Origin of the sequence: Streptomyces sp. FXJ1.172 (genome assembly GCF_001636945.3) — a bacterium.
GTDB lineage: Bacteria > Actinomycetota > Actinomycetes > Streptomycetales > Streptomycetaceae > Streptomyces.
The window spans coordinates 5,553,056-5,668,398 of record NZ_CP119133.2; the positions used below are offsets into that span (position 1 = coordinate 5,553,056).

General features: G+C 71.2%; 89 protein-coding genes, 1 tRNA gene, 3 rRNA genes and 3 pseudogenes (2 of these 96 running past the window's edge). 57 read left to right on the forward strand and 39 right to left on the reverse strand.

The genetic code is table 11. The features are described 5' to 3' along the window. A protein-coding gene (locus tag A6P39_RS24880; RefSeq protein ID WP_067045833.1) for an ABC transporter ATP-binding protein crosses the window boundary here: on the reverse strand, nt 1-657 show its 5' portion. 114 nt of this gene lie to the left of the window's left edge; 657 of the gene's 771 nt are visible here — the first part of the coding sequence; it begins with the start codon at nt 655-657; its stop codon lies off the left edge, out of view. Nucleotides 658-1,189: 532 nt separating this feature from the next. On the opposite strand from A6P39_RS24880, the gene A6P39_RS24885 reads away from it, so the two are divergent. From A6P39_RS24885 to A6P39_RS24895, 3 genes are all read left to right on the forward strand, one after another. Beyond that, nucleotides 1,190-1,276, forward strand: a tRNA-Leu gene (locus tag A6P39_RS24885). A gap of 108 nt (nt 1,277-1,384) precedes the next feature. Next, nucleotides 1,385-2,560, forward strand: coding sequence for a 4-hydroxybenzoate 3-monooxygenase (locus A6P39_RS24890; protein ID WP_067045835.1), 1,176 nt, complete (start codon nt 1,385-1,387; stop codon nt 2,558-2,560). A 198-nt stretch (nt 2,561-2,758) separates the two neighbouring features. Beyond that, a complete protein-coding gene (locus A6P39_RS24895; RefSeq protein ID WP_067045837.1) occupies nt 2,759-3,619 on the forward strand; it encodes a Bax inhibitor-1/YccA family protein in 861 nt (286 codons plus the stop codon). Nucleotides 3,620-3,694: 75 nt separating this feature from the next. On the opposite strand, the gene A6P39_RS24900 is transcribed toward A6P39_RS24895, so the two are convergent. Then, nucleotides 3,695-3,925, reverse strand: coding sequence for a DUF4287 domain-containing protein (locus tag A6P39_RS24900; RefSeq protein WP_067045839.1), 231 nt, complete (start codon nt 3,923-3,925; stop codon nt 3,695-3,697). A 99-nt stretch (nt 3,926-4,024) separates the two neighbouring features. Between A6P39_RS24900 and A6P39_RS24905 the strand changes: the two genes are divergently transcribed. Continuing rightward, nucleotides 4,025-4,336: a hypothetical protein gene (locus A6P39_RS24905; protein WP_079133388.1), complete on the forward strand. Its 312-nt coding sequence runs from the start codon at nt 4,025-4,027 to the stop codon at nt 4,334-4,336. 12 nt (nt 4,337-4,348) lie between these two features. Here A6P39_RS24905 and A6P39_RS24910 read toward each other — a convergent pair whose 3' ends face one another. From A6P39_RS24910 to A6P39_RS24920, 3 genes are all read right to left on the reverse strand, one after another. Then, the gene (locus tag A6P39_RS24910; protein ID WP_067045843.1) at nt 4,349-5,131 is read right to left on the reverse strand and encodes a hypothetical protein; all 783 of its coding nucleotides are present in this window, start codon (nt 5,129-5,131) and stop codon (nt 4,349-4,351) included. Nucleotides 5,132-5,414: 283 nt separating this feature from the next. Beyond that, complete coding sequence (locus A6P39_RS24915; protein WP_067045846.1) at nt 5,415-6,635, reverse strand: acetyl-CoA C-acetyltransferase; 1,221 nt, start codon at nt 6,633-6,635, stop codon at nt 5,415-5,417. Nucleotides 6,636-6,766: 131 nt separating this feature from the next. After that, nucleotides 6,767-7,786, reverse strand: coding sequence for an SGNH/GDSL hydrolase family protein (locus A6P39_RS24920; RefSeq protein ID WP_199840796.1), 1,020 nt, complete (start codon nt 7,784-7,786; stop codon nt 6,767-6,769). Nucleotides 7,787-7,949: 163 nt separating this feature from the next. On the opposite strand from A6P39_RS24920, the gene A6P39_RS24925 reads away from it, so the two are divergent. Beyond that, nucleotides 7,950-9,341: a cystathionine beta-synthase gene (locus A6P39_RS24925; protein WP_067045850.1), complete on the forward strand. Its 1,392-nt coding sequence runs from the start codon at nt 7,950-7,952 to the stop codon at nt 9,339-9,341. A gap of 356 nt (nt 9,342-9,697) precedes the next feature. Here A6P39_RS24925 and A6P39_RS24930 read toward each other — a convergent pair whose 3' ends face one another. Together A6P39_RS24930 and A6P39_RS24935 are read right to left on the reverse strand one after the other, a co-directional pair. Further along, nucleotides 9,698-10,123, reverse strand: a complete 426-nt coding sequence (locus A6P39_RS24930; RefSeq protein ID WP_067045853.1) for a hypothetical protein — start codon at nt 10,121-10,123, stop codon at nt 9,698-9,700. Between the two features lie 60 nt (nt 10,124-10,183). Then, nucleotides 10,184-10,762 (reverse strand): carbonic anhydrase, encoded by a 579-nt coding sequence (locus tag A6P39_RS24935; protein WP_107304349.1) that lies wholly within the window; start codon nt 10,760-10,762, stop codon nt 10,184-10,186. A gap of 245 nt (nt 10,763-11,007) precedes the next feature. On the opposite strand from A6P39_RS24935, the gene A6P39_RS24940 reads away from it, so the two are divergent. The 3 genes from A6P39_RS24940 to A6P39_RS24950 all read left to right on the forward strand — a co-directional run bounded on the left by A6P39_RS24940 (nt 11,008) and on the right by A6P39_RS24950 (nt 14,105). After that, nucleotides 11,008-12,534, forward strand: coding sequence for an aromatic amino acid ammonia-lyase (locus tag A6P39_RS24940; RefSeq protein ID WP_107304350.1), 1,527 nt, complete (start codon nt 11,008-11,010; stop codon nt 12,532-12,534). Next, nucleotides 12,531-13,427: a MurR/RpiR family transcriptional regulator gene (locus A6P39_RS24945; protein WP_234378908.1), complete on the forward strand. Its 897-nt coding sequence runs from the start codon at nt 12,531-12,533 to the stop codon at nt 13,425-13,427. Before A6P39_RS24940 ends, A6P39_RS24945 begins: the two co-directional genes overlap by 4 nt. A gap of 93 nt (nt 13,428-13,520) precedes the next feature. Continuing rightward, entirely contained in the window at nt 13,521-14,105 is a 585-nt protein-coding gene (locus A6P39_RS24950; protein WP_107304351.1) for a hypothetical protein, read from the forward strand. A gap of 10 nt (nt 14,106-14,115) precedes the next feature. Here A6P39_RS24950 and A6P39_RS24955 read toward each other — a convergent pair whose 3' ends face one another. From A6P39_RS24955 to A6P39_RS24975, 5 genes are all read right to left on the reverse strand, one after another. After that, nucleotides 14,116-14,490 (reverse strand): hypothetical protein, encoded by a 375-nt coding sequence (locus tag A6P39_RS24955; protein WP_067045860.1) that lies wholly within the window; start codon nt 14,488-14,490, stop codon nt 14,116-14,118. Nucleotides 14,491-14,510: 20 nt separating this feature from the next. After that, nucleotides 14,511-15,005, reverse strand: coding sequence for a roadblock/LC7 domain-containing protein (locus A6P39_RS24960; protein WP_067045876.1), 495 nt, complete (start codon nt 15,003-15,005; stop codon nt 14,511-14,513). A 46-nt stretch (nt 15,006-15,051) separates the two neighbouring features. Next, nucleotides 15,052-15,861: a hypothetical protein gene (locus A6P39_RS24965; protein WP_067045862.1), complete on the reverse strand. Its 810-nt coding sequence runs from the start codon at nt 15,859-15,861 to the stop codon at nt 15,052-15,054. After that, the gene (locus A6P39_RS24970; RefSeq protein WP_067045863.1) at nt 15,858-16,244 is read right to left on the reverse strand and encodes a hypothetical protein; all 387 of its coding nucleotides are present in this window, start codon (nt 16,242-16,244) and stop codon (nt 15,858-15,860) included. The genes A6P39_RS24965 and A6P39_RS24970 overlap by 4 nt, the downstream gene beginning before the upstream one ends. Nucleotides 16,245-16,422: 178 nt before the next feature. After that, nucleotides 16,423-17,817 carry a diaminopimelate decarboxylase gene (locus tag A6P39_RS24975; protein WP_443052958.1) on the reverse strand — a complete coding sequence of 465 codons (1,395 nt, stop codon included), beginning with the start codon at nt 17,815-17,817 and terminating at the stop codon, nt 16,423-16,425. A 135-nt stretch (nt 17,818-17,952) separates the two neighbouring features. Between A6P39_RS24975 and hutU the strand changes: the two genes are divergently transcribed. The 4 genes from hutU to hutI all read left to right on the forward strand — a co-directional run bounded on the left by hutU (nt 17,953) and on the right by hutI (nt 23,460). Next, complete coding sequence (gene hutU / locus A6P39_RS24980; protein WP_275883903.1) at nt 17,953-19,617, forward strand: urocanate hydratase; 1,665 nt, start codon at nt 17,953-17,955, stop codon at nt 19,615-19,617. An 86-nt stretch (nt 19,618-19,703) separates the two neighbouring features. After that, nucleotides 19,704-20,906: an allantoate amidohydrolase gene (locus tag A6P39_RS24985; RefSeq protein WP_107304195.1), complete on the forward strand. Its 1,203-nt coding sequence runs from the start codon at nt 19,704-19,706 to the stop codon at nt 20,904-20,906. After that, nucleotides 20,903-22,255: a formimidoylglutamate deiminase gene (locus A6P39_RS24990; protein WP_067039054.1), complete on the forward strand. Its 1,353-nt coding sequence runs from the start codon at nt 20,903-20,905 to the stop codon at nt 22,253-22,255. Before A6P39_RS24985 ends, A6P39_RS24990 begins: the two co-directional genes overlap by 4 nt. Nucleotides 22,256-22,284: 29 nt before the next feature. Then, a complete protein-coding gene (gene hutI / locus A6P39_RS24995; protein WP_067039053.1) occupies nt 22,285-23,460 on the forward strand; it encodes an imidazolonepropionase in 1,176 nt (391 codons plus the stop codon). A 66-nt stretch (nt 23,461-23,526) separates the two neighbouring features. Here the strand turns inward: hutI and A6P39_RS25000 are convergent, their stop codons facing one another. Both A6P39_RS25000 and A6P39_RS25005 read right to left on the reverse strand, forming a co-directional pair. After that, the gene (locus A6P39_RS25000; protein ID WP_079133072.1) at nt 23,527-25,155 is read right to left on the reverse strand and encodes an RICIN domain-containing protein; all 1,629 of its coding nucleotides are present in this window, start codon (nt 25,153-25,155) and stop codon (nt 23,527-23,529) included. 267 nt (nt 25,156-25,422) lie between these two features. Next, nucleotides 25,423-26,319 (reverse strand): RNA polymerase sigma factor SigF, encoded by an 897-nt coding sequence (locus A6P39_RS25005; protein ID WP_067039056.1) that lies wholly within the window; start codon nt 26,317-26,319, stop codon nt 25,423-25,425. A gap of 263 nt (nt 26,320-26,582) precedes the next feature. On the opposite strand from A6P39_RS25005, the gene A6P39_RS25010 reads away from it, so the two are divergent. The 6 genes from A6P39_RS25010 (at nt 26,583) to A6P39_RS25035 (ending at nt 32,200) form a co-directional block, all read left to right on the forward strand. Continuing rightward, nucleotides 26,583-26,987 (forward strand): STAS domain-containing protein, encoded by a 405-nt coding sequence (locus A6P39_RS25010; protein ID WP_067039052.1) that lies wholly within the window; start codon nt 26,583-26,585, stop codon nt 26,985-26,987. Nucleotides 26,988-27,262: 275 nt separating this feature from the next. Beyond that, nucleotides 27,263-27,832 carry an ATP-binding protein gene (locus A6P39_RS25015; RefSeq protein ID WP_067039051.1) on the forward strand — a complete coding sequence of 190 codons (570 nt, stop codon included), beginning with the start codon at nt 27,263-27,265 and terminating at the stop codon, nt 27,830-27,832. Between the two features lie 249 nt (nt 27,833-28,081). Further along, nucleotides 28,082-28,801 carry an LPXTG cell wall anchor domain-containing protein gene (locus A6P39_RS25020; protein ID WP_067039050.1) on the forward strand — a complete coding sequence of 240 codons (720 nt, stop codon included), beginning with the start codon at nt 28,082-28,084 and terminating at the stop codon, nt 28,799-28,801. Between the two features lie 59 nt (nt 28,802-28,860). Continuing rightward, a complete protein-coding gene (locus tag A6P39_RS25025; RefSeq protein ID WP_067039049.1) occupies nt 28,861-29,760 on the forward strand; it encodes a hypothetical protein in 900 nt (299 codons plus the stop codon). After that, nucleotides 29,757-30,941, forward strand: a complete 1,185-nt coding sequence (locus tag A6P39_RS25030; protein ID WP_067039048.1) for a hypothetical protein — start codon at nt 29,757-29,759, stop codon at nt 30,939-30,941. The genes A6P39_RS25025 and A6P39_RS25030 overlap by 4 nt, the downstream gene beginning before the upstream one ends. Beyond that, nucleotides 30,938-32,200, forward strand: a complete 1,263-nt coding sequence (locus A6P39_RS25035; RefSeq protein ID WP_067039047.1) for a hypothetical protein — start codon at nt 30,938-30,940, stop codon at nt 32,198-32,200. The genes A6P39_RS25030 and A6P39_RS25035 overlap by 4 nt, the downstream gene beginning before the upstream one ends. Before the next feature lie 79 nt (nt 32,201-32,279). Here the strand turns inward: A6P39_RS25035 and A6P39_RS25040 are convergent, their stop codons facing one another. Continuing rightward, a complete protein-coding gene (locus A6P39_RS25040) occupies nt 32,280-33,785 on the reverse strand; it encodes a peptide MFS transporter (RefSeq protein ID WP_067039046.1) in 1,506 nt (501 codons plus the stop codon). Between the two features lie 493 nt (nt 33,786-34,278). Between A6P39_RS25040 and A6P39_RS25045 the strand changes: the two genes are divergently transcribed. Next, nucleotides 34,279-34,956, forward strand: coding sequence for a response regulator transcription factor (locus A6P39_RS25045; RefSeq protein ID WP_020940464.1), 678 nt, complete (start codon nt 34,279-34,281; stop codon nt 34,954-34,956). A 41-nt stretch (nt 34,957-34,997) separates the two neighbouring features. After that, the gene (locus tag A6P39_RS25050; RefSeq protein WP_067039045.1) at nt 34,998-36,269 is read left to right on the forward strand and encodes an ATP-binding protein; all 1,272 of its coding nucleotides are present in this window, start codon (nt 34,998-35,000) and stop codon (nt 36,267-36,269) included. A gap of 167 nt (nt 36,270-36,436) precedes the next feature. Here A6P39_RS25050 and A6P39_RS25055 read toward each other — a convergent pair whose 3' ends face one another. Next, a complete protein-coding gene (locus A6P39_RS25055) occupies nt 36,437-36,943 on the reverse strand; it encodes a GtrA family protein (RefSeq protein WP_067039044.1) in 507 nt (168 codons plus the stop codon). Nucleotides 36,944-37,125: 182 nt separating this feature from the next. Here A6P39_RS25055 and A6P39_RS25060 point away from each other — a divergent pair, with 182 nt between their 5' ends. From A6P39_RS25060 to A6P39_RS25075, 4 genes are all read left to right on the forward strand, one after another. Further along, nucleotides 37,126-38,265 carry a 5-(carboxyamino)imidazole ribonucleotide synthase gene (locus A6P39_RS25060; RefSeq protein WP_067039043.1) on the forward strand — a complete coding sequence of 380 codons (1,140 nt, stop codon included), beginning with the start codon at nt 37,126-37,128 and terminating at the stop codon, nt 38,263-38,265. Then, complete coding sequence (purE, locus tag A6P39_RS25065; protein WP_079133071.1) at nt 38,262-38,783, forward strand: 5-(carboxyamino)imidazole ribonucleotide mutase; 522 nt, start codon at nt 38,262-38,264, stop codon at nt 38,781-38,783. The genes A6P39_RS25060 and purE overlap by 4 nt, the downstream gene beginning before the upstream one ends. Nucleotides 38,784-38,789: 6 nt before the next feature. After that, nucleotides 38,790-39,974 (forward strand): dipeptidase, encoded by a 1,185-nt coding sequence (locus A6P39_RS25070; protein WP_067039041.1) that lies wholly within the window; start codon nt 38,790-38,792, stop codon nt 39,972-39,974. Between the two features lie 214 nt (nt 39,975-40,188). Continuing rightward, nucleotides 40,189-41,289: a dipeptidase gene (locus A6P39_RS25075; protein ID WP_067039040.1), complete on the forward strand. Its 1,101-nt coding sequence runs from the start codon at nt 40,189-40,191 to the stop codon at nt 41,287-41,289. Nucleotides 41,290-41,412: 123 nt separating this feature from the next. Here the strand turns inward: A6P39_RS25075 and A6P39_RS25080 are convergent, their stop codons facing one another. Then, nucleotides 41,413-42,756, reverse strand: a complete 1,344-nt coding sequence (locus tag A6P39_RS25080) for a UDP-glucose dehydrogenase family protein (RefSeq protein WP_067039039.1) — start codon at nt 42,754-42,756, stop codon at nt 41,413-41,415. 179 nt (nt 42,757-42,935) lie between these two features. On the opposite strand from A6P39_RS25080, the gene A6P39_RS25085 reads away from it, so the two are divergent. Both A6P39_RS25085 and A6P39_RS25090 read left to right on the forward strand, forming a co-directional pair. Further along, nucleotides 42,936-44,093, forward strand: a complete 1,158-nt coding sequence (locus A6P39_RS25085; RefSeq protein ID WP_107304192.1) for an acyl-CoA dehydrogenase family protein — start codon at nt 42,936-42,938, stop codon at nt 44,091-44,093. Nucleotides 44,094-44,255: 162 nt separating this feature from the next. Beyond that, on the forward strand, nt 44,256-44,618 hold the full coding sequence (locus tag A6P39_RS25090) for a four-helix bundle copper-binding protein (RefSeq protein WP_067039037.1): 363 nt from the start codon (nt 44,256-44,258) through the stop codon (nt 44,616-44,618). Between the two features lie 75 nt (nt 44,619-44,693). Here A6P39_RS25090 and A6P39_RS25095 read toward each other — a convergent pair whose 3' ends face one another. Continuing rightward, entirely contained in the window at nt 44,694-46,019 is a 1,326-nt protein-coding gene (locus tag A6P39_RS25095) for an LCP family protein (protein ID WP_079133070.1), read from the reverse strand. Nucleotides 46,020-46,138: 119 nt separating this feature from the next. On the opposite strand from A6P39_RS25095, the gene A6P39_RS25100 reads away from it, so the two are divergent. Then, nucleotides 46,139-46,699 carry an acyl-CoA thioesterase gene (locus tag A6P39_RS25100; protein WP_275883904.1) on the forward strand — a complete coding sequence of 187 codons (561 nt, stop codon included), beginning with the start codon at nt 46,139-46,141 and terminating at the stop codon, nt 46,697-46,699. 79 nt (nt 46,700-46,778) lie between these two features. After that, nucleotides 46,779-48,027: pseudogene (locus tag A6P39_RS25105) on the forward strand (IS701 family transposase). 295 nt (nt 48,028-48,322) lie between these two features. Here A6P39_RS25105 and A6P39_RS25110 read toward each other — a convergent pair. Next, nucleotides 48,323-49,828 carry an LCP family protein gene (locus A6P39_RS25110; protein WP_443052960.1) on the reverse strand — a complete coding sequence of 502 codons (1,506 nt, stop codon included), beginning with the start codon at nt 49,826-49,828 and terminating at the stop codon, nt 48,323-48,325. 128 nt (nt 49,829-49,956) lie between these two features. Here A6P39_RS25110 and A6P39_RS25115 point away from each other — a divergent pair, with 128 nt between their 5' ends. Further along, nucleotides 49,957-50,985, forward strand: coding sequence for a glycosyltransferase family 2 protein (locus tag A6P39_RS25115; RefSeq protein WP_067056175.1), 1,029 nt, complete (start codon nt 49,957-49,959; stop codon nt 50,983-50,985). A gap of 45 nt (nt 50,986-51,030) precedes the next feature. Here the strand turns inward: A6P39_RS25115 and A6P39_RS25120 are convergent, their stop codons facing one another. The 4 genes from A6P39_RS25120 to A6P39_RS25135 all read right to left on the reverse strand — a co-directional run bounded on the left by A6P39_RS25120 (nt 51,031) and on the right by A6P39_RS25135 (nt 56,877). Continuing rightward, nucleotides 51,031-52,656, reverse strand: coding sequence for an LCP family protein (locus tag A6P39_RS25120; RefSeq protein ID WP_067056178.1), 1,626 nt, complete (start codon nt 52,654-52,656; stop codon nt 51,031-51,033). A gap of 142 nt (nt 52,657-52,798) precedes the next feature. Beyond that, complete coding sequence (locus A6P39_RS25125) at nt 52,799-54,556, reverse strand: LCP family protein (RefSeq protein WP_067056181.1); 1,758 nt, start codon at nt 54,554-54,556, stop codon at nt 52,799-52,801. A 231-nt stretch (nt 54,557-54,787) separates the two neighbouring features. Beyond that, nucleotides 54,788-56,008, reverse strand: coding sequence for an LCP family protein (locus A6P39_RS25130; protein ID WP_067056184.1), 1,221 nt, complete (start codon nt 56,006-56,008; stop codon nt 54,788-54,790). Between the two features lie 113 nt (nt 56,009-56,121). Then, entirely contained in the window at nt 56,122-56,877 is a 756-nt protein-coding gene (locus A6P39_RS25135; protein ID WP_067039025.1) for a TIGR03089 family protein, read from the reverse strand. Nucleotides 56,878-56,986: 109 nt separating this feature from the next. Here A6P39_RS25135 and A6P39_RS25140 point away from each other — a divergent pair, with 109 nt between their 5' ends. Then, nucleotides 56,987-58,354, forward strand: coding sequence for a peptidoglycan recognition protein family protein (locus A6P39_RS25140; RefSeq protein WP_067039024.1), 1,368 nt, complete (start codon nt 56,987-56,989; stop codon nt 58,352-58,354). A 213-nt stretch (nt 58,355-58,567) separates the two neighbouring features. Further along, nucleotides 58,568-59,647, forward strand: a pseudogene (locus A6P39_RS25145) (sugar phosphate nucleotidyltransferase); the annotation flags it as partial. 70 nt (nt 59,648-59,717) lie between these two features. Here the strand turns inward: A6P39_RS25145 and A6P39_RS25150 are convergent. The 4 genes and pseudogenes from A6P39_RS25150 to A6P39_RS25165 all read right to left on the reverse strand — a co-directional run. Further along, nucleotides 59,718-60,716: pseudogene (locus tag A6P39_RS25150) on the reverse strand (DNA-3-methyladenine glycosylase family protein); the annotation flags it as partial. A gap of 89 nt (nt 60,717-60,805) precedes the next feature. Further along, nucleotides 60,806-62,122 carry a coenzyme F420-0:L-glutamate ligase gene (locus A6P39_RS25155; RefSeq protein WP_067039022.1) on the reverse strand — a complete coding sequence of 439 codons (1,317 nt, stop codon included), beginning with the start codon at nt 62,120-62,122 and terminating at the stop codon, nt 60,806-60,808. Continuing rightward, nucleotides 62,119-63,078 (reverse strand): 2-phospho-L-lactate transferase, encoded by a 960-nt coding sequence (cofD, locus tag A6P39_RS25160; protein ID WP_067039021.1) that lies wholly within the window; start codon nt 63,076-63,078, stop codon nt 62,119-62,121. The genes A6P39_RS25155 and cofD overlap by 4 nt, the downstream gene beginning before the upstream one ends. A 113-nt stretch (nt 63,079-63,191) precedes the next feature. Then, nucleotides 63,192-63,698: a cysteine dioxygenase gene (locus A6P39_RS25165; RefSeq protein ID WP_067039020.1), complete on the reverse strand. Its 507-nt coding sequence runs from the start codon at nt 63,696-63,698 to the stop codon at nt 63,192-63,194. A gap of 612 nt (nt 63,699-64,310) precedes the next feature. Between A6P39_RS25165 and A6P39_RS25170 the strand changes: the two genes are divergently transcribed. From A6P39_RS25170 to A6P39_RS25180, 3 genes are all read left to right on the forward strand, one after another. Further along, on the forward strand, nt 64,311-64,574 hold the full coding sequence (locus A6P39_RS25170) for a WhiB family transcriptional regulator (protein WP_003975777.1): 264 nt from the start codon (nt 64,311-64,313) through the stop codon (nt 64,572-64,574). Between the two features lie 171 nt (nt 64,575-64,745). Then, on the forward strand, nt 64,746-68,438 hold the full coding sequence (locus A6P39_RS25175) for a glycosyltransferase family 2 protein (protein ID WP_079133067.1): 3,693 nt from the start codon (nt 64,746-64,748) through the stop codon (nt 68,436-68,438). Beyond that, nucleotides 68,435-69,994 (forward strand): DUF5719 family protein, encoded by a 1,560-nt coding sequence (locus A6P39_RS25180; protein ID WP_067039019.1) that lies wholly within the window; start codon nt 68,435-68,437, stop codon nt 69,992-69,994. The genes A6P39_RS25175 and A6P39_RS25180 overlap by 4 nt, the downstream gene beginning before the upstream one ends. Before the next feature lie 64 nt (nt 69,995-70,058). Here the strand turns inward: A6P39_RS25180 and A6P39_RS25185 are convergent, their stop codons facing one another. Beyond that, a complete protein-coding gene (locus A6P39_RS25185) occupies nt 70,059-70,511 on the reverse strand; it encodes a metallopeptidase family protein (protein WP_079133066.1) in 453 nt (150 codons plus the stop codon). Between the two features lie 483 nt (nt 70,512-70,994). On the opposite strand from A6P39_RS25185, the gene A6P39_RS25190 reads away from it, so the two are divergent. The 6 genes from A6P39_RS25190 to A6P39_RS25215 all read left to right on the forward strand — a co-directional run bounded on the left by A6P39_RS25190 (nt 70,995) and on the right by A6P39_RS25215 (nt 77,050). Then, complete coding sequence (locus A6P39_RS25190) at nt 70,995-71,417, forward strand: DUF3499 domain-containing protein (RefSeq protein WP_078967596.1); 423 nt, start codon at nt 70,995-70,997, stop codon at nt 71,415-71,417. Between the two features lie 151 nt (nt 71,418-71,568). Further along, complete coding sequence (locus A6P39_RS25195; RefSeq protein WP_067039017.1) at nt 71,569-72,933, forward strand: phosphomannomutase/phosphoglucomutase; 1,365 nt, start codon at nt 71,569-71,571, stop codon at nt 72,931-72,933. A 182-nt stretch (nt 72,934-73,115) separates the two neighbouring features. Continuing rightward, nucleotides 73,116-73,286 (forward strand): Trm112 family protein, encoded by a 171-nt coding sequence (locus A6P39_RS25200; protein WP_014673093.1) that lies wholly within the window; start codon nt 73,116-73,118, stop codon nt 73,284-73,286. A 122-nt stretch (nt 73,287-73,408) separates the two neighbouring features. Beyond that, complete coding sequence (locus A6P39_RS25205) at nt 73,409-74,536, forward strand: SIS domain-containing protein (RefSeq protein ID WP_067039016.1); 1,128 nt, start codon at nt 73,409-73,411, stop codon at nt 74,534-74,536. 242 nt (nt 74,537-74,778) lie between these two features. Then, a complete protein-coding gene (manA, locus tag A6P39_RS25210) occupies nt 74,779-75,930 on the forward strand; it encodes a mannose-6-phosphate isomerase, class I (protein WP_067039015.1) in 1,152 nt (383 codons plus the stop codon). 139 nt (nt 75,931-76,069) lie between these two features. Beyond that, nucleotides 76,070-77,050, forward strand: coding sequence for a cation diffusion facilitator family transporter (locus A6P39_RS25215; RefSeq protein ID WP_067039014.1), 981 nt, complete (start codon nt 76,070-76,072; stop codon nt 77,048-77,050). A gap of 328 nt (nt 77,051-77,378) precedes the next feature. Here A6P39_RS25215 and A6P39_RS25220 read toward each other — a convergent pair whose 3' ends face one another. Continuing rightward, nucleotides 77,379-79,610: a fructose-specific PTS transporter subunit EIIC gene (locus A6P39_RS25220; RefSeq protein WP_067039013.1), complete on the reverse strand. Its 2,232-nt coding sequence runs from the start codon at nt 79,608-79,610 to the stop codon at nt 77,379-77,381. 469 nt (nt 79,611-80,079) lie between these two features. Between A6P39_RS25220 and ahcY the strand changes: the two genes are divergently transcribed. Both ahcY and A6P39_RS25230 read left to right on the forward strand, forming a co-directional pair. After that, on the forward strand, nt 80,080-81,537 hold the full coding sequence (ahcY, locus tag A6P39_RS25225; RefSeq protein ID WP_067039012.1) for an adenosylhomocysteinase: 1,458 nt from the start codon (nt 80,080-80,082) through the stop codon (nt 81,535-81,537). Between the two features lie 170 nt (nt 81,538-81,707). Beyond that, on the forward strand, nt 81,708-82,322 hold the full coding sequence (locus A6P39_RS25230; RefSeq protein WP_067039011.1) for a hypothetical protein: 615 nt from the start codon (nt 81,708-81,710) through the stop codon (nt 82,320-82,322). Nucleotides 82,323-82,398: 76 nt separating this feature from the next. Here A6P39_RS25230 and A6P39_RS25235 read toward each other — a convergent pair whose 3' ends face one another. Beyond that, the gene (locus A6P39_RS25235; RefSeq protein WP_199840649.1) at nt 82,399-83,358 is read right to left on the reverse strand and encodes an RDD family protein; all 960 of its coding nucleotides are present in this window, start codon (nt 83,356-83,358) and stop codon (nt 82,399-82,401) included. Between the two features lie 151 nt (nt 83,359-83,509). Between A6P39_RS25235 and A6P39_RS25240 the strand changes: the two genes are divergently transcribed. The 4 genes from A6P39_RS25240 (at nt 83,510) to rrf (ending at nt 90,223) form a co-directional block, all read left to right on the forward strand. Then, nucleotides 83,510-84,517 carry a stage II sporulation protein M gene (locus tag A6P39_RS25240; protein WP_067039010.1) on the forward strand — a complete coding sequence of 336 codons (1,008 nt, stop codon included), beginning with the start codon at nt 83,510-83,512 and terminating at the stop codon, nt 84,515-84,517. A gap of 561 nt (nt 84,518-85,078) precedes the next feature. Beyond that, nucleotides 85,079-86,597, forward strand: a 16S ribosomal RNA gene (locus A6P39_RS25245). Nucleotides 86,598-86,905: 308 nt separating this feature from the next. Then, a 23S ribosomal RNA gene (locus A6P39_RS25250) occupies nt 86,906-90,021 on the forward strand. A gap of 85 nt (nt 90,022-90,106) precedes the next feature. Then, nucleotides 90,107-90,223: ribosomal RNA gene (rrf, locus tag A6P39_RS25255) — 5S ribosomal RNA — on the forward strand. The 16S, 23S and 5S rRNA genes sit together here, the layout of an rRNA operon. Before the next feature lie 109 nt (nt 90,224-90,332). Here the strand turns inward: rrf and A6P39_RS25260 are convergent. The 5 genes from A6P39_RS25260 to A6P39_RS25280 are packed head-to-tail and all read right to left on the reverse strand — an operon-like array spanning nt 90,333 to nt 96,006. Then, on the reverse strand, nt 90,333-91,643 hold the full coding sequence (locus A6P39_RS25260; RefSeq protein WP_067048017.1) for a DUF58 domain-containing protein: 1,311 nt from the start codon (nt 91,641-91,643) through the stop codon (nt 90,333-90,335). Beyond that, entirely contained in the window at nt 91,643-92,632 is a 990-nt protein-coding gene (locus A6P39_RS25265) for an AAA family ATPase (RefSeq protein ID WP_107304388.1), read from the reverse strand. The genes A6P39_RS25260 and A6P39_RS25265 overlap by 1 nt, the downstream gene beginning before the upstream one ends. Next, nucleotides 92,632-93,828: a DUF4350 domain-containing protein gene (locus A6P39_RS25270; RefSeq protein WP_067048023.1), complete on the reverse strand. Its 1,197-nt coding sequence runs from the start codon at nt 93,826-93,828 to the stop codon at nt 92,632-92,634. The genes A6P39_RS25265 and A6P39_RS25270 overlap by 1 nt, the downstream gene beginning before the upstream one ends. Continuing rightward, a complete protein-coding gene (locus tag A6P39_RS25275; protein WP_443052962.1) occupies nt 93,825-94,604 on the reverse strand; it encodes a DUF4129 domain-containing protein in 780 nt (259 codons plus the stop codon). The genes A6P39_RS25270 and A6P39_RS25275 overlap by 4 nt, the downstream gene beginning before the upstream one ends. Before the next feature lie 4 nt (nt 94,605-94,608). Continuing rightward, entirely contained in the window at nt 94,609-96,006 is a 1,398-nt protein-coding gene (locus A6P39_RS25280; protein ID WP_067048026.1) for a proline-rich domain-containing protein, read from the reverse strand. A 140-nt stretch (nt 96,007-96,146) separates the two neighbouring features. Here A6P39_RS25280 and mtnA point away from each other — a divergent pair, with 140 nt between their 5' ends. The 7 genes from mtnA to A6P39_RS25315 all read left to right on the forward strand — a co-directional run bounded on the left by mtnA (nt 96,147) and on the right by A6P39_RS25315 (nt 104,936). Further along, complete coding sequence (gene mtnA / locus A6P39_RS25285) at nt 96,147-97,286, forward strand: S-methyl-5-thioribose-1-phosphate isomerase (RefSeq protein WP_067048029.1); 1,140 nt, start codon at nt 96,147-96,149, stop codon at nt 97,284-97,286. An 8-nt stretch (nt 97,287-97,294) separates the two neighbouring features. After that, nucleotides 97,295-97,984 carry a two-component system response regulator MtrA gene (gene mtrA, locus A6P39_RS25290; RefSeq protein ID WP_191870552.1) on the forward strand — a complete coding sequence of 230 codons (690 nt, stop codon included), beginning with the start codon at nt 97,295-97,297 and terminating at the stop codon, nt 97,982-97,984. 1 nt (nt 97,985) lies between these two features. After that, a complete protein-coding gene (mtrB, locus tag A6P39_RS25295; protein WP_199840843.1) occupies nt 97,986-100,103 on the forward strand; it encodes an MtrAB system histidine kinase MtrB in 2,118 nt (705 codons plus the stop codon). Continuing rightward, nucleotides 100,093-101,931, forward strand: coding sequence for an LpqB family beta-propeller domain-containing protein (locus tag A6P39_RS25300; RefSeq protein WP_199840844.1), 1,839 nt, complete (start codon nt 100,093-100,095; stop codon nt 101,929-101,931). Before mtrB ends, A6P39_RS25300 begins: the two co-directional genes overlap by 11 nt. Before the next feature lie 153 nt (nt 101,932-102,084). Then, nucleotides 102,085-102,981 carry a ComF family protein gene (locus A6P39_RS25305; protein WP_067048437.1) on the forward strand — a complete coding sequence of 299 codons (897 nt, stop codon included), beginning with the start codon at nt 102,085-102,087 and terminating at the stop codon, nt 102,979-102,981. A gap of 311 nt (nt 102,982-103,292) precedes the next feature. After that, complete coding sequence (gene hpf, locus A6P39_RS25310; RefSeq protein WP_443052963.1) at nt 103,293-103,985, forward strand: ribosome hibernation-promoting factor, HPF/YfiA family; 693 nt, start codon at nt 103,293-103,295, stop codon at nt 103,983-103,985. A 204-nt stretch (nt 103,986-104,189) separates the two neighbouring features. Next, nucleotides 104,190-104,936 (forward strand): response regulator, encoded by a 747-nt coding sequence (locus A6P39_RS25315; protein ID WP_067048038.1) that lies wholly within the window; start codon nt 104,190-104,192, stop codon nt 104,934-104,936. A gap of 13 nt (nt 104,937-104,949) precedes the next feature. On the opposite strand, the gene A6P39_RS25320 is transcribed toward A6P39_RS25315, so the two are convergent. Together A6P39_RS25320 and A6P39_RS25325 are read right to left on the reverse strand one after the other, a co-directional pair. After that, a complete protein-coding gene (locus A6P39_RS25320; RefSeq protein ID WP_067048039.1) occupies nt 104,950-106,125 on the reverse strand; it encodes a winged helix-turn-helix domain-containing protein in 1,176 nt (391 codons plus the stop codon). A gap of 63 nt (nt 106,126-106,188) precedes the next feature. Beyond that, nucleotides 106,189-106,758 (reverse strand): GNAT family N-acetyltransferase, encoded by a 570-nt coding sequence (locus A6P39_RS25325; protein WP_067048443.1) that lies wholly within the window; start codon nt 106,756-106,758, stop codon nt 106,189-106,191. 253 nt (nt 106,759-107,011) lie between these two features. Here A6P39_RS25325 and secA point away from each other — a divergent pair, with 253 nt between their 5' ends. Beyond that, nucleotides 107,012-109,822: a preprotein translocase subunit SecA gene (secA, locus tag A6P39_RS25330; RefSeq protein ID WP_067048040.1), complete on the forward strand. Its 2,811-nt coding sequence runs from the start codon at nt 107,012-107,014 to the stop codon at nt 109,820-109,822. Between the two features lie 66 nt (nt 109,823-109,888). Here secA and A6P39_RS25335 read toward each other — a convergent pair whose 3' ends face one another. Next, nucleotides 109,889-110,416 (reverse strand): Rv3235 family protein, encoded by a 528-nt coding sequence (locus tag A6P39_RS25335; protein ID WP_067048041.1) that lies wholly within the window; start codon nt 110,414-110,416, stop codon nt 109,889-109,891. Nucleotides 110,417-110,707: 291 nt separating this feature from the next. Here A6P39_RS25335 and A6P39_RS25340 point away from each other — a divergent pair, with 291 nt between their 5' ends. Together A6P39_RS25340 and A6P39_RS25345 are read left to right on the forward strand one after the other, a co-directional pair. After that, nucleotides 110,708-111,220, forward strand: coding sequence for a DUF6912 family protein (locus A6P39_RS25340; RefSeq protein WP_067048043.1), 513 nt, complete (start codon nt 110,708-110,710; stop codon nt 111,218-111,220). A 49-nt stretch (nt 111,221-111,269) separates the two neighbouring features. Further along, on the forward strand, nt 111,270-111,935 hold the full coding sequence (locus tag A6P39_RS25345; RefSeq protein WP_067048446.1) for an HAD family hydrolase: 666 nt from the start codon (nt 111,270-111,272) through the stop codon (nt 111,933-111,935). A 48-nt stretch (nt 111,936-111,983) separates the two neighbouring features. Here A6P39_RS25345 and A6P39_RS25350 read toward each other — a convergent pair whose 3' ends face one another. After that, nucleotides 111,984-112,550: a DJ-1/PfpI family protein gene (locus tag A6P39_RS25350; RefSeq protein ID WP_067048044.1), complete on the reverse strand. Its 567-nt coding sequence runs from the start codon at nt 112,548-112,550 to the stop codon at nt 111,984-111,986. Between the two features lie 631 nt (nt 112,551-113,181). Between A6P39_RS25350 and A6P39_RS25355 the strand changes: the two genes are divergently transcribed. Beyond that, nucleotides 113,182-115,343, forward strand: partial view of an NAD-glutamate dehydrogenase gene (locus A6P39_RS25355; protein WP_067048047.1) — the 5' end (the start) only. Its footprint extends 2,779 nt past the window's final position; the window shows 2,162 of its 4,941 coding nt (coding positions 1-2,162); its start codon is at nt 113,182-113,184; the stop codon falls past the right edge of the window.

A 115,343-nucleotide genomic window follows, 5' to 3' on the forward strand; every position in this document is an offset into this window, starting at 1 on the left:
CGCGTAGGCGGCGGCGACCGGGTCGTGGGTCACCATGACCACCGTCTGGCCCAGTTCGCGCACCGAGTTGCGCAGGAAGCCGAGTACCTCGGCGCCGGAGCGCGAGTCGAGGTTTCCGGTCGGCTCGTCGCCGAAGATGATGTCGGGCCTGGAGGCGAGGGCGCGGGCGACCGCCACCCGCTGCTGCTGGCCGCCGGAGAGCTGGGAGGGCCGGTGGCTGAGCCGCCCGGACAGCCCCACCATCTCGATCACCCGGTCCAGCCACGCCTTGTCGGCCTTGCGGCCCGCGATGTCCATCGGCAGGGTGATGTTCTCCAGCGCGGTCAGCGTCGGCAGCAGGTTGAAGGCCTGGAAGATGAAGCCGATCTTGTCCCGGCGCAGCTTGGTGAGCTGCTTGTCCTTCAGGGAGCCCAGCTCGGTCTCACCGATGCGCACGGAACCCGAGGAGAAGGTGTCGAGGCCGGCCACGCAGTGCATCAGCGTGGACTTGCCGGAGCCGGACGGGCCCATGATCGCGGTGAACTCGGCCTGCCGGAAGTCGACGGAGACGCGGTCCAGGGCGACCACCCGGGTCTCACCCTGCCCGTAGATCTTCGACAGCTCCGTGGCGCGTGCGGCCACGGCGGTGGTCCGGCCGGCGGTGGGTGTGGTGGTCACGGGACGGTGCTCCTGTCGGGATGACGTGTGTTCCTGGGGACCGTTCCATCCTCTCGGCGCGGACGGCGCGTGGAGTCAGCCGCTGTTCCGGTTCCTGGGGGCGACTCGGGTCGGACGGGAGGCGGCCGTGTCATACCTGGGGAGGACGGCCGACCCTGAGAGGCGGTCGGCCCGCGGTCGCGTTGCCGCCGGGACCCGGTCGGGAAATTGCGGAAGCCGTCGCGGAGTCGTGCACGAGATGTGCCCGAGAAGCAATCGAGTGGCAATCGAGGAACGGCACAGGCGCTGTCGAAATGCCGCCGAACGTTGTCGAGAACAGGTGGAACGCCCTCGTTCGGACGGTGAAATTCCGTCATTTCACGTACACGCCCGCCCCGGTCACGTCACGCTGTTTGGCAAGTGCGGATGGCGCGTTCCGCGGGCTGATGCACCCTCAGACGTCAATAAAATAAGACAACATCGGTCCGCCCTTCCGCTGTTCGGGGGATGGGTCCCGATAGGCTCGGACTCCTCGACGCGGAGCCCATGGCCTGCCCGGATGGTGGAATGCAGACACGGCGAGCTTAAACCTCGCTGCCCCTTCGCGGGCGTGCCGGTTCAAGTCCGGCTCCGGGCACCACCGCGTCCCTCTCTCACCCATTGACATCGGATACGTCCCGGCGGAGACTCGCGCTGCAGATGGTGAAGGAAAGTTCACCAGACGAACGGCGCAGGGAGGGCGGAGCCGATGCGCACCACCGTCGGGATCATCGGAGCGGGGCCGGCCGGGCTGCTGCTGGCGCGGCTGCTGCACCGCGCCGGCATCGACTCGGTCGTCCTGGAGAGCCGCGACCGTGCCTACGTCGAGCACCGCCAGCGCGCCGGGATCCTGGAGCAGGGCACGGCCGACGTGCTGCGCGCCGTCGGCGCCGGGGAGCGGCTGGACCGGGAGGGGCTGCGCCACGACGGCATCGAGCTGCGCTTCGACCGCCGCCGCCACCGTGTCCACTTCCCCGGCCTCACCGGCGGACGCTCGGTGTGGGTGTACGCGCAGACCGAGGTGTGCAAGGACCTCATCGCCCTGCAGCTGAAGGAGGGCGGGCCGCTGCTGTTCGAGGCGCAGGCGCTGGCGGTGGAGGGCGCGGCCGGCGACCGGCCGCGCATCCCCTTCCGGCACCAGGGCCGCGAGGACGTGCTCGAGTGCGACTACGTCGCCGGGTGCGACGGCTTCTGGGGCGTGGCCCGCTCCGCCGTCCCGGCCGCGCTCTCGCGCGTGTTCGAGCGGACGTACCCCTACGCCTGGCTCGGCGTCCTCGCCGATGTCCCGCCCTCGCACGACGAACTCGTCTACGCCCGCCACGAACGCGGCTTCGCCCTGCTGTCCATGCGGTCCCCGTCCGTGTCCCGCCTCTACCTCCAGGTGCCCGCCGGCACGGACGCCGGCGACTGGACGGACGAGGCGATCTGGCCGGAACTGGCGCGCCGCTTCGAGACGGACGACGACTGGCGGCTGGAGCGCGGACCCATCACCCAGAAGTCGGTCACACCGATGCGCTCCTACGTCCACGAACCCATGCGCCACGGCCGGCTCTTCCTCGCCGGTGACGCCGCCCACATCGTCCCGCCGACCGGCGCCAAGGGCCTGAACCTGGCCGTCGGCGACGTCGTCACCCTCGCCCGGGCGCTCGCCCACGAGAAGGAGACCGGCTCCCCGGACCTCCTCGACGCCTACTCCGCGACCTGCCTGCGGCGCGTCTGGCAGGCCGAGCGGTTCTCCTGCGACATGACGACCCTGCTGCACCCCGCCCCGGACGCCACGGCCTTCGACGGCCGCCTCCAGCAGGCCCGGCTGGAGCGGATCGCCTCCTCGCGCGCGGCCGAGACCGACCTGGCCGAGGCGTACACCGGTTTCCCGCTCGGGTAGGCCGGCCGGGCGGTTTTCTCTCGGTTTCGTAGCAGGTTCGTCATGGATCGCGATCACCCATGGCCGGGAATCGCCTGCCCGCGTAGCGTGTTGGGGAGCACGGCAGGGGAAAGATCCTCCTCAGGTATCATGGTCGATCCTTTGCCAATCCATTACGCTTTGAGCCAAGGCTGCGCTCGGCAGCCATGGAGGAGTGAAATGAGGAGCAGTAACCCGGTCTTCTCGCGACGGGGGTTCAGCCGCGACAACGGCTACGCCGGCTTCAACACCGCACCGCAGGCCGGGTACGCACAGGGCAACCCGTACGCGCAGAACCCCTACGCGCAAAACCCCTACGCCCAGCAGGGTGTGCAGTACGGCGCGCCCCCGCAGGCCCCGGTCACCACCGACCGGATGACCATGGACGACGTCGTCGTCCGCTCGGCCATGACGCTCGGCACGGTCGCCCTGGGCGCCGTCATCGCCTGGGCGCTGCTGCCGGTCTCGGCCACCAGCTACGGCCTGGCCATCGGCTCCGGGCTGATCGCTGTCGTCCTGGCGCTGGTCCAGAGCTTCAAGCGGACCCCGTCGCCCGCTCTGATCCTCGGGTACGCCGCGTTCGAGGGTGTCTTCCTCGGCGTCATCAGCGAGATCTACAACAGCCGTTGGCAGGGCGCCCCCTTCCAGGCGGTGCTCGGCACCATGGCGGTTCTGGGCGCGACCCTGCTGGTCTACAAGGCCGGCTGGATCCGCGTCACCGCGCGCTACGCCCGTATGGGCATCGCCATCGCGATGGCCTTCATGGTCGTCATGGCGGTCAACCTGCTGCTGGTGGTGCTCGGCGTCGCCGAGAACGGCGGCCTGCGCAGCTTCGGCCCGCTCGGCGCGCTCGTCAGCATCGTCTCGATCCTGCTCGGCGCGTTCTACCTGACGCTGGACTTCAAGCAGATCGAGGACGGCATCGCCTACGGCGCCCCGCGCAACGAGGCCTGGCTCGCCGCGTTCGGTCTCACCGTGGCCCTGGTGTGGATCTACACGGAGATGCTGCGACTGGTGGCGATCTTCACCAACAGCGACTAGCCGCTGCGCCGTTCGGCGGACATGCGGTGAGGCGAGAGGGCCCCGGGCTGACACAGCCCGGGGCCTTGCGCCGCTCTAGAGCAGCTTGCGGGCCGCCCTCCTCAAGTCGTATTCGTGCACGATGGCCTTCGCGTGGCCGTACGCGAGGTCGTACTCGTGCCTGAGCCAGCTGACCTTCTCCTCGAAGCGGACCAGGGCGGGTCCTTCTTCTACGGTGCGCAGCCAGTCGGAGACTTCACGACCGGTGCAGTGGGGGATGCGGGCGAGCAGATTGCGGTGGGTCTCCTCGGAGAAGAGCTGGGACATCGGCGCCTCCGAACGCAAAGGGGATGTAAGCCGGTCCTTCACGTCACCGTGCCTGAGCGTTCGCGTATTGGCAACAGTGCGGCGCGTTACGCTCGGCGCGTGGTTGATACGACGCCCTTGACCCGAGCAGTGGATCACTTCGCCGACAGATTGCGCGCGGCGCCGCAGAGCCGGCTGCAAAGAGGAGCCGCGGCCGAGGCCCTGGCGCTGGCCAGGGAGTTGGCCCGGTGGGCTCAGCGTGTCGAGGAGCCGGGCAGCGAGCCCCGGCAGATGCCGGATGCCGGGATGTTCGCTGCGGCCGATCAGATTCTCGTGGCCGCGCACGACTTGGGGCTGGTGCTGCGCAGTGACAGTGAGGTCACCGAAGCGGTGAGGCTGGTGGAGGAGGCGCGGCAGCGGGCCGGGGTCTGAGGCCCCCGCCCCCTACAGGGACGCTATGACCCGGTCGGCCAGGATGTACACCATCTCCTCGCCGCAGGCGAAGGTGAGGGTGTAGGCGCCGGAGACGCCGGAGCCGCCGAGGAGGTAGGGGGTGTCGCCCGTCTCCACCGCCGCCGCCAGGCGCTCGGCGGTCTCGCGGTGCCCCGGGGTCATGCACAGGGTGGTGCCGTCGGCGAAGACGTAGACGTCGAGGGTGCCGAGCGGGCCCGGGCGGACGTCGGCGAGTTCGACACGGTCGGCGGCCAGCTGCTCCAGCGTGGTCACCGTGCGCTCGTGGTCGTTCACGGCCGGGGACTGCACCGGGACGAAGTCGGGGTGCGAGGGGTGCCGGCGGCGGGCCGCGGCCAGCTCGGGGGACTCCCCGGCGAACTCGTCGGCCTCGGTGGCCGGCTCGGACACCGGCTCCAGGCCGGCGAAGTCGCTCTGCCGGGGAAGGAACAGATCGGCGTCGGACAGGCCGAGCAGGGAGGGGGCGTCGGAGGCGTCACGGGCCTCCTGGGCGGCCCAGAAGGCGCGCGCCTCGGCCAGCTCCCGCTCCCGCTCCTCGGCGAGCGCCTCGGCCACGGCCGCGCGTATCTGGTCGGCGTCGGCGTGGGAGCGGGCGCCCGGCAGCAGGGCCCGTGCGGTGGCCGCCTGGTTCTCACCGAGCTGTCGCTGCAGCTCGCCGAGCTGACGGCGCAGCTTGAGAACGGTGCGCAGGACGGCGACGCCCACGGCGCCGGTGGCTGCCGTGGTGAGCAGCAGGGCGATCGGCATGGCGCTCACTGACGTACTCCCGGTTCAAAGTCGACCCCCGACTTCCTACATCAGCTTGAAGGGTGGACTATCCAGCTGTCAGTGCGTAACGTCACGAATCGGACAGGACTTTGGCCTCAGGGATTCTTCGAGCACCACGCTGACCTGCGTTGACCTGCATCAATGCGTCCCGCGAGCGAGATAGGTCACATCCTGGGCGAGATTGGATCACGGAAAGGCCCGGAACCGTGGTGTTTCCTCGGATCCGGGCCGATTCCTGACGTGACGTGCCTGTGTCGCTACGGACGGTGGGTCAGCTGAGGCGCTCGATGACCATCGCCATGCCCTGGCCGCCGCCGACGCACATCGTCTCCAGGCCGAACTGCTTGTCGTGCCACTGCAGGGAGTTGATGAGCGTGCCGGTGATGCGGGCGCCGGTCATGCCGAAGGGGTGGCCCACGGCGATGGCGCCGCCGTTGACGTTCAGCTTGTCGATGTCGATGCCGAGGTCCCGGTAGGAGGGGATCACCTGGGCGGCGAAGGCCTCGTTGATCTCGACCAGGTCGATGTCGTCGATGGTCAGGCCGGCGCGGCGCAGGGCCTGCTTGCTGGCCTCGACCGGGCCGAGGCCCATGATCTCGGGGGACAGGCCGGAGACACCGGTGGAGACGATGCGCGCGAGCGGGGTCAGGCCCAGCTCGCGGGCCTTGGTGTCGGACATGATGACGACGGCCGCGGCGCCGTCGTTGAGCGGGCAGCAGTTGCCGGCCGTGACCAGCCCGTCCGGGCGGAAGACCGGCTTGAGGCCCGCCACGCCCTCCACCGTGACGCCGGCGCGCGGGCCGTCGTCCTTGCTGACGACCGTGCCGTCCGGGAGGGTCACCGGGGTGATCTCGCGCTCCCAGAAGCCGTTCTTGATGGCCTGCTCGGCGAGGTTCTGCGAGCGGACGCCGAACTCGTCCATCTCCTGGCGGGTGACGCCCTTCCAGCGGGCGAGGTTCTCGGCGGTCTGGCCCATCGCGATGTACGCGTCGGGGACCAGGCCGTCCTCGCGCGGGTCGTGCCAGGTCGTGCCCTCCTGCTGGGCGACGGCCTCGGTGCGGGCCTCGGCCTCGGCGAACAGCGGGTTGTGCGTGTCCGGGAGGCCGTCGGAGCTGCCCTTGACGAAACGGGAGACCGTCTCGACGCCGGCCGAGATGAAGACGTCGCCCTCGCCGGCCTTGATGGCGTGCAGGGCCATGCGGCTGGTCTGCAGGGAGGAGGAGCAGTACCGGGTGACCGTGCAGCCGGGCAGGTGGTCCATGCCCATCTGCACGGCGACGATACGGCCGAGGTTGTGGCCCTGCTCGCCGCCGGGGAGACCGCAGCCGAGCATCAGGTCGTCGATGTCCCTGGGGTCCAGCTCGGGGACCTTGGCGAGCGCGGCCTGGATGATCGTGGCGGTCAGGTCGTCGGGGCGCAGGTCCTTCAGGGAGCCCTTGACGGCGCGGCCGATGGGGGAGCGGGCGGTCGAGACGATGACGGCTTCGGGCATCACGGCTCCAGTGGGCGGTGTTGTGTGAGCAGGGCCGCTTGGGAAGTTACCCGCACGTATGAATCAGGTCACTGGTGTGGTGGTGTGACACTGACCGCAGTTTTCTAAGCGCTTGCTTGGTCGGCTCGGGATCAGAGCGACGGGGCCGCCGGTTCTGCTTCCGGGACCCTGCGGCGGCGCCTGCGCTTCAGCAGGGCCCACGGCCCCCGCGGCCCGGTCGGCATCGCCGCCGCGACCTCCGTGCCCGCCTCCGAAGCCGCCTCGGCCGCGGCGCGGGCCACCGGCAGGAAGCCCTCGCGGCGCGTGACGTCCGGGCGCTCCTCCTCCGCCGGCCACAGGCCGAGGGCGGCGCAGACCGTGGGCAGGACCGCCATCGCCGCTGTCGCGTAGCCCTCCGCCGAGGGGTGGTAGTTGTCCGGGCCGAACAGCTCGCGCGGGTTCGCCTCGAACTCCGGGCCCAGCAGGTCGCCCAGCGACACCGTGCGGCCCCCCTGCGCCACCACGCCGATCGTCTGGGCCGCCGCGAGCTGCCGGGACGCCCGCCGGGCCAGCCAGCGCAACGGCTGCTGCACCGGCTCGATCGTGCCGAGGTCGGGGCAGGTGCCGACCACCACCTCGGCGCCGGCCGTGCGCAGCCGCCGTACCGCCGCCGACAGGTGCCGTACCGAACGGGTCGGCGGCATCCGGTGGGTCACGTCGTTCGCGCCGATCATGATCACGCAGATGTCCGGGACGGGAAACGGGGCCGCGAGCACCGACGCCACCTGGCGGTCCAGGTCGTCCGACTGGGCCCCGGGCACGGCGACGTTGCGCAGCTCCACCGGGCGCTCCGCCACCGCCGCGAGCCCCGACGCCAGCAGCGCCCCCGGTGTCTGGCCCGCCCGGTGCACGCCCTGTCCGGCCGCCGTCGAGTCGCCGAGCAGCGCCAGCCTGAGGACCGGTTCACCGGGGGCGTCGTAGGTGCGGCCGTACACGCCGTCGGCCACCGGCACCCGGCCGCCGCTGCCGTTGCCCACATGACGCCGGGCCAGCCGTACCTCCGCCAGCAGCAGGCCGACGGCGGCCGCGCCGACCAGGCCGGCCCCGCCGCCGCCGTACGCCGCCCCGGCCGCGATGCGCCGGGCCACTCGCGCCCTCGACATGCTCGTCATGCGTCGCCGCCACCTCCCTCGTAGCCGTACATCCACTCCTTGCCCCGTACAGGCCGTAGGCCAATCTCAACGGGGAGTGAACGACCACCACGCCTCACCCGTGGGCCGTAGGCTGGCTTGACCACTTAGACCACTGTTTTTTTTGCAGCAACCGGAGACAACGGTGCAATTCCACGACTCGATGATCAGCCTCGTCGGCAACACCCCGCTGGTGCGGCTCAACAACGTGACCAAGGGCATCCGGGCAACCGTCCTTGCCAAGGTGGAGTACTTCAACCCCGGCGGCTCCGTGAAGGACCGCATCGCCCTGCGCATGATCGAGGCCGCCGAGCAGAGCGGGGAACTGAAGCCGGGCGGCACCATCGTGGAGCCGACCAGCGGCAACACCGGTGTGGGGCTCGCGATCGTCGCTCAGCAGAAGGGGTACAAGTGCATCTTCGTGTGCCCCGACAAGGTGAGCACCGACAAGATCAACGTGCTGCGCGCCTACGGCGCGGAGGTCGTGGTCTGCCCGACCGCCGTGGATCCCGAGCACCCCGACTCGTACTACAACGTCTCCGACCGGCTCGTCCGCGAGACCCCGGGCGCCTGGAAGCCGGACCAGTACTCCAACCCCAACAACCCGCTCTCCCACTATCACTCGACCGGCCCCGAGCTGTGGGAGCAGACCGAGGGGAAGATCACCCACTTCGTGGCGGGCGTGGGCACCGGCGGCACCATCTCCGGCACCGGCCGCTACCTGAAGGACGCCAGTGACGGCAGGGTCCAGGTCATCGGCGCCGACCCGGAGGGTTCCGTCTACTCCGGCGGCTCCGGGCGGCCGTACCTGATCGAGGGCGTGGGCGAGGACTTCTGGCCGACCGCCTACGACCGCACCGTCGCCGACGAGATCGTCGCCGTGTCCGACAAGGACGCCTTCCAGATGACCCGCCGTCTGGCCAAGGAGGAGGGCCTGCTGGTGGGCGGCTCCTGCGGCATGGCCGTCGTGGCCGCGCTGCGGGTCGCCGAGCGGCTGGGCCCCGACGACGTGGTGGTCGTCCTGCTGCCGGACAGCGGCCGCGGTTACCTCAGCAAGATCTTCAACGACGAGTGGATGGCCGACTACGGCTTCCTCGAGGACGAGGGTCCCAGCGCCCGCGTCGGCGACGTCCTCAACTACAAGGCGGGCGGCTCCATCCCGTCCCTGGTGCACATGCACCCGGAGGAGACCGTCGGCGAGGCCATCGAGGTGCTGCGCGAGTACGGCGTCTCGCAGATGCCGGTCGTCAAGCCGGGCGCCGGGCACCCGGACGTGATGGCGGCCGAGGTCGTCGGCTCGGTCGTGGAGCGGGAGCTGCTGGACGCCCTGTTCTCCAAGCGGGCCTCGCTGGAGGACCCGCTGGAGAAGCACATGTGCCGGCCGCTGCCCCAGGTCGGCTCCGGCGAGCCGGTCGGCGACCTGATGTCGGTGCTCGGCGCGGCGGACGCGGCCATCGTCCTCGTCGAGGGCAAGCCGACCGGCGTGGTCAGCCGGCAGGACCTGCTGGCGTTCCTGGCCGAGGGTGGAAAGCAGTAGCTGAACGCAGGGTGAACCGTCGGTTTCCGTACGGCACTTGCGGGTGGTCTGCCGGTCGGGCGGACTTCGCGGAAGTGGTACGAGCGTGTCACGTCCGCGCAGCACACGCTTAACACGGGTCCGGCACATTAGGGGGTGTCGGCAGGTGCGGGAGCGGCTCCCCGCCCCGGCCGACGCCGAACGGCGCCAAGGACCTCCGGAGCGGCTCCCGGACCTCCATGGACGCCACGGACGCGTAGGCCCGGCCCTGACCCGGCCAGCGTCCCTCGCGGGGACCGCCGTCGTCCCGCCCCCCGGAAACGGGGGTGCGGCGGTCCCCGCGCAAGTCTTTCCGGCCGGTCCCCCGGACGTGCCGGTCAGCCGTGCTCGCGGGAGCGGCCTCGGCGGCCGGAGAGCAGCTCCGGGTTGAGCCGTACGGCCTGGGCGAAGTTGACGCCGACGATGCCGGCCCAGGCGGCCACCGTCCCGGCCACCCCCGCGATGCCGCCGCAGACGGCGGTCAGCGGGATCGCCAGGACCAGCGAGATGATCGCGAACCCGAAGCGCTCCGCCCAGGTGTCGGCGTCCTTGGGCCGCCGGGCGCCGCGCGCGCTCGTCATCTGCTGCTCGGCCAGGTGCCGCCGCACCCGGCGGTCCACCGCGTCGTCGATCCGCTGCTCGACCTTCTCCAGGAAGGAGTCGACCAGGGCGGCGTCGTAGTCGTCGCCCAGGTCGCGGCGGGCCCGCACCGTGGCGTCGAGTTCCTTGCGCAGGTCCGCGTCCCGCGAGTCCAGAGTGCTCATGCCGTTCAGGTTAGGGAGCGGCCGACCGCGCCGCACTGGGGATAGCCCCCCTGTCCCGGGTCAGGGCAGCAGGCTGACGACCCCGGTGTCCAGGTCGCACCGCGCCGCCTCCACCCCGGCGGAGCCGAACGCCGGGTCGGCGCGGATCACGTCCCGCACCCACGCGGTGTGCGCCCGCATCGTGTGCTCGGCCCAGTCCCCGGACCACACGCGGGTGCGCCGGGCGGCGGGCGCGATCTCGTCCACCAGCAGCTCCAGATGCCCCGGTACGGCCGCCCCGGTGCGCACGTGCTCCAGCGTGGCGGCGACCGCGCCGCACCGCTCGTGCCCGAGCACCAGCACCAGCCGGATGCCCAGTTCCTGGACGCCGTACTGGACGCAGCCGAGCACGGCCTCGTCCAGCACCTGGCCGGCCGTCCTCGTGCACAGCAGGTCCCCGAGCCCCTGGTCGAAGACCAGCTCCGGCGGCACCGGGCAGTCCACGCAGCCGACGATCACCGCGAACGGCTGCCGCCCGGCGGGGCCGCCGTACGGGCGGCGGGGGCGGCCGGCGGCGTAGCGCGCGTTGCCGGCGAGGAGTTCGCCGAGCGCGGCGGCCGGAGTGGACGGCTGTGCGGGGTGGAGCGTGGGCGCGGCCATGACGCTTCCTCAGGAGTCGGTCCAGTGGCGCCTGTTCATGGGCCCCGTTCACGGTACGCAGGGGAAAGGTCACGCTCCGTCGCCGTTTAACGACACTTGGCCGATTCGTCGCCGGATCATCGCCCCGGCGATACCGCGTCTTGCCTGACTGCATAGCGTCATGCAGAGTTCTTGGTGAGTGAATAGCTGGTCAACGGGCCGGCGTCAGTCCGCCGTGACGAAGGGCCGAGGGGAGTGTGGGCGTGATGTCGTCTCGCATCGCGGACCTGTCGGAGTCCATGCCGGCCGTGCCGTCCGCGCGCTCCGCGACCGTGGTCCTCGACGGCTTCGGACTCGGCGTCGCGGACGTCGTACGCCTCGCCGACGGGAGGGCGCGGCCGACTCCCGCGCCCGGGGCGCTGCTGCGGGCGCAGGAGTCCTGGAACGCCGCCCGGCGGATCGCGGCAACCGGACGTGTCTACGGCCGGTCCACCGGTGTGGGCGCCAACCGGAACGTGGACGTTCCCACCGAGGCCGCCGCCGGCCACGGCCTGCGCCTGCTGCGCAGCCACGCCGGCGCCATCGGTGCGGAACTCCCCGCCCGGCAGGTGCGCGCGGCGCTCGCCGTCCGCGCCAACCAACTGCTGGCCGGGGGCGCCGGACTGCGGCCGAGTGTGATCACCGCGCTGTGCGAGGCGCTGGCGACGGGCGCGTATCCGGTCGTCAACGAGTTCGGCTCCGTCGGCACCGGCGACATCGCGGCCCTTGCCCAGGTCGGCCTCGCGCTCGCCGGGGAGCACCCCTGGCGCGGCTCCGGCGCCCCCGCCCCACAGCCCCTGGACAACAACGACGCCCTCGCCCTGATCAGCAGCAACGCCCTCACTCTCGGCCAGTCCGCGCTCGCCCTGCACGAACTGCGCGGGCTCATCGGCGCCACCCAGGTCGTCGCGGCCCTGTCCCTGCTCGCCGTCGACGGCTCCCACGAGGCGTACGCCGCCCCCGTGCACGCCGCCCGCCCGCACCGGGGCAGCACCGAGGTGGCCCGGCGGATGCGGGAGCTGATCGGCGCCGCCGACCGGCCGGCCCCGCCGCTCGGCCGGATCCAGGACCCCTACGGCTTCCGCTGCCTGCCCCAGATCCACGGCCCCGCGCACGACGCGGCCGACGCGCTGGAAGAGGTCCTGGCCGTGGAGATCAACGCGGCCGCCGAGAACCCGCTCATCGCGCCCGAGGACCTCGCCGCGTACCACCACGGCGGCTTCTACGCGGCCCAGCTCGCCCTCGCCCTGGACCACTTCAGGCTCGCGCTCACCCAGGTGGCCCGGCTGTCCACGTCCCGTCTGTCCACGCTCAACGAGCCCGCCTGCACCCGGCTGCGGCCCTTCCTCGCCGACCACGAGCCGGCCTCCTCGGGCGTGATGATCCTGGAGTACGCGGCCGGCGCCGCCCTCGGTGACCTGCGGGCCTTCTCCGCGCCCGCCTCGCTCGGCCACGCTGTACTCTCCCGGGGCGTCGAGGAACAGGCGAGCTTCGCCTCGCTCGCCGCGCGGCAGACCCTGCGCGCGTGCGGTGCGTATCGTCTGGTGGCCGGCTGCGAACTCGTCGCCGCCGTCCGCGCGCTGCGCCAGCGCGACCTGCGGCCCGACCCGGGGCTGCCGGCCGGCCAGGCCTTCGCGCTCGCCGCGTCGGTCCTCGACGGCGACCCGGCCGACCGGCCGCTCACGGACGACGTGACGGCGGCGGCCGCACTGCTCGACCGGTTCACGGACATCTGGAGGGGGAGCGTGTCATGAGTGTGGACAGGAGCGGCGGGGTGGCTGACCGTACGGCACCTGGTGAGCCGTCCGGCGCCACGGACAGTCCCGCAGGCCGGCTGCAGGCGCTGTTCGAGGGGCACCGGCTCACCCCGACCCAGCGCCGGATCGCCCACAGCATGGTCCGGCGGGCCGCCGACGTGCCGTTCCTGTCCAGCGTGGAGCTGGCCGAACTGGCCGGGGTCAGCCAGCCCTCGGTGACCCGGTTCGCGGTCGCCCTCGGCTTCGACGGCTACCCGGCGCTGCGCAAGCACCTGCGCGAGGTCGTCCCCGCCGAACCGGCCGCCGAGGCGGGCGCGTTCAACGAGTACCAGCAGGCGGTCGAGGCCGAGATCGAGAACCTGAGGCACCTCGCCGAACTCCTCGCCGACCCGCGCCCGGTGCAGAAGGCCGGCCGCATCCTCGCCGCGTCCCGGCCGCTGCCGGTCCTCGGCCTGCGCGCGGCCGCCTCCCAGGCGTACGGCTTCTGCTACTTCGCCGCCAAGGTGCACCCGGACGTCCGGCTGCTCGACGAGGGCGGCACGATGATCCAGGACCGCGTCGACGCGGCCGTCCGCGCGGGCGCCTCGGCCCTGCTGTGCTTCGCGCTGCCCCGGCACCCGCGCGAGGTCGTCGACACCCTCGCCTACGCCAAGGACCTGGGGCTGACGACGGTCACGGTCGCCGACTCCGCGTTCGCGCCGGTCGCCAAGCACTCCGACCTGCTGCTGCCCGCCGCCGTCGGCACCGGGCTCGCCTTCGACACCGCGTGCGCGCCGATGCTGCTCGGCCGGGTGCTGCTGGAGGCGGTCTGCGACGACCTGCCGGACGCGCAGGCCCGGCTGGAGGAGTTCGACACGAAGGCGGCGGCCCGGGGTCTGTTCGTGGAGTGACCTGCCCGCGGGTGTGTTCTCAGACTCGTCTCACGTTCCCTCGCTACCGTGCCCGGCCGACAGCACTGTGCCGGGACGACGAGGAGGCGGATCGTGGCGCGCGGAGGGCAGGGGCTGGCCCGGGTGGCCGTCGTCGTAAGGGCCGGGGCCGCACCGCTGTGGTGGTCCGGGGTGGTCGCGGCCGGGATCGGGGTGCTGCCGCCCGGGGTGACCGGACGCCGGACCGGGGTGCTGGCCGGGGCCGCGCTGTTCCTGGTCGCCGCGGCCGCCGTACCGCTGGTGCGGCGCGGGCGCTACGCCGAACTCGCCCGCGCGGCGGCCCGCGCGGGCAAGTACGACGTGCTCCAGGACCGGGCGGTGACCGTGCGCAACTGGCGCCGGGGCCACCGCTGGTGGCTGCTGCTCGCCTTCGCCGTGGCCCTCGGCTCCGCCTTCGCGGTGCCCGCGGCCGGCGGCATGCTGCTCGCCGGGCTCGGCACCGGGCTGCGGCTGAAGGCCGCCTGGATCGGGCGGCGCGAGCGGGCCGGCCAGACGCTGCTGTGGGTGCGCGTCGACTGGCTCGGCCGGCGCGGCGGACGCCCGGTGGGCAAGGCCGTGAAGGGGCTGCGGAGTACGGGCGTCGCGGCCGGTGACGCGGCCCCGGGCGGGGCCCGCCGCCGCGGCGCCGCGCTCGTCTAGAGGGTGTCGCTCATACCTCGATGGTCTCCTCGATGCGCTTCAGCTGGTGCCGGGCCATCGCCAGGTTGGCCCGGCCGGCCTCGAGGACCAGGTAGAGGAACAGGCCGTTGCCGCCCCGGCCCTTGAGCAGGCGGATCAGGTGGTACTGGTCCGACAGCGTGATCAGGATGTCCTCGATCTCGGCCTTGAGGCCCAGGTGTTCCATCGTGCGCATCTTGGCGCGGATGACGTCGGTGTTGCCGGCGGCGGCCACGTTCAGGTCGAAGCTCTTGCTGCCGCCCATCGTGCCCAGCGCCATGCCGCTGGTGTAGTCGACGAGCGCGACTCCGGTGGCGCCCTCGATGGAGGTGAGGGCTTCCTTCAGCGCGGTCTCGGTGTTGGCCATGGTGGGTCCTTTCGAAGTGCTCAACTGTCGGTTGCGGTGCGCGCCTCGGTGGCCGTGGCGCGGGGTGTGCGGGTGGTACGGGTCCGGGCGGGTGCGGTGCGGGTGGCCGGGCGTGCGGTGGCCCGGGCGGCGGCCTCGGCGGCGTCGAGCAGCTCCCCGATCCGGGCGGCGGCCCGGCGGCCCTCGAGGTGCAGCCGGCCGACGTTGACCCGGCCCTCGGCGAGCAGGGTCAGCACGGCGGTGCGGCCGGCCGCGTAGGTGGCGACATAGCCGCCCTCGCCGCGCACCAGCAGCTCGCGCAGACCGCCGTGCCCGGTGGCGTCGCTGACCCGTACGGCGACGCCGAGCGCGGCGGCGGTGAGCGCGGCGAGGCCCTCCGGGTCGACTCCGGGGGTGTCATGGGCGACGACGAGCCCGTCGACGCCCGCCGCCAGGGCGCCGGTGAGCTGCGGCACCCGGGCCCGCAGCCGGCGCAGCTCCTCCAGGACGGTCTGGAGGTCCTCCTCGGACACGATCAGCTCTCTCCTCTCGGCGGGGCGGTGCTCGGCGGGGCGGTGCCGTTCAAAGCGCCTCCAGCGCATCCCTGAGCCTCTTCAGCAGCGCGATGTCGGGGTCGGTGACCGGGGGTGGGCAGGCCAGGGCGGGGTATGCCGGGGCGGGGTCCAAGGCCGCGGGCGGCACCGGTGCGAGGTGGCCGGCCGCCGCGAGCCGGCGCGCGTCGACCAGCGTGTGGAAGGCCTGCCGGCCCAGGTCCCGGGCGATCCCGGTGGCCGTGCGGACGCCGTCCACGCGGTCCAGGACCGCCCGCTGCCGGGGCGTGACCGGGGCGGCGGGGACCGGGTCCGCGCGGATCAGCGGGGCGCTGTCGATGGCCGGGTCGGGCCACAGCCGGTGCAGCAGCAGGCGCCGGCGCAGCGTCTCGCGTTCCAGCGCGACGACCGGAACGGAGGGCAGCGGGCCGGGCCGGGGGGCGTTGTCGTAGCGGAACCGGCCCGGGGCGCTGCTCGGGGCCAGTGCGAAGTACCCGGCGTCGTACAGCGCGTCCAGGTGGCACAGCTCCAGCGCCCCGGTCGGCAACAGCCCTGATTCCAGCAGGAGTTCGGCTGCCTGGGGCGGGCCGGCGGTCCGCGCGGCGGCCTGCTGCCAGGCGGCGGCCGCGAGGGTGCCGTGCGCCGTGAGGAGCACGTCGAGACCGGGGGCGAGCGGGCTCTCGGCGTGCACCACCCGGCCGTCGGCGAGGTGCAGGGTGCCGTGCTCGCGCACCAGGACGCCGGTGGCCCGCTCCTCCGCGAGCCGGGTCAGCATCGGCGACAGGGCCCGGCCGGCCGACTTGTCCCGCACCGGCAGCGGCGGTATGTGCGTCACGGTCATCCCAGCACCAGCCGGGCGGCCATCTCGCCGAGCCGGATCCGGGCCAGCGCGAGATTGCCGTCCTCGCGGCCGAGCCACAGGTGCAGGAACACGCTGCTGTCGAAGGACGTGTCCACGAAGCGCAGCAGGTGGTAGCTGTCGCGGTTGCTGACGATCACGTCCTCGACGGGCGGCCCCTCGCTGTCGGCCCCCGAGGTGAAGGCGCCGTGCTCGGCCGCCATCCGGGCCAGCTCGGCGGCCTCGGCGGCGGTCGTCTCATGGTCGCCGCCGGGCGCGTCGCCGACCGTGCCGAGCGCCAGTCCGCTCGTCCAGTCCACCAGCGCGGCACCCCGCGCACCGGGCAACCGCATCGCTTCCAGCAGGCACTCGTCGATTCCGGGCACCGTGGCTCCCCTCCCGCCTGGGAATCCGGCTGAGTGACGCCGACACTACGCAACGTGTGCGCGAGGAGTGAGGCCTTTGGCATTTTCCAGTGGAACATGCGTCCGGCGTACTAGTGTGGGTCAACTGACCTCTGTGGCGGGGGAGTTGATCCATTGGTCGGAGAGAAACCCGGAGGAGTCAACGGCTCCCGGGGGCCCGCAGGGTGGTGAGCGCGTCCGCGTGCGCTCCTCCGGACTCCGCCACCACCTCGGCGAGGGTCTGCGGCTCCCGTACGGTCGCGAAGGCCACGCCTCCCGAACCGTCCGGCGCGAAACCGTAGATCCCGGGCCGGACAAGGGAGTTGTAGGCGTAGTGGTGGGCGAAGCAGTACGCGCCGGTGTCCAGCGCCGCGGCGTGGTCGCCCTGCGCCAGCTCGGGCAGGACCCGTCCCTCGGCGAGCAGGTCGCCCGAGAAGCAGGCCGGCCCCGCCACGTCCTGCACCACCTCCGGACCCCGCTTGGGGCGCCCCTCGGCGTCGTACGCGGCGATCCTGAGCGGCCACGCCTCGGGCGCGAACACCGTCCGCGTCGCCACCTGTACGCCCGCGTGCGTCACCGCGATCCGCCGCCCGCCCGCGCTCTTGGCGTACTCCACCCGCGCCAGCACGGTCCCGTGCCGGGCCATGAGGGAGCGCCCGAACTCCGTCACCAGCCCGTACCGCCCCTCGAACAGCCCCGGCACCTCCTGCCTCAGCACCCGCACGTACTGCGCGTACGTCGGCGCCGTCGCCTCCGCGGTGAAGTCCACCGGCAGCCCGCCGCCGATGTCGAGCGTGTCGACCTGTTGCCGCCCGGCGCGCGCGTTGATCTCCTGCGCGAGCGCGTACGTCTCCGCCACGCCCCGCCCCAGCAGCGGCAGCGGGATGCCCTGCGAGCCGGTGTGCGCATGCAGCCGGGTCAGCCACGGCCGCTCCAGGAACGCCCGTACGACCCACTCGCGCGCCCCCTCGTCGCGCAGGCCCACCCCGAACTTCGAGGTCGCCGTCGCCGTGGAGGTCGTCCGGATCGAGCCGCCGCCGAGCTGCGGATTGACCCGGATGCCGAGCGGGGAGCGGGTGGGCGCCGCGTGGACGAGGGTGTCGAGGCGGTCCAGCTCCTGCGGGTTGTCGGCGTTCACGGCGATGCCCAGGGCCAGCGCCTCGCGCAGCTCGGCCGGGGTCTTCGCGGGCGCGTCCAGCACCGTCCGCTCCGCCGGCACCCCCGCGGCCCGCGCCAGTGCCAGCTCGCCCGGGCTCGCGGCCTCCGCGCCGAGGTCCGCCTCGCACAGCAGTCGCAGCACCGGCACCAGCGGGGCGGCCTTCACCGCGAAGGCGTGCAGCACCGGGGTGCCGGGCGGCACGGCCGTGTCGAACGCCGCCCGCAGGGCCGCCGCCGACTCCCGGATCCCGGTCACGTCCAGCAGCCCCACCACGGCCGCGTCCGGACCGATCAGCCGCTGCTCCACGGCGGCGCGCACCGCCGCGTCCCGCCGGACGGCCCGCTGCCGCGCCTCGGGTGCCTCGCCGTTCGCCCGGCCCTCGATGTCCCGCCGCACAGCCTCTCCCTCGTGTCGGCCTCCGGTATCCAGCCAAACACCGACGGCGCGTGAACGCGGCCGCCCCGATGTATTGACTAGTTCTATTCAGAAAGCCAGGATGTGAATAGACGTAGCAACAGGAGGAGGCAGACGATGTCGGGACCCCGCCCCGTACGAGCACCGCGCGGCACGGAACTGAGCGCCCTGGGATGGCAGCAGGAAGCCGCGCTGCGGATGCTGCAGAACAACCTCGACCCCGAGGTCGCCGAGCACCCCGACAAGCTCGTCGTCTACGGCGGCACCGGCAAGGCCGCCCGTGACTGGCGCTCCTTCGACGCGATGGTCCGCACCCTGAAGACCCTCAAGCAGGACGAGACCATGCTGGTCCAGTCCGGCCGCCCGGTCGGCGTGATGCAGACCCACGAATGGGCCCCGCGCGTCCTCATCGCCAACTCCAACCTGGTCGGCGACTGGGCCAACTGGGAGGAGTTCCGCCGCCTGGAGGCCCTCGGCCTGACCATGTACGGCCAGATGACGGCCGGCTCCTGGATCTACATCGGCACCCAGGGGATCCTCCAGGGCACCTACGAGACCTTCGCCGCCGTCGCCGCGAAGAAGTTCAACGGCACCCTCGCGGGCACGATCACCCTCACCGCCGGCCTCGGCGGCATGGGCGGCGCCCAGCCCCTCGCCGTGACCATGAACGACGGCGTCGCCATCTGCATCGACTGCGACCCGCGCGCCATCGAGCGCCGCATCGAGCACCGCTACCTGGACGTGAAGGCCGACTCGCTGGACCACGCGCTCCAGCTGGCCACCGAGGCCCGCGACGCCCGCCGCCCGCTGTCCATCGGCGTCCTCGGCAACGCCGCCGAGCTGGTCCCGCAGCTCCTCGCGATGAACGCCCCGGTCGACATCGTCACCGACCAGACCTCGGCGCACGACCCGCTGTCGTACCTGCCGGTCGGTGTGGCCTTCGAGGACATGGCCGACGCCGCCGCGAAGGACCCGGCCGGCTTCACCACGCGTGCGCGCGAGTCCATGGCCAAGCACGTCGAGGCAATGGTCGGCTTCCTGGACGCCGGCGCCGAGGTCTTCGACTACGGCAACTCCATCCGCGGCGAGGCCCAACTGGCGGGCTACGACCGGGCGTTCGCCTTCCCCGGCTTCGTCCCCGCCTACATCCGCCCGCTCTTCTGCGAGGGCAAGGGCCCGTTCCGCTGGGCCGCGCTGTCCGGCGACCCCGCCGACATCGCCAGGACCGACAAGGCGATCCTGGAACTGTTCCCCGAGAACGAGTCCCTGGCCCGCTGGATCAAGCTGGCCGGCGAGCGCGTCCACTTCCAGGGCCTGCCCGCGCGCATCTGCTGGCTCGGCTACGGCGAGCGCGACAAGGCCGGCGAGCGCTTCAACGACATGGTGGCCTCCGGCGAGCTGACCGCTCCGCTGGCGATCGGCCGCGACCACCTGGACTGCGGGTCGGTGGCCTCGCCGTACCGCGAGACCGAGGCCATGCTCGACGGCTCCGACGCCATCGCCGACTGGCCGCTGCTGAACGCCATGGTGAACGTGGCCTCCGGTGCGTCCTGGGTGTCCATCCACCACGGTGGCGGCGTGGGCATGGGGCGGTCCATCCACGCCGGGCAGGTGACGGTGGCCGACGGCACGAAGCTGGGCGGCGAGAAGATCCGGCGCGTGCTCACCAACGACCCCGGTATGGGTGTCATCCGGCACGTGGACGCCGGGTACGACATCGCGGAGTCCGTCGCGCAGGAGCGCGGGGTCCGGGTGCCGATGCGTGAGGGTGACGAGGCGTGACCCAGCGCTCCGCCGCGCCGAGCGGCAACGGTCCGGTGGGGGCCGGGCCCTCGTCGCCGTCCGCCGGTGGCCGTTCCTTCCAGGAGATGTGGCGGGAGCTGCTCCCCATCGGCCGTCACCCCGGCTCCGGCGGCTACCGGCGTCATGCCTGGACCGGCGCCGACGCCGAGTGCCGGGCCTGGTTCCGGGAACAGGCCGAGGCGCGCGGACTCACCTACGAGGCCGACCGGAATGGGAATCAGTGGGCCTGGCTCGGTGACCCGGCCGCCGGGGACGCCGTCGTCACCGGGTCGCATCTCGACTCCGTGCCGGACGGCGGGGCCTTCGACGGGCCGCTCGGGGTCGTGTCCTCCTTCGCCGCCCTCGACGAGCTGCGCGGCAGAGACGTGCGGTTCACCAGGCCCCTCGCCATCGTCAACTTCGGTGACGAGGAAGGGGCCCGGTTCGGGCTCGCCTGTGTCGGCTCCCGGCTCACCGCCGGACAGCTGACCGTCGAGCAGGCCCACAGGCTGACCGACGGGGAGGGGGTCACGCTCCCGCGGGCTATGGAGGCCGCCGGATACGACCCCGAGGGCATCGGGGCCGACCCCGAGCGGCTGGCCCGGATCGGTGCCTTCGTGGAACTGCACGTCGAACAGGGCCGCGCGCTGGACCTGTCCGGCGACCGGGTCGGCATCGCCAGTGCCATCTGGCCGCACGGCCGCTGGCGGTTCGACTTCCGGGGCGAGGCCAACCACGCCGGTACCACCCGGCTGGCGGACCGGCGCGACCCGATGCTGTCGTACGCCGAGACCGTGCTCGCCGCCCGCCGCGAGGCCCGGCTCGCCGGTGCCGTCGCCACCTTCGGCAAGATCTCCGTGGAGCCCAACGGGGTCAACGCCATCCCGTCCCTCGTACGCGGCTGGCTCGACTCCCGCGCCGCCGACCAGGACACCCTGGACACGGTGGTCGGCGGCATCGAGAAGGCGGCCCGGGAGCACGCGGACGCCCAGGGCGTCGATCTCGACGTCGTACGGGAGTCCTTCACACCCGTCGTCGAGTTCGACCACGCCCTGCGCGACGAACTCGGCCGCATCCTGGGCAAGGACACCGGACTGACCGTGCCCGTCCTCGGCACCGGGGCCGGACACGACGCCGGAATCCTCTCCGGGAGCATCCCGACCGCCATGCTGTTCGTGCGCAACCCCACCGGTGTCTCGCACTCCCCGGCGGAGTCCGCCGACGAGGACGACTGCGTGGCCGGGGTGCACGCACTGGCCGACGTACTGGAAGGGCTGGCCTGCAGGTGACCAAGGCGACCTACTGGCTGGAGCACGCCTGGCTCGGCACCAACGTCGAGCCGGGCGTGGCCCTCGCCACCGAGGACGGGCGGATCAGCGCCGTCCGCACCGACGTCCCCGCCCCGCCGCCCGGCGCCGAGGTGCTGCGCGGCCTGACCCTGCCCGGCCTCGCCAACGCCCACAGCCATGCCTTCCACCGGGCGCTGCGCGGCACCGTCCAGGTCGGCTCCGGGACCTTCTGGACCTGGCGCGAGGTGATGTACTCCGTCGCCGACCGGCTGACCCCGGAGACCTACCACCGGCTCGCCCGCGCGGTGTACGCCGAGATGGCCCTCGCCGGCATCACGGCCGTCGGCGAGTTCCACTACGTGCACCACGCCCCGGGCGGCACCCCGTACGCCGACCCCAACGCCATGGGCGAGGCGCTGATCGCGGCCGCCGCCGAGGCCGGTATCCGGATCACCCTCCTCGACACCTGCTACCTCTCCGCCGCCATCGTGAACAAGCACAGCGGCGAGGCCCCCAACACCCACCAGCTCCGCTTCTCGGACGGCAGCGCCGAGGCGTGGGCCGCACGCTGTGCAGTTCTCAAGGAGCGGGATCACGCGCGGATCGGGGCGGCGATTCACTCCGTACGGGCCGTGCCCGCCGACCAGTTGGCGACCGTGGCCGGATGGGCGCAGGAGCGGCGGGCCCCGCTGCATGTGCACCTGTCCGAGCAGACCGCCGAGAACGAGGCCTGCCAGGCCGCCCACGGGTGCACGCCGACCCGGCTGCTGGCCGACCACGGCGTCCTCGGGCCGCGCACCACCGGGGTGCACAACACCCACCTCACCGACGAGGACATCGCCCTGCTCGGCGAGTCGGGCACCGGCACCTGCATGTGCCCGACGACCGAGCGGGACCTGGCGGACGGCATCGGCCCCGCCGTCGCCCTCCAGCGGGCGGGCTCCCCGCTCTGTCTAGGCTCCGACAGCCACGCCGTCATCGACCTGCTCGAAGAGGCGCGCGCGATGGAGCTGAACGAGCGGCTGCGCACCCGCACCCGGGGCCACTGGACGGCGAACGCCCTGCTCAGGGCCGCCACCGCCGACGGACACGCGGCCCTCGGCTGGGACGAGGCCGGCACCCTCGAGGCCGGGGCGCTCGCCGACTTCACGACGATCGCCCTCGACTCGGTCAGGACAGCGGGCCCGCTGCCCAGGCTGGGCGCCGAGACGGCCGTATTCGCGGCGAGCGGGGCGGACGTACGGCATACGGTCGTGGGCGGGCGGCACGTCGTACGCGACGGGGCGCACACCCTCGTGCCGGACGTGCCGCAGGCGCTGGCCGCCGCCGTCGAAGCCCTGCGCGGCTGAAGACCGCCGATCCCCACAAGGACGACACCATGAGCAGCAGCACCGTCATCACCAACATCGCCACGCTGGTCACCAACGACCCCTCCCTCGGTGACAACTCCCCTCTCGGTCTGATCCAGGACGCGGCCGTGGTCATCGACGGCGACCGCATCGCGTGGACCGGTGAATCCAGCAAAGCACCCGCCACTGACAATCGGGTCGACGCGGGCGGCCGGGCGGTGCTGCCGGGCTTCGTCGACTCCCACTCGCACCTGGTGTTCGCGGGCGACCGCACGCAGGAGTTCAACGCCCGCATGTCCGGCCGCTCCTACACGGCCGGCGGCATCCGCACCACGGTCGCCGCCACCCGCGCCGCGAGCGACGCGGACCTGGAGGCGAACCTGACCCACTACCTGGCGGAGGCGCTCCGCCAGGGCACCACCACCTTCGAGACGAAGTCCGGCTACGGCCTGACCGTCGAGGACGAGTCCCGCGCGCTGCGCCTCGCGGCCAGGCACACCGACGAGGTGACGTACCTCGGCGCGCACATCGTCTCCCCGGACTACGCCGACGACCCGGCGGCCTATGTCGCCCTGGTCACCGGCGAGATGCTGGACGCCTGCGCGCCGCACGCCCGCTGGATCGACGTGTTCTGCGAGAAGGGCGCCTTCGACGGCGACCAGGCCCGCGCGGTCCTCACCGCCGGCAGGGCGAAGGGCCTGCACCCCCGCATCCACGCCAACCAGCTCTCCTACGGCCCCGGCGTCCAGCTCGCGGTCGAACTGGACGCGGCCAGCGCCGACCACTGCACACACCTCACGGACGCGGACGTGGACGCCCTGGCGAACAGCGCCACGGTCGCCACCCTCCTCCCCGGCGCCGAGTTCTCCACCCGCGCCGAGTGGCCGGACGCCCGCCGCCTCCTCGACGCCGGCGCGACGGTCGCCTTGTCCACCGACTGCAACCCGGGTTCGTCCTTCACCTCCTCGGTCCCCTTCTGCATCGCCCTCGCCGTCCGCGACATGCGGATGACGCCCGACGAGGCGGTCTGGTCGGCCACGGCGGGCGGCGCGGCGGCCCTGCGCCGCACCGACATCGGCCGCCTGACCCCCGGCGCCCTCGCCGACCTGACCCTCCTGGACGCCCCCAGCCACGTCCACCTTGCCTACCGGCCGGGCGTACCGCTGGTCAGCGGGGTCTGGCGGCGGGGAGTACGGGTGGTCTGAACAGCGGGTCCGGACAGCGGGGCCGAGTGGCTTCGAACAGCCGGACGGCGCCCGGGAGCTGCGGCTTCAGGCGGCGCCTGCCCGCCACTGCTGCTCCCGGCCGCCGTCCAGCGGCTCCAGGGACACCCCGTACCGGCCGTCCGGGGTCACCGCCGTGTCGGGGGCGATGTCCGGTCGGATCGTGCCGTCGGGGCCGACCGTGAAGCGGAGGTTGTCGCCGTTGTCGCCGTAGACCGAGTCACAGCCCCAGATGCCCACGCCGCGGTCGGTGGCGCCCCGGCTGTCCAGGCAGAAGGAGTCGTCGGCCGCCGAGCGGACGACGCCCAGGCCGGTGTCCACGCGCCAGCGCTGGGTCGGGGAGCCGGAGCAGGGGGCCGTGACGACGTCGTTGCCCTGCTCCAGACTGCCGTCGCGGATGTCCAGGCAGCGGCCCGTGGCGAGGTCCACCACCTGGGCGAACGCCGTTCCCGGCGGCTTGGGGGCGGGAGCGGGGGCGGGGGAACGCGGTGCCGGCGCCGGTGCCGGTGTCCGTGTCCGCGCGGTGGCCGGAGCGGGGGAGGTCCGGCTCGGGGCCGGCGAGGTGGGGGAGGGCGGCGGGGGCGAGGACGGGGCCGGGGTCACCGAGACCGTCGCCGTCACCGTCACCGGGGGAGGGGCCGGTGTCGCCGCCGTCGGCTCCTGGCCCGTGGTGCGGTGCGGGGTGAGCAGGAACACCAGGAGCGGGGTCAGGGCCACGCCCAGGGCCGCCGAGGCCAGCAGGACGCGCCGCCCGGACGGCCAAGTCGCCTTTTCCGCCGGGGAGTCGGCGGTGACCGGCGGCTCGGGTGCGCGCAGGTACGCCGTGCCGTTCCACGGCAGCAGACCCTCCGCCAGGGTCTGCCGGGGCGCGTCCCGCAGCTCCCGCAGTTCCTCGGACGCGGCCGTGCAGTGCGGGCAGCGCGCCATGTGGGCGTCCAGGTCGGCGCTGCGGCGCGGGCCGTCCGGCCGTACCGCCTCCTCGATCAGCCGGCGGAAGTCGGCGCAGCGCGGGTCGTCGGAGGCGGCCAGGCGCCGGCGGAGGCAGGCCTGGGACAGGGCCTGGAGCGCCTGCGGGGTGCCGTACGCCACGTCCGTGCGGCTCAGGCCGAGGAGGGCGGCGGTCCGCTCCTGCGGCTCCCGCTCCAGTACGCCGTACCAGATCAGGCCCTGGGTACGGGACGGCAGTGAGCGGAACGCCCCGAGGAGGGGCGGGGTGGGGCCGTCCGGCAGGCCGGACGCGTTCAGTACGAGCAGCAGGCCGGGGTCGACGCCCGCGGAGCGCTCGTCGCGCGCCCAGGCCGTCGCCAGCCTCACGGTCAGCAGCAGGAGCCGGTGGCGCAGCGGGACGGCCGGGTCGGCGCCGCGCGCCGTCTCGCGGGCCGCCGTGGTGAAGGTCTCGGCCGTCAGCCGCCGGGCGACGGACTCGCCCGCCGCGCACAGCCGGGCGTAGGCCAGGACCGCCGGCTGGTGACGTCTGCGCAGCTCCTGGAGGGCGGGGTAGGCGGTCGCGGCGGGAGAGCGCAGGAGTTCGGTGAGCCGGGAGTCCGGAACGTCCTCGAGGCCCCCGCCCGCCTCCGGGTCACGGGGTCCGGCCCCGCCCGCCCCTGTCCCACGGGTCTCGGTCCCACGGGTCCCGGCCTCGTCCGGGCCGTCTCCGGCGCCGTCCCCCTGAGCCATCGTCCGTCCTCCTCGTGACGCCGGGTGGCCGCGCCGTTGCGGTCCCCGACCGGCATACCAGCCGGTTTGGGGGCCCATGGTGGTGGAGGGGGCCGGGCGGGGAAAGAGGTTTCCGCCGGTAACCGGATAACGGTTGGGACCGGCGACACCGCAGCGGCCCGGTACCGGCGGGGCCGGTGGCCGGGCCGCTGCTGCGACGGTGTCGGCGATGTCGGCGATATCGGGGGTGTCGGCGATGCCGGGGGTGTCAGGGACAGGAGGCGGAGGTCACTCCTCCACCGTCAGCCCCTTGCGCAATCGCACCAGCGTGCGCGACAGCAGCCGGGACACATGCATCTGGGAGATGCCGAGTTCCTCGCCGATCTCGGACTGGGTCATGTTCGCGACGAAGCGCAGGGAGAGGATCTTCCGGTCCCGGGGCGGGAGTTCGGCGATCAGCGGCTTGAGCGACTCGACGTACTCGATGCCCTCCAGCCCGTGGTCCTCGTACCCGATCCGGTCCGCCAGCGCGCCCTCGGTCTCGTCCTCCTCGGGCTGGGCGTCCAGCGAGGAGGCGGTGTAGGCGTTCGAGGCGGCCATGCCCTCGACGACCTCGTCCTCCGAGAGTCCGAGCCGCTCGGCCAGCTCCGCGACCGTGGGCGCGCGGTCCAGCTTCTGGGCCAGCTCGTCCCCGGCCTTGGCCAGGTCCAGACGCAGCTCCTGCAGCCTGCGCGGAACGCGCACGGACCACGACGTGTCGCGGAAGAACCGCTTGATCTCGCCGATGATCGTCGGCATCGCGAAGGTGGGGAACTCGACCCCGCGCGACAGCTCGAAGCGGTCGATCGCCTTGATCAGGCCGATGGTGCCGACCTGGATGATGTCCTCCATCGGCTCGCTGCGGGAGCGGAAGCGCGAGGCGGAGAACTTCACGAGCGCGAGGTTCAGCTCGACGAGGGTGTTGCGGACGTACGAGTACTCGTGCGTCCCTTCCTCCAGCGAGGCGAGACGCTCGAAGAGGGTCTTGGACAAGGCCCGTGCGTCGACAGGACCGATCTCGTCGTACGGCGGGATCTCCGGGAGTCCCTCGAGGGAGTCGAGGGGTTCGATGGGCTGATCCAGCTGGTCCGGTGGGGGTGTCGACGTCGCGGACTGGGTATGCGATGCGTCGAGCCGGGGTGACATGGTGTCCTCCATCGTTCTCGGCATATGGCTGCCGAAGCCAGTGCGTGCACTGCGGTGTGCGGCGCCTCCGAAGCCGACGTGGGCCCGTCGCGGCCCAGTGGGAAATGTGTCTTACTAGCCCTACCGGCTTTCCCGAGGCGATCGCAAGTGCGTTCTGTTGTGATATGGCCGTTTATGTGAGTTTGTTCGGGTGTCGGAGTCTGCTTGGAAGGCGTAATGTTCGAGTGCGTCAGCAGCCACGACCTCGGGAGAGAGAGAACGGCATGGACCACGGGATGGTCGGCAGCGCACAGTCGGGCCGGCTCCTGGTGGAGGTGCGGGAAGAGGGCTCGAGCGCCGTTGTGAAGCCGGCGGGTGAGCTGGATCACCACACCGCCGATCTGCTGCGCGAGCCCCTCGACGACCTTCTGGCCAAGGGCTACGCACGCCTCGTCGTGGACTGCACGCGCCTGGAGTTCTGTGACTCCACGGGCCTGAACGTCCTGCTCGGCGCCCGGCTGAAGGCGGAGGCCGCCGGAGGCGGGGTTCACCTCGCCGGGATGCTGCCGGTGGTCGCCCGCGTGTTCGAGATCACAGGGGCCGAGGCGGTCTTCACCGTGCACGACTCCGTGGCGGCTGCCCTGGCCGGCGACGGCGCGCAGGGCCGCACCGACGACCGCGCCGACTGAGCCCGCCTCCTGACCTCCCGTTCTTCCCTCGTCCTGCCTTTCCGCCCGCCGCCCCCGCCAAGGGTGCCCGCTTCCTCCGTATCGCTGTCGGGGACCGGCACGGGGGCGGAAATGGGGGGTGTTCCGCCGGATCGGCCGGGCAGAAGAGGGCAGGAGGAGGCGAGAGTGCGCGAAAGAAGGCAGAAACGGGCAGGACAGACTGGTCGGCGCCGACCGGTGCAGGCCCTTTGAATCGTTGAACCATGAAACTGGTGGATCGGTGAGGTGAAGCGCTGATGAGCACCACCCGGCCTTGCTCGCCGGGCGACCGCGGCCCGGAGTCCAGCGGCGCTTCCGGGGCGTCCGAGGAGGGGGCGCCGAGCACGGGCGCACCCGCGCGGGCAGCCGTGCCGTCCGTGCCGTCCGGTTCCGCCGGCGATGCCGAGGATGCCGGCGGCCGGCGGGTGCGCCGGCTCGGCCTCAGGGGTGAGAGCGGGGTCGTCCCGCTGGCCCGCGACTTCACCCGCCAGGCGCTGTACGCATGGGGCTGGCTGCCCGCCGCGACCGCCGACCAGCGGGCCGCCGCCGAGGACGTCCTGCTCGTCGTCTCCGAACTGGTCACCAACGCCTGCCTGCACGCCGAGGGGCCCGACGAACTCGTCCTCGCCTGCGACGACAAGGTGATCCGGCTGGAGGTCTCCGACGGCGGCACCGGCCAGCCTGCCCCGCGCACCCCGCACCGCGCCGGCCGGCCCGGCGGCCACGGCATGTTCATCGTGCAGCGGCTGTGCCTGGACTGGGGCGTCGTCCGTGTGCCGGGGCGGGCGGGGAAGACGGTGTGGGCGGAGCTGGGCGCTCCGCTGTAGGGCCCCTCCAGGCCGGCCGGCGCCGTGTGCGTGTCCGTCGCCCTCCGGGCGCGGACCGTCCGTGGCCGGTCGCGTCCACGCGGCGGAGCCGCATGGTGATTCAGCACCGCGCCCCTTCGGGGCGCCTCCTTCAGGGCGTTTGCATCGTCACAGATCCTCCGCGCTCCTTGTCTTCCCTCCTTACGACCCCGGGCGTACCTTGACGGCCGAATCTGATGTGCCGTCAGGAATGAATGGGGTGGACCGATCGTGTCGTACCCGAAACGAACCGCCGCGCTCGCGTCCGCCGCGGCCCTGGCCGGCTCGGTGGTGCTGCTGGCCGCGCCGGCGGCCCGCGCCGATGTCGTCAGCGTCAACTACCGCTGCCAGACGCCGATCGGGGTCAAGAGCGCCGTCTCGCCCATCGACATGAAGGGCGTCAAGAGCGGCAGCGGCTACAAGATCACCATGGCCTGGCAGAAGGGCGTGTCCTCCAGCCCGGTCGAGCTGGGCAAGGGCGCGATGAGCCCGAGCGCCACCGTCGTACTGGGCGGTGCGGACAGCGGCACCCTCCCGGTCAGCGGTCCGCCCAACGCGGCCGCGATCCCCGCCAACACCCCCATCAAGATCAGCGACTTGAGCGGTACCTACACGCCGAAGAAGACCGGCAAGGTCACCTTCACGCCGGGCACGCTCACCATCAAGGCCCTCGGTACGACGACGACCTGCACGCCGACCAACAGCCCGGGGCCGGGACTGACGCTCGACGTGACGGCGGCCGGCGGCTCGTCCTCCGGTGGCTCGTCCTCGACCGGTTCGTCCTCGGGGGGTTCCTCTTCGTCGTCCTCGTCCTCCTCCGGCGGACAGCTCCCGCAGACCGGCCCGCAGGACTCGGCGGTCGCCCTCGGCACGCTCGGCGCCACGGTGTTCCTGGCCGGCGCGGCGGGCACGCTGTGGCTGACCCGGCGCGGCCAGTCCGTACGCCGCTGACCCCGGCCCACGACCCCGCGGCCGAACCGCCGAACCCCTGGCCACCGCTGGAGCCGCCCATGCCGTCCGTCGCCCGCACCCTGCCCGTGGCCCTGTGCCTGCTGTGCACCGCACTGGGCGCGGCGCCCCGCGCCGCCGCGGACACGGGCGCGGCCACGGACTGGTCCGCCGCCCCCGGGGGCGGCGGACGCCCGTCCTTCTACGCCGAGGGCACGCCCGGAACGGTTCTGCAGGACAGGGTGGCCGTCACCAACGCCGGGCGCGCGCCGGTCGTCGTACGGCTGACCGGCACCGGCCTGCGGACCGTCTTCGCCCGGCAGGCCGGGCAGGGGCTGCGCGTTCCCGCCCGCACCCGCGCCGAGGTGCCCTTCACGGTGACCGTGCCGGACGGGGCTCCGCCCGGCGTCCGCTCCGGTGCCGTCGTCGTGCGCGATGCGAAGGGGCGGACGGCGACCGTCCCGGTCCGGCTGCGCGTCGGCGGTCCGGTGCTCGCCGCGCTGACCGTCGAGCACCTCGCCGTACACCCCCACGGCATCACGTACGACCTGGTCAACCGGGGTACGACCGTCCTCGCGCCGACGCTCGCGGTACGCGCGGACGGGGTGTTCGGGCGGGTCCTGGACCGTGCCCCGCGCACGCTCGCGGTCCGGCTGCGCCCCGGTGCGCGCCTGAAGCTGACCGAGCCGTGGCCCGGCCGGCCCGCGCTGGACGCCGTCGACGTGCGGCTCACGGTCACGGCGCCGGGCGGGGCGCACGACACGGCGACCGTGCCGGCACGGTTCGTGCCCTGGGCGGGGGTGGCGGAGGCGGGTGGTGCCGCGCTGGCCGTGGCGGGCGCGGTGCTCGCCGTACGCCGCCGGCGCGGCAGGGCGGCCACGGGGTCACCGGCCCCTCCCGGCGATGAACTCCCTGAACTCCCTTGCACAGAGCCCGAGTTGTCGGAAGGGGTGCTGAAGTGAGCGGGAAGGCGAGGCTTCTGCGGCTGTCCACGTGCCTGGCGGTGCTCGGGCTGCTCCTGCTGCCGCTCGCCGCTCCGGCGACCGCGGCGACCGAGGTGACCGCGGCGGGCGGGCCGGCCGTGCGGCTGTCGTCCCCCCAGGCCGGTACCGGCGGTTCGGTCACCGTCAGCGGGACCGGCTGGCGGGCGCACACCCTGCTGATGCTGCTGATCTGCGGACGGGCCACCCCGTCCCGGGGCGTGCTCGGCGGCACCAACTCCTGCGCCAACGGCGACGGCCGGGCCGTGACGACCGACGCCCGGGGAGCCTTCAGCCGCGTACTCCCGGTCGCCGAACCGCCCGTGCCCTGTCCCTGTGTGGTGCACGTGGCCACCGTCACCGGGAGCGCGGCGGAGGCGGACGCCGTCCTGGACGTCGCGGGGCATCCGGTCGCGCCGCTGCCCGCCGCCGACTCGGGCGGCCGGCTGGCGGTCCTGTCCGACACCCGGCTGACCGGTTCGAGCGGCCTGCTCACCTGGTTCGGGGCCCCGCCGAGCCGGTCCCTGGTCTTCACCGTCGGCAACACCGGCCTGAGCGCGATCAAGGATCCGGTGTTCCAGGTCGGCTCCGCGCACGGCGTCTTCGCCCCGCAGTGGGACGACCGGCAGTGGCAGGGCACCCTGGCCCCCGGCAAGAAGGCCGAGGTCAAGCTGCCGGTCGAGCTGTCCGCCGGGGCCCACGGCGACTACACCGTGTCCCTGAAGTACGACGGCAAGGTGCTCGCCGAGCAGCCCTGGGGCGTGGCCCGCCCCTGGGGCGTGACCCTGTTCTGGATCCTGCTCTGCCTGGTGGTGCCCGCCGCGCTGTTCCGCATCGGAATGGCCGTCGTGGACCGGATGCGCCCGCACCGCTCGGGCGGAGCACGCCACACCGGCTCGCGCCACACCGGCTCCGGCAACACCGGCTCGCGCCACACCGCCTCCCGCCGCACCGGCCCCTGGCGCCTGCCGCGGCCCGCCCTGCGGCTGCGGCTGCCGCTGCCGGGCTCGCGCGCCGGCGCCGACGAACCGCCCCCCTCGACCCCGACCCTGCCGTGGTTCACCCCGGACTCCGTCCCGGGCGACCCGGCCGGCCGGCTCTCCGCACCGCACACAGACAGCCCGTCGAGTCCTACGACTCCCACCACGAAAGGACCCACGTGAGCATCCGAAGGAGAGGTACGGCCGCGGGCGCCGCGCTGGCGCTGTGCGGTGCGGGCGTCCTGCTGGGTTTCGCCGCCACCCCCGCGCAGGCGGCCGAGGTGTCGTTCGCCACCCACTGCGTGCCGCCCGCGGGCATCAGCCCCGTCGACGGCACCACCAAGGTCGAGATCACCGCGCCGGCCACGGCGAAGGTCGGCGACACGGTGGACGTCGTGTGGAAGTTCGTCCAGGCGGCTTCCAAGAATCCGAACATCATCGACCTGCCCGCGAACTCGGTCCAGCCGTCCGGTGTGCTGAAGGCGGCCGGCGCGCAGGCCGCCGACATCGCGATGCAGGGGGCGCGGCAGAACCCCGCGATCCCCAAGGGCGGCGACATGGTGCTGTCCGACATGAAGGGCAGCCTGAAGCTGACGACCGCCGGTCAGGTGACGCTGACGCCGGACGCGTACACCGTCAACGCGATGTCGACCGACACCAAGTGCACGCCGAAGGAGACCGTCCAGAAGGCGGCGACGATCCAGGTGACGGACGGTTCCGGCGGCGGCACGCCGACCCCGACCCCGACCGGATCGAGCACGCCCACCCAGTCGGCCACCCCCACCGCGACCTCCAGCGGCGGCGGGCAGACCGACTTCACCGGCAAGGAGGTGCAGATCCCCTACGCCTGCAAGACCCCGATCGGTGACAAGAGCGCGACCTCGCCGGTGCAGATCAACGCCAGGAAGAACGGCGGGGACTTCGGTCTCACCGTGCAGTTCAAGAAGTCCGTGATGGACAGCCCCGCCGACATCCCGGCCAACTCCGTGAAACCGTCCATGGAGGTGGTGCTGGGCGGCGCCGACAAGGGCACCGTGCATGTGGAGGGGCCGACCAACGCGAGCCCCATCAAGTCCGGCGCCCCGATCAACATCCCGGACCTCACCGGCACCTACAAGCCCGGCGCGAGCGGCAGCTCGACGCTGTCCCCGGGCGTGCTGACGGTCAAGGCGCTCGGTACGACCACGACGTGCACGCCGACCAGGACGCAGGTGTCCCTGACCCTGGACACCAGCCGGCAGCAGGGCGGCTCCTCGGGCGGCACGTCCACCTCCGGCGGCTCGAGCGGCGGCGGCAGCAGCACCGGCGGCGGCTCCGGCGGCCTCGCCGAGACGGGCGCGAGCGACCACGGCGCGCTGAAGGCGCTCGGCCTGGTGGCGGGTACGGCGATCCTGCTGGGCGCCGCGGTATTCACGTTCATGCCGGGACGCAGGACACGCTGACACCCGTCATGCGAAGAGGGCCGTCGCATCCACGGATGCGACGGCCCTCTCCGGGGACTGCGTCAGGTCGAAGGCCGCGTCAGTGGACGTCGCCCATGAGCTTGTTGACCTTCTTGCGGTACACCCACACCGCCGCACCGGCGGCCACGGCGAGCACGGCCTCCAGGGCGACGAAGCCCTGCTTGTCGAGGTTGACGCCGCCGACGGCCGGGTTCGACACCAGCGCGGTGATCGAGTCGCCCGCGGTGACCGCGAGGAACCAGACACCCATCATCTGGGAGGCGTACTTCTTCGGCGCCATCTTCGTCGTCACGGACAGACCCACCGGCGACAGCGTCAGCTCGCCGACGGTCTGCACGAAGTAGATCGCGACCAGCCACATCGCCGCGGCCTTGTGACCGCCGCCGGCGATCGCCAGCGGGGCGAGGAAGAGGAAGAAGGACGCGCCGATCAGCACCAGGCCGGAGGCGAACTTCACGATCGTGCTCGGCTCCTTGCCGCGCTGGTTCAGCCACAGCCACAGCCAGGCGAAGACCGGAGCCAGCGCCATGATCATGACCGGGTTGACCGACTGGTACCAGGAGACCGGGAAGTTCCAGCCGAGGATCGAGTTCTTGGCGCTGCTGTCGGCGAACAGCGACAGGGTCGAACCGCCCTGGTCGTAGATCATCCAGAACACGGCGGCGGCGACGAAGAACCAGATGTACGCCGAGACCTTCGACTTCTCGTCCTTGTCCAGGTCCTTGTCCCGGCGGATGCGGGCGATGACCATGATCGGGACGATCAGACCGATGACCGTGAGCGGGATCAGCGCCCAGTTCAGGGTGAAGTGACCGGTGCCGCCGACGACGCCGTAGAAGACCGCGGCGATGGCCAGCCAGGTCAGACCCTTGCGCAGGGTGGCGGACTTCTCCTGGGCGGTCAGCGGGGTCGGGACCTCGCTGCTCTTCGGGCTCAGGTGACGGCCGCCGAGCAGGTACTGGGCCAGACCCAGCGCCATGCCGAGAGCGGCGAGCGCGAAGCCGAGGTGCCAGTTGACGTTCTCACCGACGGTGCCGATGACCAGCGGCGCGGCGAAGGCGCCGAGGTTGATGCCGATGTAGAAGAGCGTGAAGCCACCGTCGCGGCGCGCGTCGTCCGGACCCTTGTAGAGGTGGCCGACCATCGTGGAGATGTTGGCCTTCAGCAGACCCGAGCCGATGGCGACGAGACCCAGGCCGACGAAGAAGCTGGCGGCGACGGGCAGGGCCAGGCACAGGTGGCCGAGCATGATGATGATGCCCGAGACGGCGACCGTCTTGCGGGGACCGAGCACGCGGTCGGCGAACCAGCCGCCGGGCAGGGCGAGCAGGTACACGAGCGACACGTACACCGAGTAGATCGCGGTCGCCGTGCCCGCGCTCAGGTGCAGGCCACCCGGGGCCACCAGGTACAGCGGGAGCAGGGCCCTCATGCCGTAGTAGGAGAACCGCTCCCACATCTCGGTCATGAAGAGAGTGGCCAGGCCGCGGGGGTGGCCGAAGAAGGTCTTCTCGGAGCCGGGGGTGCCCGGACGGACCGAGTCCTTCGTCAGGCTGGACGCCATGGTCGTTCCTTGCTGGTCGGGACGCGCGGATGGAGCGTGCGCGCCCGGTGGGGGTGCGGCCGGCACCGGCAGGTCGGTCGTCCACCCCCACGCCCAGGGGGAGTCCGTCTCCGGATCACGGAAGCGGGGGACGGCGACCACCGGGATCCACGCCCCGACGCTTCGATGCGTCCGGAGCCCGGCCAGAGGTCATTCCTTTCAAGGCTGGCAGTGGCCAGCCCGTACACAAAAGAGACCCTCAGCGTCAGATGCCCGCCAAAGGTCCCCGGGTGTACTACAGGCGTTCACGTCACTGTACGGCAGGACACTGCCGGATATGGAAGGACTTGAGACGCGGATCACAGGTGTCGGGGGAACCGCGCGACCGGATTCGAAGGTCTCCCCCACGATCGCATCTCCGGACCGATGGTTCGTACCAGCAGTTCAGCAAGGTAAGAGTTCCAGGAAGCGATCACACCCCAGCAGAGTGTGCGGGCGGTCTACCATCACCTCTATGACCCGTGTACTGCTCGCCGAGGACGACGCGTCCATCTCGGAGCCGCTGGCCCGCGCCCTGCGCCGGGAAGGTTACGAGGTCGAGGTGCGCGAGGACGGACCCACCGCACTCGACGCCGGAATGCAGGGCGGCGTCGATCTGGTCGTGCTGGACCTGGGGCTGCCCGGCATGGACGGCCTGGAGGTCGCCCGCCGGCTGCGGGCCGACGGCCACACCGTGCCGATCCTCATCCTGACCGCGCGGGCCGACGAGGTGGACACCGTCGTCGGCCTGGACGCGGGCGCCGACGACTACGTCACCAAGCCCTTCCGGCTCGCCGAACTGCTCGCCCGGGTGCGGGCCCTGCTCCGGCGCGGCGCCGCCGAGCCCCAGCAGCCGCCGGCCACCCACGGGGTGCGGATCGACGTCGAGTCGCACCGCGCGTGGATGGGCGACGAGGAACTGCAGCTCACCGCCAAGGAGTTCGACCTGCTGCGGGTGCTGGTGCGGGACGCGGGCCGGGTCGTCACCCGCGACCAGCTGATGCGCGAGGTCTGGGATACCACGTGGTGGTCGTCCACCAAGACCCTCGACATGCACATCTCCTGGCTGCGCAAGAAGCTCGGCGACGACGCGGCGAACCCGCGCTACATCGCCACCGTACGAGGCGTGGGCTTCCGCTTCGAGAAGAGCTGAGCCCTCGCCCGGGGGCTCAGTGATCACCCCAGGTAACGAACATGCGCCGACGTCTCATCCAGTCCACCCTCGCCGTCGTCCTCGTGGTGATCGCCGTCTTCGGTGTCTCCCTGGTGATCGTCGAGACCCGGACGATCAGCAACAGTGCCCAGGAGCGGGTGGAGTCCGAGGCGGTGCGGCTGGCCAGCATCGTGGACAGCCGGATCCTGGCCGCGGAGAACGTCAACGCGGACGTGCTGCGCAATCCGGTCAGCAAGGAGCAGTACGCGGTCATCCGCATGCCCGGCCAGGCGCCCATAGAGATCGGCACCAAGCCGCAGGGCGATGTGATCCACGCCACACAGCAGGGCGAGGAGGGCGAGACGGTCACCGTGCAGGAGCCGCGCTCCGCGGTGACCCGGGAGGTCGGCCGTACCCTGCTGGTCATCGGACTGGTCGCGCTGCTCGCCGTCGTCGCCGCCGTCCTGCTCGCCGTGCGCCAGGCCAACAAGCTCTCGAGCCCGCTGACCGACCTCGCCGAGACCGCCGAGCGGCTCGGCTCCGGCGACCCGCGCCCGCGGCACAAGCGGTACGGCGTCCCCGAGCTGGACCGGGTCGCCGATGTGCTGGACTCCTCCGCCGAGCGGATCGGACGGATGCTGACCGCCGAGCGGCGCCTGGCCGCCGACGCCTCCCACCAGCTGCGCACCCCGCTGACCGCTCTCTCGATGCGTCTTGAGGAGATCACCCTCACGGACGACCCGGACATCGTGAAGGAAGAGGCGAACGTCGCGCTCACCCAGGTCGAGCGGCTCACGGACGTGGTCGAGCGGCTGCTGACGAACTCCCGCGACCCGCGCACCGGCTCTGCCGTCACCTTCGACCTGGACGAGGTCATCCAGCAGCAGCTCGCCGAGTGGCGGCCCGCCTACCGCAGCGCCGGCCGGGCCATCGTCAGCTCCGGCAAACGGCATCTGCAGGCCGTCGGCACGCCCGGCGCGGTCGCCCAGGTGCTGGCCGCCCTGATCGAGAACTCCCTCATGCACGGTGGCGGCACGGTCGCGCTGCGCACCCGGGTCACCGGCAACCAGGCCGTGGTCGAGGTCACCGACGAGGGCCCTGGCGTCCCGGCGGACCTCGGCGCGCGTATTTTCGAGCGCACGATCAGCGGCCGCAACTCCACGGGCATCGGCCTGGCCGTCGCCCGCGACCTCGCGGAGGCCGACGGCGGCCGCCTGGAACTCCTCCAGGCCCAGCCCCCGGTCTTCGGCCTGTTCCTCTCCCGCACACCGCCGTCCCGCAAGACGGACGAGGAGAGCCCGACGGTGCGCTGAGCCCGGACGCAGGGGCCCGGATGCCCGGACGCGCAGAGGCCCGGATGCCCGGACGCAGGGCTCGGATGCAGGGCCACAGGGCCCGGACGCAAGGGCCCGGATACAAGAAGTGGGCCCCGGGGAGGGCCCACCACTTCGGTTGCGTTTCGGACCTGTGCGCCCGCGCCCTACGGCACGCGCTGTGTCTTCGGCTCCGGCTCGGCCTGCGGCTTCCTGGACTCGGCCGCCAGGATCGACTCCGCCTCCTGGGACGGCTGCACCCGGAACACCCAGGTGCGGTACGACCAGAAGCGGAACAGCGTCGCGACGCCGATGCCCACGAACTTGAACACGTTGCTCTGCAGCGGACTGTCCCAGCCGAAGCCGTAGGTCGCCAGGTAGAGCACGCCGTTCTCGATCACGAGGCCGATGGCACTGAAGAACAGGAACAGGGTCAGTTCCTTGGTCCGGCCATGCTTCTCACGGTCCCGGTACGTCCAGTAACGGAAACCGACGTAGTTGAAGGCGATGGCGACCACGGTCGCGATGATGCTCGCGCGCACCACCGGCAGGCCGGAGGCGTTGCGCACCAGGTTGAAGACAGCGAGATTGACAAAGATGCCCGCGACACCGACGGTGCCGAACTTGGCCACCTCGCGCACGAGTCGTTGCAGCCCCGAGGAACGAGGTTCCATGGCTGGGCAGCTCCCGTCGGTAGGTTTCGTCAGCCCAGCTATGCTAACCAGGTGAACGGGCGGGCGCCTGCGCTCCAGGCCACAGCTCGGAAACAGTCCGGAAAGAGGTCGGGAAGCCGGCGGTAAGAGGCCGTGAGAGGGACGTGATCCGGCCGCCTCGGCGTGGCCGATACGCTATAGGCGTGACGTTCCCGGTAGTCGGCATGGTCGGCGGGGGGCAGCTCGCGCGTATGACGCACGAGGCGGGCATCCCGTTGGGCATCAGGTTCAAGCTTCTCAGTGACACCCCTCAGGATTCCGCGGCGCAGGTCGTCAGCGATGTCGTCATCGGCGACTACCGCGACCTGGACACGCTGCGTGACTTCGCGCGCGGGTGCGATGTGATCACCTTCGATCACGAACATGTACCCACCGAGCACCTCAGAGCCCTGGAGGCGGACGGCATCCCCGTGCGCCCGGGGCCCGACGCGCTGGTGCACGCCCAGGACAAGGGCGTGATGCGCGCGAAGCTCGACGCCATCGGCGTCCCGTGCCCGCGGCACCGGATCGTGGCCGACCCGGAGGACGTGGTCCGGTTCGCGGCGGAGGGTGACGGCTTCCCGGTCGTCCTCAAGACCGTGCGCGGCGGCTACGACGGCAAGGGCGTGTGGGTCGTGGAGACTCCCGAGGAGGCCGCTGAGCCGTTCCGCGCCGGTGTCCCGGTCCTCGCCGAGGAGAAGGTCGACTACGTCCGCGAGCTGGCCGCCAATGTCGTCCGCTCCCCGCACGGCCAGGCCGTCGCCTACCCGGTGGTCGAGTCGCAGCAGGTGAACGGCGTCTGCGACACCGTGATCGCGCCCGCCCCCCGCCTCGCCGAGGACCTCGCGCTCAAGGCCGAGGAGATGGCCCTGACCATCGCCAAGGAACTCGGCGTCGTCGGACACCTCGCCGTCGAGCTGTTCCAGACCCGCGACGGCCGCATCCTCGTCAACGAGCTGGCGATGCGCCCGCACAACTCCGGCCACTGGACCCAGGACGGCGCGATCACCAGCCAGTTCGCCAACCACGTCCGCGCGGTCCTCGACCTCCCGCTCGGCGACCCGCGCCCGCGTGCCAAGTGGACCGTGATGGTCAACGTCCTGGGTGGTGACTACCCGGACATGTACTCCGCGTACTTGCACTGCATGGCCCGCGACCCCAAGCTCAAGATCCACATGTATGGCAAGGACGTGAAGCCCGGCCGCAAGGTCGGACACGTGAACACCTACGGCGACGACCTGGACGACGTGCTGGAGCGCGCCCGTCACGCTGCCGGCTACCTGAGAGGCACCATCACCGAATGAGCCCTGTTGTTGGCATCGTCATGGGGTCGGACTCCGACTGGCCCGTCATGGAGGCCGCCGCCAAGGCCCTGGACGAGTTCGAGATCGCGTACGAGGTCGACGTCGTCTCCGCGCACCGCATGCCCCGCGAGATGGTCGCGTACGGCGAGCAGGCCGCCGACCGCGGCCTGAAGGTGATCATCGCCGGTGCGGGCGGTGCCGCCCACCTGCCCGGCATGCTCGCCTCCGTGACCCCGCTGCCGGTCATCGGTGTGCCGGTGCCGCTGAAGTACCTGGACGGCATGGACTCGCTGCTGTCCATCGTGCAGATGCCGGCCGGTGTGCCGGTCGCCACGGTCTCCGTCGCCGGGGCCCGCAACGCGGGCCTGCTCGCGGCCCGCATCCTCGCCACGCACGACGAGGACCTGCTCCACAAGATGCGTGACTTCCAGCAGGACCTGAACGACCAGGCCACCGAGAAGGGCAAGCGGCTGCGCGCCAAGGTCGAGGGGTCGAGCGGCTTCGGCTTCGGGAAGTAAGACGCAATGACCTCACTGGACGAAGCACGGTCCCTGCTGCGCGAGTTCCCGGTCGTCGACGGCCACAACGACCTGCCGTGGGCGCTGCGCCAGCAGGTCCGCTACGACCTCGCCGCCCGCGACATCGCCGTACGCCAGGACAACCACCTGCACACCGACATCCCCCGGCTGCGCGCGGGCGGGGTCGGGGCGCAGTACTGGTCGGTGTACGTGCGCTCGGACCTGCCGGGCGCGGTCCCGGCGACCCTCGAACAGATCGACTGCGTACGGCAGTTGATCGCCCGCAACCCCGCGGACCTGAAGGCCGCGCTGACCGCCGCCGACATGGAGGCGGCGCGCGCGGAGGGCCGTATCGCCTCCCTGATGGGCGCGGAGGGCGGTCACTCGATCGACAACTCGCTGGGCACCCTGCGCGGTCTGTACGAGCTGGGCGTGCGCTACATGACGCTCACCCACAACGACAACAACGACTGGGCCGACTCGGCGACCGACGAGCCCAAGGCCGGCGGTCTGACCGCCTTCGGCCGCGAGGTCGTGCGGGAGATGAACCGCCTCGGCATGCTGGTCGACCTCTCCCACGTGGCCGTGCCGACCATGCGCGCCGCGCTGGACACCACGTCCGCGCCGGTGATCTTCTCGCACTCCTCCGCGCGCGCGGTCTGCGACCACCCGCGCAACATCCCCGACGACGTCCTGGAGCGGCTGCCTGCCAACGGCGGTGTGGCGATGGTGACGTTCGTGCCGAAGTTCGTGCTCCAGGCGGCCGTCGACTGGACGGCGGCGGCCGACGACAACATGCGCGCCCACGGCCTCCACCACCTCGACACCAGCCCGCGGGCGATGGAGATCCACCGTGCCTTCGAGGAGCGCACCCCGCGCCCCGTCGCCACGGTGTCCACGGTCGCGGACCACCTGGACCACATGCGCGAGGTGGCCGGCATCGACCACCTCGGCATAGGCGGCGACTACGACGGCACCGCGTTCACCCCGGACGGCCTGGGCGACGTCTCCGGCTACCCGAACCTGCTCGCCGAGCTGCTGGACCGCGGCTGGTCCAAGGCCGATCTGGCCAAGCTGACCTGGAAGAACGCGGTGCGGGTGCTGGGCGCGGCGGAGGACGTGGCCCGTGACCTGCAGGCGACGCGCGCTCCGTCCAACGCCACCATCGAGTCGCTCGACGGCGACGTCTGACCGGTGAGGGCGGGGCAGTCGTCGTAGCCGGCGGCCCCGCCCACCTGCATGAAGTACCGGTCATGATCCGCACGGCCCGCGACAGCTGGCCGACGTACCCCCGAACGCCCCACTCACCAGGAAGCTCTCGTTCCCTCCGTGCGACCGTGTCGGTACGCCAGCCACATCACGACGTAGCTCACGACCGACGTAGCCCACGACGTACGGAGCCGCCATGGCAGACCTCCACCGCGACATTCCCACGACCACCGAGGTCGGCGCGGACGACGGCCTGCCGGACGACCCCTTCACCGAGGACACGCTCGGCGCGCTCCTGGCCGAGGCCCACGCCCTGCTCGCCGAGCACCCGGTGGCCGACGGCTACAGCGGACTGCCCTGGGCGCTGCGCCATCTGCCCTGGTACGACCTGGAGCTGGGCGAGGCGGCCGTCGACACCGACGTGCCCCGGCTGCGCGAGGGGCACGTGGGCGTGCTGTTCTGGTCGCTGCACCTGCCCGAGGGCCCCGAGGGCGGCCGGGCGACGGCGGCGACGCTGGAGCAGCTGGACCAGGTGCGCGCGGTGATCGAGAGCCATCCGGACGGGCTGCGCCTGGCGGGCACCGCCGGGGAGATCATCGACGCCCGCAACCGCGGCCGGGTCGCCGTGGTGCCGGGCCCCGCCCACGCCGGCGCGCTCGACGACTCCCTCGGCATCCTGCGGATCCTGCACGCCCTCGGCCTGCGCGTCCTCACCCTCACCGGCACGGCCTGGGCGGGCGAGCGGGGGCTGACCCGGTTCGGCGAGGAGGTGGTCCGCGAGATGAACCGGCTCGGCGTGCTCGCCGACGTCTCCGGCGCCTCCTCGGCCACCGCCGAACGCACCCTCGCCCTGTCCAAGACCCCGGTGATGTGCACCCGCTCCGCCGCCCGCGAACTGCGCCCGCACCCGGCCAACCTGCCCGACGAGCTGCTCACGGCGCTGGGGCGGGCCAAGGGGCTGTGCATGGTGCCGCTGACGGCCGAGCAGACCGGGCCGACGATCAGGGACGTCGCCGACCACCTCGACCACGTCCGCGATGTGGCCGGCCCGGAGTGCGTCGGGCTGTCCGGCACCTACGACTCCGGCGCCGTCCACCCCCGCGAACTCGCCGACGCCTCCCGCTACCCCCACCTGATCGCCGAACTCCTCCGCAGAGGCTGGTCCGAAACCGAACTGTCGCTGCTGACCTGGGGCAACGTCCAACGAGCCCTGCGCAGCGCCGACTTCATGGCCCGCGCCGCGCAACAGCGCAGGGAGGCCTCGAACGCGAAGAGGACGGAGCTGGACAACCCCTGACCGGCCCGGGCGTACGTGATTCACAGGGAGTTCACCGGCCACGTATGTGTCCGGTGGTGCAGAATGCCGGAAGACGCCGGTTCGGCCGACTGAGCCTCGGCCGAACCGGCGTCACCCTCGCGCCTACGCGGTCGGGCGGCCCATCGCCCGGTACGTCCAGCCCGCTTGGCGCCACAGGCGGGGGTCCAGGGCGTTGCGGCCGTCCAGGATCAGCCGGGCCGACGCGGCCGCGCCGAGCGCCGCCGGGTCCAGCTCGCGGAACTCACGCCACTCGGTCAGGTGCAGCACGGCGTCCGCCCCCCGGACCGCCTCCAGCGCCGAGTCGGCGTAGCCGAGGGTCGGGAAGACCTTGCGGGCGTTGTCCATGCCCTTCGGGTCGTACACGGTCACCTGGCCGCCCTGGAGGTGGATCTGGCCGGCCACGTTCAGCGCCGGCGAGTCGCGCACGTCGTCCGAGTCGGGCTTGAAGGTGGCACCGAGCACCGCGATCCGCTTGCCGAGGAAGGAGCCGCCGCCGAGCGCCTCGCGGGTCATCTCGACCATCTGGCCGCGCCGGCGCATGTTGATGGAGTCGATCTCGCGCAGGAAGGTCAGCGCCTGGTCGGCGCCCAGCTCGCCCGCGCGGGCCATGAACGCCCGGATGTCCTTCGGCAGACACCCGCCGCCGAAGCCGATCCCGGCGCGCAGGAACTTGGCTCCGATCCGCTCGTCGTGGCCGATGGCCTCCGCGAGCTTCGCCACGTCGCCGCCGGCCGCCTCGCACACCTCCGCCATCGCGTTGATGAAGGAGATCTTGGTCGCGAGGAACGAGTTCGCGGCCGTCTTCACCAGCTCGGCGGTCGGGAAGTCGGTCACCACGAACGGCGTGCCCTCGCCGACCGGGGCGGCGTACACCTCGCGCAGCAGCTTCTCGGCGCGCTCGCCGCGCACGCCCACCACGATCCGGTCCGGGTGCAGGGTGTCCTGGACGGCGAAGCCCTCGCGCAGGAACTCCGGGTTCCAGGCCAGCTCCGCCTCCGCGCCCGCCGGGGCGTTCTGGGCGAGGTAGGCCGCAAGCCGGTCGGCGGACCCGACCGGCACGGTCGACTTGCCGACGACCAGGGCCGGCCGGTGCAGATGCGGGGCGAGGGAGGCGATCGCGGAGTCGACGTACGACATGTCGCAGGCGTACTCGCCGTGCCTCTGCGGGGTGTTCACACACACGAAGTGGACATCGCCGAAGGCCCCGATCTCGGCCCAGTCCGTGGTGAACCGCAGCCGGCCGGTCGACCCCTCGAACCCCGCCACATGCCTGCGCAGCAGCTCTTCCAGCCCCGGCTCGTACATCGGGGTCTCGCCGCGCTCAAGCATCGCGATCTTCTCGGGTACGACGTCCAGTCCGAGCACCTCGAAACCGAGTTCGGCCATGGCCGCGGCGTGCGTGGCGCCGAGGTAGCCGGTGCCGATCACGGTGATCTTCAGGCTCATGAGTGCGCTCCAGCTCAGTACGTCGGTGATGCGGCCCCGAGCATAGTCGGGCACCCCGCCGGGCAATTTCCCCGCTGTCGTGTAGCTCACGTAGGCGTCCTGCGGGCAGGCCTCTAAAATTTGAGTTACTTAACGGTAATTAGCGTCAGTATCACTGCGTCTTTGGAGCGTGAGAGACCGTGGCCGGATCGGCTGACTTCGATTTGTACCGCCCGTCCGAGGAGCACGACATGCTCCGCGACGCCGTCCGCTCCCTGGTCGAGGCGAAGATCGCGCCGTTCGCCGCGGCGGTGGACGAGGAGGCCCGCTTCCCGCAGGAGGCCCTCGACGCCCTGGTCGCCGGCGACCTGCACGCGGTGCACGTCCCCGAGGAGTACGGCGGCGCCGGCGCCGACGCGCTCGCCACCGTCATCGTGATCGAGGAGGTGGCCCGCGCCTGCGTCTCCTCCTCCCTGATCCCGGCCGTCAACAAGCTCGGCTCGCTCCCGGTGATCCTCTCCGGCGGCGAGGATCTGAAGAAGAAGTACCTGACCCCGCTCGCCAAGGGCGACGCGATGTTCTCGTACTGCCTCTCCGAGCCCGAGGCCGGCTCGGACGCGGGCGGCATGAAGACCAAGGCCGTGCGCGACGGCGACCACTGGGTGCTCAACGGCGTGAAGCGCTGGATCACCAACGCGGGCGTCTCCGAGTACTACACGGTCATGGCCGTCACCGACCCGGACAAGCGCACCAAGGGCATCTCCGCCTTCGTCGTCGAGAAGTCGGACGAGGGCGTCTCCTTCGGCGCCCCCGAGAAGAAACTCGGCATCAAGGGCTCCCCGACCCGCGAGGTCTACTTCGACAACGTCCGCATCCCCGCCGACCGCATGATCGGCGAGGAGGGCACGGGCTTCATGACAGCGATGAAGACCCTGGACCACACCCGCATCACCATCGCCGCCCAGGCGCTCGGTGTCGCGCAGGGCGCCTTCGACTACGCCAAGGGCTATGTCCAGGAGCGCAAGCAGTTCGGCAAGGCGATCGCCGACTTCCAGGGCATCCAGTTCATGCTCGCGGACATGTCGATGAAGATCTCGGCGGCCCGCGCCCTCACCTACCAGGCCGCCGCCGCCTCCGAGCGCGGCGACGCCGACCTCACCTACCTGGGTGCCGCCGCCAAGTGCTTCGCCTCGGACGTCGCGATGGAGGTCACCACGGACGCCGTCCAGCTGCTCGGCGGCTACGGCTACACCCGTGACTACCCGGTGGAGCGCATGATGCGCGACGCCAAGATCACGCAGATTTATGAGGGCACGAACCAGGTCCAGCGGATCGTCATGGCCCGCAACCTGCCGTAACGGCAAGGGAGTTCATGCCCGGTGAAAGGCGCCCCGCGGGGCGCCTTTCCGCTTTCCGGGCGGTACTTGCCGACCGGTCGGTCACATGCGGGGCGGGCTGCGGGGACGTAGGACGGAAGCACACGGGACCCGCCCCGGATCCCCGCCTCCCCAGGAGGAGCCATGACCCAGCCCGGAACGATGACGCCCATGACGCAGCAGATGCAGGAGTGCGTCGACGCCTGCATGACCGCGCACCGCATGTGCGAGGAGACCATGAGTTCCTGCATGCAGATGGGCGGCCAGGTCCAGATGAAGATCATGCGCGCGCTCATGGACTGCTCCGAGACGACCCGTATGTGCGCGGACATGATGATGCGCCGCTCGCCCATGGCGGGCGAGATGTGCACGATGTGCGCCAGGGCGTGCGACATGTGTGTCGACGCGTGTATGACGATGCCGGACGACCCGCAGATGATGCGCTGCGCGGACGCGTGTCGCCGCGCTGCGGAGATGTGCCGTGCCATGGCGGGCGCCGGCATGTGAGAAGGGCCCCGGAACGGCCCGGGGGCACCCGCTTGGACGCGGGTGCCCCGGTCTCCGTACGGCGACGGCCGCCGGTCAGTTGCCGGAGACGGTGACCTTCTGGTCGTTGTTCAGCTCGTCCACCAGGGTCTTGACCTTCGCCTTGTCCCAGACGAGGTTGCCGCCGACGGAACCGGAGATCGGCATGTTCATGGACGTGCCGCCACCGCTCTGGACACCCTTCATCGCCCAGAACATCGAGGCCAGGTTCCACAGGCTCATGTCCTTGTCGACGATCAGGGAGTCCAGCCCCGCGCCCATGGTCGGGTAGAACGTGAACGGGTTCAGCACCGTCGACGGGGTGGCCACCTGGTGCGCCAGCGCCGACAGGAACTTCTGCTGGTTCTTGGTGCGCTGCAGGTCACTGGCCGCGAAGGCGTGCCGGGTGCGCACGAAGGCGAGCGCCTGCGCGCCGTTCAGCGTCTGCGTGCCCGCCTTGAAGTCGGCGCCCGAGTACGAGTCCTTGAAGCCCTTGTCGATGTTGATGGTGACACCGCCGACCGCGTCCACGATCTTCGCGAAGCCCTGGAAGCCGATCTCCACGTAGTGGTCGATGTGCAGACCCGTGTTGGCCTCGATCGTGCGGACCAGCAGGGTCGGCCCGTCCTCGGCGTAGGCGGCGTTCAGCTTCTCCTGCCGGCCCCTGGCCGGGTAGACCTTCCCGGACGCCGACCCCTTGTACGACGGGATCGTGACGTTCGAGTCGCGCGGCAGCGAGACCAGCGTGTCGCCGTTGTCGCCGACGTGCAGGATCATCATCGAGTCCGTGCGCTTGCCCTCGGCGGAGCCGGTGTGCAGCCTCTGCTCGTCCGCCTTGCTCATGCCCTCGCGGCTGTCCGAGCCGACGATCAGGTAGTTCGTGCCCGAGCCCGCCGCGGGCCGGTCGATGACCTGGGACAGGTCGACCTCGCGGCGCAGCTTGGAGTCGGCCCAGAAGTAGGTCGCGACCGATGTGACCACCAGCACGGTCGCCAGCGTGATCACGGTCCACTTGATCCGGCGCCGCCAGTTCGGGCGCGGCCGGTACTGACCGAGTTCCGGGTCCGGGTCGTTGTCGTTGGGGACGAAGCCGCCGCCGCCGCGGCCGCCGCCGTACACCTGTCCGGTGTTGTAGCCGCTGTCGTAGCCGGCGCCCTCGTCGTATCCCCGGCCGTCCGCGTACGACGGCTGCTGCGGGACGGCGGTCCCGTACGGCGGTGCCGCCGGGCCGGGGTCGCCGTACGAGCGCTGCCCGGGCGGTACCGCCGGGCCGCGCCGCACCTGACGCATCGCGCGCGCGCCCTCCGGCTGCGCGCCGGCGCTTCCGCGTCCGTACCGGGGTCCGCCGTTGTTGTCGGACCATCCCTCGGGCCAGTCATTCATGGGCCCCAGTGTGCAGGGGTCCGCCGTACGCCTTACAAGGGCTGTCGGAAAATAGGAGCCGCCCTGTTGCGAAGCCAACACAAATTCCGCGACTGTCACCTCGGCATAAGGTGGAGGGCATGACAGACCAGGTCACGGACACGGAACCGGACATGGAGCCGGACATTCCCGGCAAAGCCACGTCCGCCTCGCGCACCACCCTCAGCCACATCATGACCCACAACGACACCAACCTGCTGGGGACGGTGCACGGCGGTGTGATCATGAAGCTCGTGGACGACGCGGCCGGCGCGGTGGCCGGCCGGCACTCCGGCGGTCCCGCCGTCACCGCGTCCATGGACGAGATGGCCTTCCTGGAGCCGATCCGCGTCGGCGACCTGGTCCATGTGAAGGCCCAGGTGAACTGGACCGGCCGGACCTCCATGGAGGTGGGCGTCCGCGTCCTCGCCGAACGCTGGAACGAGTCGGCCCCGCCCACCCACGTCGGCTCGGCCTACCTGGTCTTCGCGGCCGTCGACGCCGACGGCAAGCCGCGCCGGGTACCGCCGGTGCTCCCGGAGACCGACCGCGACCGCCGCCGCTACCAGGAGGCCCAGATCCGCCGCACGCACCGGCTGGCCCGCCGCCGGGCCATCCGGGAGCTGCGGGAGACGCGGGTGGCGGAGGGGTTCGAGGACTAGTAGGGCTTGGTCAGCTTCATTCGTGAGTGGCGTGTCTGTTGGGCTCGGGTGTCGTTGTGGTGGTGTGACACTTGGGGAGATGGCCGAGGTCCGGGAGGACCTGGAGGCGTTCACGGCGGAGTTGTTCGACGGGTTCTTCCGTGCTGACCAGCGGCGGTGGGGGCAGGTGTATGTGCGCGGGCTGCTGCTGGACGGGCGGCGCAAGTCGGTGGAGCCGATGGCGGCCCGGCTGGGCGAGGACGGCAACCGGCAGGCACTGGCCCACTTCGTGACAACGAGCCCATGGAATCCGGCGCACGTGCGGGCCCGCCTGGCCTGGAAGATGCAGGACGCGATCAGGCCGGAAGCGCTGATCGTCGACGACACCGGTTTCCTCAAGGACGGGGACGCCTCGGCGTGTGTGTCGCGGCAGTACACCGGGACCGCGGGCAAGGTCACCAACTGCCAGGTGGGAGTGTCGCTGCATCTGGCTACCGACCGTGCCTCGGCCGCGATCGACTGGCGGCTGTTTGTGCCCGCTTCCTGGGATCCGGCCTCGCCGGAGGCGGATGCGGCCAAGGTCGCCCGCCGTAAACGGTGCCAGATCCCCGCCGAGGCCGGTCATGTGGAGAAGTGGCAGCTGGCCCTGGACATGATCGACGAGGCCCGCAGCTGGGGCGTCGACGTCCCCTTGGTCGTCGCGGACGCCGGATACGGCGACGCCACCGCCTTCCGCCTGGGGTTGGAGGAACGGAAGCTGGCCTACGCCGTCGGTATCTCCTCCCGGCTCACCGCTCATCCCGGACATGCGCGGCCGATCACCCCGCCTACCAGGGCATTGGCCGCCCGCCGGTGGCGACGTATCCGGACAAGCCGATGACGGTGAAGGAACTGGTCATCCAGGTAGCCAGCAGGCGGCCCGGCCGGTGTCCTGGCGCGAGGGCTCCCGGCCGGGAACGGGCCGCAGCGGCTTCAAGCGCATGTACTCGCGTTTCGTCGCCCTGCGCATCCGGCCCGCCGGACGCGAGATCCGCCAGGCCACCAAGGGTGCGGAACTGTCCGAGCGCTGGCTGCTGGCCGAATGGCCCGCCACCGAGCCGGAGCCGGTGCAGTTCTGGCTGTCCAGCCTGCCTTCCGGCATGCCCCTGGCCACACTGGTGCGGCTGGCCAAGCTCCGCTGGCGCATCGAACACGACTACCGCGAGATGAAACAGGCCCTGGGACTTGCCCACTTCGAGGGCCGCACCTGGAACGGCTGGCACCACCATGTCACCCTCGTCTCCGCCGCCCACGCCTTCTGCACCCTCCGACGCCTGGCAGGCGCCCCAAAAGACACGGCGCAGGACTGAGCCTCTACCAAGCAGTCCGCGAGCTGCAGACACTCCTCGCCCTCTGGGCCGGCACCTGCCCCACCTGCCACCGAGACATACCCACCCCAATACGAACCTGACCAAGCCCTACTAGTGCCCCGGCAGGCAACGTTTGCCCGTCAAGGAGCGGCGTCCGGTGCGTGCTCTCGGTGTGCCGGCCGGATGCCCTCGTACTGGACGTACTTGGGCTTCCGGGCGGTGCGGCGAGAGGGCGTGCCGGGCGTCGCGACGGGGCGAACGTTGCCTGTTGGGGCACTAGCTCGGGGCCTGAGGCCTAGCCGTCCGAGCACACCACGTCGTTGCCGCGCACGGCGGCCGACTGCGGCTGGGCGGGGTCCTCGAAGCGCACCTTGTGCACGTCCTTGAAGTCGGCCCCGGCCGTCACCCTCAGCAGCGGCCCCTGGCCCGGCACGGCCCGCAGCTCGGCCCCCGGCAGGGCCGCGGCCAGCGCGCGGGCGGAGCGGTCCCAGTGGGGGTCGTACGCGATCACCGTGTGCTTGGCGTCGTGCGCGGCGGCCGTGACCGGCAGGTGGTTCGTCGCGAAGCCCGCCGCCGCCAGCGCCGCGTCGACCCGTTTGGCGAGTCCCGCCGTGCCGGTGCCGTTCTCCACCTGGATCCGGATCTGCCGGGGGTCCACCTCCACCGGCGCCACCGGGGCCGCTGCCGGGCCGTGGTGCGGCTGGTCCACGGTGAGCGGCTTGTCCTCGCGCAGGGACGAGAAGAGCTGGTCCGTCTTCGCCGGGTCCCACTTCAGAGTCGAGCCGATGCCCTTGACCTCGTAGTTCATCTGGCCGATGGGCACGGTGACGAACTCGGAGGAGGAGGGCGAGAAGTCCCGCATGGCCCGGCCGAGGTCGAGCAGCTCGTCGGTGCCGAAGCCCTCGTCGGCGCGGACCGAGCCGAGCACCGCCCGGGTCACGTCGCGGAACCTGAGCGGGTTCAGCAGCACCCCCGAGGAGGCGGCCTTCTCGATCAGCGCGGCCAGGAACCGCTGCTGCCGCTTCATCCGGCCCAGGTCGCTCGTCGCGTCGATGTGCCGGGCCCGTACGTACTGCAGCGCCTGCCCGCCCATGAGGGTGTGCGTGCCGGGCGCGAGGTCGAGGCCGCTGTAGGCGTCCTTCAGCGGGGCCGGCGTGCAGACCTTCACCCCGCCGAGGACGTCCACGGTCCTCATGAAGCTGGTGAAGTCGACCTCCAGATAGTGGTCGATCTTCAGATGGGTCATGTTCTCGACCGTGCGGACGGTCAGCTGCGGGCCGCCCTCGGAGTAGGCGGCGTTCAGCCTGACCGGGTGCGCGGCGAACTGCCGGCCGGTGGCCGGGTCGGTGCGCGCGGGCACCTCGGCGTAGGAGTCGCGCGGCAGGCTCACCACGGTGGCCCGGTCCCGGTTCTCCGAGATGTGCACGATCATCATCGTGTCGGTGCAGTGGCAGGGCGCCCCGCCCAGCCGGAAGTCCCGCCGTTCCTTCTCGGTGATCTTGTCGCGGCCGTCGGTGCCGACCAGCAGCACGTTCATGCCGTGGCCCGCGCGGGGCCGGTTCTTCATGTCCTTGAACGCGTCGACCCGGGCGATGTCCGCGTCCAGGCTGCTGATCACCGCGTGCCCGATCCCGGCGGAGGCGAGCACCACCACGGAGAGCGTGGAGGCCGCCCGCATGGCCCAGCGCGGCCGGCGGGGCAGGCGGACGGACCGCACGGGCCGCTCGGGCGGGCGCGGCACACGGCGGGGCGGCTGTGGTCGGCGCTGCGGACGCGAGGGGGACCGGGGCGGGCTGGCCAAGGGGGACACCTCCGGACGAGGCCGTACGTGGGATCCGTGAGCACGGTAGGCCGATACGATCTCCAGCCCGGTCTTCCGTCCCGGCGGCGCGCACCCGTGTCCCCCGTTCGCGGTAACGTGAGGCCCCTATGAACGCCAAGCCCGACGTGCGGCTCCCCGCTGTTTCCGTGATCATGCCCGTCCTCGACGAGGAGCGGCATCTGCGCGGGGCCGTCCAAGCGATCCTCGCGCAGGAGTACGCCGGCGACATGGAGGTCGTGATCGCCCTCGGTCCGTCCACGGACCGCACGGACGAGATCGCCGCCGAGCTGGTCCGTGAAGACCCGCGCGTGCACACCGTCCCGAACCCGACCGGCCGTACGCCCGCGGCGCTGAACGCGGCGATCAAGGCCTCCCGGCACCCGATCGTGGTCCGTGTCGACGGCCACGGCATGCTCTCGCCGGACTACATCACCACCGCCGTCCGGCTTCTCGAGGAGACCGGCGCGCAGAACGTCGGCGGCATCATGCACGCCGAGGGCGAGAACGACTGGGAGCACGCGGTCGCCGCGGCGATGACCTCGAAGATCGGGGTCGGGAACGCCGCCTTCCACACGGGCGGCGAGGCCGCTCCCGCCGAGACGGTCTACCTCGGCGTCTTCCGCCGCGAGGCGCTGGAGCAGCAGGGCGGCTACAACGAGGAGTTCATCCGAGCCCAGGACTGGGAGCTGAACTTCCGCATCCGCGAGGCCGGCGGGCTGATCTGGTTCTCGCCCGAGCTGAAGGTGTCGTACCGGCCGCGGCCCTCGGTGCGGGCACTGGCCAAGCAGTACAAGGACTACGGCCGCTGGCGGCACGTCGTGGCCCGCTACCACTCCGGCTCCATCAACCTGCGTTATCTCGCCCCGCCGACGGCGGTGTGCGCGATAGCGGCCGGGATCGTGGCCGGCGTGGCCCTCACCCCGTGGGGCTTCGTCGTCCCCGGCGGCTATCTCGCGGCGATCGCCGCGGGCTCCGTCCCGGCGGGCAAGGGTCTGCCCCTGAAGGCGCGGCTGCAGATCCCGGTGGCCCTGGCCACCATGCACATGTCGTGGGGCTGGGGCTTCCTGACCAGCCCGAAGTCGCTGGCGAAGCGGGTCATCGCCTCCCGGCGGCCGGCGGTCCTCAGCTCGCACTGAACCGGTGTCGAAGGCCCCTCCCACGGATCGGGAGGGGCTTTTGCGCTACCACCGATAGGGCCCGTACACGTCCATGCAGTCGCCGGTGTCCGCGCCGTTGATCGAGTCGGCGTTGCCCGGCAGGTCTCCGGCCTTGGGCTTGGACTGCTTGGGGTAGCTCGTGCCGGTGCGCCAGTCCGCGCCGACGACGACCGTCACCCCGGACACCCCCGTCGACTGCTGCACCGAACTGGTCGGAATGCCCAGCACCTTGGCCACGGCCTGTGCGTCGCCCTGGAGGTCCGCGCTCGGGTACTGCACGACCGTCTTGTCCGCGGACTGCGTCACGGAGGTGTCGGCCGCCGCCCTGGCGTAGCCCTGCTGCACGAGCGCCTGGCTGATCGCCCCCGCCCGGCCCGGCACCGCGGCGTCGGTCGAACTCTGCGTGGCGTTCTGCACCAGCACCCCGAGCCGGCCCGGGTCCGTCGAGGGCGTCCTGGCCGTGTCCTTCGTGCCGGCGGCCTGCTTCGCACCCGAGTCACCAGAGTTGCTCGAACTGCCCGAGTTCTTGCCGTTCTTGTCGAGCGGCACGTCGTCGCGGAGCATCTCCCACAGCTTGTCGGCGTTCGCCGTGTCCTCGATGACGTGGTTCTTCGGGTCCTTCGGGTCCTCGACGTTGGGCATCGTCACGCTCGTGATGCGGTTCGACGGCACCGACTTCAGCTGCATGCCCAGGTCGTACAGCTTCTTGACCGTGCCGATCTCCTCGGAGACCTGCAGCGACTTGGTGGCCGCCTCGGCCAGGTCCATCAGCCGGCCGGTGTCGGTGAACACGTTCTGCTTCTTGAGCGTCCGGATCATCGAGTTCAGGTACATGTGCTGGGCGCGGGCGCGCAACGGGTCGCTGCCCCAGGCGTGCCGGGTGCGCAGCCACTGCAGCGCCTGTACGCCCTGGACCTTGTGCGTCCCCGCCGTCATCTTCAGCCACGACCCGCCGGGCACCGCGGGCGTCGGGTGGTCCCACACGTTCTGTTTCACACAGACGTCGACCCCGCCGACGGCGTCCGCCATGCTCACCACACCGGAGAAGTCGATCGTCATCCAGTGGTCGATGTAGACCCCGGTGAGGTTCTCCCAGGTGGCCAGCGTGCAGCCGGCGCCGCCCCGGCCCAGGGTGGTGTTGATGATGTCGTTGGTCGCCGGATAGACCTTGCCGGTCTTGGGATCCGTGCACTTCGGGATGTCCACGCGGGTGTCGCGGGGGATGCTCACCATGGCGGCGCTCTTGCGGTCCGCGGACAGGTGGATGAGCATCTGCACGTCGGCGTTCCCCGGAGCGCCGACGCTGTCCCTGCTGCCGCCGAGTTTCAGGTCCTCCGCGGTGTTACGGCTGTCCGAGCCGATCAGCAGGATGTTCAGCGGGGTCTGGCCGGCCGCGTTGGGCGCGGTCTTGTGTGCGTTGGCGTCGCCGCTGCTGCGCTCGCCCTTGCGGATGTTGCCGTTGAGATGCTCGTAGTACAGGTAACCGGCGGTCGCCGTGCCGAGTATGACCACCGCCAGCACGGTCGCCGACCAGCGCAGGGCGCGCCGTCTGCGCCGCCGCCGGTCGGTCTTCGTGCCGCCTCCCCGCCGCCCCGCGCCATGCCGGCCGGAGCCCTCCCCGGCGTCCGAGGACCGCGGTGCGAGCGACATCGTGTCGTCCCCCGCGGGAGCCTCCCCTCGCACATCGCTCTGCGCCAAGCTTCCTGCCCTCCCCACCCTCGCGCCCCATCGGTGCGCACGGAACGGGCCCGTCCCGCGTCGGGTTAGACGCACGACGGGCCCAGAGGGTTACCTATGAGGCGCACTTAACCTGACTGGCCGTGGACTTGTCGACGTCCGGTGCCTTCTGCGCGGCGGTGAGCGACACCCCGGCTCCCTTGAAGTCCGTGCCCAGGGTCAGCGTCATCGCCGGCAGCCCCTGGGAGTTGATCACGCTCTTGCCCGGCTTGAGCGCGGAGCCGGACAGCCCCATCAGCGCGGCCAGTTCCCGCGCCTGGGGGGCCTGGTCGGGGGCGTACTCCAGCGTGGTGTTCTTCGCCTGCGCCGGTGCGTTGCCCGCGTTCTCCGACTTCAGCACGCCCTTCTCGGTCTGCAGCCAGGACAGCTCCTCCTGCGCGCTGCCCGCCACGGCACCGCCGTTGAGGATCCGCACCCGTACGTCCGACGGCGCGGACCTGCTGCCCTTGAGCTGGGCGGCCTGGGCGTCCTTGGCCGCCTTCTGCTTCTTCTTGACCTCGGTGAAGGAGACGTCGTTCTTGATGGCGTCGAAGACGGCGGGCGCCGCCGACGGGTTGACGACCACGGTCGCGTGGACCTTCTCGGCCGGATTGTCGATCACCGGGACCGTGGTGAAGGTGATGTTCTTGGGCGGCACCTTCTTCATCTCCAGCGCCATGTCCTTGAGGGTGCCGATGCTGTCGATGCCGGTGTCGACGGTCAGCGCCTTGGTCGCCGCCTCCGCGAGGTCCAGCAGCTTCGAGGGGTTGGTGAGGGTGTCGCTGGAGGACATCTTGCGCATCAGCGAACCCAGGAACTGCTGCTGGACCTTGATGCGGTCCAGGTCGCCCTGGTTGCCGAAGCTGTGCCGGGTGCGTACGAAGGCCAGGGCCTGCTCGCCCTGCACCACCGACTTGCCCGCGGGCAGCTTCAGGTGGGATTCCTTGTCGTTCACGGGATGGGTGACGCACACCTCGACACCGCCCACCGCGCTCGACAGCGTCTTCACCGCGTTGAAGTCGGCCATCATGAAGTGGTCCACGTGGATGCCGGTGACCTCCTCCACGGTGCGCATGGTGCAGCCCGGGTCGCGGCCGTCCTGACCGAGGCTGGTGTTGAAGCGCACGTTCTCCGTGCCGGGGATCACCTTGGTGCTGCCGTCCGGCTGCTTCGTCGGGCAGTCCGGGATGTTCACGATCAGGTCGCGCGGGATGCTGAGCGCGGTCGCGTTCGTCCGGTCCTTCGACACGTGCAGCAGGATGTCGGTGTCCGCGTGCCCGACGCTGCCCTTGTCGCCGTAGCCCTCGTTGCCCTGGCCGGTGCGCTTGTCGGTGCCGATGACCAGGAGGTTGAAGGCCTCGTCCTTGCTGAAGCCCTTCGAGCCCGCGTCGCCGACGTCGGTCGAGCTGATGTTGCCCTCGAGGTGGCGGAGATAGAGGTAGCCGGCCGTGCCGACGGCGACCAGCACGAACGCGGTGCCGCCCGCGGTCCACGCCAGGACCTTCTTGACCTTCGACTTCTTCTTCACCGGCCGTCGCGAGGCACGCCGCCCCTGCGCGGTCTCCGGCTCACCGCCCCGGCGCCGGGCCGAGCGCGGCCGCGGTACGTCACCACCGCTCACCGGGCTCATCTGCCGGGTCTCTCCGGCCGCCATGTCGTTACGGCGCCGCCGCGCACCGCCGCCCTCCTGGGAGGCAGGTCTGCGGGGACCGGGGACCGACGACTGCGGTGTGGAAGCGCCCAGTCGCAGTTCGTATTCGCCGGTTTTCGGATTCAGTACCCACTGGTCGGCGGGATCGATGCCGTCCGCCCGCCCACGGCCTTGCGCGTCCACGATTGTCCGAATCCTCCGTCGGGGCCACGCGGCGCCTTCCCCCTCAAAGACGCTCGGGTCTCGGTGAATCAGTGCACGACCCCAGGGCGGACCTCGCGGCCAGGTGCACCGGATCGCTCACACTATCCGCCCAGTTCAGCGTCAAGCGACGCCGGTGACAAATTCGATGTCCCTACAACTGGGCAATCCCCCTCATTTTCTGAACGGAATTCGGGCGCGCCGGTGTGCGCCTCATGCGCAGCCGTGCTCGGCGGCGGTGCTGCCGCGGAAGGTCGGCGCGGCGGAGGGGGCGTCCTCGCCGCCCCCACCGCCATCGCCGTCCGTCGTGTCCTCGCCCTTGTGCCGCGGCGCCGCCGTCCGCGCGTCCGGGGCGCTCCTCGCCACCGCCACGGGCTGATCGGCCCGCAGCCGGGCGAACAGCTTCTCGGCTTCCGGCTCCACGAGTTGGTCACGGTTGGCGTCGTAGACGTACGACTCCCTCGGCACCGTCAGGAACTGCACCTGTTTGATGGGGATCGTGCGCAGCCCCCGCACCAACTGGTACAAGCCGCGCAGACTGGCCAGTTCCGGATCGGTGGTCAGCGCGGACGTCGCCGCGTCCAGCACCGGATACAACTTCCCCGGGTTCAGCAGCACATCGCTGCTCTGCACCTTGTTGACGAGCGCGCCGAGGAAGTGTTGCTGCCGCTCCATCCGCTCGGTGTCGCTGCCGTCCCCCAGCGACTTGCGGGCCCGCACGAACCCGAGCGCCTGCTCCCCGTCGAGCATGACCCTGCCCGCGGGCAGCTTCACCTCGGCGGCCCTGTCGTCGATGGGCTCCTTCAGGCAGACCCGTACGCCGTCGACGGCGTCCACCATCTTCTTGAACCCGCGGAAGTCCACGACCACGTGGTGGTCGATCCGTACGTCCGTCAGCTTCTCGACGGTGCGGATCGTGCACGCCGAACCGCCCACCTGGAAGGCGTGGTTGAACATCGCGAACACCGGCTCGCTGCGGCTGCCGTCGGCCTTCTGGCAGCCGGGGATGTCCACCATCAGGTCCCTCGGCAGGGACACGGCGGTGGCGCTGCGCCGGTTCGCGGCCAGGTGCAGCAGGATCGTCGTGTCCGACCGCTCACTGCCGAGGTCCCGCCCGTACTGCGCGTTCCCCTCCCCGGCCCGCGTGTCGGACCCGATCAGCAGGATGTTCTGGGCGCCCCGCACCAGTGCGGTGGGCCGCTCCCGCTCGTACCGGGCCAGTTCCCGGGCGGCCGCGTCGTCCGCCGTGATGTTGTCACTGAGCTTGGCGTACAGCGCCCAGCCGGTCCCGCCGGCCACCACGACGAGCGCGGCCAGCCCGAACGCCGTCCCGTGCACCCACCGCCGCCGACGCCGCCGCACCAGCCCGTCCCCGGTCGCCGAGGCCCCGAGACCGGGACCGGGACCGAGGGCCCTGCCTACGGTGTCGGTCACGGGCGGGGCACCCCCTCATCGGCGTACGGGCTCACGTGCTGCTCTTACGACGATGGCGGGCAGCGGGGAGCAAGGCGCCCTGTACTGCTCCGATCGGGGGACGGCGGTGCCGTTCAGCGGCGCACCGCGGTCACCCTCTCGCTCTCGATCCGCCTGGCGAGCCCCTCCTCGCCCAGCCGGCCGAGATTCCGGCAGAGCACCACGGACCCGCCGGTGGCGAGCGGTGAGTACAACCCCGCGCTCAGCCCCTCCCACGTGTCGTACGACCGCCCCGACAGCATCCGGGACCCGGGCCCGGTCAGCTCCAGCTCCGCCGCATCGGCGACAGCCTTCTCCACGACCTCCGCCGCGCTGTACTGCGCACCGGCGACGATCAGCGCCGGCTCCTCGGGATCCACCGGCGCGAACGGTACGAACCGGTCCCCCTGGCCCGGTGCCTCGACGGCGTAGTCCGCGAAGCCCTGCGGCGGCTGCGGAAAACGCCCGCCCAGCGGCCGGAGCGCGAGAGCGACCCGCTCTCCCCGGCAGGCCCGCGCCGCGTCGAGCGAGTCGGGCCCGCTGACCACCACGTCGGCCGCCGCCGGATCCCCGCCGATGTCCGCGACCGCACCCACCGAGGAACAGGCCAGCAGCCACACCGCCGTCTGCCAGTGCGCGGGCAGCAGCAGGGCGACCCGGTCGCCGGGCGCGGCGGCGAGGTCGCCCTGGAGGAGATTCGCGGTCTTGGCCACCCAATTGGCGAAGGTGGCCACGGACAGTTCGACGCGCTCGCCCGTGGCGTCGTCGTAGAAGGTCACCAGCGGGCGGCCGGGGTCCGCGGCGAGCGCGGAAGCCAGCAGGTCGGCAGGGGTGCGATCGGTGGCGTTCACCCGGGAAAGGGTACGCGGGCGGGCACGGGCACCGCGTGGCCGTGCCACCGGTTCGGCGCAGCCGTATCCGACGGTCCGTCAGATCACCATTGGACAGGTTTGTCTGACTATGTTCAGGATCGTGGCCATGCGTGGATTCCTGACTTCCTCGATCGGCGTCACCTGCGCCGCGATGCTCGTGCTCCCGCTGACCCCACTGACCCCGCCGACGGCCTCCGCGGCCGCCGCCGTGACGGCCGCCGTGGCGGCCGCGCACCCGGGGGGCACCCGCTCACTGCCCCTCGTCCCCCTGTCCCGGGAGCGCCGCCTCGCCGCCGCCCCGGAACAGGGGCTGTACCGGGCGGGCGGCGAACGCTTCTCGCTGCTCGGGGTGGTGTGGGACGACCCCGGCACCGAACTGCACGGCCGGGTCCAGGTACGCACGCGCTCGGCCGCGACGCGGACCTGGTCGGGCTGGCAGGACGTCGGGACACAGGCCGCCGGCCACGGCCCCGACCCGGGCTCGGCGGAGCGGACCTCGCGGCGGGTGCGCGGGGCGACCGCGCCGCTGTGGGTGGGGACGTCGGACGGCGTGGACGTACGGGTCCGCGCCACGAGCGCGGCCGCACCGGGCCGTCGTACGTCGGCCGGACCGCACGAGTCCCTCCCGTCCGGCCTGCGGCTGGAGTTGGTCGACCCCGGGGACGGAACGCCGCCCCCGGGCGCGCCGGCCGACGTGCCCCCCGCCGGTGCGGCCACCGGCGCGGCGCGCGCGGCCCTCGCCGCCAACGCCGACCTCACCGGCTTCGGCGCCCTGGAGATCCCGGAGCTGGACAGGCGGGCCACCGAGCAGGAACTCGCCCGGCTGCGGGGCCCGGTGTCCGCGACGCCGTACATCGGTCCGCGCCCGAGGATCGTCACCCGGCGGGGCTGGGGCGCGGACGAGTCGCTGCGCGAGGCAGGGTTCGGCTACACGAAGAAGGTCAAGGCGGTGTTCCTGCACCACACGGGCTCGGGCAACCAGTACGACTGTTCCCAGGCCCCCTCCGTCATCCGCAGTATCTACCGCTACCACGTCGCGAGCATGGGCTGGCGGGACATCGGCTACGACTTCCTCGTCGACAAGTGCGGAACCATCTACGAGGGCCGGGCCGGGGGAGTGGCGAAGGCGGTCCTCGGCGCGCACACCCTCGGGTTCAACGGCGACAGCACGGGCATCGCCGTGATCGGCACGTTCGAGACGGCGAAGCCGCCCGGCGCGGTGGTCACCGCCATCGCCCGGCTCACCGCGTGGAAGCTCGGATTCTACGGAGGTGATCCGCGCGGAAGGACATATCTCACTTCGGCCGGTGGCAACCTCTACCCCGAGGGTAAGAACGTACGGCTGAACGTGATCTCCGGCCATCGGGACGGGTTCGCCACCGAGTGCCCCGGCACGTCGCTTTACGCCAGCCTCGGTACGGCACGTTCCCGCGCGGCGCGCTACCAGGGGCGCTGAACGCGCCGTCCCGGGCGTGTCGGCGGGGGCGTGCGTTCACCGCCGACGGCGGGGCTCGCCGGTCTCACACCGTTATATTACCGATCTCGTGGAAAACCACGGGGCCGTCAAGGGCGCCGTCGCTACGGTCTGCATACACTGACCGGCCGAAACCGAAACGAGTAAGAACGACTAGTTCGACCGGTCCCGGCAGGAAGAAAGCAGAGACGACAGGTGACAGAAGCGATCCTCCTGGTCGGTGGCAAGGGCACCCGACTGCGTCCGCTCACGGTGCACACACCCAAGCCCATGGTCCCGGCCGCCGGCGTGCCGTTCCTCACGCACCAGCTGGCACGGGCCAAGGCGGCGGGCGTGGACCACATCGTCCTCGCCACCAGCTATCTGGCCGAGGTCTTCGAGCCGTACTTCGGCGACGGCTCCGCCCTCGGCCTGACCATCGAGTACGTGACGGAGGAGGAACCCCTCGGCACCGGCGGTGCCATCCGCAACGTCGCCTCGCGTCTGCACTCCGGCCCCGACGAGCCGGTCCTGATCTTCAACGGCGACATCCTCACGGGTCTGGACATCAAGGCGCTGGTCGACACCCACGAGTCGACGGGCGCGGACGTCTCCCTGCATCTGACGAAGGTGTCGGACCCGCGCGCCTTCGGCCTGGTCCCGACCGACGAGACGGGCAAGGTGCTGGCCTTCCTGGAGAAGCCGCAGACGCCCGAGGAGATCGTCACCGACCAGATCAACGCGGGGGCGTACGTCTTCCGCCGCTCGGTCATCGACGCGATCCCGCTGGGCCGCCCGGTGTCGGTGGAACGCGAGACGTTCCCGGACCTGCTGGCCGCGGGCGCCCACCTGCAGGGCATGGTCGACTCCACGTACTGGCTGGACCTCGGCACCCCCGCGGCCTTCGTCCGCGGCTCGGCCGACCTGGTCCTCGGCCACGCCCCGTCCCCGGCCGTCCCCGGCCGCTGCGGCGACCGCCTGGTCCTGCCCACGGCCACGGTGGCGCCCGACGCCAAGCTGACGGGCGGCACGGTGGTGGGCGAGGGCGCGTTCGTGGCCGAGGGCGCGCGTGTCTCCGGCTCGACGATCCTCCCGGGCGCCGTCATCGAACCGGGCGCGGTGATCACCGATTCCCTGATCGGCACGAAGGCCCGCGTCGGCGCACGCTCCGTCCTCACCGGCACGGTCGTCGGCGACGGCGCGGTCGTCGGCCCCGACAACGAGCTGCGCGAGGGAGTCCGGGTGTGGTGCGACGCCCACATCCCGGCGGGCGCGCTCCGCTTCTCCTCGGACCAGTTGGGTCTGGGGCGCCCCACGGACCGCGCCCCCGGCGGGCGCTCCGCGGTTGCGCCCCGGCCCGGGCCTCCGGCGCCCCCGGCGCCCGCCGGGCCGGCACATGACCGCTGAGCAGGATCAGCCGGGCCGCCCGGTGGCGCTGCCCGGCATACGGCTGAAGCAGGCGCAGCATCTCCGCGTCGTCGGCATCGCGGTCCCCGGCCAGCGCCCACCCCACGATCCCCGGCAGATGCAGGTCCCCGACCGTCACCGCGTCCGCCGCCCCGTGACTGCGCTGGACCACCTCGGCCGACGTCCACGGCCCGATCCCCGGTACGACCTCCAGCCGCGCCTGCGCCTCGTCCGCCGGCATCCCCACCGCCTGCTCCAGCCGCGCGGCGACCCGTACGGCCCGCAGGATCGTGGACGCCCGCTTGTCGTCGACCCCGGCGCGATGCCACTCCCAGGACGGAATCAGCGCCCAGGCGCGCGGCGCCGGCATCACCCACATCGGCCGTTCGAACGCCCCGGCAGGCCCCGGCGCCGGCTCCCCGAACCTCCGTACGAGCAACCGCCACGCCCGGTACGCCTCGTCGGTCGTGACCTTCTGCTCCAGCACCGACGGGATCAACGACTCCAGCACCAGCCCGGTCCGCGTCAGCCGCAGGCCCGGGCGCCGGTGCCGCGCCAGGGCCACCACCCGGTGCCGCGGCACGAACGCCTCCGGATCGTCGGCCGCGCCGAGCAGCCCGGGCAGCCCCTCCAGCAGCCACTGGGCACCCGGCCCCCACGCCTCGCCGAGCACCTCGCCGCCGTGCGCGCGCACCCGCAGCGTGCCCGGCCCGGCGGGCGTACGGCTGGCCCGCCACACGGAGCCGTCCGGGGTGGCCCGGAACGTGGGGTCGGCGGGCCCGCGCCGCAGCGGTCCCAGCACCAGTGCGAGGTCGAGCGGCCCGTTCGGCACCCACCGCCGTACCCGCGCGGGCTCCGCCGCCTGCCGCGGTATCCCCGCGGCCCCGCGCGCGGGCACGCCGGCATGGCCGCCGCGCACGGTCGCGCGCGTGGGCCGCTGAGTGAAACGTCCTGCCACGAGTGAGATCCCAGGGGAGCCGGTGTTGTCCTACTGGCCGTCCTACGAGACTAGGCGGTGCGCGAGGGCTACGGCGGCGTACGCCGCACTCACCGCACCTCGATGAACGCCCCCGCCTCCCGCTCCGGCCGCGGGCGCGGCTCCTCGGCGCCGTGGCCGACGGCCACGGCGCCCATGGGATCCCAGTGGGCCGGCAGCGCGAGCGCCTCGCGCACCACGTCCGGGCAGAACATCGTGGACGACACCCACGCCGAGCCCAGCCGCTCCCCGGCCAGCGCGACGAGGAAGTTCTGCACGCCCGCGCCCATCGCGACGACGAACATCTCCCGCTCGGCGTCGTCCCGCCGCGCGTCCCCGTAGTGGTGCGAGCCGTCCATGACGAGGCACGGGACGACCAGGTACGGCGCGTCCCGCAGGATGTCGCCGCGGCGCACGCGCCTGGCGATGGACTCCTCGCTCTTGCCGTCCCGGCGCAGGTCGGCGATCCAGGCGTCCCGCATCGCGTCCAGCAGCCGTACCCGCGATTCCTCGGACTCCAGCAGCACGAACCGCCAGGGCGTGGTGTGGTGCGGGGCCGGCGCGGTCACCGCCGCCGCCACCGCGCGCCGTACCGCGCCGGGGTCCACGGGCCGGTCGGTGAAGGCACGGACCGTGCGCCGCTGGGTGACCGCCTCGCGGACCGCCTCGGAGGTGCCGAGCCGGAACATGTCGTCCCGCGCGGTGCGTACCAGCGCCCGCGCACCCTCGGCGTCGTCCCGGTCCAGCACATGCGGCAGGCCGCGTACGACGGCTACCGGCCGCCCGGCCGCCTTGCCCTTGACCAGGTCGCCCGCGGCGGCCAGTTCGTCCGCCGTGGCCACGATCGTCGCGCTGAGCGGATTGCCGTACGCGTCGGTGCCGCCGCGCAGGTCGTCCAGCACGCGCACGCCGGCGGCGCCGATCGCCACGTCGGTGAGCCCCGAGCGCCAGGGCCGCCCGAAGGTGTCGGTGACGACCACGCCCACGTCGACGCCGAGGGCGGCGCGCAGGCCGGCGCGGATCTCGCGCGCGGACGCGTCCGGGTCCTCGGGCAGCAGGAGCACCGTGCCCGCCGGGGTGTTGGAGGCGTCGACCCCGGCGGCGGCCATGACCAGGCCCTGCCGGTTCTCGACGATGCGGAGGGTGCCGCGGCGGGCCACCACCCGGACCGTCTCGGCGTCGATCGCCGCCTCCCGGTCGGCAGCCTCCATGATCCGGCCCTCGGCCTTGGAGACGATCTTGGAGGTGACCAGCAGGACGTCGCCGTCGGCCAGGCCCGGCTCGGCGGCGGCGATCAGCTTGGCGAGGTCGTCGCCCGGCTGCACCTCGGGGATGCCGGACAGGGCCCGGACCGTGTACTGCGGGTACTCCGGGCAGTCCTCGCTCACGCTGTCCGCACCTCCTCGGCCAGCGCCAGCGCCTCGCGCGCCATCTGCGCGGCCGCGTCGACGTCGGTCATCATCAGCGGCACGGCCCGGCAGCGGATGCCGTCGGCCTCGACCCGCCCGACGGCGGACGCGTCCACGGTGTCGACCAGCCAGCCGTCCAGCAGACCGGAGCCGTAGTGCTCGGCGACGGCGGCGGCCGTGGACTGGACGCCGACCGCGGCGAGCACCTTGTCGGCCATCCCGCGCACGGGCGCGTCCCCGACGATGGGGGACAGGCCGATCACCGGCACGCCCGCGTCCGCGATGGCCTCCCGGATGCCGGGCACGGCGAGGATGGTGCCGATGGAGACGACCGGGTTGGACGGCGGGAAGAGGATGACGTCCGCCGCGGCGATGGCCTCGAGGACCCCGGGCGCCGGCTTGGCCTGCTCGGCGCCGACGGGCACGATCGCCTCCGCCGGGACCTCGGCGCGCAGCCGTACCCAGTACTCCTGGAAATGGACCGCCTTGCGCTCGCCGTCCACCTCGACGGCCACATGTGTCTCCACGCGGTCGTCGGTCATCGGGATCAGCTTCACGCCCGGCTCCCAGCGGGCGCACAGCGCCTCGGTGACCGCGCTGAGCGGATAGCCCGCGCCGAGCATCTGGGTCCGCACGATGTGCGTGGCGAAGTCCCGGTCGCCGAGGCCGAACCACTCGGGCCCGACCCCGTAGGCCGCCAGCTCCTCCTTGACGCGGAACGTCTCGTCGGTCCGCCCCCAGCCCTGCTCCTCGTTGATGCCGCCGCCCAGCGTGTACATCACCGTGTCGAGGTCCGGGCAGACCTTCAGCCCGAAGAGATGGATGTCGTCGCCGGTGTTGCCGATCACCGTCACGTCCGCGTCCGGCACGGCCCGCTTCAGACCGCGAAGGAAACGGGCACCGCCGATGCCGCCTGCCAGAACCACAATGCGCATGGGACCAAGTCTGGCAGGCGGGTACGACAACGCGTCAGGCAGTCGCCGGACGCGCGCCGGTCGGGATTCGGGCCGTCACGCGGTCACGCCGTCAAGCCATCACGCTCACGCCGTCACGCGGTGACCGGGCGCGGCTCGGTGCGCCCCTCGCAGTTGGGGGAGGCGTGCATGGGCATCTCGGTCAGGCCCGGGTAGTACACGTGCAGGCTGACCGCCGGCTCGAGCGCGTCGTTGACGACCTCGTGGACGTACCCCGGCGCGAACACCCGCTGGGCGCCCGCCGTCAACGCGCGCGTGCCGCGCCCGGTGCGCTCGGTGAGGGCGCCCTCCAGGACGGTGAGGACACCGGAGGAGCGGCCGTGGTCGTGCAGCCCGCTGCCCTGTCCCGGCACCCAGGACAGCAGCCACACCTCGTAGCCGGGGCCGGTGCGCAGCCGGTGGTACCAGCGGGTCGTCGCGTCGTAGCGGACCAGGTGGGCCCACTGGGAGCGGTCGGCGGCGATCGCGCGGGCGAGGCCCACGAACTCGGCGACGGTGGCCGGGTGCTCGCGCGGCGGCTGGAGCAGGTGCGGGACCTCGAGGATGTCGCCGGCGATCTGGAGATCGTTGTCGCTGTTCATGGGTGTGCTGGTTCCTCGGTGAAGGAAGGCCGGTGGGAACGGGGAACAGGAACCGCGTCCCAGGGGGACACGGCCTGCAGCTGGAGCGAGGTGTGGCTCAACAGCTGGAACAGCAACAACAGCTACAGCGCGCCCGGGCAGCACCGAGGGACCCGGCGGTGCGGGTCGAGGTGGGAGCCAAGTGCGCGAGCATGCCCACTAGGACAGCGGTTCACACCTGTGCTGTCAACTCGGCGCCCGATATATGGGACACGCTTCACCTCATCCGGTTCTTCTGTCAGGTGAAAGGTTTGTTCACCCGGACCTCCGGACACATGCGGCACAACCGAGCGCTCAAGCCTCGTTGCAACGCGATCGAACGCGGAGCCGTCCTTCTTCGTACAGAGGTGTGTACGGGTTCGACCGCCCCTCGGGCCTCGACTGCGTGTCAAGGTATATGGCGATTTGAACACTTTCCGCACGGCCTTGGTTCCGCAGAGTGAATAACGGGCCCAATAGCAGATCTCGGCTTGACTCGCCCGGAGCAGCACACTTGTAATTTCACTCGTGTCGTTCAGCCGAAATCGGTAACGGCTGACGCACGGGGACGCGAAAGACAGACGAGGGGCGCACATGACCGAGCTGGTGCAGCAACTGCTGGTCGACGACGCGGACGAGGAACTCGGCTGGCAGGAGCGCGCGCTGTGCGCCCAGACCGACCCCGAGTCCTTCTTCCCCGAGAAGGGCGGCTCCACCAGAGAGGCGAAGAAGGTCTGCCTCGCCTGCGAGGTCCGCTCCGAATGCCTCGAGTACGCCCTCGCCAACGACGAGCGCTTCGGCATCTGGGGCGGCCTGTCCGAGCGGGAGCGCCGCCGCCTGAAGAAGGCCGCCGTTTGATCACACATCCACACGAAAACGTCACGAACGGCCCGTCGCCAGTAGGTTGTCCACAGGCGGCGGGCCGTCGTCATGGGCAGCCGATAGTGTGGGCGCTCGTCCGAGACACCCCGCCGTCCCCGCACGGCACGGGTGTCCACCGCAGTCCATCGAACCGGGGCCCGTACCTCGATGTCCGTGCACAGCCACACGGCAGCCCAAGACCCTGCTGCCACGCCTGAGTTCCCGCGTCATGTCGTCACCGCGGTCCTCGTCGCCCACGACGGTGCCCGCTGGCTGCCCGACGCCCTCGCCGGGCTGCTCGGCCAGGAGCGCCCGGTCCAGCACGCGGTCGCGGCCGACACCGGCAGCGCGGACGACTCCGCCCGGCTGCTCACCGAAGCCCTCGGCGACGGCAACGTCCTGCACCTCGCCCGCCGCACCGGCTTCGGCCAGGCCGTGGAGGAGGCGAGCCGCACCGCCCCGCTCCTCACCCCGGAAGAGCTGCCGTACCTCAAACGCCCGAGCGGCTGGGACCCGGTCACCCGCTCCTGGCGCGACGACGCCTACGACCTGCCCGAACTCCCGCACGGCGACCCCGTCCAGTGGCTCTGGCTGCTGCACGACGACAGCGCCCCCGAACCCGACGCCCTCGCCCAGCTGCTGCGGGTCATCGAGAACGAACTCGAGCTGGGCCGCGACGACGTGGCGGTCGTCGGCCCCAAACTGCGCGGCTGGTACGACCGCCGGCAACTGCTCGAGGTCGGCGTCTCCATCGCCAACTCCGGCCGCCGCTGGACCGGCCTGGACCGCCGCGAACAGGACCAGGGCCAGCACGACCACGTGCGCACCGTGCTGTCGGTGTCCACCGCCGGCATGCTCATCCGGCGAGACGTCTTCGAGCAGCTCGGCGGCTTCGACCGCAGGCTGCCCCTGATGCGCGACGATGTCGACCTGTGCTGGCGCGCCCACACCGCCGGCCACCGCGTCCTCATCGCCCCCGAAGCGGTCGTACGGCACGCCGAGGCCGCCTCCCGCGAGCGCCGCACCGTCGACTGCGTGGGCCGCACCGCCGCCTCCCCGCACAAGGTCGACAAGGCCGGCGCCGTCTACACGCTCCTCGCCAACACCCGCGGCGCCGCGCTGCCCTGGGTGCTGCTCCGGCTCGTCATCGGCACCGTCCTGCGGACCGTCGCCTACCTCGTCGGCAAGGTCCCGGGCCAGGCCGTCGACGAGATCCGCGGCCTGCTGAGCACCCTGCTGCGCCCCGAGCGGATCATCGCCGCCCGGCGTCGCCGCGGCCCCTCGCAGATCGACAAGGGTGAACTGCGCCAGCTCCTGCCACCGCCCGGCGCCACCGTCCGGGCCACCGTCGAGCAGATCGCGGGCAACTTCTCCGGCGGCTCCGACCCCGACACCTCCTCCGCCGGCCGGCACGGCGGCGCGGTGGAGTCCGGGCCCGGCGGCGACGACGCCGAGTTCCTGGAGGTCGAGCAGTTCGCCCGGCTCAAGCGGATCGCCCGCAAGCCCGGCCCGGTGCTCTTCCTCGCGCTGCTGCTCATCTCCCTGGCCGCCTGCCGCGCCCTGCTCGGCAGCGGCGCGCTCACCGGCGGCGCCCTGCTGCCCGCCCCGGCCGGCGTCGGCGAGCTGTGGTCCCGCTTCGCCGACTCCTGGCACCCGGTGGGCGCGGGCGGCACCCCGCCCGCGCCGCCCTACCTCGCGATCGTCGCGACGCTCGCCACGATCCTGTTCGGCTCCACCGGGCTCGCGGTCACCGTCCTGCTGGTCGCCTCGGTGCCGCTCGCCGGCTTTACCGCCTACTTCGCCTCCCGGCCGCTCGTCACCTCCCGGCTGCTGCGCGCGTGGGCGGCCATCGCCTACGCCTTCCTGCCCGCCACCACCGGCGCCCTGGCCGGCGGCCGCATCGGCACCGCCGTCCTCGCCGTGCTGCTGCCGCTCATCGCGCGCGCGGGCATCGCCGCGAGCGGCCTCGCGAACCGCTCCGGCGCACGCGGCAGTTGGCGCGCCACCTGGGCATACGCCCTTCTGCTGACCATCACCACCGCCTTCACGCCGATCGTGTGGCCCATCGCGCTGCTCCTCGGCCTCGGCGTGCTGGTCCTGCGCCGCGGCGACCTCGTCGCCCATGCCCTGCGCTTCCTCGCCCAGCTCGGCACCCCGCTGCTGCTCCTCGCCCCCTGGTCGCTGACCCTCCTGCCGGCCGGCTTCTTCAAGGAAGCCGGCCTGGACTACGGCCCCTCGACCGCCTCCGCGCTCGACCTGCTCGGCGCCAGCCCCGGCGGAGCGGGCACCGTGCACGGCCTGATGCTCCTCGGCATCGTCCTCGCCGCACTCGCCGCGCTCCTGCGCTCCGAGCGCCATCTGGGCATCCGCACCGCCTGGGCCGTCGCCCTCGTCGGCCTCGTCTTCGCCGCCTTGTCCAACCGGTCCGCCTGGGCCGGACCGGCCACCCTCGTCTACGGCATCGCCCTGCTGTCCGCCGCCGCCCTCGGCGCCGACGGCGCACGCTCGCGTGTGGCCGAGCAGAGCTTCGGCTGGCGCCAGCCCGTCGCCGCCCTGATCGCCTTCGCCTCCGCCGCGGGCCCGCTGCTCGTCGCCGCCGGCTGGATGATCGGCGGCGCCGGCGGCCCCCTGGAGCGTCGCGACCCGACCCAGGTGCCCGCGTTCGTCGCCGAGGACTCCACCACCGGCGACCGGGCCCGCACCCTGATCCTCGACAGCGACTCCACCGCGCGCGTGCGCTACACCCTGGTCCGCGGCTCCGGCGCCCGCATGGGCGATGCCGAACTCGGCGCCGCCGACGGCGAGAACGCCCGGCTGGACAAGATCGTCGCCAACCTCGTCGCCGGCTCCGGCGCCGACCAGGCCGACCAGCTCGGCGGCTTCGCCGTGCGCTACGTCCTCGTCCACAAGGGCGCGCCCCGCGACTTCACCCGCGTCCTCGACGCCACGCCCGGCCTGACCCGGCTCAGCCAGCAGGGCGGCAGCGCCCTGTGGCGTGTCGACCAGGAGGTCTCCCGCGCCACCATCGTCCCGGCGGGCGGCTCGGGCACCGCCCAGCCGGTCAGCGCGGGACCGGTGGAGATCCACACGACGGTCCCGGCGGGCGCCGACGGCCGCGTCCTGCGCCTCGCCGACACCGCCTCCGCCGGCTGGACGGCCACCCTGGACGGCAAGCCGCTCACCCGCACCACGGTCGACGGCTGGGCCCAGGGCTTCCAACTGCCCGCGTCCGGCGGCAGGCTGGACGTCACCTACGACGACCCCATCACCCACACCGCCTGGCTGTGGGCCCAGGGCGCGCTCGCCGTCGTCCTGGTCGTCCTCGCCCTGCCCGGCCGCCGCCGTGACGTCGACGACGACATGCCCGAGGCGGAGCCCCTGCCCGCCCAGGCCGCCACGGGCGAGGGCCGCCGCGCCCGCCGCCTGCGCGCCCAGGCCGAGGAGCAGGCCGCGGAGCAGGCCACGGAGCAGCAGGAGGAGCAGGCCGCCGCGCCCGCGATGCCGCAGGAGCCCCCGGCGGCCGCGGCCGTACCCCACCAGCAGCCCTACGGCGACTGGGACCAGGCCGCCTACGCGAACACCGGCTACGACGGCTACGACGGCTACGCGGCCGACCAGTTCCAGCCCGGCGGGCAGTACCAGACCCCCGGTTACGACCAGCAGGCCTACGCGCACGACCCGTACCAGACGGGCCAGTACGACCCGTACGCCTACGGCGGCACGGCCGAGCAGATGCCGTACGACCCGACGGCCTACCAGCAGGGCTACGACCCGGCGTACGACCCCGCCCAGCAGGGCTACGACCCGGCCCAGCACCCCCACGGCACCGGCAGCGAGCGCCCCGACGGGAGCCAGCAGTGAACCGCACCACCCTGTCCCTGATCGCCGGCACCACCGCGCTGGCCGCCATCACCGCGTTCGCCGCGCTCGACGGCCCGTCCGCCTCCGGCGCCGCCGCGTCCAGAGCGGCCGCCAACCTCCCCGTGGAGCGCACGAGCCTGCTCTGCCCGGCACCGAGCATCTCGGACATCGCCGACACGTCGTACACCTCGTTCACGCCCGTCACCGAGGGCACGACGAGCAGTGGCACGGCCCAACTCCAGGCGGCCGCCGAGCAATCGGCGGACGGCACGGGCAACTCCCAGTCCGGCGGCTCCCAGACGGGCAAGGGATCCAAGGGCGCCAAGGGATCCCAGGGAGCCAAGGGCGCGAAGAAGACCGCGGTCCAGCCGGTCCTCACCCCCAAGGCGCCCGGCACCCCGGTCACCGGCAACACCTCCGGCTCCGACGGGCCCGCGCTCATCGGCACCGCCGACGGCAAGTACGCGCCCGGCTGGAGCGTCCAGGAGACCACCGAGGTGGCCGCCGGCACCGGCCGTGGTCTCCTGGGCGTCAACTGCAGCGCCGCGGACACCGAGTTCTGGTTCCCGGGCGCCAGCACGTCCGCCGACCGCACCGACTACGTGCACCTGACCAACCCCGACGACTCCGCCGCCGTCGTCGACATCGAGCTGTACGGCAAGGACGGCGCGATCAAGTCCCCGCTCGGCGAGAACCTCACGGTCCCGCCGCACGCGAGCAAGCCGATCCTGCTCTCCACGCTCACCGACGAACGGCAGCCCGACCTGACCGTGCACGTCAGCGTGCGCAGCGGCCGGGTCGGTGCGGCCGTACAGGCCCTGGACGACAAGGCGGGCGGCGACTGGCTGGCCGCGGCCGCCGACCCGGCCCCCAGCCTCGTCCTGCCCGGCATCCCCAAGGACGCCACCGACGTCCGGCTGATCGCCTTCACCCCCGGCGGCGACGACGCCGACCTGAAAGTCCGCCTGGCCTCGCCCGGCGGCCTGATCACCCCGGCCGGCAACGAGACCCTGCACGTGAAGTCCGGCATGACGACCACGGCCGATCTCGGCGCCGTCACCCGCGGCGAGGCGGGCTCCCTGGTGCTGACCCCCACGGACCAGCAGGTCCCCATCGTGGCGGCGCTCCAGGTCGTCCGCGGCAAGGGCGACAAGCAGGAGACGGCCTTCATCCCGGCCACCGCCCCCGTCGGCACGCGCGCGACGTCGGCCGACAACAGCGCCAAGGGCACCACCCTCGCCCTGACCGCGCCCACCGCCACGGCCACGGTCAAGGTCACCGCCTCGGCGGGCAGTGACGGCGGCACGGCGGCGACGAAGACGTACACGATCAAGTCCGGCACGACCCAGAACGTCGACGCCCCCGTCCCCTCCGGCCTCCAGGGCACCTACGCCCTCACCGTCGAGACCACCTCGGGCGGCCCGGTCTACGCCTCCCGCACCCTGACGGCCACAGAAGGGGGAGTCCCCGGCTTCACGGTCCAGACCCTGCCGAACGACCGCGGGATGGTCGCCGTGCCGCAGACGGGTGAGGACTTCTCGGTTGTGCAGAAGTGACGTCCCGGTGCTGCGACAGCAGGGCGACGGGGAGCAGGCGGAGTGCGGGAGGAGAGGGCCCGGCCTAATCCTCCCCGTAGCGCGGATCCACGGTCTCCGGAGTCAGCCCCAGCAGCTCGGCAACCTGCTCCACGACCACCTCGTGCACCAGCGCGGCCCGCTCGTCCCGCCCCTTCGTGCGGATCTCCACCGGCCGCCGGTAGACGACGACCCGCGCCCGCCGACCGTCCCGCGCGGGGACGACCCCGCCCAGCGGCACGGCCTCGTCACTCCACACCTGATCGCCCCGCCCGTCCAGGCGGGGCACCTCCAGCACGAGGAAGTCGACGTCGGCGAGCTGCGGCCACCGCCGCTCAAGGCGCTCCACGGAGTCCTGCACCAGGTCCGCGAACACGTCGGCGCGGCTGGCCGCGAGAGGCACCTGCGGCGGTGCGATCGGCCCTCGCATGCCCCGCCCGTGGCGATCACGTCGACGGGGCCCGGGGCCGGCGGCACGAGGCGGTACACGGTTGTCCATCACTGGTGAAGCGTAGTCCCCGCCCGCGCCCCCCGCCCGGCTCCACACGACAACGGTCCCCGGGCCGACCGCGCCTGCCCGCCCCACCGCAAGGGACTCCCCACCCCTTCGATCAACCCTCCCATCAGCCCCCCATCGGCCCTCCCGTCAGCCCTCCGGTCGGTCCTCCGGTCGGTCCTCGGCCGATCAGCTCTGTGCCGATCCGCTCTCTCTGCCGATCGGCCCGCCGCCGATCGGCCCCACCCGCGCCCGTCGGCCGCAACTCGCCCCGTGTCGCAGGATGACCGTTCCGGCCAACGTCTGGCCCGTTTCCGTATCCCTCCAAGACCGCCGAACTCAAGGCAATTGACGGTGTTTGTACCGACTCATGACCGGATCCAATCCCGGCCACGATCCGCCGGGAACCCCGTCCACGCAGGTCAACTGGGCCTCCCCGAAGGGGTGTGTGGGGCGTTTCACAGCACGACACGGTGGAGTGACCTGGTGGAGAGTCGTCGCGGCCCGCTCAAGAGTGCGGTACCGTCCAACGTCGTGAGCCCTGTACGTCGCTGTTCGCGCACCGCCTGCGGCCGACCCGCCGTGGCGACGCTGACGTACGTCTACGCCGACTCGACCGCGGTCCTCGGCCCGCTCGCCACCTACGCCGAACCCCACTGCTACGACCTGTGCGCCGAGCACTCCGAGCGCCTCACCGCCCCGCGCGGCTGGGAAGTCGTACGCCTCCTGGACGGCTCGGCCCCCGCCCGCCCCAGCGGCGACGACCTCGAAGCCCTCGCCAACGCCGTGCGCGAGGCGGCCCGCCCCCAGGAGCGCGCGGCCGAGGCGGGCGGCGGAGCCCGCACGGCGGACCCGATGGAGGTCGCCCGTCGCGGCCATCTCCGGGTCCTGCGCTCCCCGGACAACTGACCATCCTGGTCCGGGGACCCACCCCGGATCCCGGGGGCCGCGCCGGTCACGGCTCAGCTTCCACATGGTGTCCGCATGGTGTCCGCACACCTCGCCCTTACCCCCGACGGGTAGTTTGTGTGCACCCATAGAACTTTCAGGAGGGTTGGCCGTGGCTGTTGATCTGTCGCAGATCGTGAAGGCGTACGACGTACGGGGAGTGGTTCCGGACCAGTGGGACGAGACTCTGGCCGGACTCTTCGGCGCCGCCTTCGCGGAGGTGACGGGCGCCGCGGCGATCGTCGTCGGCCATGACATGCGGCCCTCGTCCCCGGGCCTCACCCGCGCCTTCGCGCGCGGCGCGGCGGACCGCGGCGTGGACGTCACCGAGATCGGCCTGTGCTCCACGGACCAGCTGTACTACGCCTCGGGCGCGCTGAACCTGCCCGGCGCCATGTTCACCGCCTCCCACAACCCGGCCCAGTACAACGGCATCAAGCTGTGCCGCGCGGGCGCCGCCCCGGTCGGCCAGGACACCGGCCTCGCGCAGATCCGCGAACTGGTCGAGAAGTGGCTGGAGTCGGGCGCCCCCGAGCCGGCCGCCCAGCCGGGAACCCTGTCGTCGCGCGAGACGTTGACGGACTACGCGGCGCACCTCCTCTCCCTCGTCGACCTGACCTCCATCCGCCCCCTGAAGGTCGTGGTCGACGCCGGCAACGGCATGGGCGGCCACACGGTCCCCACGGTCTTCGCCGGCCTGCCCCTGGACCTCGTCCCGATGTACTTCGAACTGGACGGCACCTTCCCGAACCACGAGGCCAACCCGCTCGACCCGGCCAACCTCGTGGACCTGCAGAAGCGGGTCCGGGAGGAGGGCGCCGACCTCGGTCTCGCCTTCGACGGCGACGCCGACCGCTGCTTCGTCGTGGACGAGAACGGCGACCCGGTCTCCCCGTCCGCGATCACCGCGCTGGTGGCCGACCGGGAGCTGGCCCGCCACGGTGGCCAGGGCACGATCATCCACAACCTGATCACCTCCCGCGCGGTCCCGGAGGTCGTGAAGGAGAACGGCGGCACCCCGGTCCGCACCCGCGTCGGCCACTCCTTCATCAAGGCCGAGATGGCCCGCACCGGCGCGATCTTCGGCGGTGAGCACTCCGCGCACTACTACTTCAAGGACTTCTGGAACGCCGACACGGGCATGCTGGCCGCCCTGCACGTCCTCGCGGCCCTCGGCGGCCAGGACGGCCCCCTCTCCGCCCTCGTGGCCCAGTACGACCGCTACGTCGGCTCCGGCGAGATCAACTCCACCGTCGCCGACCAGGCCGACCGCCTCGCCGCGATCCGCGCCGCGTACGGGAACCGCGCCGACGTCACCCTGGACGACCTCGACGGCCTCACGGTCGCCGCGGCCGACTGGTGGTTCAACGTCCGCCCCTCCAACACGGAGCCCCTCCTGCGCCTGAACGCCGAGGCGAAGGACGAGGCCACGATGGCACAGATCAGGGACGAGGCCCTGACGATCATCAGGGGCTGACAGGGCTGACAGGGCTGACAGGGCTGACAGGGCTGACAGGGCTGGGCCCGGGGTGCCCGGGCCGGCTCGGCGTCCGGCACGGCCGGGCCGGCCCCGCCCTGGCACCTGCAGCCCGGCTCAACCTGCCCAGCAGCGGTACGCTGACCAGCGGCCAAAGAAACCCAGCCCCGAAGGGACACCTCATGCCGCTCGAAGCCGGCCTCCTGGAGATCCTCGCCTGCCCGGCCTGCCACGCCCCCCTCAAGGAGCAGGACACCGAGCTGATCTGCACGGGCCAGGACTGCGGCCTCGCCTACCCCGTCCGCGACGGCATCCCGGTCCTCCTCGTGGACGAGGCCCGCCGCCCCGAGTGACGGTAGAAACCGTGGAGACGAACACGCTCACGGCGTAGCGAACCGGCGCCCACCGCACAGCGAAAGGGCGCCCACCCCTGGAAGGCTCCGCACAGGACCCCGGCGATCGGAGGCTGCCGCCCATGCTGGACGAATCGCTGCTCGACACCCCGGAGGGCCTCGCCGAGGCCGACCGCCGAGGCCTGCTGCGCGGTGCCGCCGAGGCCGGCGCCCGCGTCCGCACCGCCGTCCGGCACGCCACCGAGGCCGGCGTCGGCGACCTCAAGCCCGACGGCCGCCCCCGCGCCGTCCTGATCGCCGGCCCCGGCGCCGCCGCCACCCACACCGCCGACCTGATCGGCGCACTGGCCGGCGTCGGCAGCCCCGTGGTCCGCCTGGACCCCACCGGCGTCGCCCCGGCCGCCGGCGCCCTGCGCTGGGAGCTGCCGGGCTGGGCCGGTTCCGTGGACCTGCTCCTGATCGCCACCCCGGACGGCACCGAACCCAGCCTCTCCCTCCTCACCGACCAGGCCTACCGCCGCGGCTGCTCGGTCGTCGCCGTGGCCCCGCCCCGCACCCCGCTCGCCGAGGCCGTCACCGGAGTGCACGGCCTGTTCGTACCGATGGCGACAGCGCCGTACGACCAGGACGAACCGCTCGCCGCGTCCTCCTCGGGCGTCTTCTGGGCGCTGCTCACCCCGCTGCTGGCCCTGCTGGACCGCATCGGGCTGCTCAGCGCCCCGCCCGATGTGCTCGAGAAGGTCGCCGACCGGCTGGACCACGTCGCCGAGCGCTGCGGCCCCGCCATCGCCACGTACAGCAACCCGGCCAAGACCCTCGCCGCCGAACTCGCCGACGCCCTGCCGGTGGTCTGGACGGAAGGCACCCCGGCGGGTCCCGCCGGACGCCGCTTCGCCGCCGCCCTCGCCGAACTCTCCGGCCGCCCCGCGCTCGTCGCGGAACTCCCCGAGGCGCTCACCGCGCACAGCGCCCTGCTGGCCGGCCCGCTGGCCGCCAGCGCCGACCCCGACGACTTCTTCCGCGACCGTGTGGAGGAGGCGCCCGCGCTGCACGCGCGCGTGGTGCTGCTCCGCGACCGCCCGATCAGCGGCCTCACCGCCGCCCCCGCCGCCCGCGACCTGGCCCTCAGCCACGACACGCCGATCAGCGAACTCGAACCGGAGGAGGGCGGCGAACTCGAGACCCTCGCGGAACTGATCGCCGTCACGGATTTCGCCGCCGTTTACCTGGCGCTCGCTTCGAGGGCCTGATCTGGCTAAGGGCCGGAGCACCCGCGCCCCTGAGCGGCCGACGCCGACCGAGCAGCGTACGGACCGAGCAGCGTACGGACCGAGCAGCGTACGGACCGAGCAGCGTACGGACCGAGCAGCGTACGGACCGAGCAGCGTACGGACCGAGCAGCGTACGGACCGAGCAGCGTGCGGACCGAGCAATGTACGGACCGAGCAATGTACGTACGAACGACAGCGACAGACAGAGAAGACACATACACATGGACCGCCTCGACAACACCATCCGCCCCTACGCCTGGGGTTCCCCGACCGCCATCCCACACCTGACCGGCGTCGAGCCGACCGGTGAACCGCAGGCGGAGATGTGGATGGGCGCACACCCGGGCGCCCCCTCGCGCACCACGCGCGGGAGCCTCGTCGAGGTCATCGACGCGAACCCGGAGGCCGAGCTGGGCAAGGCGGCCGTGGCGAAGTTCGGCCCGCACCTGCCCTTCCTGCTCAAGATCCTCGCGGCCGGCGCGCCCCTCTCCCTCCAGGTGCACCCCAACCTGGAGCAGGCGAAGGAGGGTTACGAGGACGAGGAGCGCCGCGGCATCCCGGCCGATGCCCCGCACCGCAACTACAAGGACGCCAACCACAAGCCCGAACTGATCTGCGCGCTCACCGAGTTCGACGGCCTGTGCGGCTTCCGCGACCCCCTCCAGGCCGCCGGCCTCCTCGCCGGGCTCGGCGTCGACTCCCTCAAGCCGTACGTCGACCTGCTGCACGCCCGCCCCGAGGACGCGGCCCTGCGCGAGGTCCTCACCGCGATCCTCACCGCCGACCCGGAGGAGATGGCACACACGGTCGCCGAGACCACCGCCGCCGCCACCCGCCTCGGCGGCGACTACGCCCCCTACGCCGACCTCGCCCACCACTACCCGGGCGACCCCGGTGTCATCGCGGCCATGCTGCTGAACCACGTCCGCCTGCAGCCCGGCGAGGCCCTGTTCCTCGGCGCCGGCATCCCGCACGCGTACCTGAACGGCCTCGGCGTCGAGATCATGGCCAACTCCGACAACGTGCTGCGCTGCGGCCTGACCCCCAAGCACGTCGACGTCCCCGAACTGCTGCGCATCGTCCGCTTCGAGGCCGGCGACCCGGGCGTGCTGCGCCCCGAGGCCTCCCCGGACGGCGAGGAGGTCTACGAGACGCCGATCGACGAGTTCCGCCTGTCCCGGTACGTGCTCGCCGAGGGCGCCGCCGCTCGCGACCTCGCCCTCGACACCCCGCAGATCCTGCTGTGCACGGCCGGTTCCGTCCGCGCGGGCGAGCACGAGCTGGGACCGGGCCAGTCGGTCTTCGTCCCGGCGGGCGAGAAGGCCGAGGTCTGCGGCGCGGGAACCGTGTTCCGCGCCACTGTGATCGTATGACCGGGGCTGTGGATACCTGACGCACCGGGGCCCGGCCGGGCTGCAAGAATGGCCCACCGGCAAAGGCCGGGCAAAGCCGGGACCCGCCCGGACACGGCGGGCGTACGAGGGCGACAGAGGCGAAGGGACACGCGGACAGATGAGCGCGTCAGGCGGTACGAAGGCGATCGTGGCGGCGCTCGGCGCCAATCTCGCGATCGCGGCATCGAAGTTCGTGGCGTTCGCGTTCAGCGGCTCCTCCTCGATGCTCGCCGAGGGTGTCCACTCGCTCGCCGACTCCGGGAACCAGTTCCTGCTGCTGATCGGCGGCAAGCGCGCGCAGCGCGAGGCCACCGCGCAGCACCCGTTCGGCTACGGCCGCGAGCGCTTCATCTACGCCTTCCTGGTCTCGATCGTGCTCTTCTCCGTCGGCGGCATGTTCGCCATCTACGAGGGCTACGAGAAGATCAGCCACCCGCACGAACTGGAGCACTGGTACTGGCCGGTGGGCGTCCTGGTCTTCGCGGTCATCGCCGAGGGCTTCTCCTTCCGCACGGCGATAAAGGAGTCCAGCGAGCTGCGCGGCAGCCTGTCCTGGGCGCAGTTCATCCGCCGCGCGAAGGCGCCCGAGCTGCCCGTGGTCCTGCTGGAGGACTTCGGCGCGCTCATCGGTCTGGTCCTCGCCCTGCTCGGCGTCGGCCTGTCCGTCCTCACCGGCGACGGCGTCTGGGACGGCATCGGCACCGTCTGCATCGGCGTCCTGCTCGTCTGCATCGCCCTGGTCCTGGCCGCCGAGACCAAGTCGCTGCTGCTCGGCGAGGCCGCGGGCCTGGACGTGATCAAGCAGATCGAGGAGGCGACCGTCGACGGCGACACCGTCACCGGCGTCATCCACATGCGCACGCTGCACCTCGGCCCCGAGGAGCTGCTGGTCGCCGCCAAGATCGCCGTCCAGCACGACGACACGGCCGCCGAGGTCGCGAACGCCATCGACGCCGCCGAGGCCCGCATCCGCGCCGCCGTCCCGATCGCCCGTGTCATCTACCTCGAACCGGACATCTACAGCGAGGCCGAGGCCGCCAAGGGCCCGGACCCGGCGGCCACCCCGGGCGGCCCGAACCCGCACGCGGCCGGCCACTGAGGCCTTCAGCTCCCCACCGGGGCCGCCGGCCAGGCCTGCGCCGGCAAGGATCAGCACGATGCCGAGGAACAGGGCCATGATCAGCAGGAGCGGAACACGCTCCCAGATGACCCGCTGCCCCAGTCCGTACAGGCCGCATGCTGTCGCCTCCCACGGCGGAAGCCCCGTACGCGGCCCTCAGACAGCCGCACAACGGCACCCTGTGAACATCCGAACCGCAGATCTCCCTACGGCCCCTGCGCCCAAAGGCCGGCAGAGGGGGCGGGCCCGCGGACCGTCGGCCCACACCCCGCCCCGCTCTCCCGTCAGCTCTTCCGGCCCCGCCGACTCACCCGACCTCGGCGAGCACATCGAGCACGGCCCGCTCGTCCACGGCCGCCAGCAGCCGCTCCCGGAAACCGGGATCCATCAGCTTGCGGGACAACAGCGCGAGGATCCGCAAGTGCTCGTCGCCCGCGGCCGCCTCCGGCACGGCGATCATGAAGACCAGCCGGGCCTTCGTACCGTCCAGCGAACCCCACTCGACACCCTCGGCGGACCGCGCGAAACCGACGACGGGTGCGGTCACCGCGTCCGTCTTGGCGTGCGGAATCGCGATCTCCTCACCGAGCCCGGTCGTCCCCTGCTCCTCACGCCGCAGCGCGGTCGCCACCAACTCCTCCACATCGGCGACCCGCCCGCTACGACCCAGCAGCTCGGCCAGCTCCCGTATCGCGCCGTCCTTGTCCCCGGCCCCGAGCGCGATGTTCACCGTGCGCCCGGTGAGATACCCGGACAGTACGTCCGGCTCGCCGTCCTCAGCCGCCGTACCCGCGTCCGCCGGGACACCACCCGAACTCTCCGGGACCACGGCATCGGCCTCGACCACCGAAGCCTCCGCCGGGGCGGAAGCCTCTGCCCCTGCCTGCGCGGACACAGCCACCCGCGACGGCGCACCAGCACCAGCCGGCAGCGCTTCCGCTCCCGCCGACAGCAATTCCGCCCCTGCCGACGGCGCGTGCGCCCCCGCCGAGAGCGCCTCCGTCCCACCGGTGCCGCTCTCGCCGGTGCCGCCCGCGCCGGTGCCGCCCGCGCCCGAAGGCGCAGGGACAGCCCTCACACGCCCCCGCCGCCCACTCACATCAACCAACGCCACGGTCGCCAGCGCGGTCATCACCGACCCGATCACCACCGCGACAAAGAACATCGGCACCCCGCTGACCGCACCGAGCACAGCCACGATCGGCCCCCCGTGCGGCACCGCGTCCTTCACCCCGGCCAGCCCCGCGACCGCACCGGCCACCGCGCCACCGAGCATGTTCGCCGGAATGACCTGCGCCGGCCGCGCCGCCGCGAACGGAATCGCACCCTCGGAGATACCGAAGCAGCCCATGAACAGCGCCGCGAGCCCCGTCTCCCGCTCCTGCTCCGTGTACAGCTGCCGGCGGATCAGCGTGGCCAGCCCCTGCCCCAGCGGCATCACCGGGATCGCCGCCGCGCACATGCCCATCACCGTCTGGTTGCCGCTCGCGATGAGCCCGGCGCCGAAGAGGAACGCCGTCTTGTTGACCGGCCCGCCCATGTCGAACGCGATCATCAGACCGAGGATCGCGCCGAGCAGGACCGCACTCGTCCCGGTCATTCCGCCGAGCCAGCTCGTCAGATGCTCGAACACCCAGGAGATCGGCTTGCCGATGACGTAGATGAAGAACAGTCCGAGCGCCGTCGTCGCCACGATCGGGATCACGATGATCGGCATGATCGGCTGCACGAACTTCGGCACCCGGACCTTCTTGATCCACAGCACCAGATACCCGGCGAGGAACCCGGTCACGATCGCCCCGATGAACCCGGCTCCGGCCTTGGAGTCGTACAGCGCGCCCGTGTTCGCGATCCAGCCGCCGATCATGCCCGGCACCAGCGCGGGCCGGTCGGCGATCGCGTAGGCGATGTAACCGGACAGGACCGGGATCATCAGCTGGAAGCCGATCCCGCCGATGGCGTTGACGTGTGCCCAGAACGTGCCGTCCGGGATCACATACCCCTTCGCCGTCGCATGGCCGCCGAGCGCGAGCGAGACCGCGATCAGCAGACCGCCGACGACCACGAACGGGATCATGTACGACACGCCGTTCATCAGCGCCTTGTACACCGGCCCCCGCTCCCGGCCGCCCCCGCCGGACCGGGCAGCCGGACCGCCGTCGGCCCCGTCCGGCGCGTGCACGGGCGCCGACCGCACCCGCTCGATCAGCTGCTCGGGATGGTGGATGCCCTCGGCGACCCCGACGGTCAGCACGCGCTTGCCCGCGAAACGGCTCAGGTCGACGTCCTTGTCGGCTGCGACGATGATGCCGTCCGCGTCTCTGACATCGTTGTCATCAAGGACGTTCTCGGCCCCGACGGATCCCTGGGTCTCCACCTTCATCTCGATGCCACGGCTCGCCGCGACCTGCGCGAGCTTCTCCGCCGCCATGTACGTGTGCGCGATGCCGGTCGGGCAGGCGGTCACCGCCAGCAGTTTCACCCGCCGCCGCTCGTCATCGCGGCCACCCGTGGAGGGAAGGCCGGCCGGACTGGTCACATCGATCTCCTCACTTTCGTCGCACGCGGCGCCGTCCCGGACGCCTCACGAGCGAGGGCCGGAACGCCCGGCCCCTGCGCATCCTGCCGTACCTGCCGGCCGGCCCAAAGATGCAAAAGTCCCTGTTCCCGCCGGTCTGTAGGCTCCCGTTCCCGGGATCGCGCATCCTCGCCGGCACCCCGCCTGCCCTCGCCCGGCCCCTCGAAACCGGGCCTCGGCCGGCTCGAGCCGTGCAGAGGCGGACTGGGGGCGACGCGGTCCTGCGGTGTAGCTTGGATCGGAGCCAGACGTCGCTGCTGATGGCGGTCGGGCGGTCCCCTGCGGGCCGGCCGAGGGAGAGAGGGCCTCCGACGGACTGCGCTGCGCGCACGCGGGCATGCCTGTGTCCTCTTTTCAGGCACCCCTGTGTCCGCCGCCGCGCAGACCAGCCGTACCCATCTCGCCCCCCGATACCGAGGAGCAGCCCGCAATGACGACTGTCGACAACCGGCAGGACTTCAAGGTCGCCGACCTCTCCCTGGCCGAGTTCGGCCGCAAGGAGATCACCCTCGCCGAGCACGAGATGCCCGGCCTGATGGCGATCCGCGAGGAGTACGCCGAGGCCCAGCCGCTGGCCGGTGCCCGCGTCACCGGTTCGCTGCACATGACGGTGCAGACCGCTGTGCTCATCGAGACCCTGGTCGCCCTGGGCGCGCGGGTCCGCTGGGCGTCCTGCAACATCTTCTCCACCCAGGACCACGCGGCCGCCGCCATCGCCGTCGGCCCGCACGGCACGCCGGACAACCCGCAGGGCGTCCCGGTCTTCGCCTGGAAGGGCGAGACCCTGGAGGAGTACTGGTGGTGCACGGAGCAGGCGCTGACCTGGCCGGACAGCCCCACCGGCGGCCCGAACATGATCCTGGACGACGGCGGTGACGCCACCCTCCTCGTCCACAAGGGCGTCGAGTACGAGAAGGCCGGCGAGGTCCCCGCCCTGGAGACCGCCGAGTCCGACGAGCACCGCGTCATCCTCCAGCTGCTGCACCGCACCCTGGGCGAGAACCCCCAGAAGTGGACCCACCTCGCCTCGGAGATCCGTGGCGTGACGGAGGAGACCACGACGGGGGTCCACCGCCTGTACGAGATGCAGCGCGACGGGGTCCTGCTGTTCCCCGCGATCAATGTCAACGACGCGGTGACGAAGTCGAAGTTCGACAACAAGTACGGTTGCCGGCACTCGCTGGTCGACGGCATCAACCGCGCCACCGACGTGCTGATCGGCGGCAAGACGGCGGTCGTCTGCGGCTACGGCGACGTCGGCAAGGGCTGCGCGGAGTCCCTGCGCGGCCAGGGCGCTCGCGTGATCATCACCGAGATCGACCCGATCTGCGCCCTCCAGGCGGCGATGGACGGCTACCAGGTCACGACGCTCGACGAGGTGGTCGAGACCGCCGACATCTTCATCACCACGACCGGCAACAAGGACATCATCCTTGCCTCGGACATGGCGAAGATGAAGCACCAGGCGATCGTCGGCAACATCGGCCACTTCGACAACGAGATCGACATGGCCGGCCTCGCCAAGATCCCGGGCATCGTCAAGGACGAGGTCAAGCCGCAGGTTCACACCTGGACGTTCCCCGACGGCAAGGTGATCATCGTGCTGTCCGAGGGGCGGCTGCTGAACCTGGGCAACGCGACGGGCCATCCGTCGTTCGTGATGTCCAACTCCTTCGCGGACCAGACGCTGGCCCAGATCGAGCTGTTCACCAAGCCCGACGAGTACCCGACCGGCGTCTACGTGCTGCCCAAGCACCTGGACGAGAAGGTCGCCCGCCTCCACCTGGACGCGCTCGGCGTCAAGCTCACCACGCTGCGCCCGGAGCAGGCCGCGTACATCGGTGTGGAGGTCGACGGCCCGTTCAAGCCGGACCACTACCGCTACTGAACCGGCGATTCAGTAGTCCCGCCCGCCGGGGAGCGCGCCGGTGCACCGCCGCGCTCCCCGACAGCAGGTCCTCCGAGGCAGGCCCCCGCACCCCCGTGCCGGGGGCCTGCCCCTTTGGGCCCGACCGTCAGCCCGTCCGGACCGTCAGCCCGTCAAGACCCAGGACCCCCATGCCCCGCGGCCGCTATTCGCTCCACGATCCGCACGATCACACCCCCCTCGCAGAAGAACACTTCCAGTGCGCCCCCGGCCCGTCCGGCTGGCGCTATGTCTCCCGGCTCACCGGCCCCGCCGGTGACCACTGCGGCTCGGTCGACCTCACTCTGGACGACCTCGGCCGCCCCATCCGGCTCGAGCTGCACGCGGGAGGCTGGCAGGTGCGTGGCGCCGCCCTCGACGGCGTCACCTGGGTCCGTACGGACCCCACCGGAACCCATGCCACCGAAGGCAATGTGCGCGCCCACGCCTTCACCGGCACGTCCCCCGCGTTCCTCATCGCCACCGCCCGTCTCCTGCGCCTCACCCCCTCGTCCGCCGCGACCCGCGTACGGCTGGTCGCCTTCACGGATCCGGTCCTCGCCCCCCGCACTGTGGACCAGTCCTGGGCCTTGGTGAACAGCGAAGCACACGCCACTGACAACGGCCCCCTGACCGTGGACGAATACCAGGTCACAGCCCTGGACACGGGCGAACGGAACAGTGTCCACATCGCCGGCGACGTCGTCCTGGCCGCTCCCGGGATCGAGCTGGAGGACCTCCAGTCACCGCCGTCGACGTTCGACTGAACCGAGCTTCGACCGAACGGAGCGACGAACCCGGCCGGGGAGAATCCCGGCCGGCGAGCACTACCCGGACCCCGCCCTACGCAGGCGGCGCGAATCCGGTGGCCGGGCGGGCGGTCGGCGGCTCGCCCCGAGGCGGTGCGGCCGGCGGCATGACGGGAGCCTGCGGTTGACGAGCCCCGTTCTGCTGCTGGGCAGGCGGAGCGGAGTTCTGCGGCTGGGCCGCCGCGGTGGCAGGCGGCTGATAGGCGGCCGGCGCACCCGGTCCGCCCGCCGGTGCGGCGAAACCGCCGGCGCCGAACGCCCGCCGGGCCTCACGGGCCTGCCGCTCGTGCATCACGGCCGCCAGGAAGGCGGCCGCCGGAAGATCCTGCGGCACCGAAGCCCCCGTACGCGCCGCGAGATCGGCCGCGAGCCGCTGCGCCATCCCCAGGGAGACCTGCGGATCGAGCTGCTGCATCCGCGTCAGGTACTGCCGCACGGCGAGCCACAGCCCGTCCGGCACGGCGGACAGGTCCAGCCCGGCGAACCGTCCCGCGAGCCACGGCGGCGGAGGCGGCACGAACGCGGCCCGACCGGTGGGTATTCGCTCACGCACGACCAGCGTGCCCGCGAACACGTCCCCGAGCCGCCGGCCCCGTGCGGACACCAGCGAGGCGGTGCAGGCCACCACTCCGAACGTCAGCAGGATCTCCACCACACCGATCGCACCCCGCACCAGCGCATGCCGGAACCGGATCGGACCGCCGTCGTCCCGCACCACCCGAAGCCCGAACGCCAGCTTCCCCAGCGAACGCCCGTGACTGAGCGTCTCCACCGCGATCGGCCCGCCGACCAGCACCAGCAGAAACGACGCGATCGACAGCGCCACCTGCGCGGCCTCGTCCAACGAAGCCGTCGACATCACCAGTACGATGGTGACGACAAGGTACGCGACCACGGTCACCACGAGATCGAGCAACACGGCAAGCGCCCTGCTCGGCAGCTTCGCCGGCCGTAGGTCCAGCACCACCGCCTCGCCCGTCACCAGCTCACTCACGCCCGCCGCCCTTCCCTGAACTGCCCCCGGAACCGCAAGTCTGCCAAGCTGTGGGCGCATCGCGCCGCAGTAAGACAAGCTGACAGCAAACGCGAGCATCCCCGACGAGCGGACGAGCTGTCGACGACCAGCCGAGGAGCAGGCAGACCCGATGGACCTGGACGTCTTCGTCTCCGCACACCGAGCCGAGTGGGACCGCCTCGACGCCCTCCTCCGCCGCCGGCGCCGGCTCAACGGCGCCGAAGCCGACGAACTCGTCACGCTCTACCAGCGCACCGCCACCCACCTCTCCCTCATCCAGTCCAGTGCTCCGGACCCGCAACTGACGGGACGGCTCAGCCAACTGGTGGCGCGCGGGCGTAGTGCCGTCACCGGCACCCGCCGCGCCTCATGGCGTGATGTGACGCGCTTCCTCGGCCAGGGCTTCCCGGCCGCGGTCTACCGCGCGCGCCAGTGGTGGGTACCGACAGCGCTGATCTCCACGGTCGTCGCGATCCTCCTGGGCTGGTGGATCGGCACCCACCCGGACGTCCAGTCGTCCATCGGGGCGCCCAGCCGAATGCGCGAGCTGACCCGGCCCGGCGGCGAGTACGAGACGTACTACTCCAGTCACCCCGCGACGGCCTTCGCCGCCCAGGTGTGGACGAACAATGCCCAGGCGGCCGCGACATGCCTGGTCCTGGGCGTCTTCCTGGGCCTGCCCGTCCTCTGGATCCTCTTCGAGAACATGCTCAACCTGGGCGTCGGGTTCGGTCTGATGTCCTCCGTCGGCCGACTCGACACATTCCTCGGGCTGGTCCTCCCGCACGGCCTGCTCGAACTCACCGCCGTTTTCGTGGCAGCCGGCACGGGACTACGCCTGGGCTGGACCCTCATAGACCCCGGCCTCCGCACCCGCCGCACCGCACTCGCCGAGGAAGGACGGGCAGCGATAGGCATGGCCATCGGCCTGGCCCTGGTCCTTTTCGTCTCCGGCGCCATAGAAGGCTTCGTCACCCCTTCCGGCCTGCCCACCTGGGCCCGCATCGGCATCGGCGTCGTGGCTGAGGTGGCATTTCTGGCCTACATCTACGTCCTGGGCGGCCGCGCGGTACGCGTCGGCGAGACGGGCGATCTCGAAGCGACGGACCGCAGCGCCACCGTCCCCACCGCCGCCTGATGTGCGTTCCACGCCTGTGAGCTGCTAGTCTCCTGTTCACCCCGCAAGACCCGTTGACACGGGTGGCGAGGGGAGGTAGATTCAAACAGTTGCCTGGAACTGGACAGGTTCGGCGGCGAACGTTAGAATCTACGAGCTTCTTCAGGAAAGTCGAGACGATATCTCGAAGAAGCACCCCCCCCGATTACTCAGAAATGAGCGGCCGGTCAGACCGGCCAAGAACTTCTGATAAAGTCGGAACCGCTGGAAAGGGAAACGCGAGAGCGGGAACCTGGAAAGCCCCGAGGAAATCGGATCGAGAAAAGATCTGATAGAGTCGGAAACAACGAAGGGAAGCCCGGAGGAAAGCCCGAGAGGGTGAGTACAAAGGAAGCGACCGTTCCTTGAGAACTCAACAGCGTGCCAAAAGTCAACGCCAGATATGTTGATACCCCGTCCTTCGGACACTGTTCGATGGTCGAGGTTCCTTTGAAAAAACACAGCGAGGACGCTGTGAACCGAGGGGACTATTCCTCCTCTTGGTTCCGCTCTCGTGGTGTTCATCCCGATCACGGGAAAACATTCACGGAGAGTTTGATCCTGGCTCAGGACGAACGCTGGCGGCGTGCTTAACACATGCAAGTCGAACGATGAAGCCCTTCGGGGTGGATTAGTGGCGAACGGGTGAGTAACACGTGGGCAATCTGCCCTGCACTCTGGGACAAGCCCTGGAAACGGGGTCTAATACCGGATATGAGCCGGGACCGCATGGTTCTGGTTGTAAAGCTCCGGCGGTGCAGGATGAGCCCGCGGCCTATCAGCTTGTTGGTGAGGTAACGGCTCACCAAGGCGACGACGGGTAGCCGGCCTGAGAGGGCGACCGGCCACACTGGGACTGAGACACGGCCCAGACTCCTACGGGAGGCAGCAGTGGGGAATATTGCACAATGGGCGAAAGCCTGATGCAGCGACGCCGCGTGAGGGATGACGGCCTTCGGGTTGTAAACCTCTTTCAGCAGGAAGAAGCGAGAGTGACGGTACCTGCAGAAGAAGCGCTTACTAACTACGTGCCAGCAGCCGCGGTAATACGTAGGGCGCAAGCGTTGTCCGGAATTATTGGGCGTAAAGAGCCGTAGGCGGCTTGTCGCGTCGGTTAGAAAGCCCGGGCTTAACCCGGGTCTGCAGTCGATACGGGCAGGCTAGAGTTCGGTAGGGGAGATCGGAATTCCTGGTGTAGCGGTGAAATGCGCAGATATCAGGAGGAACACCGGTGGCGAAGGCGGATCTCTGGGCCGATACTGACGCTGAGGAGCGAAAGCGTGGGGAGCGAACAGGATTAGATACCCTGGTAGTCCACGCCGTAAACGGTGGGCACTAGGTGTGGGCAACATTCCACGTTGTCCGTGCCGCAGCTAACGCATTAAGTGCCCCGCCTGGGGAGTACGGCCGCAAGGCTAAAACTCAAAGGAATTGACGGGGGCCCGCACAAGCGGCGGAGCATGTGGCTTAATTCGACGCAACGCGAAGAACCTTACCAAGGCTTGACATACACCGGAAAACCCTGGAGACAGGGTCCCCCTTGTGGTCGGTGTACAGGTGGTGCATGGCTGTCGTCAGCTCGTGTCGTGAGATGTTGGGTTAAGTCCCGCAACGAGCGCAACCCTTGTCCCGTGTTGCCAGCAGGCCCTTGTGGTGCTGGGGACTCACGGAGACCGCCGGGGTCAACTCGGAGGAAGGTGGGGACGACGTCAAGTCATCATGCCCCTTATGTCTTGGGCTGCACACGTGCTACAATGGCCGGTACAAAGAGCTGCGATACCGTGAGGTGGAGCGAATCTCAAAAAGCCGGTCTCAGTTCGGATTGGGGTCTGCAACTCGACCCCATGAAGTCGGAGTCGCTAGTAATCGCAGATCAGCATTGCTGCGGTGAATACGTTCCCGGGCCTTGTACACACCGCCCGTCACGTCACGAAAGTCGGTAACACCCGAAGCCGGTGGCCCAACCCCTTGTGGGAGGGAGCTGTCGAAGGTGGGACTGGCGATTGGGACGAAGTCGTAACAAGGTAGCCGTACCGGAAGGTGCGGCTGGATCACCTCCTTTCTAAGGAGCACTTCTCAACCGGCTTCGGCTGGTTCAGAGGCCAGTACATCAGCGAACGTCTGATGCTGGTTGCTCATGGGTGGAACGTTGACTATTCGGCCTGGACCTCGGGTCGGTGGCTGCTAGTACTGCTCGTAAGAGCGTGGAACGCATGATCGCCGGACGGGACCTGGCCGGGCACGCTGTTGGGTGTCTGAGGGAATGATCTTCCTTCAGTTGCCGGCCCCAGTGCACTCACCGGATGTTCTGGTGGGGTGATGGGTGGCTGGTCGTTGTTTGAGAACTGCACAGTGGACGCGAGCATCTGTGGCCAAGTTTTTAAGGGCGCACGGTGGATGCCTTGGCACCAGGAACCGATGAAGGACGTGGGAGGCCGCGATAGTCCCCGGGGAGTCGTCAACCAGGCTTTGATCCGGGGGTTTCCGAATGGGGAAACCCGGCAGTCGTCATGGGCTGTCACCCGCTGCTGAACACATAGGCAGTGTGGAGGGAACGAGGGGAAGTGAAACATCTCAGTACCCTCAGGAAGAGAAAACAACCGTGATTCCGGGAGTAGTGGCGAGCGAAACTGGATGAGGCCAAACCGTATGCGTGTGAGACCCGGCAGGGGTTGCGCATGCGGGGTTGTGGGTTCTTTCTTCTGTCGTCGCTTACGGCAGGACGAGTCAGAAACCGTTGATGTAGGCGAAGGACATGCGAAAGGTCCGGCGTAGAGGGTAAGACCCCCGTAGTCGAAACGTCAGCGGCTCGTTTGAGAGATACCCAAGTAGCACGGGGCCCGAGAAATCCCGTGTGAATCTGGCGGGACCACCCGCTAAGCCTAAATATTCCCTGGTGACCGATAGCGGATAGTACCGTGAGGGAATGGTGAAAAGTACCCGGGAGGGAGTGAAATAGTACCTGAAACCGTGTGCCTACAAGCCGTGGGAGCGTCGGATGCAGCTTGCTGCATCTCGTGACTGCGTGCCTTTTGAAGAATGAGCCTGCGAGTTTGCGGTGTGTTGCGAGGTTAACCCGGGTGGGGAAGCCGTAGCGAAAGCGAGTCCGAACAGGGCGTTTTAGTAGCACGCTCAAGACCCGAAGCGGAGTGATCTAGCCATGGGCAGGTTGAAGCGGAGGTAAGACTTCGTGGAGGACCGAACCCACCAGGGTTGAAAACCTGGGGGATGACCTGTGGTTAGGGGTGAAAGGCCAATCAAACTCCGTGATAGCTGGTTCTCCCCGAAATGCATTTAGGTGCAGCGTCGTGTGTTTCTTGCCGGAGGTAGAGCACTGGATAGGCGATGGGCCCTACCGGGTTACTGACCTTAGCCAAACTCCGAATGCCGGTAAGTGAGAGCGCGGCAGTGAGACTGTGGGGGATAAGCTCCATGGTCGAGAGGGAAACAGCCCAGAGCATCGACTAAGGCCCCTAAGCGTACGCTAAGTGGGAAAGGATGTGGAGTCGCACAGACAACCAGGAGGTTGGCTTAGAAGCAGCCACCCTTGAAAGAGTGCGTAATAGCTCACTGGTCTAGTGATTCCGCGCCGACAATGTAGCGGGGCTCAAGCGTACCGCCGAAGTCGTGTCATTGCAGCATGTACTCCCAACGGAGGCTGTGATGGGTAGGGGAGCGTCGTCTGCCGGGTGAAGCGGCACTGGAAGGTAGTCGTGGACGGTTGACGAGTGAGAATGCAGGCATGAGTAGCGATTCACACGTGAGAAACGTGTGCGCCGATTGACTAAGGGTTCCTGGGTCAAGCTGATCTGCCCAGGGTAAGTCGGGACCTAAGGCGAGGCCGACAGGCGTAGTCGATGGATAACCGGTTGATATTCCGGTACCCGCTGTGAAGCGTCAAACATCGAGCATCGTGATGCTAAGGCCGTGAAGCCGTTCCGGACCCTTCGGGGAAAGGAAAGTGGTGGAGCCGCCGGACCAAGCGGTTAGTAGGTGAGTGATGGGGTGACGCAGGAAGGTAGTCCATCCCGGGCGGTGGTTGTCCCGGGGTAAGGGTGTAGCCCGAGTGGTAGGCAAATCCGCCACTCATGCAGGGTGAGACCTGATGCCGAGCCGATTGTGGTGAAGTGGATGATCCTATGCTGTCGAGAAAAGCCTCTAGCGAGTTTCATGGCGGCCCGTACCCTAAACCGACTCAGGTGGTCAGGTAGAGAATACCGAGGCGTTCGGGTGAACTATGGTTAAGGAACTCGGCAAAATGCCCCCGTAACTTCGGGAGAAGGGGGGCCATTCCTGGTGAGAGGATTTGCTCCTCGAGCTGGGGGTGGCCGCAGAGACCAGCGAGAAGCGACTGTTTACTAAAAACACAGGTCCGTGCGAAGCCGTAAGGCGATGTATACGGACTGACGCCTGCCCGGTGCTGGAACGTTAAGGGGACCGGTTAGCTCCATTTCGGTGGGGCGAAGCTGAGAACTTAAGCGCCAGTAAACGGCGGTGGTAACTATAACCATCCTAAGGTAGCGAAATTCCTTGTCGGGTAAGTTCCGACCTGCACGAATGGCGTAACGACTTCTCGACTGTCTCAACCATAGGCCCGGTGAAATTGCACTACGAGTAAAGATGCTCGTTTCGCGCAGCAGGACGGAAAGACCCCGGGACCTTTACTACAGTTTGATATTGGTGTTCGGTTCGGCTTGTGTAGGATAGCTGGGAGACTTTGAAGCAGGCACGCCAGTGTTTGTGGAGTCGTCGTTGAAATACCAGTCTGGTCGTGCTGGATGTCTAACCTGGGTCCGTGATCCGGATCAGGGACAGTGTCTGATGGGTAGTTTAACTGGGGCGGTTGCCTCCTAAAGGGTAACGGAGGCGCCCAAAGGTTCCCTCAGCCTGGTTGGCAATCAGGTGTTGAGTGTAAGTGCACAAGGGAGCTTGACTGTGAGACCGACGGGTCGAGCAGGGACGAAAGTCGGGACTAGTGATCCGGCGGTGGCTTGTGGAAGCGCCGTCGCTCAACGGATAAAAGGTACCCCGGGGATAACAGGCTGATCTTCCCAAGAGTCCATATCGACGGGATGGTTTGGCACCTCGATGTCGGCTCGTCGCATCCTGGGGCTGGAGTCGGTCCCAAGGGTTGGGCTGTTCGCCCATTAAAGCGGTACGCGAGCTGGGTTTAGAACGTCGTGAGACAGTTCGGTCCCTATCCGCTGTGCGCGTAGGAGTCTTGAGAAGGGCTGTCCCTAGTACGAGAGGACCGGGACGGACGAACCTCTGGTGTGCCAGTTGTTCTGCCAAGGGCATGGCTGGTTGGCTACGTTCGGGAGGGATAACCGCTGAAAGCATCTAAGCGGGAAGCCTGCTTCGAGATGAGGACTCCCACCCACTTGATGGGGTAAGGCTCCCAGTAGACGACTGGGTTGATAGGCCGGATCTGGAAGCCAGGTAACTGGTGGAGGTGACCGGTACTAATAGGCCGAGGGCTTGTCCTCAGTTGCTCGCGTCCACTGTGTTGGTTCTGAAACCACGAACGGCCCCATGTGCCACACATGGTGCGGCTGGACAGTTTCATAGTGTTTCGGTGGTCATAGCGTGAGGGAAACGCCCGGTTACATTCCGAACCCGGAAGCTAAGCCTCACAGCGCCGATGGTACTGCAGGGGGGACCCTGTGGGAGAGTAGGACGCCGCCGAACAAATTTTGGGAAAGCCCCCGCATCGATGATGCGGGGGCTTTCTGCGTTTCAGAGCGGTTTTCTCCGCCGTGCGTTCCCGAAGAAGGGCGGAGCGGGCGCATGTCGCGTATCAGAGCCGGCCCGCCGCCTTCAGGGCGAGATACGCGTCCGCCAGCGCCGGTGCCAGATCTTCCGGAGTCGCGTCCACCACCGTCACTCCATGGCGACGGAGCTGCTCCGCGGTGTGCTGACGTTCGCTCTGTGCCCGAGCCGCCGCCGCGGCCTCGTACACCGCCTCCGTGGTGCCTCGAGCCCTGGCCATGCGTGCGATGTGCGGATCGGCCACCGAGGCGACCAGAACCGTGTGCCGCTGAGTGAGCTGCGGAAGTACCGGGAGCAGGCCCTGTTCCACCGGTGCGGCGTCGAGTGCGGTGAACACGACGATGAGGGAACGACGAGGGGCCATACGGAGTGCTGACGCGATGAGACCGCGAGCGTCGGTTTCGACGAGTTCCGGTTCGAGCGTGGCCATCGCGTTGACCAGGGCCGGCAGTACGTCGCCTGCGGAGCCGCCGTGAACCAGGGCGCGTACCCGGCGGTCGTACCCCAGGAGGGCCACGCGGTCGCCGGCCCGGGAGGCGAGTGCCGCGAGGAGCAGGGCCGCGTCCATGGAGGCGTCGAGGCGTGGTGCGTCGCCCACGCGGCCGGCGGAAGTTCGGCCGGTGTCCAGGACCAGAAGGATGTGCCGGTCGCGTTCGGGGCGCCAGGTGCGGACGGCGACAGCGGACTGGCGGGCGGTGGCTCGCCAGTCGATCGAGCGGGTGTCGTCGCCGGGGACGTACTCGCGCAGGCTGTCGAACTCGGTTCCCTCACCGCGTGTGAGCACGCTGGTGCGGCCGTCGAGTTCACGCAATCGGGCGAGTTTCGAGGGCAGGTGCTTTCGGCTGGTGAACGGGGGAAGAACTCGTACAGTCCCGGGCACCTTGTGGGCGCCTTGGCGGGAGAACAGGCCGAGGGGGCCGTAGGAGCGGATCGTGACGCGGTCGGCCTGGTGGTCGCCGCGGCGGGTGGGGCGCAGTCTCGTCGTCACGCGCCTGCGCTCACCCGAGGGAATGGTCAAGCGGTGCCGAGAGGCCCCGATCTCGGTGCCGGGCTGCCAGCTGCTCGGCGGCCACGCGTCCCTCAGCTGTGCCCGCAGGGGGCGGCGGGACGGGTTCGTGATCGTGAGCGTGACCTCGGCGGTCTCGCCGAGGCGTGCGGAGGTGTCGCCGGAGCGGGCCAGGACGAGACGTCGTACGGGGGCGGCGAGTGCGAAATCGCAGGCGCAGGCCAGGGCCAGGGGGCCGTTGACCGCGAGGATGCCGGTCCAGCCGGGTTCCAGGATGCCGACGGGGATCGAGCCCAGGGCCGCGAGGAGGGCGGCGCGTCCGGTGAGTGCCATCAGCGGGGGACCGGGACGTGGGCGAGGACGGCGTTGATGACGGAGTCGGCCGTCACGCCTTCCATCTCGGCTTCGGGGCGCAGCTGGATCCGGTGCCGCAGGGTGGGCAGGGCGAGCGCCTTGACGTCGTCGGGGATCACGTAGTCGCGGCCGGTCAGCCATGCCCACGCGCGTGAGGTGGCCAGGAGGGCGGTCGCGCCGCGCGGGGAGACACCGAGGGCGAGGGAGGGCGACTCGCGGGTGGCGCGACAGATGTCGACGACGTAGGCGGTGATCTCGGGGGACACGTTCGTCTTGGCGACCGCGGCGCGGGCCGCTTCCAGGTCGGCGGCGCCGGCGACGGGGCGTACGCCGGCGGCGCGCAGGTCGCGCGGGTTGAAGCCGGAGGCGTGGCGGGTGAGCACGTCGATCTCGTCCTGGCGGGACGGCAGAGGGATCGTCAGTTTGAGCAGGAAGCGGTCCAGTTGGGCTTCCGGGAGGGGATAGGTGCCCTCGTACTCGACGGGGTTCTGCGTCGCGGCGACCAGGAACGGTTCGGGAAGCGGGCGCGGGGTGCCGTCGACCGTGACCTGGCGCTCCTCCATGGCCTCGAGGAGGGAGGACTGGGTCTTGGGCGGTGTGCGGTTGATCTCGTCCGCGAGGAGGAGGTTGGTGAAGACCGGACCCTCCTGGAAGGAGAACTCGGCGGTGCGGGTGTCGTAGACGAGGGAGCCGGTGACGTCGCTCGGCATCAGGTCGGGGGTGAACTGGACGCGTTTGGTGTCGAGTTCGAGTGCCGATGCCAGGGTGCGGACGAGCAACGTCTTGGCGACTCCGGGGACTCCTTCCAGCAGTACGTGTCCGCGGCAGAGGAGGGCGACGACGAGGCCGGTCACGGCGGGGTCCTGGCCGACCACGGCTTTGGCGATCTCGGCGCGCAGGGCCTCCAGAGAGGCCCGGGCGGTGTCCGGGTCCCCGGTGTTCCCGGCGTTGTCAGTGGTCGGGGCCATCATGGACGGCGTACCTCTCTTTCGAGGGCGTCGAGCTGGTCGGTGAGTGCGATGAGGGCCGCGTCGTCGCCGGGCGGCGGTCCGAAGAGGAGGGAGTGCAGGGCTTGTCCGTCGCCGTCGAGGTGGGCGGACAGGGCGGGGAGCAGGGCCTCGGGCGCGTGCGCCTGGGTGACGGGGACGCCGATGAGGGGGGCGAGCCGGGTGCGGGTGGCGGAGCGAAGAGCGGTGGCTGCGCGGTCGCGGGCGTCTGCTCTGCGATAGAGGCGGGCGCGGCCTTCGGCGGTTTCTGAGGCGCGGATCGCGACGGGGAGTCTTTCGGGTACGAGGGGGCCGAAGCGGCGGGCCCGCCAGCAGGCGGCGAGGGCGGCTGCGATGAAGAGCTGGAGGGTGCCCCAGAGCCAGCCCGAGGGGAGCAGGTCGCGCAAGTTCTGCTGGTCGCCTGTGCGGGTGGCCGAGGTGTCGGAGAGCGAGGGGAGGTACCAGACCAGATGGGGGCGGGAGCCGAGGAGTTGCAGGGCGAGCGAGGCGTTGCCCTGCTTGTCGAGACGGTCGTTGTGGAGGATGTCGGGCGCGCCGAGCACGACGGTGTCGCCGCCTCCGGATGCGGCGGGGATGCGCAGCAGGGTGGCGAGGCGCTGGCTGGGGTAGCAGGTGTCGGCGTCGAGGTGGGTGGTGGTGTAGCGGATGCCACCGGTGTCGGCGCTGCCGGCGCGCCGCGCCTCGGGGAGGCTGCAGTCGGGGGCGAGGGTGTTGCGGCTGCTGGTGGCGGGGTCCGCGATGACCCCGGGGGCGAGCCGCTCGACGGACCAGCTGCCGGCTGCGACCAGGACGGTGCGGCCCCCGGAGGCCGCGATCGATTCGTGCAGCTCGAGCTGTTGACGCTCCGTCAGAAGATCGGGTACGGCGACCAGGAGGGTGGTGTCCGGGCCGACGGCGGCGCGTGCCGCGTCGAGGGTGGTGACCACCCGCGTGGAAACGCCGCGGTCCGAGAGGAGTTGAGCGATCGCGCGGCTGCCGTGGGGGTCGGCGGAGCGCGGGTCCAGCTCGCCGTGCCGCGTGGTGGAGCGTACGGCGGCCATGGCGACGGCCGCTGCGAGAAGCAGGACGGCGGCGAGCGTGATGCCGCGCGCGCGGGTCCACATCTGACGGGCGGTGGGCGCCGTGGAGGTGGTCGTCAGGGTGGCCTCGGCGGTCACTCGGCGGCCCCCTGGCGGGCGTTGTGGGCGGTGCTGGTGGCGCTGTGGGCGAGGGCGGGCCTGGCGCGTTCCAGGTCGTGGTCGAGTTCGGCGATGCGGTGGTACGACTCCTCGCTCGCGCCGCGTCCACCGTACGTCACGTCGTCGAACTGCCGGGCGGCAGCCGTGAGTCGGTCCGTGTGCGCGGGGAGGCTGCGGCCGGCCTCGGCGGCCGCCTCGTCGGCGGTGCGGCCGGGGCGGACGTCGAGCAGGGCCCGTTCCTCCAGGGAGCGGACGATGGCCCGCATGCGTTCCTGGACGGCCTGGTTCCAGTGGCCCTGGACCGCGTGCGCCTCGCTGGCCGCGCGGTGCTCGGCGGCGCTGCGGGGACGGTCGTCGAACAGGACGGCGGCGGAGGCGGGTTGGCGGCGGGGGGTGCCCAGGCGCCACCACAGGGCGGCCAGGACGGCTACGACGAACAGGACCACGACGATCAGGCCGAGCGTGCCGCCGGGCGTCGCCGAGGCGGCCGAGCCGAACAGCCGGTCGAGCCAGTCCCAGAACGCGTTCAAGGCGCGTTGGAACAGGCCGGGATCGTTCTCGTGGTACATCCGCTTGGCCAGCTCGCGCCGGGCCGCTTCCCGTGCGGGATCGCGCGGGGTGGTCACGGGCGGCCCGTCCCCCGAACCGCCGGCCACCAGGAGTGCCGTGTCCGGCGCGCGCAGCAGGCCGCGTACGACCGTGCCGCCGATGCCGGAACCGGCCGCCGACGTGAGAACTCCCCCCGTGAAGCTCACCGCATCAGCTCCCCGGGACGGAACCGGGTGCGCCGGTGCCGTGGCCCTCGACACCGGCGGCGCGGGCCAGTTCGAGATCGAGGGCCTCGCGGCGGATGCGCTGGTCGATGTAGAGGAGCACGGTGACGCCCGCGCTGATGGGGAGCGTGAGCGCGGTGCCGATCAGCGCGCCGATCCCGCTGATGATCAGGGCCGTCCAGCCGACGTGTCCGCCGCTCGTGCCGAGCACGTTGTCCACGCTCTGGCCGCTCACGGCGGCTCCGATGGCGGTGAAGGGGATGGTGATGATCGCCGAGACGATGCCCGTGATGAGGAGGGTGAGCAGCATGATGCCGAAGATGCGCCACCAGGAGCCGCGCACGAGCTTCGCCGAGCGCTTCAGGGACTTGACGATGCCCTGCCGCTCCAGCATCAGGGCGGGTACGGCCAGGTAGAAGCGGATCCACAGCCATACCGTGACGCCGCAGGCTGCGAGGATGCCCAGGGAGAACAGTGCCGATCCGGTGTTGTCGCTGCCACCGGCGAGCAGGGCGAGCAGGCCGGGCAGTGCACCGGCCAGCACCACGCCGGCGAAGATCAGGCCCAGCAGGATGAGCAGACCGAACAGCTTCAGGATCTGCGGCCGGGCTTCGCGCCAGCTCTCGCGCGTGGTGACCGTCCTGCCGAGGACCGCCCGGCTGGTGATGGTGGTGAGCAGGGCGGTCGCGACGATGATGGCGACCGTGCGGATCACCGAGACGACGCCGGCGCCGATCATGGTGTCGCGCAGGGCGTGGAGCGCTTGGGAGGGGGTTGCGTTGGGGTCGCCGAACGTGTTCTGGACGGCGACGTCGTTCAGGACGAAGCCCTGCAGCAGGACCATGCTGACGTCCATGATCAGCGCGACGACCAGCGAGATGCCGAGCACCGTGCGCCAGTGGGCGCGCATGGTGGAGACGGCGCCGTCGAGGATCTCGCCGACGCCGAGGGGGCGCAGCGGAATGACACCGGGCTTGGCCGCCGGCGGGGGACCGCCCCAGCCGCTGCCCCAGGCTCCGTAGCCGCCGGGGGTGCCGTGTCCGCCGTAGCCGGCGCGCGGTCCTCCGTGGCCACCGGGCGGGCCCGCGTAGCCGCGCCCGTGTCCGCCGGGGCCCGCGGCGCCGGGCTGCCGCCCGCCCCAGCCGGGGCCGGACGGCGGTGCCTCGTGCGAGTCCGGGGTACCGGTGGGGGCGGACCACTGCCCCGGTGGCGGCTGCTCCTTGGACCACTTCGGGCCTGGCCCCTGCGGGTCCGAGCCCGGCTGCGGCGCGGGCTCGGTCTCGCCGGGGCGGCCGGCAGGCTCGGCGGGGCCGGACGCGCCGGGTTCCCGCCCCTCGGACGACGGGGCGGATCCGGGCGAGGCCCAGCCCGGAGTGTCTGTCATCGATGCTCCTTCTCGGTGCCGGTCCGCTGTCGCGGCGGCAGGTTGGCAGCCATCGTGCCATGGGGTGGTCATCAAGGGACCTGCCGCGGTGGGCGCCTGACGCCTTCAATTGTCCGCCGGATCCGGGGCAGACTGACCGCATGGCTGATCAGCAGGCGCGAACCGATGGGGACAAGCGGCCGACCGGAATACCCGTTATCCGATGGGAGGAACCACCCGAAGGTCCTGTGCTGGTCCTTCTCGACCAGACGCGACTCCCGGCCGAAGAGGTCGAGCTGGTGTGCACGGACGCGTCGGCGCTGGTGGAGGCGATCCGTTCGCTCGCCGTGCGCGGGGCGCCGCTGCTGGGGATCGCGGGGGCGTACGGCGTCGCGCTCGCCGCCGCGCGGGGCTTCGAGGTGGCCGAGGCGGCGCAGGCGCTCGAGAGCGCCCGGCCCACCGCGGTGAACCTGTCCGTCGGCGTGCGCCGGGCCCGGACAGCGCACCAAGCGGCGCTGGCAAAGACCGGTGATCCCGCCGCGGCGGCCGCGGCGGCGCTGGCTGCCGCACGGACGCTGCATCGCGAGGATGCCGAGGCCAGTGCCCGGATGGCGGCTCACGGTCTGGCGCTTCTGGAGGAGCTGCAACCCGGCGGTGGACACCGGGTCCTCACGCACTGCAACAGCGGTTCGCTGGTGTCGGGCGGGGAGGGCACGGCCTTCGCGGTGGCCCTGCAGGCACACCGGGAGGGGCGGCTGCGGCGGCTGTGGGTGGACGAAACGCGCCCGTTGCTGCAAGGTGCTCGCCTGACGGCGTACGAAGCGGCCCGCAGCGGCATGGCGTACACCTTGCTCACCGACAACGCGGCCGGTTCCCTGTTCGCGGCGGGCGAGGTGGACGCGGTGCTGATCGGGGCGGACCGGATCGCGGCCGACGGTTCGGTGGCGAACAAGGTGGGGAGCTATCCGCTCGCTGTGCTGGCGCGGTACCACCATGTGCCGTTCATCGTGGTGGCGCCGGTGACGACGATCGATCTGGACACCCCCGACGGGGCGTCCATCGAGGTCGAGCAGCGCCCCGGCTTTGAGGTGACCGAGGTCACAGCACCCCAGGTGCCGGTGACGGGAGCAGGAGGCGGGATTCCGGTGGCACCCCTGGGGACCCAGGCGTACAACCCGGCGTTCGACGTGACGCCGCCCGAGCTGGTGACGGCCATCGTCACCGAGGAGGGGACCGTTTCACCCGTGACGGCTGAGGCTCTTGGGGCGCTGTGTGCCAGCTCACGCCAGGTAACGATTTAGCTAATGGGATGATGTCGTTTATGAAGGGACGAGTCCTTGTCGTCGACGACGACACCGCACTGGCCGAGATGCTCGGCATTGTGCTGCGTGGTGAAGGTTTTGAGCCGTCTTTCGTAGCCGACGGCGACAAGGCGCTGGCCGCTTTCCGGGAGACCAAGCCCGACCTGGTGCTCCTCGATCTGATGCTGCCCGGCCGGGACGGCATCGAGGTGTGCCGGCTGATCCGGGCGGAGTCCGGGGTGCCGATCGTGATGCTCACGGCCAAGAGCGACACCGTCGATGTCGTCGTGGGCCTGGAGTCGGGCGCCGACGACTACATCGTCAAGCCGTTCAAGCCCAAGGAGCTGGTCGCCCGGATCCGGGCGCGGCTGCGGCGGTCGGAGGAGCCGGCGCCGGAGCAGCTCACCATCGGTGACCTGGTCATCGACGTGGCGGGGCACTCGGTGAAGCGGGACGGGCAGTCGATCGCGCTGACCCCGCTGGAGTTCGACCTGCTGGTCGCCCTCGCGCGCAAGCCGTGGCAGGTGTTCACGCGTGAGGTGCTGCTCGAGCAGGTGTGGGGCTATCGGCACGCCGCCGACACGCGGCTCGTCAATGTGCACGTCCAGCGGCTGCGTTCCAAGGTCGAGAAGGACCCGGAGCGCCCGGAGATCGTGGTGACCGTCCGTGGTGTCGGTTACAAGGCCGGACCGAGCTGACATGTCCGGGGACAGCGCCGCTTCGGCCCCCGGCCGGTCCGGGGCCCGTCCGGGGCGGCCTGTCGGCCGGACCGCCGGTGCGCGGTTCAGGCGTCTTTTCGAGGGCGGGCTGCTGCAGGGCGGGGCCCAGGGCAGCCCGGTCCTCAGGTTGTTCCTGCGCTGGGTGCGCCGTCCGCTGCTGCCGGTGATGCGGCTGTGGCGGCGCAACATCCAGCTCAGGGTCGTCGCCACGACCCTGCTGATGTCGCTGGGTGTCGTGCTGCTGCTGGGCTTCGTCGTGATCGGGCAGGTGCGCAACGGCCTGCTGGACGCCAAGGTGAAGGCCTCGCAGAGCCAGGCCACCGGCGGCTTCGCGGTGGCCAAGCAGAAGGCGGACGAGGCGGCGAGCGGGGCCGCCACGGGTACGAACGCGACGGCCGGCACCGGTGACGGCACCTCGACAGCGGACGGACGGCAGTCGCAGAACGTCATCCAGTGGATGAGCGATCTCGTGGAGTCCCTGTCCAGCGGTGGCGCGGGCGCCTTCGACGTGGTGACGCTGCCCGTCGGCGACGACAGCGGCGGCGGACGCAGCCCGCGCGGTTCCGGGAACGTCAACCCGACCTCCAGCGTGCCCGCCGATCTGCGCGAGCGGGTCAACAGCGGGATGACGGCCGCCCAGAGCTACACCCGGATCGTCTACTCCAACGGCAAGGAGCCGCAGCCTGCGCTGGTCATCGGCAAGCAGGTCAACGACCCCAACGGGCGGCCGTACGAGCTGTACTACCTCTTCCCGCTCACGCAGGAGGAGAAGTCCCTGAGCCTGGTCAAGGGCACCTTGGCGACCGCCGGGCTGTTCGTCGTCGTCCTGCTCGGTGCCATCGCCTGGCTGGTGGTGCGCCAGGTCGTCACGCCGGTGCGGATGGCGGCCGGGATCGCGGAGCGGCTGTCCGCCGGGCGGCTGCAGGAGCGGATGAAGGTCACCGGCGAGGACGACATCGCACGCCTCGGTGAGGCCTTCAACAAGATGGCGCAGAACCTCCAGGTGAAGATCCAGCAGCTGGAGGACCTGTCGCGGATGCAGCGCCGGTTCGTGTCGGACGTCTCGCACGAGCTGCGCACCCCGCTGACGACCGTCCGGATGGCCGCCGACGTCATCCATGAGGCGCGCGAGGACTTCGACCCGGTGACCGCGCGGTCGGCGGAGCTGCTCGCCGACCAGCTGGACCGGTTCGAGTCGCTGCTCGCGGACCTGCTGGAGATCAGCCGTTTCGACGCGGGCGCGGCGGCACTGGAGGCCGAGCCGATAGACCTCAGGGAGGTCGTCCGGCGCGTGGTCAGCGGTGCCGAGCCGCTCGCCGAGCGCAAGGGCACGCACATACGCGTGATCGGCGACCAGCAGCCCGTCGTCGCGGAAGCGGACGCCCGCCGCGTGGAACGCGTGCTGCGCAACCTCGTGGTCAACGCCGTGGAGCACGGCGAGGGCAAGGACGTCATCGTCAAGCTGGCCTCGGCCGGCGGCGCGGTCGCCGTCGCGGTGCGCGACTACGGCGTAGGACTCAAGCCGGGCGAGGCGACACGCGTCTTCAGCCGCTTCTGGCGGGCGGACCCGGCACGCGCGCGTACCACCGGGGGAACGGGCCTCGGGCTGTCCATCGCTCTGGAGGACGCGCGGCTGCACGGCGGCTGGCTGCAGGCCTGGGGAGAGCCGGGCGGCGGCTCACAGTTCCGGCTGACGCTGCCGAGGACCGCAGACGAGCCGCTGCGCGGCTCGCCGATACCGCTGGAGCCCAAGGACTCGCGCCGCAACCGGGGCCTCGACGAGGCCGGTCTGCCCGGCGGGAGCGGGGAGAAACGGGCGACCGTTCCGGTTCAGCAGGGCGGCGCTCAGGTGCCCGCGCTGCCGCCGCGCGCGCCGATCGCGCCGCGGCTGTCCGGTGTCACCCCGGCCGCCGATCCGACCGCCCTGCCCGGCAACGGCAACGGCGCGCGCGTGGTGCCCCGGCCCACCGGTGGCGCGCGGCGCCCGGACGACGGGTCCGCCGCAGGCCCCGCGGCCGACGCGGGCGCGGCCCCGCAGCAGGATCCGGCCGCAGCGCAGGACTCGACCGAGCCAGGGGAGGCATTTCGTGGGCGCTGACCGCAAGGGGGGCGCCCGGCGGCGGCCCGGGCGCGCGGTGGCGTACGCCGCTTTCGGGGGCGTTCTGCTGACCGGGTGCGCCTCGATGCCCGACAGCGGGGATCTGCGGAACGTGGAGTCCACGCCGCGGCAGGACACCGGGGTGCGAGTGTTCGCCATGCCGCCCGCCGAGGGTGCCGGGCCGGCCGAGATCATGCAGGGCTTCCTGGAGGCGCTGACCAGTGACGACCCGGACTACGACACGGCCCGCAAGTACCTGACGGACGACGCCGCGCGCGCGTGGCGGCCGGAACGGTCGACGACGGTCCTCGCGAACGGGCCGAGCATCGAGCCCGACTGCCGCCCCAGCGGCAAGCCGGACCCGACCAGCAGCGTCACCTGCGTGCTGGCGGGCACCCGGGTCGCGAGCGTGGATTCGCAGCAGGCCTACCAGCCCGCCGGCGGTTCCTACAGCAAGAAGGTGCACCTCACGCGGAACCCCAAGACCGGTCAGTGGCGCATCGACGGGCCGCCCGACGGCGTCGTCATGGGCAAGTCGGACTTCCAGCGCAACTACACGTCCGTCGACAAGTACTACTTCGCGTCCGACATGACGGCCGGGGCGACGGGACAGCCGGTGGCGGTCGCCGACCCGGTGTTCGTGCGCAGCAAGGTGGACCCGATGACGCAGATGGTCCGCTCGCTGCTGAACGGCCCCAGCAGTTGGCTCGGCCCGGTCGTCAGGTCCAGTTTCCCGACCGGTACGGCCCTGCAGAAAGACGTGTCGGGGCTGGCGCCGGACGACCAGAACAAGCTCACGGTGCCGCTGAACCTCAAGGTGTCCCAGGTCGCGGCGACCAAGTGCACCGAGATGGCGACGCAGGTGCTGTTCACGCTGCGGAACCTGGCGCCGACGCTGGACTCGGTCGAACTGCAGGGCGTCGGCGGCCGCCGGCTGTGCGATCTGAGCGAGGAGCGCGCGGAGTCCGCTGCCTGGCACGGGTCGGCCAAGAGCCCCGAGTACCTGTACTTCCTGGACGGCAGGCACCGGTTGGTGCGGATGCCGACGGGGAGCACGGGCACGAGTGCCGTTCCGGTGCCCGGTCCGCTCGGTGAGGGCGACAAGGGGATGGAGTCGGTGGCGGTGTCGCGGGACGAGCACAGCGCGGCCGGGGTCGGCAATGCGGGCAAGTCGTTGTACGTGACCTCGCTGTCGTCGGGTGGTTCGCTCGGGAACGCGCTGCTGACCAGCACGGGTGCGACGTCGGCCGACCGGTTGACGACACCGAGCTGGGACGCCCGCGGCGATCTGTGGGTGGCCGACCGTGACCCGCACCGTTCACGGCTGTACGTCGTGGAACAGGGGAGCAGCAAACCGCAGGAGGTCGCGGTCCCGGAGCTGTCCGGCCAGATCAAGGATGCCCGGGTGGCGGCCGACGGGGTACGGATCGCGCTGGTCGTGGAGAAGGACGGCAAGCAGTCCCTGCTCATCGGCCGGATCCAGCGTGACGACGGGACCGGGCAGGGCATCTCCGTGGTCGAACTGCGCTCGGCCGCACCCGACTTGGAGCAGGTCAGCGCTCTGTCGTGGGCCGGGGACAGCAGGCTGCTCGCGGTCGGCAGGGAGCAGGGGGGCGTGCTGCAGATGCGGTACGTCCAGGTCGACGGCTCCACGCTCGACGGTCCGGCGCCTGGCGCCCTCACCGGCGTCAAGGCGATCGCCGCGTCGGAGGACGAGCGGGTGCCGCTGGTGGCCTACTCGGAGGACGACGGGATCGTACGGCTGCCCTCGGGCGCGCAGTGGCAGAAGGTGGACAAGGACGGAACGGCACCCGCCTACCCGGGCTGAGAGTCGCCTGTCCGGACCGAGCAGCCTTCGGGCGCCTCTCGCATACCTGCGTTCCCCCGTGTGGCTGTCGGGCGCAGCGCGGTCTCCGGGTTGTCCACAGGGGGCTTTCCACAGGGGTGGCGGGGGCGCTCCGGCGTTGGCACAGTGATGGGCATGCGGGGCTGGTGGCGGGACCTCAGCGACCTGGTGCTGCCGGCGGAGTGCGCAGGCTGCGGGGCGGCTCGTACGGCGCTGTGCCCGCGGTGCAGGGCCGCGCTGGGCGGACGCGCGGCGCGGCGGGTACGGCCGGTGCCGGAGCCGGCCGGGCTGCCGGTGGTCTACGCGGCGGCTCCCTATGCGCGGGAGGTGCGGGAGCTGCTGCTCGCGCACAAGGAGCGGGGCGCGCTGGCCCTCGCGGGAGTGCTGGGCGCGGCGCTGGCGGGGGCCGTGCGGGCGGGTCTCGGCCCGGGTGGTGCCGCTGCCGAAGACGCTGGTGGCGGGCCGGTCGGCGGCCGGGGCGACGGGAGCGTGGTACTCGTCCCTGTGCCCTCCGCGCGCTGGGCCGTGCGGGCGCGTGGGCATGATCCGGTACGGCGGATGACACTCGCGGCGACCCGGGAGCTGCGGCGCACCGGGACGCCGGCCCGGATGGCGGCCGTGCTGCGCCAGCGGCGGCCGGTCGCGGACCAGGCCGGGCTCGACGCCAGGCGGCGCCTGGAGAACGTCTCGGGCGCACTGGAGGTGGCGCCGGGCGGTGGCCGGCTGCTCGGCACAGGGCGGGTCGTGCTCGTCGACGACCTGATCACGACGGGTGCCAGCCTCGCGGAGGCCGCGCGGGCCCTTCGGGATGCGGCCCCGTCGCGTCGCGAAGTCGAGCGCGGAGTGAGAACGTCCGTGTATGCGGCCGTAACTCGGGAAGGAAGGGGAGAACGACGGAGCGGAACGCGGTCGGAGAGCGGGAAGTGGGTGCATGGTGCACCGGAAAAGACGACGGGGAACGTCCTTGGGTCCCTGCTCCGTGCGGCCGTGGTCGCGGCTCCCGGCGATTCTTTCGAAATGACCAGGAACTGACCATCCACCTGCATCGTTGCAGGTAGTGAGAGGGGAAATTCACCTGAACGGAGGTACGCCGCAGTAGAGGGTGACGACATCCGTCCAGGCGAGATATGTTCGGTTGTGAGGAAAGGCGCAGGCCACACCTCCCATATCCGAATGCCGTGGCGTGGGTTTTCCGCAATCACCCGCGCCGCTGGGGTGGAGATCTCGCCCATGGGGGAGGAGGAGGTGAAGTCACCGAGTCCGAGGTCCGGTGCTCACCGGACCGGGTGCAAAAGGGAGATGCTCCGCCGATCGAGCGGAGCGATCCGGGAACGGAGTTCTGCGTGGACATCGTCGTCAAGGGCCGCAAGACCGAGGTGCCCGAGCGGTTCCGCAAGCACGTGGCCGAGAAGCTGAAGCTGGAGAAGATCCAGAAGCTCGATGGCAAGGTGATCAGCCTCGACGTCGAGGTGTCCAAGGAGCCCAACCCCCGACAGGCCGACCGCTGTGACCGGGTGGAGATCACCCTCCGCTCCCGCGGTCCGGTGATCCGGGCGGAAGCGGCGGCCAGCGACCCGTACGCGGCACTCGACCTGGCGGCGGAGAAGCTGGACGCCCGGCTGCGCAAGCAGCACGACAAGCGATTCTCGCGGCGCGGCGCACGCCGCATCTCGGCGGCCGAGGTGCCCGATCACGTCCCTGGCGCGGCGACGCTGAACGGCAACGGCCTGCCCGTGCACGAGGAAGACACGGACGGAGTGCCGACGAAGAAGATCGGCTCGCTGGAGGTCAAGGGGGAAGGCCCCCTCGTCGTCCGCGAGAAGACCCACGTAGCCGCACCGATGAGCCTCGACCAGGCCCTCTACGAGATGGAACTGGTCGGCCACGACTTCTACTTGTTCGTCGACGCCGAGACGAAGCAGCCGAGTGTCGTCTACCGGCGCCACGCCTACGACTACGGCGTGATCCATCTCGACCCGGACCAGATGGTCGCTGAGGCGCAGCCCCGCGCGGCGGGGGGCACGCTCGGCGGCTGACCCACCCGGAAGAAGCGGAGCCGGTGCCCCTGGCCGCGCGTGTGCGCCCCCAGGGGCACCGGTGTGCGACCACTTCACGCCCCGCATGTCACCTCCGTGTCGCCCGGGCATGAAATCATGGCCGGACCGGCCCAACCGGTGGGCCGTTGCCTTGGGTTGGCGATGGCGCGGGAGAACAGGCCACAGCCTTCAGGGGGAGGAACGATGGCGGACACCTTCGGACCGATGCGGGACGAAGATGCCGACGACGGTGTCATCGGCAGGGACCCGGAACCGGGCTCCTCACGCGTGGAGCCGATCAGGGTCCTGGTGGTGGACGACCACGCCCTCTTCCGGCGCGGCCTGGAGATCGTGCTTGCGGCCGAGGAGGACATCCAGGTCGTCGGCGAGGCCGGCGACGGCGCCGAGGCCGTCGAGAAGGCCGCCGACCTGCTGCCCGACATCGTGCTGATGGACGTCCGCATGCCCAAGCGGGGCGGGATCGAGGCCTGCACCTCCATCAAGGAGGTCGCCCCCAGCGCCAAGATCATCATGCTGACGATCAGCGACGAGGAGGCCGACCTCTACGACGCGATCAAGGCGGGGGCGACCGGATATCTCCTCAAGGAGATCTCGACCGACGAGGTGGCCACCGCGATCCGCGCGGTGGCCGACGGGCAGTCGCAGATCAGCCCGTCCATGGCGTCCAAACTCCTGACCGAGTTCAAGTCGATGATCCAGCGCACCGACGAGCGTCGGCTGGTGCCCGCGCCCCGGCTGACCGATCGGGAACTGGAAGTCCTCAAGCTCGTCGCCACCGGCATGAACAACAGGGACATCGCCAAGGAGCTGTTCATCTCCGAGAACACCGTGAAGAACCACGTCCGCAACATCCTGGAGAAGCTCCAGCTGCACTCCAGGATGGAAGCCGTGGTCTATGCGATGCGGGAGAAGATCCTCGAGATCCGGTAGCGGTTCTTCGAGGTCAGGCGAGGATGCGCGCGAGTTCCCTTTCCAGGGGCTCACGCCATTCGGGTGCGTCCACACGCTCGACACGGACGTCCGTGCAGTTCACCCAGCCGGCCGCCTCGATCAGGGCCTGGGCGACCGCCGGGACGGCCTTCGCGCCGTCCAGGGTGACCTGCTTGGCCACCAGCGTGCGGCCCTCGCGGGCCGGGTCCACCCGCCCGACCAGCCGCCCGCCCGCCAGCACCGGCATCGCGAAATAGCCGTACACCCGCTTCGGCTTGGGGACGTACGCCTCCAGGCGGTGAGTGAAGCCGAAGATCCGCTCGGTGCGCGCCCGCTCCCAGATCAGCGAGTCGAACGGCGACAGCAGCGTGGTCCGGTGCCGGCCCCGCGGCTCCGTCGCCAGGGCCACGGGGTCGGCCCAGGCGGGCTTGCCCCAGCCCTCCACCTCGACCGGCACCAGACCCGAGTCGGCGATCACCGCGTCGACCTGCTCGCCCTTGAGGCGGTGGTAGTCGGCGATGTCCGCGCGCGTGCCCACGCCCAGGGACTCACCGGCCAGCCGGACCAGACGGCGCAGGCACTCGGTGTCGTCCAGCTCGTCGTGCAGCAGCGCGTCCGGGATCGCGCGCTCGGCGAGGTCGTACACCCGCTTCCAGCCGCGCCGCTCGACGCACACCACCTCGCCGTACATCAGCGCGCGCTCCACGGCGACCTTGGTGCCCGACCAGTCCCACCACTCGTTCGTCTTCTTCGCGCCGCCCAGCTCCGTGGAGGTCAGCGGGCCTTCCGCGCGCAACTGCTTGATCACCTGGTCGTACGCGCCCTCGGGCAGCTCGTGGTTCCAGTGCGGGCGGTGCCGGTAGGCGCGGCGGCGGAAGGCGAAGTGCGGCCACTCCTCGACCGGGAGGAGACACGCCGCGTGCGACCAGTACTCGAAGGCGTGCGTGTCGTTCCAGTAGGCCGCCTCGACCGATTTGCGGCCGACCGCGCCGAGCCGGGCGTAGGGCACCAGTTCATGGGAGCGGGCGAGGACCGAGATCGTGTCGAGCTGGATCGCGCCGAGGTGGCGCAGCACGCCCCTGACACCGGCCCGCCGGTCGGGCGCGCCGAGGAAGCCCTGGGCCCGCAGGGCGATGCGGCGGGCGTCGTCCGCGGTGAGGATGGTGGTCGGGCGCGGCGGGGTCGTCATGGTCCGGACCCTAGAGGGTGCCACTGACAATCCGTCCTGAGCTGGGCGTTCGCCCGGTGGCGGTCAGCTGCGGGCGGGCAGGTACGGTGCGGTGGACGGCAGGCCCAGGTCCGAGGGGAGCAGGGAGCCGACCCAGCAGTCCCGGCGAACGCCTTTGTTGTTCACCGCGGAGCGCAAGGTGCCCTCGACGGTGAAGCCCGCGCGTTCGGCCACCGCGCGGGAGGCGTGGTTGCCGACCTCGGCGCGCCACTCGACCCGGTCGACGCCGACCTCGGTGAAGATCCACCGGCAGGCGGTGAGCGTGGCCTCGGTGACGTAGCCGCACCCGCGGTGCTGCGCGGACGCCCAGAAGCCGACCTCCGCCACGCCGAGCGAACGCATGGTCAGACCGAGCATCCCGGCGAGTTCCCCGCCCGGCAGGAAGACGCCGAACGTGAACATCGAACCCTGTGCCCAGCCGTCGGGGACCAGCTGCTCGGTGAAGCCGCTCGCGTGCTCGGGCAGGTAGGGCGACGGGACGGTCGTCCAGCGCTGGATGCCGGGGTCCTGGACGGCCTCGTACACCGCCTGGGTGTCCTTCGGGCCGACGGCGCGAAGGACCAGGCGGTCCGTGGTGAGTGTGACGGGTTCCATCGGCCGATTGTGCTCGGCGGCCCGCGCGCGGGCCATCGTTTTTCGCAATGCGTGACCGCGTGATCACATTTCGCGCAATTCCTCGCGCCGATGCGGCACTATCGCCCTGCCCCGTCCGTTGTCCAGGTTGAGGCAAGCCGTCGGGCCGCCAGGCCTCCCGGCCCAGCCGGGTCCTCGCATACGATGGCCGTTGCTCAGTACGTCAAATGGAAACCGACCGTCCCAGGCCCGACCGGCAAGGAGACAAACCCCCGTGTCCGTCCTCTCGAAGATCATGCGTGCAGGCGAAGGCAAGATCCTGCGCAAGCTGCACCGCATCGCGGACCAGGTCAACTCCATCGAAGAGGACTTCGTGAACCTCTCCGACGCCGAGCTGCGGGCCCTCACCGATGAGTACAAGCAGCGGTACGCCGACGGTGAGAGCCTGGACGACCTGCTCCCCGAGGCGTTCGCCACCGTCCGCGAGGCTGCCAAGCGCGTGCTCGGCCAGCGGCACTACGACGTGCAGCTGATGGGCGGCGCCGCCCTCCACCTCGGCTACGTGGCCGAGATGAAGACCGGCGAGGGCAAGACCCTCGTCGGCACCCTGCCCGCGTATCTGAACGCCCTGTCCGGTGACGGCGTCCACATCGTCACCGTGAACGACTACCTGGCCGAGCGCGACTCCGAGATGATGGGTCGCGTCCACAAGTTCCTGGGCCTGAACGTCGGCTGCATCCTCGCCAGCATGACCCCGGCCCAGCGCCGTGAGCAGTACGCGTGCGACATCACCTACGGCACGAACAACGAATTCGGCTTCGACTACCTGCGCGACAACATGGCGTGGTCCCAGGACGAGCTGGTCCAGCGCGGCCACAACTTCGCGATCGTGGACGAGGTCGACTCCATCCTGGTCGACGAGGCCCGTACGCCGCTGATCATCTCCGGCCCCGCCGACCAGGCCACGAAGTGGTACGGCGACTTCGCCAAGCTGGTCCTGCGCCTGAAGAAGGGCGAGGCCGGCAACCCGCTCAAGGGCATCGAGGAGACCGGCGACTACGACGTCGACGAGAAGAAGCGCACGGTCGCGATCCACGAGGGCGGGGTCAGCAAGGTCGAGGACTGGCTGGGCATCGACAACCTCTACGAGTCGGTGAACACACCGCTGGTGGGCTACCTGAACAACGCCATCAAGGCCAAGGAACTCTTCAAGCGCGACAAGGACTACGTCGTCATCGACGGCGAGGTCATGATCGTCGACGAGCACACCGGCCGTATCCTCGCCGGCCGCCGCTACAACGAGGGCATGCACCAGGCGATCGAGGCGAAGGAAGGGGTGGACATCAAGGACGAGAACCAGACGCTCGCCACGATCACCCTGCAGAACTTCTTCCGCCTGTACGGCAAGCTCTCCGGCATGACCGGTACGGCGATGACCGAGGCCGCCGAGTTCCACCAGATCTACAAGCTCGGCGTGGTCCCGATCCCGACCAACAAGCCAATGATCCGCAAGGACCAGTCGGACCTGATCTACCGCACCGAGGTCGCCAAGTTCGAGGCGGTCGTCGACGACATCGCCGAGAAGCACGAGAAGGGCCAGCCGATCCTCGTCGGCACGACGTCCGTCGAGAAGTCGGAGTACCTCTCGCAGCAGCTCTCCAAGCGCGGCATCCAGCACGAGGTGCTCAACGCCAAGCAGCACGAGCGCGAGGCGTCGATCGTCGCGCAGGCCGGCCGCAAGGGCGCGGTGACCGTGGCCACCAACATGGCCGGCCGTGGTACGGACATCAAGCTCGGTGGCAACCCCGAGGACCTCGCAGAGGCGGAGCTGCGCCAGCGCGGCCTCGACCCCGAGGAGCACATCGAGGAGTGGGCGCAGGCGCTGCCCGCCGCCCTGGAGAAGGCCGAACAGGCGGTCAAGGCCGAGAAGGAGGAGGTCGAGAACCTCGGCGGGCTGTACGTGCTGGGCACCGAGCGGCACGAGTCGCGCCGTATCGACAACCAGCTGCGCGGTCGTTCCGGCCGCCAGGGCGACCCCGGCGAGTCCCGCTTCTACCTCTCCCTGGGCGACGACCTGATGCGGCTGTTCAAGGCCGCGATGGTCGAGCGCGTGATGTCGATGGCCAACGTGCCGGACGACGTGCCGATCGAGAACAAGATGGTCACGCGCGCGATCGCGTCCGCGCAGTCGCAGGTCGAGCAGCAGAACTTCGAGACCCGTAAGAACGTCCTGAAGTACGACGAGGTGCTCAACCGGCAGCGTGAGGTCATCTACGGCGAGCGCCGCCGCGTCCTGGAGGGCGAGGACCTGCACGAGCAGGTGCAGCACTTCATGGACGACACGATCGACGCGTACGTCGGCGCGGAGACCGCCGAGGGCTTCCCCGAGGACTGGGACCTGGACCGGCTGTGGGGCGCCTTCCGGCAGCTGTACCCGGTGAAGGTCGACATCGATGAGCTGGAGGAGGCCGCCGGTGACCGGGCCGGTCTGACCGCCGAGTTCATCTCCGAGTCCATCAAGGAAGACATCCACGAGCAGTACGAGGCCCGTGAGGCGCAGCTCGGCTCCGAGATCATGCGGGAGCTGGAGCGCCGGGTCGTGCTGTCGGTCCTCGACCGCAAGTGGCGCGAGCACCTCTACGAGATGGACTACCTCCAGGAGGGCATCGGCCTGCGCGCGATGGCCCAGAAGGACCCGCTGGTCGAGTACCAGCGCGAGGGCTTCGACATGTTCACCGCGATGATGGAGGGCATCAAGGAGGAGTCCGTCGGCTATCTGTTCAACCTGGAGGTCCAGGTCGAGCAGCAGGTCGAGGAGGTCCCGGTCGAGGCCGCCGAGCCGGTCCTCGAGGGCGCCCAGGACACGGTGCCGGCGCAGGCGGGTGCGCGGCCGGAGATCCGGGCGAAGGGACTCGATGTCCCGCAGCGGCGGGATCTGCACTTCTCCGCGCCGACGGTGGACGGTGAGGGCGGCATCCTCGAGCGTGACCTGGAGGACGACGAGCCGGTGCGCTCCGAGTCGGACGGGCTGACCCGGGCCGAGCGGCGCCGGCAGGCCAAGGGCGGACGGCGCCGCAAGAAGTAACGGCGGTCTGCGGCACCTCAGCCGTTGAGGAGGGCCGGGTTCCTTCGGGGACCCGGCCCTTTCGCGTCACACGGCCGGTCGGGGGTGGGACGCGGCCTCCACCGCCGTGCAGCGCCAGCGCAGGTCCTGGCCGAGTTCCAGGCGGAAGGCCAGGGCCCGGAGCTGGTCACCGGCGGAGATGCGCGCGAAGACCTCCAGGGCGCCCTCGCAGGGGACGTAGTAGCCGATGTCGCGGACGACAGGGCGGGAGCCACGGGTGCGCAGAGGCCTGCGCTCGGCGAGCCGGGCCAGATCGTCGTAGGCACGTCCGGCGGTGTGGCGGAGCATCCAGTGGACGGGGCGCTGACCGCTCAGGACGGCCAGGAGACGGTCGGCGAAGAGATCCGTGGGGCGCAGTGGGGACTTGGCCGCTTCCGGGGCCGTGCGGGCCGTGTGCGGCGGGCCGGCGGCCGTGGCGGCCCTCGGCAGTGTGTCGCGGGTGTTCCCGGCCGGGGGCTTGCGGGGCGGGGCGCCTCCCGGGCGGCGGGTGTCGTGGCGGGTCGGCGGGCGGTGGCGCGGGCGGGGCTGGGCGGTACGGCTCATGACCTTGTTCATGCGGTCCCCGTTCGGCGGGCCTGGTCGATACCGGGCGGTAACTTGCTGGTGGGGATCTTGTACGGGGGCGGGGAGCCTGGCGGCAAGGGCGGCGCCACGCGCCGGGGAGGGGCGGGAAAGTTCGCTCATCCGGGGGACTCGGGGGTCCTGGAAGCCCGGGATCGAGCGGGTGCACCGGGTGAATGCGGGGCCTGGTGTCGACGGCTTCGGGGACGCGGGCAGGGACTCGAAAGGGGACGGGCGCACGTATCCTGAAGGCCCTCGAGGCTTTGATCAGGAAAGAGCGGCAGCATGCGCGTCTACGTCCCCCTGACCCTCACCGCTCTCGCCGAGGCGCACAAGACGGGTGAGCTGGGGAGCGGCCCCTTCGTCGCGTATGCCGTCACGCCCGCGCTGCGCGAGTGGTACCTCTCCGAGGACATCGAGGAGCTGGAGTACGCCGCGCTCAGCCGGGCCGGGCTGGCCTCGCTGCGGCTGCTGGCGGGCGATCCGGGTGCGCTGCGACGCCGGGTCGTGGTCGCCGTGGACGTGCCCGACGGTGCCGCGAGCGTCGATCCGGACCGTGGGCTGGACCCGTCCGCGCTGGGCGAGGTGACCGTGACGAAGAGCGTGCCGCTCGCGAAGGCGGCCGCGGTGCATGTCGACGCCGATGAGGCGGAGCAGGACGTGGCCGCGGCGGCGGACGCGCTCGCGGCAGCCGACGGCGGGGACGACGACGCGCAGTTCGTCGTGGACGGGGCGGACGACCACGAGCTGCTGTGGTACGCCACGCAGGAGATCCCGAACCTGGTCGGGCCCGCCTGACGCCTGACGCCCGAGCGGATTGTCAGTGGCGGCGGGTACGGTTTTCGGCATGGGGATGCACGTAAGCGCGCACATCGTCTGGGACTGGAACGGCACGCTGTTCCACGACAATGACGCGATCATCGGGGCGACGAACGCGGCCTTCGCCGAGCTGGGGCTCGCGCCGATCACACTGGAGCAGTACCGGTCGCTGTACTGCGTTCCGGTGCCGAAGTTCTACGAGAGGCTGCTCGGCCGGCTGCCGACCGAGGCCGAGTGGGAGCTGATGGACGTGGTGTTCCATCGGCACTACGCGGAGCACCGGGGGCGGTGCGGGCTGACCGAGGGGGCGGCGGAGCTGCTCGTGGGGTGGCGGACCGCGGGGCACAGCCAGTCGCTGCTGAGCATGTACGGGCACGAGGAGCTGGTGCCCCTCGTGCGGGGCTTCGGCATAGAGGCGCACTTCCTGCGGGTCGACGGGCGGACGGGGCCGTCCGGGGGCAGCAAGGCCGAGCACATGGTGCGGCATCTGGCGGCGCTCGTGGACGTGGAGCCGGCACGGACCGTGGTGATCGGGGACGCGGCGGACGACGCGGTGGCCGCGCGCCGGGCGGGGGCCCGGGCCGTGCTGTACACCGGGGGGTCGCACAGCCGGGCCAGCCTGGAGGAAACGGGGGCGCCGGTGGTGGACACGCTGGCCGACGCGGTGCGGGAAGCGCACCGAATAGCCGCTTAGCCGCGGGGCAGGGCCTCCCCTGCGGCGCGACCGCCCGCGGCCGTGCCGTCAGGTCGCCGGTGCCGCAGCCCTCAGCACCTTCAGGAATTCGCGCATCCAGGACGGGTGGTCCGGCCAGGCCCGGGAGGAGACCAGGGTGCCGTCGACCACGGCTTCGCTGTCCTGGAAGCCCGCTCCGGCCGCCTGCATGTCCGGTTCGAGGGCGGGGTACGCCGTGACCCGCCGGCCGCGCAGGGTGTCGATCGCCGCGGTGAGCAAAGGACCGTGGCAGATCTGGGCGACGGGCTTGTCGGCGTCGAAGAAGGCCTTGAGGATCTTGCGGAGTTCGGGATCGTTGCGCAGGTACTCGGGGGCCCGGCCGCCGGGGATGACGACGGCCGCGTACGCGCCGGGGTCGACGTCGGCGAAGGCCAGGTCGGCGGGCCAGGTGTAGCCGGGCTTCTCGGTGTACGTGTCGTAGCCGGGCTCGAAGTCGTGGACGACGAAGCGTAGGGTCTTGCGGGAAGGGGCCGCGATGTGGACCTCGTAGCCTTCCTCGAGCAGCCGCTGGTACGGATAGAGGACTTCCAGGGACTCCGCTGCGTCGCCGGTGACGATCAGGATCTTCGTGGGCATGTCGGCTCCTCCGGGCAGGCAGGGTGTGCTCTCAGAGTGCGGTCGGGGATCTCGTGGCGCGACCTGCCACTGACACCTACCCGGCAGGCCCCCCGGCTACCCGGCGTAGCCCCACGCGGACCCGGCGCTCACACACCCGAGCCCCCGACCGCCGGACGCCGGAACCGGACCCCCACCGGATACGTCACGCACCCCCGCCGCGCTGCTGTGCAGAACGTCAAACTTCACCCCACTGTTTTGTACACATACGGCTCATGACGGGCCCCGGGTAGGGAGCGATAGCCTTGTGGCGTGATCAGCGCGATATCTCGCGGGGACGATCGTGTCCCTGCCCTGCGCCCGGGTTGCACGGAACACCTCCGTGGCCGGGCGGCGGTCGCTGGTCTTCGCGGGCGGGACGGGGCCGAAGGGGCTCCGGGGACGCCGAGGACGGTCCGGGACACGGCGATGCCGAGAGCAGCGTCACACCCGACGGGCGCGTCGAGAATGGCCGAATTCCCCCCGCTCATCTCACCTCGCGGCATAGCGTCTGAGCGGTCCGGAAACCCCGGGCTGTGGCGGCGAGCCGGAGGGAAAGAGACCGTACTTCCTTCTACGTCACGCAACGGCGCGCGACAGGAGCCAGAGGACAATGCAGACCAAGCTGGACGAAGCCAAGGCCGAGTTGCTCGAGAGGGCCGCCCGGGTAGCTGAGAACAGCCCGGTCGGGGGGCACCTACCGACCGGGACCGCGGGCAAGGGCTCCCCGGACACCCCGGACAGTGAGTCCGTGCTCGCGTTCCTCCAGCGCTACTACCTGCACACCGCCCCGGAAGACCTCGCCGACCGCGACCCGGTCGACGTCTTCGGTGCCGCGGTCTCGCACTACCGCCTCGCCGAGAACCGCCCGCAGGGCACGGCGAACGTCCGGGTCCACACCCCGACCGTGGAAGAGAACGGGTGGACCTGCAGCCACACCGTCGTGGAAGTCGTCACCGACGACATGCCCTTCCTCGTCGACTCCGTCACCAACGAGCTGACGCGGCAGGGACGCGGCATCCACGTCGTCATCCACCCGCAGTTCGTCGTCCGGCGCGATGTCGCCGGCAAGCTGATCGAGGTCCTGCCGACCCCGCCCAGCGGTGACGACCTCCCGCACGACGCGCACGTCGAGTCGTGGATCCACGTGGAGATCGACCGGGAGACCGACCGCGCCGATCTGAAGCAGATCTCCGCCGATCTGCTGCGCGTCCTGTCGGACGTCCGCGAGGCCGTCGAGGACTGGGAGAAGATGCGCGGCGCGGCGGCCCGGATCGCCGACGAGCTGCCGAGCGAGCCCGCCCCGGGCGACCTGGCCAAGGCCGAGGTCGAGGAGGCGCGCGAGCTGCTGCGCTGGCTGTCCGACGACCACTTCACCTTCCTCGGCTTCCGCGAGTACCAGCTGCGCGACGACGACACGCTCGCCGCCGTGCCCGGCACCGGCCTCGGCATCCTGCGCGCCGACCCGCAGCACGCCGAGGACGACCAGCACCCGGTCAGCCCCTCCTTCGAGCGGCTCCCGGCGGACGCCCGCGCCAAGGCCCGCGAGCACAAGCTGCTCGTGCTGACCAAGGCGAACAGCCGGGCCACCGTGCACCGGCCGTCGTACCTGGACTACATCGGCGTCAAGAAGTTCGACGCGGACGGGAACGTCGTCGGGGAGCGCCGCTTCCTCGGTCTCTTCTCCTCCGCCGCGTACACGGAATCGGTGCGCCGCGTCCCGGTCATCCGCCGCAAGGTCGACGAGGTGCTGCAGCGCGCCGGGTTCTCGCCCAACAGCCACGACGGCCGCGACCTGCTGCAGATCCTGGAGACCTACCCGCGCGACGAGCTGTTCCAGACGCCCGTCGCCGAACTGCAGTCCATCGCCACGAGCGTTCTGTACCTGCAGGAGCGCCGCCGGCTGCGGCTGTACCTGCGCCAGGACGAGTACGGGCGCTACTACTCGGCCCTCGTCTACCTCCCGCGCGACCGCTACACCACCGGCGTCCGGCTGCGGATCATCGACATCCTCAAGGAGGAGCTGGGCGGCGTCAGCGTCGACTTCACCGCCTGGAACACCGAGTCGATCCTGTCCCGGCTGCACTTCGTCGTCCGCGTCCCGCCGGGCACCGTACTGCCCGAGCTGTCTGACGCCGACAAGGACCGCATCGAGGCCCGCCTGGTCGAGGCCGCCCGCTCCTGGGCCGACGCGTTCGCCGAGGCGCTGACCGCCGAGTGCGGCGAGGAGCACGCGGCCGAGGTGCTGCGCCGCTACAGCCACGCCTTCCCCGAGGGCTACAAGGCCGACCACACCCCGCGCGCCGCGGTCGCCGACCTGGTCCACCTGGAGCAGCTCAGCGAGGACAAGACCTTCAGCCTGAGTCTGTACGAGCCGGTGGGCGCGGGCCCCGAGGAGCGCCGGTTCAAGATCTACCAGAAGGGCGGCTCGGTCTCCCTCTCGCATGTGCTGCCGGTGCTCAGCCGCCTCGGCGTCGAGGTCACCGACGAGCGGCCGTACGAGCTGCGCTGCTCGGACCGCACCACGGCCTGGATCTACGACTTCGGTCTGCGCGTGCCCAAGGCGGCGGGCGGCGGGGAGTACCTCGGCGACGACGCCCGCGAGCGCTTCCAGGAGGCGTTCGCCGCCGCCTGGACCGGCAAGGCCGAGAACGACGGCTTCAACGCGCTCGTGCTGAGCGCCGGGCTGTCCTGGCGCCAGGCGATGGTGCTGCGCGCCTACGCCAAGTACCTGCGGCAGGCCGGTTCGACCTTCTCGCAGGACTACATGGAGGA

Excerpts from the sequence above, each read along its gene's own strand:
- A6P39_RS24890 (WP_067045835.1), top strand. The coding sequence starts at position 1,385 with ATGCGCACCACCGTCGGGATCATCGGAGCGGGGCCGGCCGGGCTGCTG.
- A6P39_RS24895 (WP_067045837.1), top strand. The coding sequence starts at position 2,759 with ATGAGGAGCAGTAACCCGGTCTTCTCGCGACGGGGGTTCAGCCGCGAC.
- A6P39_RS24900 (WP_067045839.1), bottom strand. The coding sequence starts at position 3,925 with ATGTCCCAGCTCTTCTCCGAGGAGACCCACCGCAATCTGCTCGCCCGC.
- A6P39_RS24915 (WP_067045846.1), bottom strand. The coding sequence starts at position 6,635 with ATGCCCGAAGCCGTCATCGTCTCGACCGCCCGCTCCCCCATCGGCCGC.
- A6P39_RS24920 (WP_199840796.1), bottom strand. The coding sequence starts at position 7,786 with ATGACGAGCATGTCGAGGGCGCGAGTGGCCCGGCGCATCGCGGCCGGG.
- A6P39_RS24930 (WP_067045853.1), bottom strand. The coding sequence starts at position 10,123 with ATGAGCACTCTGGACTCGCGGGACGCGGACCTGCGCAAGGAACTCGAC.
- A6P39_RS24935 (WP_107304349.1), bottom strand. The coding sequence starts at position 10,762 with ATGGCCGCGCCCACGCTCCACCCCGCACAGCCGTCCACTCCGGCCGCC.
- A6P39_RS24940 (WP_107304350.1), top strand. The coding sequence starts at position 11,008 with ATGTCGTCTCGCATCGCGGACCTGTCGGAGTCCATGCCGGCCGTGCCG.
- A6P39_RS24945 (WP_234378908.1), top strand. The coding sequence starts at position 12,531 with ATGAGTGTGGACAGGAGCGGCGGGGTGGCTGACCGTACGGCACCTGGT.
- A6P39_RS24955 (WP_067045860.1), bottom strand. The coding sequence starts at position 14,490 with ATGGCCAACACCGAGACCGCGCTGAAGGAAGCCCTCACCTCCATCGAG.
- A6P39_RS24965 (WP_067045862.1), bottom strand. The coding sequence starts at position 15,861 with ATGACCGTGACGCACATACCGCCGCTGCCGGTGCGGGACAAGTCGGCC.
- hutU (WP_275883903.1), top strand. The coding sequence starts at position 17,953 with ATGTCGGGACCCCGCCCCGTACGAGCACCGCGCGGCACGGAACTGAGC.
- A6P39_RS24985 (WP_107304195.1), top strand. The coding sequence starts at position 19,704 with ATGTGGCGGGAGCTGCTCCCCATCGGCCGTCACCCCGGCTCCGGCGGC.
- hutI (WP_067039053.1), top strand. The coding sequence starts at position 22,285 with ATGAGCAGCAGCACCGTCATCACCAACATCGCCACGCTGGTCACCAAC.
- A6P39_RS25000 (WP_079133072.1), bottom strand. The coding sequence starts at position 25,155 with ATGGCTCAGGGGGACGGCGCCGGAGACGGCCCGGACGAGGCCGGGACC.
- A6P39_RS25005 (WP_067039056.1), bottom strand. The coding sequence starts at position 26,319 with ATGTCACCCCGGCTCGACGCATCGCATACCCAGTCCGCGACGTCGACA.
- A6P39_RS25010 (WP_067039052.1), top strand. The coding sequence starts at position 26,583 with ATGGACCACGGGATGGTCGGCAGCGCACAGTCGGGCCGGCTCCTGGTG.
- A6P39_RS25015 (WP_067039051.1), top strand. The coding sequence starts at position 27,263 with ATGAGCACCACCCGGCCTTGCTCGCCGGGCGACCGCGGCCCGGAGTCC.
- A6P39_RS25025 (WP_067039049.1), top strand. The coding sequence starts at position 28,861 with ATGCCGTCCGTCGCCCGCACCCTGCCCGTGGCCCTGTGCCTGCTGTGC.
- A6P39_RS25040 (WP_067039046.1), bottom strand. The coding sequence starts at position 33,785 with ATGGCGTCCAGCCTGACGAAGGACTCGGTCCGTCCGGGCACCCCCGGC.
- A6P39_RS25045 (WP_020940464.1), top strand. The coding sequence starts at position 34,279 with ATGACCCGTGTACTGCTCGCCGAGGACGACGCGTCCATCTCGGAGCCG.
- A6P39_RS25050 (WP_067039045.1), top strand. The coding sequence starts at position 34,998 with ATGCGCCGACGTCTCATCCAGTCCACCCTCGCCGTCGTCCTCGTGGTG.
- A6P39_RS25055 (WP_067039044.1), bottom strand. The coding sequence starts at position 36,943 with ATGGAACCTCGTTCCTCGGGGCTGCAACGACTCGTGCGCGAGGTGGCC.
- purE (WP_079133071.1), top strand. The coding sequence starts at position 38,262 with ATGAGCCCTGTTGTTGGCATCGTCATGGGGTCGGACTCCGACTGGCCC.
- A6P39_RS25070 (WP_067039041.1), top strand. The coding sequence starts at position 38,790 with ATGACCTCACTGGACGAAGCACGGTCCCTGCTGCGCGAGTTCCCGGTC.
- A6P39_RS25075 (WP_067039040.1), top strand. The coding sequence starts at position 40,189 with ATGGCAGACCTCCACCGCGACATTCCCACGACCACCGAGGTCGGCGCG.
- A6P39_RS25080 (WP_067039039.1), bottom strand. The coding sequence starts at position 42,756 with ATGAGCCTGAAGATCACCGTGATCGGCACCGGCTACCTCGGCGCCACG.
- A6P39_RS25090 (WP_067039037.1), top strand. The coding sequence starts at position 44,256 with ATGACCCAGCCCGGAACGATGACGCCCATGACGCAGCAGATGCAGGAG.
- A6P39_RS25095 (WP_079133070.1), bottom strand. The coding sequence starts at position 46,019 with ATGAATGACTGGCCCGAGGGATGGTCCGACAACAACGGCGGACCCCGG.
- A6P39_RS25100 (WP_275883904.1), top strand. The coding sequence starts at position 46,139 with ATGACAGACCAGGTCACGGACACGGAACCGGACATGGAGCCGGACATT.
- A6P39_RS25115 (WP_067056175.1), top strand. The coding sequence starts at position 49,957 with ATGAACGCCAAGCCCGACGTGCGGCTCCCCGCTGTTTCCGTGATCATG.
- A6P39_RS25120 (WP_067056178.1), bottom strand. The coding sequence starts at position 52,656 with ATGTCGCTCGCACCGCGGTCCTCGGACGCCGGGGAGGGCTCCGGCCGG.
- A6P39_RS25140 (WP_067039024.1), top strand. The coding sequence starts at position 56,987 with ATGTTCAGGATCGTGGCCATGCGTGGATTCCTGACTTCCTCGATCGGC.
- cofD (WP_067039021.1), bottom strand. The coding sequence starts at position 63,078 with ATGCGCATTGTGGTTCTGGCAGGCGGCATCGGCGGTGCCCGTTTCCTT.
- A6P39_RS25165 (WP_067039020.1), bottom strand. The coding sequence starts at position 63,698 with ATGAACAGCGACAACGATCTCCAGATCGCCGGCGACATCCTCGAGGTC.
- A6P39_RS25170 (WP_003975777.1), top strand. The coding sequence starts at position 64,311 with ATGACCGAGCTGGTGCAGCAACTGCTGGTCGACGACGCGGACGAGGAA.
- A6P39_RS25175 (WP_079133067.1), top strand. The coding sequence starts at position 64,746 with ATGTCCGTGCACAGCCACACGGCAGCCCAAGACCCTGCTGCCACGCCT.
- A6P39_RS25185 (WP_079133066.1), bottom strand. The coding sequence starts at position 70,511 with ATGGACAACCGTGTACCGCCTCGTGCCGCCGGCCCCGGGCCCCGTCGA.
- A6P39_RS25200 (WP_014673093.1), top strand. The coding sequence starts at position 73,116 with ATGCCGCTCGAAGCCGGCCTCCTGGAGATCCTCGCCTGCCCGGCCTGC.
- A6P39_RS25205 (WP_067039016.1), top strand. The coding sequence starts at position 73,409 with ATGCTGGACGAATCGCTGCTCGACACCCCGGAGGGCCTCGCCGAGGCC.
- manA (WP_067039015.1), top strand. The coding sequence starts at position 74,779 with ATGGACCGCCTCGACAACACCATCCGCCCCTACGCCTGGGGTTCCCCG.
- A6P39_RS25215 (WP_067039014.1), top strand. The coding sequence starts at position 76,070 with ATGAGCGCGTCAGGCGGTACGAAGGCGATCGTGGCGGCGCTCGGCGCC.
- ahcY (WP_067039012.1), top strand. The coding sequence starts at position 80,080 with ATGACGACTGTCGACAACCGGCAGGACTTCAAGGTCGCCGACCTCTCC.
- A6P39_RS25230 (WP_067039011.1), top strand. The coding sequence starts at position 81,708 with ATGCCCCGCGGCCGCTATTCGCTCCACGATCCGCACGATCACACCCCC.
- A6P39_RS25240 (WP_067039010.1), top strand. The coding sequence starts at position 83,510 with ATGGACCTGGACGTCTTCGTCTCCGCACACCGAGCCGAGTGGGACCGC.
- A6P39_RS25260 (WP_067048017.1), bottom strand. The coding sequence starts at position 91,643 with ATGGCACTCACCGGACGCGCCGCCCTCCTCGCGGCCCTGGGCTCGATC.
- A6P39_RS25265 (WP_107304388.1), bottom strand. The coding sequence starts at position 92,632 with ATGGCCCCGACCACTGACAACGCCGGGAACACCGGGGACCCGGACACC.
- A6P39_RS25280 (WP_067048026.1), bottom strand. The coding sequence starts at position 96,006 with ATGACAGACACTCCGGGCTGGGCCTCGCCCGGATCCGCCCCGTCGTCC.
- mtnA (WP_067048029.1), top strand. The coding sequence starts at position 96,147 with ATGGCTGATCAGCAGGCGCGAACCGATGGGGACAAGCGGCCGACCGGA.
- mtrA (WP_191870552.1), top strand. The coding sequence starts at position 97,295 with ATGATGTCGTTTATGAAGGGACGAGTCCTTGTCGTCGACGACGACACC.
- mtrB (WP_199840843.1), top strand. The coding sequence starts at position 97,986 with ATGTCCGGGGACAGCGCCGCTTCGGCCCCCGGCCGGTCCGGGGCCCGT.
- A6P39_RS25305 (WP_067048437.1), top strand. The coding sequence starts at position 102,085 with ATGCGGGGCTGGTGGCGGGACCTCAGCGACCTGGTGCTGCCGGCGGAG.
- A6P39_RS25315 (WP_067048038.1), top strand. The coding sequence starts at position 104,190 with ATGGCGGACACCTTCGGACCGATGCGGGACGAAGATGCCGACGACGGT.
- A6P39_RS25320 (WP_067048039.1), bottom strand. The coding sequence starts at position 106,125 with ATGACGACCCCGCCGCGCCCGACCACCATCCTCACCGCGGACGACGCC.
- A6P39_RS25325 (WP_067048443.1), bottom strand. The coding sequence starts at position 106,758 with ATGGAACCCGTCACACTCACCACGGACCGCCTGGTCCTTCGCGCCGTC.
- A6P39_RS25335 (WP_067048041.1), bottom strand. The coding sequence starts at position 110,416 with ATGAACAAGGTCATGAGCCGTACCGCCCAGCCCCGCCCGCGCCACCGC.
- A6P39_RS25340 (WP_067048043.1), top strand. The coding sequence starts at position 110,708 with ATGCGCGTCTACGTCCCCCTGACCCTCACCGCTCTCGCCGAGGCGCAC.
- A6P39_RS25345 (WP_067048446.1), top strand. The coding sequence starts at position 111,270 with ATGGGGATGCACGTAAGCGCGCACATCGTCTGGGACTGGAACGGCACG.
- A6P39_RS25350 (WP_067048044.1), bottom strand. The coding sequence starts at position 112,550 with ATGCCCACGAAGATCCTGATCGTCACCGGCGACGCAGCGGAGTCCCTG.